At 46.0% G+C, this 86,473-nt stretch carries 76 protein-coding genes (1 of these 76 running past the window's edge); 39 read left to right on the forward strand and 37 right to left on the reverse strand.

Annotated features, from left to right (window positions below; all coding sequences use genetic code 11):
- Together VF685_RS06405 and VF685_RS06410 are read right to left on the reverse strand one after the other, a co-directional pair.
- Positions 1 to 309, reverse strand: the beginning of a protein-coding gene (locus VF685_RS06405; protein WP_127798754.1) for a bile acid:sodium symporter family protein. It extends 576 nt beyond the left edge of the window; only the first 309 of its 885 coding nucleotides appear in the window; its start codon is at positions 307 to 309; its stop codon lies off the left edge, out of view.
- A gap of 162 nt (positions 310 to 471) precedes the next feature.
- Positions 472 to 831: a hypothetical protein gene (locus VF685_RS06410; RefSeq protein ID WP_045794918.1), complete on the reverse strand. Its 360-nt coding sequence runs from the start codon at positions 829 to 831 to the stop codon at positions 472 to 474.
- 261 nt (positions 832 to 1,092) lie between these two features.
- On the opposite strand from VF685_RS06410, the gene mnmG reads away from it, so the two are divergent.
- The gene (gene mnmG, locus VF685_RS06415) at positions 1,093 to 2,973 is read left to right on the forward strand and encodes a tRNA uridine-5-carboxymethylaminomethyl(34) synthesis enzyme MnmG (protein WP_016659103.1); all 1,881 of its coding nucleotides are present in this window, start codon (positions 1,093 to 1,095) and stop codon (positions 2,971 to 2,973) included.
- Positions 2,974 to 3,298: 325 nt separating this feature from the next.
- On the opposite strand, the gene VF685_RS06420 is transcribed toward mnmG, so the two are convergent.
- Complete coding sequence (locus tag VF685_RS06420) at positions 3,299 to 4,297, reverse strand: helix-turn-helix transcriptional regulator (protein WP_152342431.1); 999 nt, start codon at positions 4,295 to 4,297, stop codon at positions 3,299 to 3,301.
- A gap of 245 nt (positions 4,298 to 4,542) precedes the next feature.
- Between VF685_RS06420 and VF685_RS06425 the strand changes: the two genes are divergently transcribed.
- The 5 genes from VF685_RS06425 to VF685_RS06445 all read left to right on the forward strand — a co-directional run bounded on the left by VF685_RS06425 (position 4,543) and on the right by VF685_RS06445 (position 8,788).
- Positions 4,543 to 6,093: a circularly permuted type 2 ATP-grasp protein gene (locus tag VF685_RS06425; protein ID WP_440203591.1), complete on the forward strand. Its 1,551-nt coding sequence runs from the start codon at positions 4,543 to 4,545 to the stop codon at positions 6,091 to 6,093.
- A gap of 20 nt (positions 6,094 to 6,113) precedes the next feature.
- The gene (locus VF685_RS06430; RefSeq protein ID WP_045794921.1) at positions 6,114 to 6,716 is read left to right on the forward strand and encodes an alpha-E domain-containing protein; all 603 of its coding nucleotides are present in this window, start codon (positions 6,114 to 6,116) and stop codon (positions 6,714 to 6,716) included.
- Complete coding sequence (locus tag VF685_RS06435; protein WP_440203592.1) at positions 6,713 to 7,492, forward strand: transglutaminase family protein; 780 nt, start codon at positions 6,713 to 6,715, stop codon at positions 7,490 to 7,492. Before VF685_RS06430 ends, VF685_RS06435 begins: the two co-directional genes overlap by 4 nt.
- Positions 7,493 to 7,522: 30 nt before the next feature.
- Positions 7,523 to 8,257, forward strand: coding sequence for a proteasome-type protease (locus VF685_RS06440; protein ID WP_005178750.1), 735 nt, complete (start codon positions 7,523 to 7,525; stop codon positions 8,255 to 8,257).
- A gap of 96 nt (positions 8,258 to 8,353) precedes the next feature.
- The gene (locus tag VF685_RS06445; RefSeq protein ID WP_127798745.1) at positions 8,354 to 8,788 is read left to right on the forward strand and encodes a BLUF domain-containing protein; all 435 of its coding nucleotides are present in this window, start codon (positions 8,354 to 8,356) and stop codon (positions 8,786 to 8,788) included.
- A 68-nt stretch (positions 8,789 to 8,856) separates the two neighbouring features.
- Here the strand turns inward: VF685_RS06445 and alr are convergent, their stop codons facing one another.
- The 12 genes from alr to ppsA form a co-directional block, all read right to left on the reverse strand.
- Positions 8,857 to 9,927, reverse strand: a complete 1,071-nt coding sequence (gene alr, locus VF685_RS06450) for an alanine racemase (protein ID WP_005178746.1) — start codon at positions 9,925 to 9,927, stop codon at positions 8,857 to 8,859.
- Between the two features lie 45 nt (positions 9,928 to 9,972).
- Positions 9,973 to 11,418 carry a replicative DNA helicase gene (dnaB, locus tag VF685_RS06455; protein WP_005178744.1) on the reverse strand — a complete coding sequence of 482 codons (1,446 nt, stop codon included), beginning with the start codon at positions 11,416 to 11,418 and terminating at the stop codon, positions 9,973 to 9,975.
- 209 nt (positions 11,419 to 11,627) lie between these two features.
- Complete coding sequence (gene rplI, locus VF685_RS06460; RefSeq protein WP_005178742.1) at positions 11,628 to 12,074, reverse strand: 50S ribosomal protein L9; 447 nt, start codon at positions 12,072 to 12,074, stop codon at positions 11,628 to 11,630.
- 9 nt (positions 12,075 to 12,083) lie between these two features.
- Positions 12,084 to 12,311 carry a 30S ribosomal protein S18 gene (gene rpsR, locus VF685_RS06465; protein WP_004719336.1) on the reverse strand — a complete coding sequence of 76 codons (228 nt, stop codon included), beginning with the start codon at positions 12,309 to 12,311 and terminating at the stop codon, positions 12,084 to 12,086.
- 11 nt (positions 12,312 to 12,322) lie between these two features.
- A complete protein-coding gene (gene rpsF / locus VF685_RS06470; RefSeq protein ID WP_005178734.1) occupies positions 12,323 to 12,712 on the reverse strand; it encodes a 30S ribosomal protein S6 in 390 nt (129 codons plus the stop codon).
- A 299-nt stretch (positions 12,713 to 13,011) separates the two neighbouring features.
- A complete protein-coding gene (gene cyoE, locus VF685_RS06475; protein ID WP_286385003.1) occupies positions 13,012 to 13,890 on the reverse strand; it encodes a heme o synthase in 879 nt (292 codons plus the stop codon).
- A 10-nt stretch (positions 13,891 to 13,900) separates the two neighbouring features.
- Positions 13,901 to 14,230, reverse strand: coding sequence for a cytochrome o ubiquinol oxidase subunit IV (locus VF685_RS06480; RefSeq protein WP_171065104.1), 330 nt, complete (start codon positions 14,228 to 14,230; stop codon positions 13,901 to 13,903).
- Positions 14,227 to 14,847, reverse strand: a complete 621-nt coding sequence (gene cyoC, locus VF685_RS06485) for a cytochrome o ubiquinol oxidase subunit III (protein WP_005178726.1) — start codon at positions 14,845 to 14,847, stop codon at positions 14,227 to 14,229. The genes VF685_RS06480 and cyoC overlap by 4 nt, the downstream gene beginning before the upstream one ends.
- Positions 14,848 to 14,851: 4 nt before the next feature.
- A complete protein-coding gene (gene cyoB, locus VF685_RS06490; protein ID WP_127798741.1) occupies positions 14,852 to 16,834 on the reverse strand; it encodes a cytochrome o ubiquinol oxidase subunit I in 1,983 nt (660 codons plus the stop codon).
- A gap of 3 nt (positions 16,835 to 16,837) precedes the next feature.
- The gene (gene cyoA, locus VF685_RS06495; protein ID WP_005178724.1) at positions 16,838 to 17,914 is read right to left on the reverse strand and encodes a ubiquinol oxidase subunit II; all 1,077 of its coding nucleotides are present in this window, start codon (positions 17,912 to 17,914) and stop codon (positions 16,838 to 16,840) included.
- Positions 17,915 to 18,211: 297 nt separating this feature from the next.
- Positions 18,212 to 19,006 (reverse strand): RDD family protein, encoded by a 795-nt coding sequence (locus VF685_RS06500; RefSeq protein ID WP_075166879.1) that lies wholly within the window; start codon positions 19,004 to 19,006, stop codon positions 18,212 to 18,214.
- Between the two features lie 66 nt (positions 19,007 to 19,072).
- Positions 19,073 to 21,451, reverse strand: a complete 2,379-nt coding sequence (gene ppsA, locus VF685_RS06505) for a phosphoenolpyruvate synthase (RefSeq protein WP_005178721.1) — start codon at positions 21,449 to 21,451, stop codon at positions 19,073 to 19,075.
- 155 nt (positions 21,452 to 21,606) lie between these two features.
- On the opposite strand from ppsA, the gene ppsR reads away from it, so the two are divergent.
- Positions 21,607 to 22,443: a posphoenolpyruvate synthetase regulatory kinase/phosphorylase PpsR gene (gene ppsR / locus VF685_RS06510; RefSeq protein WP_127801219.1), complete on the forward strand. Its 837-nt coding sequence runs from the start codon at positions 21,607 to 21,609 to the stop codon at positions 22,441 to 22,443.
- Between the two features lie 199 nt (positions 22,444 to 22,642).
- Here the strand turns inward: ppsR and VF685_RS06515 are convergent, their stop codons facing one another.
- The 4 genes from VF685_RS06515 to VF685_RS06530 form a co-directional block, all read right to left on the reverse strand.
- Positions 22,643 to 23,212, reverse strand: a complete 570-nt coding sequence (locus VF685_RS06515) for a hypothetical protein (protein ID WP_005178717.1) — start codon at positions 23,210 to 23,212, stop codon at positions 22,643 to 22,645.
- A gap of 219 nt (positions 23,213 to 23,431) precedes the next feature.
- Positions 23,432 to 24,427: an LLM class flavin-dependent oxidoreductase gene (locus VF685_RS06520; protein ID WP_286385002.1), complete on the reverse strand. Its 996-nt coding sequence runs from the start codon at positions 24,425 to 24,427 to the stop codon at positions 23,432 to 23,434.
- Positions 24,428 to 24,577: 150 nt separating this feature from the next.
- On the reverse strand, positions 24,578 to 25,081 hold the full coding sequence (locus VF685_RS06525; protein ID WP_440203593.1) for a hypothetical protein: 504 nt from the start codon (positions 25,079 to 25,081) through the stop codon (positions 24,578 to 24,580).
- A 222-nt stretch (positions 25,082 to 25,303) separates the two neighbouring features.
- Positions 25,304 to 25,726, reverse strand: coding sequence for a glycine zipper domain-containing protein (locus VF685_RS06530; RefSeq protein WP_005178713.1), 423 nt, complete (start codon positions 25,724 to 25,726; stop codon positions 25,304 to 25,306).
- A 358-nt stretch (positions 25,727 to 26,084) separates the two neighbouring features.
- On the opposite strand from VF685_RS06530, the gene prfA reads away from it, so the two are divergent.
- Together prfA and prmC are read left to right on the forward strand one after the other, a co-directional pair.
- Positions 26,085 to 27,173, forward strand: coding sequence for a peptide chain release factor 1 (gene prfA, locus VF685_RS06535; protein ID WP_163170221.1), 1,089 nt, complete (start codon positions 26,085 to 26,087; stop codon positions 27,171 to 27,173).
- On the forward strand, positions 27,173 to 28,000 hold the full coding sequence (gene prmC / locus VF685_RS06540) for a peptide chain release factor N(5)-glutamine methyltransferase (protein ID WP_163170220.1): 828 nt from the start codon (positions 27,173 to 27,175) through the stop codon (positions 27,998 to 28,000). Before prfA ends, prmC begins: the two co-directional genes overlap by 1 nt.
- On the opposite strand, the gene VF685_RS06545 is transcribed toward prmC, so the two are convergent.
- The 3 genes from VF685_RS06545 to VF685_RS06555 all read right to left on the reverse strand — a co-directional run bounded on the left by VF685_RS06545 (position 27,997) and on the right by VF685_RS06555 (position 30,651).
- On the reverse strand, positions 27,997 to 28,908 hold the full coding sequence (locus VF685_RS06545; RefSeq protein WP_005178708.1) for a bestrophin family protein: 912 nt from the start codon (positions 28,906 to 28,908) through the stop codon (positions 27,997 to 27,999). The genes prmC and VF685_RS06545 overlap by 4 nt on opposite strands.
- Before the next feature lie 149 nt (positions 28,909 to 29,057).
- Entirely contained in the window at positions 29,058 to 29,408 is a 351-nt protein-coding gene (locus tag VF685_RS06550; RefSeq protein ID WP_163141782.1) for a hypothetical protein, read from the reverse strand.
- 223 nt (positions 29,409 to 29,631) lie between these two features.
- Entirely contained in the window at positions 29,632 to 30,651 is a 1,020-nt protein-coding gene (locus VF685_RS06555; protein ID WP_286384998.1) for an AraC family transcriptional regulator, read from the reverse strand.
- A 159-nt stretch (positions 30,652 to 30,810) separates the two neighbouring features.
- On the opposite strand from VF685_RS06555, the gene VF685_RS06560 reads away from it, so the two are divergent.
- The 3 genes from VF685_RS06560 to VF685_RS06570 all read left to right on the forward strand — a co-directional run bounded on the left by VF685_RS06560 (position 30,811) and on the right by VF685_RS06570 (position 34,835).
- The gene (locus tag VF685_RS06560; RefSeq protein WP_005178702.1) at positions 30,811 to 31,581 is read left to right on the forward strand and encodes a 3-hydroxyacyl-CoA dehydrogenase; all 771 of its coding nucleotides are present in this window, start codon (positions 30,811 to 30,813) and stop codon (positions 31,579 to 31,581) included.
- A gap of 178 nt (positions 31,582 to 31,759) precedes the next feature.
- Complete coding sequence (locus VF685_RS06565) at positions 31,760 to 32,896, forward strand: acyl-CoA dehydrogenase family protein (RefSeq protein ID WP_163170218.1); 1,137 nt, start codon at positions 31,760 to 31,762, stop codon at positions 32,894 to 32,896.
- 298 nt (positions 32,897 to 33,194) lie between these two features.
- Positions 33,195 to 34,835, forward strand: a complete 1,641-nt coding sequence (locus VF685_RS06570; protein ID WP_163170217.1) for an AMP-binding protein — start codon at positions 33,195 to 33,197, stop codon at positions 34,833 to 34,835.
- 181 nt (positions 34,836 to 35,016) lie between these two features.
- Here the strand turns inward: VF685_RS06570 and VF685_RS06575 are convergent, their stop codons facing one another.
- Positions 35,017 to 35,517 (reverse strand): pyridoxamine 5'-phosphate oxidase family protein, encoded by a 501-nt coding sequence (locus VF685_RS06575; RefSeq protein WP_005178694.1) that lies wholly within the window; start codon positions 35,515 to 35,517, stop codon positions 35,017 to 35,019.
- Positions 35,518 to 35,810: 293 nt separating this feature from the next.
- Between VF685_RS06575 and VF685_RS06580 the strand changes: the two genes are divergently transcribed.
- From VF685_RS06580 to VF685_RS06595, 4 genes are all read left to right on the forward strand, one after another.
- A complete protein-coding gene (locus tag VF685_RS06580) occupies positions 35,811 to 36,584 on the forward strand; it encodes a HesA/MoeB/ThiF family protein (RefSeq protein ID WP_163170215.1) in 774 nt (257 codons plus the stop codon).
- Between the two features lie 59 nt (positions 36,585 to 36,643).
- Complete coding sequence (locus VF685_RS06585) at positions 36,644 to 37,942, forward strand: ABC1 kinase family protein (RefSeq protein WP_005178687.1); 1,299 nt, start codon at positions 36,644 to 36,646, stop codon at positions 37,940 to 37,942.
- Between the two features lie 117 nt (positions 37,943 to 38,059).
- Positions 38,060 to 38,440 (forward strand): dihydroneopterin aldolase, encoded by a 381-nt coding sequence (gene folB / locus VF685_RS06590; RefSeq protein WP_163170214.1) that lies wholly within the window; start codon positions 38,060 to 38,062, stop codon positions 38,438 to 38,440.
- Positions 38,397 to 38,834 (forward strand): 2-amino-4-hydroxy-6-hydroxymethyldihydropteridine diphosphokinase, encoded by a 438-nt coding sequence (locus tag VF685_RS06595; protein ID WP_127801234.1) that lies wholly within the window; start codon positions 38,397 to 38,399, stop codon positions 38,832 to 38,834. Before folB ends, VF685_RS06595 begins: the two co-directional genes overlap by 44 nt.
- A 176-nt stretch (positions 38,835 to 39,010) precedes the next feature.
- On the opposite strand, the gene coq7 is transcribed toward VF685_RS06595, so the two are convergent.
- Entirely contained in the window at positions 39,011 to 39,646 is a 636-nt protein-coding gene (gene coq7 / locus VF685_RS06600) for a 2-polyprenyl-3-methyl-6-methoxy-1,4-benzoquinone monooxygenase (RefSeq protein WP_005178679.1), read from the reverse strand.
- A 4-nt stretch (positions 39,647 to 39,650) separates the two neighbouring features.
- Positions 39,651 to 40,970 carry an MFS transporter gene (locus VF685_RS06605; protein WP_163170213.1) on the reverse strand — a complete coding sequence of 440 codons (1,320 nt, stop codon included), beginning with the start codon at positions 40,968 to 40,970 and terminating at the stop codon, positions 39,651 to 39,653.
- Positions 40,971 to 41,147: 177 nt separating this feature from the next.
- Between VF685_RS06605 and VF685_RS06610 the strand changes: the two genes are divergently transcribed.
- The 10 genes from VF685_RS06610 to VF685_RS06655 all read left to right on the forward strand — a co-directional run bounded on the left by VF685_RS06610 (position 41,148) and on the right by VF685_RS06655 (position 59,351).
- Positions 41,148 to 43,898 carry an autotransporter assembly complex protein TamA gene (locus VF685_RS06610; RefSeq protein ID WP_163170212.1) on the forward strand — a complete coding sequence of 917 codons (2,751 nt, stop codon included), beginning with the start codon at positions 41,148 to 41,150 and terminating at the stop codon, positions 43,896 to 43,898.
- 21 nt (positions 43,899 to 43,919) lie between these two features.
- Positions 43,920 to 48,431 carry a translocation/assembly module TamB domain-containing protein gene (locus VF685_RS06615; RefSeq protein ID WP_163170211.1) on the forward strand — a complete coding sequence of 1,504 codons (4,512 nt, stop codon included), beginning with the start codon at positions 43,920 to 43,922 and terminating at the stop codon, positions 48,429 to 48,431.
- Positions 48,432 to 48,538: 107 nt separating this feature from the next.
- Entirely contained in the window at positions 48,539 to 48,898 is a 360-nt protein-coding gene (locus VF685_RS06620; protein WP_163145723.1) for a hypothetical protein, read from the forward strand.
- Positions 48,899 to 49,169: 271 nt separating this feature from the next.
- A complete protein-coding gene (locus VF685_RS06625) occupies positions 49,170 to 49,439 on the forward strand; it encodes a hypothetical protein (RefSeq protein WP_005178664.1) in 270 nt (89 codons plus the stop codon).
- Between the two features lie 295 nt (positions 49,440 to 49,734).
- Positions 49,735 to 52,374 carry a bifunctional aconitate hydratase 2/2-methylisocitrate dehydratase gene (locus VF685_RS06630; RefSeq protein ID WP_440203594.1) on the forward strand — a complete coding sequence of 880 codons (2,640 nt, stop codon included), beginning with the start codon at positions 49,735 to 49,737 and terminating at the stop codon, positions 52,372 to 52,374.
- A 57-nt stretch (positions 52,375 to 52,431) separates the two neighbouring features.
- On the forward strand, positions 52,432 to 53,805 hold the full coding sequence (locus tag VF685_RS06635) for a hypothetical protein (protein WP_005178658.1): 1,374 nt from the start codon (positions 52,432 to 52,434) through the stop codon (positions 53,803 to 53,805).
- A 32-nt stretch (positions 53,806 to 53,837) separates the two neighbouring features.
- The gene (locus tag VF685_RS06640) at positions 53,838 to 54,059 is read left to right on the forward strand and encodes a hypothetical protein (RefSeq protein ID WP_206896928.1); all 222 of its coding nucleotides are present in this window, start codon (positions 53,838 to 53,840) and stop codon (positions 54,057 to 54,059) included.
- Positions 54,060 to 54,183: 124 nt separating this feature from the next.
- Positions 54,184 to 55,407 carry a sodium/glutamate symporter gene (gltS, locus tag VF685_RS06645; protein ID WP_152342425.1) on the forward strand — a complete coding sequence of 408 codons (1,224 nt, stop codon included), beginning with the start codon at positions 54,184 to 54,186 and terminating at the stop codon, positions 55,405 to 55,407.
- Between the two features lie 586 nt (positions 55,408 to 55,993).
- Positions 55,994 to 58,216 (forward strand): DUF6351 family protein, encoded by a 2,223-nt coding sequence (locus tag VF685_RS06650; protein WP_286384992.1) that lies wholly within the window; start codon positions 55,994 to 55,996, stop codon positions 58,214 to 58,216.
- Between the two features lie 397 nt (positions 58,217 to 58,613).
- Positions 58,614 to 59,351: a hypothetical protein gene (locus VF685_RS06655; protein WP_163170207.1), complete on the forward strand. Its 738-nt coding sequence runs from the start codon at positions 58,614 to 58,616 to the stop codon at positions 59,349 to 59,351.
- Here VF685_RS06655 and thiM read toward each other — a convergent pair.
- The 3 genes from thiM to VF685_RS06670 all read right to left on the reverse strand — a co-directional run bounded on the left by thiM (position 59,348) and on the right by VF685_RS06670 (position 61,843).
- Entirely contained in the window at positions 59,348 to 60,211 is an 864-nt protein-coding gene (gene thiM, locus VF685_RS06660; RefSeq protein ID WP_016659073.1) for a hydroxyethylthiazole kinase, read from the reverse strand. The genes VF685_RS06655 and thiM overlap by 4 nt on opposite strands.
- An 11-nt stretch (positions 60,212 to 60,222) precedes the next feature.
- Entirely contained in the window at positions 60,223 to 61,389 is a 1,167-nt protein-coding gene (locus VF685_RS06665; protein WP_104484061.1) for a hypothetical protein, read from the reverse strand.
- Positions 61,390 to 61,585: 196 nt separating this feature from the next.
- Positions 61,586 to 61,843, reverse strand: a complete 258-nt coding sequence (locus VF685_RS06670; RefSeq protein WP_005178638.1) for a hypothetical protein — start codon at positions 61,841 to 61,843, stop codon at positions 61,586 to 61,588.
- Between the two features lie 664 nt (positions 61,844 to 62,507).
- Between VF685_RS06670 and pepN the strand changes: the two genes are divergently transcribed.
- Together pepN and VF685_RS06680 are read left to right on the forward strand one after the other, a co-directional pair.
- The gene (gene pepN, locus VF685_RS06675) at positions 62,508 to 65,114 is read left to right on the forward strand and encodes an aminopeptidase N (RefSeq protein ID WP_163145728.1); all 2,607 of its coding nucleotides are present in this window, start codon (positions 62,508 to 62,510) and stop codon (positions 65,112 to 65,114) included.
- A 240-nt stretch (positions 65,115 to 65,354) separates the two neighbouring features.
- Entirely contained in the window at positions 65,355 to 65,570 is a 216-nt protein-coding gene (locus tag VF685_RS06680; protein ID WP_005178631.1) for a hypothetical protein, read from the forward strand.
- Positions 65,571 to 65,640: 70 nt separating this feature from the next.
- Here VF685_RS06680 and VF685_RS06685 read toward each other — a convergent pair whose 3' ends face one another.
- Positions 65,641 to 66,087, reverse strand: a complete 447-nt coding sequence (locus VF685_RS06685; protein ID WP_005178630.1) for a universal stress protein — start codon at positions 66,085 to 66,087, stop codon at positions 65,641 to 65,643.
- A 106-nt stretch (positions 66,088 to 66,193) separates the two neighbouring features.
- Positions 66,194 to 66,637 carry a universal stress protein gene (locus VF685_RS06690; protein WP_005178628.1) on the reverse strand — a complete coding sequence of 148 codons (444 nt, stop codon included), beginning with the start codon at positions 66,635 to 66,637 and terminating at the stop codon, positions 66,194 to 66,196.
- 284 nt (positions 66,638 to 66,921) lie between these two features.
- Here VF685_RS06690 and VF685_RS06695 point away from each other — a divergent pair, with 284 nt between their 5' ends.
- Positions 66,922 to 67,941 (forward strand): alpha/beta hydrolase, encoded by a 1,020-nt coding sequence (locus tag VF685_RS06695; protein WP_005178627.1) that lies wholly within the window; start codon positions 66,922 to 66,924, stop codon positions 67,939 to 67,941.
- Between the two features lie 25 nt (positions 67,942 to 67,966).
- Here VF685_RS06695 and VF685_RS06700 read toward each other — a convergent pair whose 3' ends face one another.
- The 4 genes from VF685_RS06700 to VF685_RS06715 all read right to left on the reverse strand — a co-directional run bounded on the left by VF685_RS06700 (position 67,967) and on the right by VF685_RS06715 (position 71,968).
- Positions 67,967 to 69,145 carry a benzoate/H(+) symporter BenE family transporter gene (locus VF685_RS06700; RefSeq protein ID WP_127798830.1) on the reverse strand — a complete coding sequence of 393 codons (1,179 nt, stop codon included), beginning with the start codon at positions 69,143 to 69,145 and terminating at the stop codon, positions 67,967 to 67,969.
- Between the two features lie 108 nt (positions 69,146 to 69,253).
- Positions 69,254 to 69,907: a leucine efflux protein LeuE gene (leuE, locus tag VF685_RS06705; protein WP_163170205.1), complete on the reverse strand. Its 654-nt coding sequence runs from the start codon at positions 69,905 to 69,907 to the stop codon at positions 69,254 to 69,256.
- Between the two features lie 91 nt (positions 69,908 to 69,998).
- A complete protein-coding gene (gene tal / locus VF685_RS06710) occupies positions 69,999 to 70,982 on the reverse strand; it encodes a transaldolase (RefSeq protein WP_163145731.1) in 984 nt (327 codons plus the stop codon).
- A gap of 95 nt (positions 70,983 to 71,077) precedes the next feature.
- Complete coding sequence (locus VF685_RS06715) at positions 71,078 to 71,968, reverse strand: LysR family transcriptional regulator (RefSeq protein WP_005178622.1); 891 nt, start codon at positions 71,966 to 71,968, stop codon at positions 71,078 to 71,080.
- 98 nt (positions 71,969 to 72,066) lie between these two features.
- Between VF685_RS06715 and aceI the strand changes: the two genes are divergently transcribed.
- The gene (aceI, locus tag VF685_RS06720) at positions 72,067 to 72,501 is read left to right on the forward strand and encodes a chlorhexidine efflux PACE transporter AceI (protein WP_104489199.1); all 435 of its coding nucleotides are present in this window, start codon (positions 72,067 to 72,069) and stop codon (positions 72,499 to 72,501) included.
- A 104-nt stretch (positions 72,502 to 72,605) separates the two neighbouring features.
- Here aceI and VF685_RS06725 read toward each other — a convergent pair whose 3' ends face one another.
- The gene (locus VF685_RS06725) at positions 72,606 to 74,117 is read right to left on the reverse strand and encodes an acetyl-CoA C-acetyltransferase (protein WP_163170204.1); all 1,512 of its coding nucleotides are present in this window, start codon (positions 74,115 to 74,117) and stop codon (positions 72,606 to 72,608) included.
- Positions 74,118 to 74,359: 242 nt separating this feature from the next.
- Here VF685_RS06725 and VF685_RS06730 point away from each other — a divergent pair, with 242 nt between their 5' ends.
- The 5 genes from VF685_RS06730 (at position 74,360) to dnaX (ending at position 80,878) form a co-directional block, all read left to right on the forward strand.
- On the forward strand, positions 74,360 to 75,751 hold the full coding sequence (locus tag VF685_RS06730; protein WP_286384991.1) for a 3-oxoacyl-ACP reductase: 1,392 nt from the start codon (positions 74,360 to 74,362) through the stop codon (positions 75,749 to 75,751).
- Positions 75,752 to 75,916: 165 nt separating this feature from the next.
- Positions 75,917 to 76,771: a MaoC family dehydratase gene (locus tag VF685_RS06735; RefSeq protein ID WP_104484063.1), complete on the forward strand. Its 855-nt coding sequence runs from the start codon at positions 75,917 to 75,919 to the stop codon at positions 76,769 to 76,771.
- A 68-nt stretch (positions 76,772 to 76,839) separates the two neighbouring features.
- The gene (locus VF685_RS06740) at positions 76,840 to 78,105 is read left to right on the forward strand and encodes a serine hydrolase domain-containing protein (RefSeq protein ID WP_163170201.1); all 1,266 of its coding nucleotides are present in this window, start codon (positions 76,840 to 76,842) and stop codon (positions 78,103 to 78,105) included.
- A gap of 71 nt (positions 78,106 to 78,176) precedes the next feature.
- A complete protein-coding gene (locus VF685_RS06745; RefSeq protein ID WP_163170200.1) occupies positions 78,177 to 78,620 on the forward strand; it encodes a copper resistance protein NlpE N-terminal domain-containing protein in 444 nt (147 codons plus the stop codon).
- A gap of 146 nt (positions 78,621 to 78,766) precedes the next feature.
- Entirely contained in the window at positions 78,767 to 80,878 is a 2,112-nt protein-coding gene (dnaX, locus tag VF685_RS06750; protein WP_168381428.1) for a DNA polymerase III subunit gamma/tau, read from the forward strand.
- Between the two features lie 24 nt (positions 80,879 to 80,902).
- On the opposite strand, the gene VF685_RS06755 is transcribed toward dnaX, so the two are convergent.
- Together VF685_RS06755 and VF685_RS06760 are read right to left on the reverse strand one after the other, a co-directional pair.
- A complete protein-coding gene (locus tag VF685_RS06755; protein ID WP_286384990.1) occupies positions 80,903 to 81,340 on the reverse strand; it encodes an acyl-CoA thioesterase in 438 nt (145 codons plus the stop codon).
- Positions 81,341 to 81,412: 72 nt separating this feature from the next.
- A complete protein-coding gene (locus VF685_RS06760) occupies positions 81,413 to 82,573 on the reverse strand; it encodes an iron-containing alcohol dehydrogenase (RefSeq protein WP_286384989.1) in 1,161 nt (386 codons plus the stop codon).
- A 118-nt stretch (positions 82,574 to 82,691) separates the two neighbouring features.
- Between VF685_RS06760 and VF685_RS06765 the strand changes: the two genes are divergently transcribed.
- The 4 genes from VF685_RS06765 to VF685_RS06780 are packed head-to-tail and all read left to right on the forward strand — an operon-like array spanning position 82,692 to position 86,437.
- Positions 82,692 to 83,198, forward strand: a complete 507-nt coding sequence (locus tag VF685_RS06765) for a low molecular weight protein-tyrosine-phosphatase (protein ID WP_286384988.1) — start codon at positions 82,692 to 82,694, stop codon at positions 83,196 to 83,198.
- 15 nt (positions 83,199 to 83,213) lie between these two features.
- Complete coding sequence (gene murB, locus VF685_RS06770; RefSeq protein ID WP_286384987.1) at positions 83,214 to 84,251, forward strand: UDP-N-acetylmuramate dehydrogenase; 1,038 nt, start codon at positions 83,214 to 83,216, stop codon at positions 84,249 to 84,251.
- Between the two features lie 15 nt (positions 84,252 to 84,266).
- Complete coding sequence (locus tag VF685_RS06775; RefSeq protein WP_016659056.1) at positions 84,267 to 85,394, forward strand: YdcF family protein; 1,128 nt, start codon at positions 84,267 to 84,269, stop codon at positions 85,392 to 85,394.
- The gene (locus tag VF685_RS06780; RefSeq protein ID WP_005178596.1) at positions 85,394 to 86,437 is read left to right on the forward strand and encodes an alpha/beta hydrolase; all 1,044 of its coding nucleotides are present in this window, start codon (positions 85,394 to 85,396) and stop codon (positions 86,435 to 86,437) included. Before VF685_RS06775 ends, VF685_RS06780 begins: the two co-directional genes overlap by 1 nt.
- Positions 86,438 to 86,473 lie beyond the last annotated feature (36 nt).

Here is an 86,473-nt window from a genome sequence, read left to right on the forward strand (position 1 = left end):
GGCGACCACAACAATATTTAAAGCCACATCGCCTTTATAGACATAGCTGAACAGGGCAGAGGTAGAGCCGCTAGGGGTGGCCGACAGCAGCATTAACCCCACTGCCAGCAAAGGAGGCAGTTCTAAAAACAGGCAGAGAATAAATGCCAGTCCAACCAGCAAGACCTGCCGGGTAAACAAGGCAATAAAAATGACTTTCGGTTGCTGATTGACCCGAATAAAATCTTTAGGGCTGAGTAGCAAGCCCAAACCCATCATTAATACCGCCAAGGTTAGCGGTAGAAAGAAGGTAAAAATGCCGCTTTGCATGGCATCATCCTATTTAATTCTTATTTTCCCCAGTTTCAGTGTAATTGAGTTGAGTTTTAAATCAACCATAAAAATAATAAAAACAGCCATTTACTTGGTAATAAATGGCTGTTTTCTTGATTGAGTTCACATATTTTGGCTAGATGTGAATCGGGTTGGAGTTTACATTTGAGCAGGACGCGGCGGGGTAAATCCAAGGGCACATTTACCACGAACTTCTGCACCGGAAATGGTTGCCGTGGTTGCATTCATGTCTTGGCCACAGGTGGTATACAGTGCAGCTTCATCACCCTGAATATCGAGTTTTCTGTCTGCCGGGAAGAACTGTGGCTGGCAGGTACCGTTCCAGATAATGCCACGATAGGCAAAGCTGACAGCAGCACCTTGAGATTTGCCTTTACAGACATTCTGATAGCGCTGTGAATCGTACACTTTTTCAACTTTGTCATTTGCCTGTACAGCTGCAAATGGAGATAAACATAAACCGCAGAGGATGGATGAGAGGAGTATCTTCTTATTCATAATTCGTACCTGTGCTTGTTTGTAATGAGTACATGATTTAGGATAAAAAATAATCAAAATAAAACAACCTATATCTGGTTAATTTTTAATATGAAATGTTTTTATTTGCGGTATATCTGCAACGTTCATTTACATTGCCAGGCGATCAATCAGGTGAAAAACCACGAGAAAATCCAAATAAAATTGACTTAATCTGTCAACTTATACGCCGGCTTTTGCTATAATATTCTGTCATTTCTTTTTATCTCTCAATTTACCACTATGCATTATCCTAAAGTTTACGATGTCATTGTTATCGGCGGCGGTCACGCGGGTACGGAAGCGGCTTTGGCTGCGGCGCGTATGGGCCGACAAACCTTGCTCTTAACTCATAACATTGAGACTTTGGGGCAGATGAGCTGTAACCCGGCCATTGGTGGTATTGGTAAATCGCATCTGGTGCGTGAAATTGATGCCTTGGGCGGTGCAATGGCGCTGGCTGCTGATAAAGGCGGTATCCAGTTCCGTATTTTAAACTCGCGTAAAGGTGCAGCAGTGCGTGCAACACGTGCACAGGCTGACCGGGTTCGCTATAAAGCTGCCATTCGTGAGACTTTGGAAAACCAGGCCAATTTGGATATTTTCCAGCAAGCGGCGGATGACCTGATTGTAGAAGGCGATACCGTTAAAGGTGTGGTCACCCAAATGGGCATTCGCTTTGATGCCAAAACGGTAGTATTGACTGCCGGGACCTTCCTGGGTGGTGTGATTCACGTCGGTCTGGAAAAATCCAGCGGTGGTCGTGCCGGTGATCCACCCTCTATTTCTCTGGCACACCGTTTACGTGAATTGCAGCTGCCGGTGGGCCGTTTAAAAACCGGGACTCCACCGCGTATTGATGCACGTTCAGTTGATTTTTCGGTGATGACGCCGCAGCCGGGTGATTTCCCGTCTCCAGTGATGTCATTTATGGGCGATGCGTCGATGCATCCTGAACAGGTTAACTGTTATATCACCCATACCAATGAAAAAACCCATGACATTATTCGTGGTGGTTTGGATCGTTCGCCAATGTATACCGGCGTGATTGAAGGGGTAGGTCCACGTTACTGTCCTTCGATTGAAGATAAAATTCACCGTTTTGCCGACAAAGATTCGCACCAAGTGTTCTTGGAGCCTGAAGGCTTAGATACCCACGAGCTGTATCCAAACGGTATTTCAACTTCACTGCCTTTTGATGTGCAGTTTGAATTGGTACGCTCAATCCGTGGTATGGAAAATGCCCATATTCTGCGTCCGGGTTATGCGATTGAATACGATTATTTCAACCCGCAAGCATTGAAATTCACTTTGGAAACCAAAGCGATCAATAACCTGTACTTTGCCGGTCAAATCAACGGGACTACTGGTTATGAAGAAGCCGGTGCGCAAGGTCTGCTTGCAGGTTTGAACGCTGCACGCCGTGCCTGGGATCAGGAACAGTGGACGCCAAAACGTGATGAAGCGTATATGGGCGTACTGGTTGACGACCTGATTACCTTGGGAACCAAAGAACCGTACCGGATGTTCACCTCACGTGCCGAATACCGTTTAATGCTGCGTGAAGATAACGCAGATCAGCGTTTAACCGCGATTGGCCGTGAACTGGGTCTGGTGGATGATGCACGCTGGAATGCTTACTGTGAAAAAATGGATGCAGTTGAGCGTGAGAAAGGCCGTTTACAGCACTTGTGGGCTGCGCCAAATAACCCGATGGGTAAAAAATTCGTTGAAATGACGGGTGCAGACCTTTCTAAAGAGTGTTCTGCAATTGACCTGCTGAAACGTCCAAATATCACTTTTGCGCAAATTGCCGAACTGACTGGTTCAGAAGTATCGCAGCAAGTCGGTGACCAGATTGAAATTGCGGTGAAATACGAAGGGTATATCAACCGTCAGCATGAAGATGTAGCGCAGATGAAACGTCTGGAAGAAACCAAAATCCCGGCTGATTTTGATTATGACGGCGTATCTGGTCTGTCGCGTGAAATCACCATGAAGCTGAAACAGGTATTGCCGGAAACTCTGGCACAGGCCAGTCGTATTCCAGGCGTGACTCCTGCGGCAGTTCAATTGGTGATGATCACCATTCGTAAAAATGCCCAAGCCCGTAAATCTGCTTAAAAGATCCTAATTTGTGAAAAAGCCCGCGGTTGAGATCGCGGGCTTTTTTATGTGCTGAATAAATAAAGTGGAAATTGAGTTTAAGAAAAAAACAGATTTAAGCTGCAGATCTTATGATTTCACAGATGATATTGGAGCCGTTACAGTGATCTTATCCAAACAGAGAGGAGTACACGATGACCTTAAAAACCATTCGTTATAATACGGCTGAACTGGCATGCTAACAGCAATAGCATCCTGTTCAACTTCCCTAAAAATCAGCAGCGATAACAAAAAAATTGAAAAAATGATAAGCAAATGTTAGGTCCCGGACTTGGGACCTTTTTTATTCATTGACTTGATGCACAGCGTCAGACACTTCTGCCGGTTCAATCTGTACCAGTTTTTTGCCAAAACTGCGCAGCCACCACACCAGTTGCGAGGTAAATGGTACATTGGAAATGACCTGATACAAGCCATTGTCCAGCTGGATAATCTGCTGGTCTTTGCTTAAACGGGTTTCTTCAAAATAATGCGCATCGACTTCTGACATGGTCAGTTTCAACTCGATATTTTCAGTCGGCTTGCTGTAATCGACTCTAAAGCCCAGCGCGCCGGATTCAATATAGGCATCAATATCAAAATTAACCGGATGCAGGGCGCGGGAATTTAATACCTCCGCCGATTTAAAGCGATGCAGGGCAAAGGTCTGAATATCGGTTTTGTCGTGTCGGGTGCAAATCAGATAAATCACTGCACCTTTTTGTACCAGTGCCAGCGGATTCAGAATATAGGTTTTCTCTTCCGAAGCCGTGGTACGTGGATGGTAAACGCATTCCAGCTGTTTGTCCTGTAGCAGACCTTCATAAATAGCCTGTTGTGCGCTTTTATCGACTACCGGCGGAATCAGCGGCTGAATGGCCGGCACAATCCGCACCCGGTTAATCCACTGACGGACATTGTTCTGGGTCGACAGGCTGCGCCGTGCCAGATCAAACCACGGGGTCATTTCCTCAATCAGGCTAGGCGGTAACAGATGCTTGAGATGTTCTTCCACCATCATAAAGGTAACTGCCTGCGAGCTGGTCATGTGCGGCAGGCTTTGTAGCGGTGCATCGGAGCGCCAGCGCCAGCCTTGCGGGACGGTGCCGTTATTTTCAATCGGGAAGCGCTGCGAAATCTGGTTTAAATCACGCTGGATGGTACGTAGGCTGATATCAATGCCTTCACGTTGCAGAATTTCCTGTAATTCACGGGTGCCCATCCATTTTCCGGTAGAAAGGCGGGACAGGATTTGCCACTGGCGATAGAGGCTATTGGACGTTTCTTTTTCTTGTGTCGACATATTGGAATCAGCGCTGAGATAAATATTGGAGAGTACATGGCTATAGTCCACACAATAAGAAATGTCATGCTTTTTGGCAAGTGGCAGGCACGAGGTCTGGCGATAAATTGATACAAGATGAAGCAAAATAAGATTTGTTTTATCTGTACAGATCGGCGATAAAGAAAGAGTGAATGCTAAGTCACAATTATTGGCACTGGAATTGCTTATATGAAATTGGAAAGGATAACAATGATGAGGTTTGTATGCTGAAAGAAAATCAAGATACAAATTCAATAGATACAATAACATCAGACCATCTTTTAGAGCGGGTGCAGGTCTCGGTGACCGATATTTCGCTGCCGCAGCAAAAATCATCTGTATTATTCGAACAATTGAAATCTGAATTTTTTAATGAATTGTCGGGCGAACAGAGCCTTGCCGATAGTGCCGCGCAGAAAATCGAACAATGGCTGACCCAGCACAGTTTAGAAGAACTGACAGCACTGAATGATGCCGCCAAAGCCCATTTTCTGTATCAGGGAATTACCTTTACCGTGTATGGCGATCAGGAAGGCACCGAGCGCACCATTCCTTTTGATATTATTCCGCGGGTTATGGCCCGGCAGCAATGGAATACAGTGGCCTTGGGCTGTGCCCAGCGTACCCGGGCGCTAAATCTGTTTTTACATGATATTTATCATCAACAGGATATTCTAAAAGCCGGTATCGTACCGGAACTGCAGGTGCTGACCCACGAAGCCTATCAGCCACATATGCTTGGTCATGGTATGAAGGGTAAGGTCTATAGTCAGATTAGTGGCATTGACATTATTCGTGATCAGCACGGTGAATTTTTTGTGCTGGAAGACAATTTAAGAACGCCATCGGGTGTGTCTTATATGCTGGAAAGCCGTAAGATTAGCCAGAAACTGATTCCCCAGCTGTATCAGCAGAATAATATTCAGGGCATCGAGCATTATCCGCAGCTTTTAAAAGAAATTCTGGCCGAAAATGCCTATGTCGATCAGCCTTTTATTGTGGTGCTGACCCCGGGGCGCTATAACAGTGCCTATTATGAACATACATTTTTAGCCCGTGAGATGGGTGTACCTTTGGTAACATCGAGTGACCTGTTTGTATTAAATGACAAGGTTTATGTGAAAACGGTGCGGGGCAAACAGCAGGTTGATGTAATTTATCGCAGGGTAGATGATGCATTTTTAGACCCGCTCTGTTTCAGACCGGACAGCACCTTGGGTGTACCGGGCCTGATGTCGGCCTATTTACAGCATCACGTCGTCATCGCCAATGCGCCGGGAACCGGGGTGGCCGATGACAAATCCATTTATCCTTATGTCGATAAAATGATTCATTTCTATTTGGGTGAACAACCAATCTTAAATAATGTCCCGACCTATCAATGCCGCGAAGCAGATGATCTGGCCTATGTGCTGGAACATCTGGAACAGTTGGTGGTGAAAGAAGCACAAGGTTCAGGCGGATATGGCATGCTGATTGGTCCTCAAGCCTCCGAGGAGCAACTGGCCGAGTTTAAAATGAAAATTCTGGCCGCACCGCAAGCCTACATTGCCCAGCCGACCCTGAATCTGTCGGTGAGTCCGACCTTAACCGAACAGGGCATTGCCGAACGGCATATTGATTTACGTCCTTTTGTGCTCAGCTCGCCTTATCGCACTGAAATTGTTCCCGGTGGTTTAACCCGTGTAGCCATGCAGGCCGGTTCGCTGGTGGTCAATTCATCTCAAGGTGGTGGCATTAAAGATACCTGGGTGGTTGATCCCTTACATTCATAACAACTCCCAAGGAGAATCATGTGATTTTACTGAGTCGTAATGCACAGCAGATTTTCTGGTTGGGTCGTTATTTGACCCGCATCCAGTATTTATGCAGTCAGTTTCCATTTAAATATAATGATGATGCCTTGCAGTATGCACACGCCTTCTGTTTGCCAGCCTTTGATGCGGCATCTTTAAATGAGCTGATTCTAAATCCGGAACAGCCCGCCTCTTTTCATCAGCAGTTTCAGTATGCCAAAGATAATATTCAGGATTTACGCGGGGTCTTGTCGGCACATGCCTATGCCGAATTAAACCAGTACATTAAAAATGCCAAAGAAAATCCGGCCTATATCTGTGATGTGGTCGGAGATTGTCATGAAGTCTTAGAAGCTGAAGCATCTGATATTTTTCTGTTCTTTAAATTGGGCCAGCATCTCGAGCAACTGGACCGGCAATTGCGCTTAAAGCAGGATATTCAGGGCACGGTCTATTATATTGAAGTGGTGGTGGGATTATTGACCCAAGCCGGCTGGGATTCTTTATCCGAAATCTGGATGAAGCTGAAGCAGCAGCCCGACAGCATGCATTTTTACCAGTTTAGTGACCATATCCAGCAACTGTTCGAGGCCGATGCATGAGGCTCATGATTAATCACCAGACCCATTATCATTATTCGGCACCGGCCTGTAACAGTATTCAATATATTAAAATGACCCCGCCGAACAATGCCCATCAACAGGTTCATCATTGGGCGATTAGTGTGCCAGGGGAATCCGAGATTAAACAGGATGCTTTTCAGAATATCTGGATGACCAGCACCCAGCGCTTTAGCTATCAAAGTCTGAGTATTATGGCGCAGGGCATTGTCGAGTTGCGTCCGCAGATGCGATGGGGCCTGCAAGATCAGCTGAATCCCTATCTATTTTTACAACCAACAGCCAGCACGCTGTGCAGCCCTGAAATGCAGTGTTTTGCACGGCAGTATGTGTTGCAGGTGAATCGTGACAACCTGATCCGTTTGTCAGAAGCGATTTTAAGCCATATGCCATACCGTCCGGCCCAAACTTCGGTGCAGACCACCGCCATTGAAGCCTTTCAGGCCAAACAGGGCGTCTGTCAGGATCATGCCCATGTACTAATTGCCATGTGTAAATCTTTGGGCGTACCGGCGCGTTATGTTTCGGGTTATTTATATAGCAGCAACAGTTCACATCTTGCCAGCCATGCCTGGGTAGAGGTATTTTTAGAACAGCACTGGTACTGTTTTGATGTCAGCAATCTGGCCTTTCAGCCAGACTCGCATGTCTATCTGGCCGTCGGGCGGGATTATTGGGATGTGGCACCGGTCCGTGGCGTAAGAGAAAAAGGCGGCATCGAGTATATGCAGACCATGGTGCAGGTTCTGGCCTGCTAAGTAATGGATGACAATTAAAAGGATAATGCTATGACGTATTGCTGTGCGCTGCGTTTAAAAGATGGTCTGGTGTTTATTAGTGATTCGCGTACCAATGCCGGGGTCGATCACATTTCGGTATTTCGCAAGCTGTATACCTTTGGCGTGGAAGGTGAGCGCCTGATTACCATTCAGACCTCGGGCAACCTGGCGACCACGCAGGCAGTCATCGGGCATTTAAAAAATCATCTGACTTTAAACCAGGAACCGCATTTATACAGTGTCAAAACCATGTTTGAAGTGGCAGAATTGGTGGGTTGTTTGCTGAAAAAAGTCATTCAGGATGTCACTGACGATAAAGACGAGCAGCATAATTATTATTGCAATTTGCTGGTGGGTGGACAGATCAAAGGCGAGCCGATGCAGCTGTATCATATCTATCCACAAGGCAATTTTATTTGCGCCACGCGCGATACCCCATTTTTCCAGATTGGGGAAAGTAAATATGGCAAACCAATTCTTGACCGGGCCTTACGCTATGATATGTCGCTGGAAGATGCCTTACGCTGCGGCCTGATTTCTTTTGATTCCACTTTACGTTCCAATGTGTCCGTGGGTATGCCGCTGGACTGTATGGTTTATCATAAAGACAGCCTGCATATTCCTTTGGGCAAACGTATTTGCGAAGAAGACCCGTACTTTGAATATATTAGCAAGCAGTGGTCCGATACCTTAAGACGCGGGTTGCAGGAATTGCCGGTGCCAACCGAAGATTATTTGACTTAAAAGCTCAGTCCCTTTATTTTAATCAAGTTTTCCTTGAATGATAAATCCTTAAGAAAATCAAAAAATATTCGTACAGATCATGATGAGGACTTGAATATGTTTCAGCTTTGCTATGCCAGCCAGAGTACCTCGACGGCTGAAAATTTACTGCAAGATTTACGCAATATTCTGATCGAAGCGCGCAATGCAAATACCCAGCATCAGGTATCGGGTGTGCTGTGCTATGCAGAGGGTTATTTTTTTCAATGTCTGCAAGGTGATGAACAGGCCGTTCAGGAAATTTTTGCCGGGATTGTTGGTGATCCGCGTCATCAGAATATCCAGATTTTTACCGAGAATCATGTTGTCCAGCAGCGTTTTCAGGATTGGGCTATGAAATATGTGATGCGTAATAGCGAGATCAAAGCCTATTTTCAGCAACTCGGTCATGCGCAATTTTTACCGCATCAATTAAATGCCACACAGGTTGATGGATTGCTTCAGGTGCTATATAAGGCGCTAAATCATTCGGTGGTAGATGAGGTGGCTTAAATCTGCTGCCTGCGTTATAAAAAGAATAAAAAAAGAACCTCCATTGAGATTCTCTTTTATTGAAAAGATTAAATAACTTTACGGTCCGGACGCTGGGTTAAGCGGCACAACAGCTCATAACCAATGGTGCCATTGGCCGCTGCGACATCATCCACTAATCGTTGCTTGCCCCAAAGCTCGACTTCCGTGCCTAACTGAACATCCAATCCAGTTACATCAATAGCAATCATATCCATGGCAACACGACCGACTACAGCTGCTTTTTGGCCTTTAATGGCGACAAAATTCTGCGCAAAGAAGGCACGTGGATAACCATCACCGTAGCCAATGGACACAATAGCCAGTTGCATAGCTTTATCGGCAGTAAAGGTCGAGCCATAACCAACCTGTTCACCGGCCTGAATCTCATTTAAGGCAATAATTTCTGCGCTAAAGGTCATCACCGGTTTTAAATCTAGTGCATAAATATCTCGGTCTGCAAACGGAGTTGCGCCATAAAGCATGATGCCGGGACGGACAAAATCAAAATGCAGTTCCGGATATTTATAAATAGCAGCAGAATTACAGCACGAAGCTAAAATCGGTGCGCAGTCGTTTTTTACTTCCAGAAACTGACGGATCTGTTCATCATTCAGTGGATGATCAGCATCTGCATTGGCAAAGTGCATCGCCAGAACACAGGTAAAGCCGGCCGATTTTAATTGCTGAATGACCTCTTTAATCACCTCAAGTTTAAAGCCCAGACGGTTCATGCCGCTGTTGAGCTTAACCCAGACTTTCAGATTTTTAGAGATATAGGCATCTTTGTGCGCAATGAGCCATGTAACCTGTTCAGGCTGATGCACCACAATCTCGATATTCTGTTCAATGACAATTGGCATTTCATCTTCAGTGAACACGCCTTCAATCAAGGTGATGGGTTGCTGGAACCCCAGTTCACGAATTTCTAGTGCTTCTTGTAAACAGGCGACACCAAAGGCATCGCTGTTTTGTAAGGCTGCTAAGCAGTCTTTAACGCCATGTCCATAAGCATTGGCTTTGACCATACTGACAATTTTGGCAGTCGGGGCAAGTTGTCTGACACGGTTTAAATTATATTGAAGCGCAGCGCGATCAATATAAACTGTAGCTTGGCGCACCCTTATTTACTCCTACAGGGTCATGAAAAGGCAATGATGGCTGAATTATTCATCATCATCGTACTGAGCATAAAACTCAGGGGAAAGGTTACTAAAGCGGGTGTATTGGCCTTCAAACGCCAGACGCACGGTGCCAATCGGGCCGTTACGCTGTTTACCAATAATAATTTCGGCAGTACCGGCTTCTTTAGATTCCTTGTTATAGACCTCATCACGGTAAATGAACATGATCAAGTCGGCATCCTGCTCAATCGCACCCGATTCACGTAAGTCGGACATTACCGGGCGTTTGTTGGGACGGTTTTCCAGCGAGCGGTTGAGCTGAGAGAGGGCAATGACCGGACATTGCATTTCTTTGGCCAGGGCTTTCAAGCTACGCGAAATTTCTGAAATCTCGCCGACACGGTTATCGCCCATGCCCGGTACTTTCATCAGCTGCAAATAGTCGACCATGATACAGCCGAGTTTGCCGCCGTGCTGTTTGGCAATTCGGCGTGCACGCGAACGTACTTCGGTTGGAGGCAGTGCTGATGAGTCATCAATATATAAATGCTTTTCTTGTAGCTGTAAAATGGTGCCGGTGACTTTGGACCATTCATCGCCGCTGAGTTTGCCGGAACGTAAATTCCCCTGATGCACTTTGCCATACGAGGAAATCAGACGCATGGCAATTGAATCGGCTGGCATTTCCATGGAGTAAACCAGCGCCGGCAGGTCGTTATTGAACAGTACACTTTCAACCAGGTTCATGGCAAAGGTGGTTTTACCCATTGACGGACGCGCAGCCACAATAATCAGGTCGCCAGCTTGCATCCCCGAAGTTTTATTGTCCAGCTCGACAAAGCCGGTGGTCAGACCGGTAATATTGCCATCCATTTGCGACAGTTCATTTAACTTGTCGAAGACATCGGCCACGACGGTATTAATGGCTTTCGGACCGGCATTTTTCTTGTTGTTATTGTGCTGCTCGGCAATCTGGAAAATATTGGTTTCAGCGAGGTCTAGAATTTCACTGACAGTGCGGCCTTTGGTGTCATAGGCATTTTGCAGAATTTCCGAGCTGACTTTAATCATGTTTCTTAAGGTCGAAAACTCTTTAATTTTAGCCGCATAAGTTTCCAGGTTATAGAAACTCGATGGTGAATCGGCCATCAGCTGCATGAGATATTCTTCACCACCAATGGCATCAAGCAGATTGTGCTTAATCAGCCAGTCGTTAACCAGAACGGCATCATAAGGGGAATTTTCTTTGGCCAGGGTATCAATGGCACGGTAAATATATTTGTGTCGCGTGGCGTAGAAATCGGATTCCTGTAATACATCTCCGACCTGTTCCAGTGATTCGGCCACGGTCATGAGGGCAGCCAGAACGGCCTGCTCAATGGCCAGGTTATGCGGCGGGGTGCGAAACTCTTTGAGTGCACCGGAATCGTTGCTGGAACTCTCTGTTTTGACTGGAGTTGGTTTGGTGTTGGCCAGCGCCTGTGACATATAATTCCCTGATTTTAATACGATGAATACCAAATAAAACCGGTGGTCTTATAGCATGAATTCAATAAACGGTGTAACCACAAATCATACGCGCTCTGGCAAAAAAAGCGAGCAGATTTTAAGAACGGATAGCTTACAAAAAGGTGAGGAGATTTTTACAGAAATAAAAAAAGAGCATGCCAAGGCATGCCCTTTTTTCTTGCGAGAAATTACTCAGATACGATAGTAACGAGAACTTCAGCAACAACATCATGGTGCAATTGGATTGCGATGTTGAATTCACCAGTGTGACGAAGCGCACCGTTTGGTAAACGAACTTCTGAACGGTCTACTTCTAAACCAGCGTTCGTTAACGCGTCAGCGATGTCACGAGTACCGATTGAACCGAATAATTTACCTTCGTCACCCGCTTTCGCAGTGATTACGATATTTACTTCGTTCAGTTGGTCAGCACGTGCTTGAGCAGCAGCCAATACTTCAGCTTCTTGCTTCTCAAGTTCAGCACGACGAGCTTCAAAAGCAGCAGTGTTTGCTTCAGTCGCAGCAACTGCTTTACCTTGAGGGATAAGGAAATTACGGCCGTAACCAGCTTTAACTGATACTTTATCGCCTAATTTACCAAGGTTTTTAATGCGTTGTAATAAGATAATATCCACAGCTCAACCTCACTTATGATTGTCAGTGTAAGGGATCAACGCTAAGTAGCGAGCTTGTTTGATCGCAAGCGCTAATTGACGTTGGTAACGAGCTTTAGTACCTGTAATACGGCTAGGAACGATCTTGCCGTTTTCAGTGATGTACTGTTTTAAAGTATCGATATCTTTGTAGTCGATGTACGTAACGTTCTCAGCTGTAAAGCGGCAGAACTTGCGACGACGGTAAAAACGTGCCATTGATGTTCTCCTTATGCTTCAGCAGAGTCTTGGTTAACTTGTTGTGCTTCTTCACGTTGAGCTTTACGCGCACGTTTTTCTTCAGCACTCTTAGCCAGTAAAGACTCTTCAGTGATAGCGTTTTCACGACGGATGATTAAGCTACGAAGGATCGCGTCGTTATAACGGAACAATTCTTCAAGTTCATCAAGAGTCGTTTGACCACATTCAACGTTCATTAAAATGTAGTGCGCTTTGTGAATTTTGTTAATTGGGTAAGCCAATTGACGACGGCCCCAATCTTCTAAACGGTGAATTTGACCTTCAGCTTCTTTGATGTGAGTCAGGTAACGTTCTACCATACCCACAACTTGATCGCTTTGGTCTGGGTGTACCAAAAGTACGATTTCGTAGTGACGCATTGTCAGCTCCTTACGGTTTATGCAGCCCCTGACCAAATAGCCAGAAGCAAGGAGTCACAACCAGGGTTGTGTCGCAAAATTGCGAAGCGTGAATTTTAGTGCTTTTGCTAACGAAATACAAGCCATTGAACAAAGAGCTTGATCACTTATTTCAACCAAAGAGTGAGATGGTAAATTTTGGAAATAAACTTACCTGTAGAAAGTAAGTATCTATAAATGAGCAGGAAAAGAGATCGAAGAAAAGAAAACTGGAATTAGAAGGGGAGTCCCATCTTAAAAGATAGAGAGGGCTCTATCTTTTAAAAGAGGATGATTGAATTTGCAGGAGCTTGCGCAGTAATGCTGAAGCTTAAACTGATCACAGTAATTAAAATTACAGAGAACAGGAAAAAGCGTTTTGCCCACAGCTGATCATTTTCTGCTTTAAAGCCGAGGATGGCAATGTACAGCCAGTAAATACACAGGGCATTTAAAATCAGCAGATATAACCAGTTGGCATATCCAAATACAAATAAGCCATTCATGACCACTGTAAACAGAATCACATAAATTAGCGACTCTACTTTGGTGCGATACACAGAACGCGCCACAGGTAAAATTGGAATACCTGCATTTTTGTAGTCATCGAAGCGGTAAATGGCAATGGCCCAGGAATGCGGCATTTGCCACAGTGCATAGCCCAGAAAAATAATCAGGGCAGCCAGGTCAAACTGGTTTGCAACCGCAGTATAACCAATAACCGGTGGGCTTGCGCCAGAAATACTACCAATAATGGTCTGATGAATGGTGGTGCGTTTGGTCCATAAGCTATAAAAGCCGACATAAACTACAAAACCAATCACGGCAAAAAGGAAAGCGTACGCATTTACCCCAAACCATAAAATGCTAAAACCCAGTACACCCAGCACTAAAGCAAACACTAAAGCAACCGGAACTGAAATGGTTTTTTTTACCATCGCACGATTTTGTGTACGTTGCATTTTTTGGTCGATGTCTTGGTCAATTACGTTATTAACCACACATCCAGATGCCACTACCAGGGTAGTGCCCAGAAGGGTAAGAAGCAGGAGAAGGAAATCTACAGAACCTTGAGTGGCTACAAAGTAGCCACCCAAAGTGGTAACGAAGTTACCGAAGAGAATTCCTGGCTTAGTCAGGAATAAATACTTTTTCAGCATGACAACCAGTTTAGATCATCATGTTGTAGTGAAGGTAGTTCATAATCCATACTGAACCGACTAACAGAATAGCGATACAGAGGATTGTATAAATAAACGCAATCACGTTCCAGCGTTGTTCTGAAGACGAGTTCATGTGCAGGAAGTAAACTAACTGTACAAGAACCTGAGCAACCGCAGTAATCGCAATAACTGTGACCAGCAGACCGCGGCTAAAACCACCTGCCATAACCATACCAAAAGGAATAACGGTTAAAATAACAGACAGGATAAAACCAACAGAGTACTGCTTGAAGTTACCGTGTGATGCGCCAGCAGCGTTGTGATCGTGACCCATTATAGAACTCCCATCAAGTAAACGACGCTGAATACACAGATCCATACGATGTCAAGGAAGTGCCAGAACAAGCTTAGGCAAGCAAGACGACGCATGTTAGGTAGAGTCAAACCATATTTCTTGATTTGAATCATTAACACGATCATCCATACCAGACCTGAAGTAACGTGAATACCGTGCGTACCAACTAAAGTAAAGAACGCAGATAAGAACGCACTAACGCTTGGGCCATGACCAGCGTGAACTAAATGATTGAACTCATATAGTTCCATGCCAATAAAGATCGCACCGAAGATCCATGTGATGCCTAACCAAGTTAAAACTTTAGCAACATCTTTTTTGTATGCAGCCAGAACTGCAAAACCAAAGGTTACTGAAGAGATCAGCAGGGCGAAGGTTTCAGTTAAAACGAAACCTAAAGACTCGCCAAAAAGATCTTTTGCACTTGGAGTACCAACTGGAACGTGGCTGCTTAATACAGCGAATGCAATGAAGAGTGTACCGAAAATGATCAAGTCACTCATCAAGTAAGTCCAGAAACCAAAGACAGTGATGTCAGTATCATCGTGATGATGATGCTCATCGTGTCCGTGGTTGTCGTGATGAAGTACCTCAGCCATTGTCTTAGTCCTTCTTCAAGTGTTTTTCAAGTAAGGCATAACGTTCGTTTTCAATGCGTTCTACTTCTGCTGCAGGAACATAGTAGTCCACTTTCTTCGTGAACGAGCTCACGATGAACGAAATGATAGACGCGATAAACGTTACAACTACTAACCACCAGATGTGCCAGATAAGTGCAAAGCCCATTACTGTGATAAACATAGCAATCACAAAGCCCGCAGCACGGTTGGTTGGCATGTGGATGTCTTCGTACTTCGCTGGTTTCGCGTAAGCTACGCCATTCTCTTTGTCAGTCCAGAAAGTATCAATGCCATTGATCTTTGGAAGATGCGCAAAGTTATAGAACGGAGCAGGAGATGAAGTCGCCCATTCAAGGGTACGGCCATCCCAAGGGTCGCCAGTGTGATCAAGACGCTGGTTACGTTGCAAGAAGCCAACAATGATTTGCATCAAGAAGCATGCAATACCAATGGCAATCATTACCGCACCCACCATCGCGATCATGACATATGGGTCCCAATCTGGGTTGTCATATGTGTTCAGACGACGCGTCATACCCATGAAACCAAGGATATACAGCGGCATGAACGCAAAGTAGAAACCTAAGAACCAGAACCAGAATGCAGCTTTACCCCAAGTCTCATTCAGTCTCCAACCAAACATTTTTGGCCAGTAGTAAATGATACCTGCGAACATCGCGAATACTACACCACCAATAATTACGTTATGGAAGTGAGCAATTAGGAATAAAGAGTTGTGTACCAGGAAGTCCGCTGGTGGAACTGCCATTAATACACCTGTTAAACCGCCGATACCGAAAGTCACAAGGAAGCCAAGTGTCCAAAGCATTGGGGTAGTGTAGGTAATACGACCCTTGTACATGGTGAATAACCAAGAGAAGATTTTCACACCAGTAGGAATCGCAATAATCATGGTCATGATACCGAAGAACGCGTTAACGTTGGCACCTGCACCCATGGTAAAGAAGTGGTGAACCCATACAACGAAAGACAATACAGTAATTGCAACAGTTGCGTACACCATTGATTTGTAACCGAACAACGTTTTGCGAGCAAAAGTTGCAGTTACTTCTGAGTAAATACCAAATGCTGGTAATACCAAGATATAAACTTCAGGGTGACCCCAAGTCCAGATCAGGTTTACATACAACATTGGGCTACCACCCATGTCGTTTGTAAAGAAGTGGAAACCGAAGTAACGGTCAAGCGTTAACATTGCAATTGTTGCAGTTAACACAGGGAACGCAGCAATGATCAATACCGCTGTACATAAAGATGTCCAGGTAAAGATTGGCATGTCCATTAATTTCATGCCAGGCGCACGCATCTTGATGATGGTAACGAAGAAGTTAACACCCGTTAGAAGCGTACCTAAACCGGAGATCTGTAATGCCCAGATGTAGTAGTCCATACCTACGCCTGGAGAGTATTCAATACCTGACAGTGGAGGATAAGCCATCCAGCCTGTTGCAGCGAACTCACCAAGTGCAAGTGAAACCATCATCAGACCCGCAGCACCAGCGAACAGCCAGAAGCTTAAAGAGTTTAATAATGGGAAGGCAACGTCACGAGCACCAATCTGTAAAGGTACAGAGATGTTCATCAAGCCTACTACAAGACCCATTGCCACGAAGAAGATCATGATTACACCGTGCGCGGTGAAGATCTGGTCGTAGTGCTCAGGGTGTAAATAACCTTCGCCACCACCTCGTGCAAGGAATTGCTGAAGACGCATCATGATCGCATCGGCGAAACCACGCAGCAGCATGACCACAGACACGATGATATACATGATACCAATTTTTTTATGGTCTACAGATGTGAACCATTCATTCCACAGGTAACCCCATTTCTTGAAGTAGGTAATACCCGCAACAAGAACGAGACCGCCCAGGATCATCATTACAACTGTAGCCTGTACGATTGGATCGTACGGAATTGCATCTAGTCCTAACTTACCAAACATGTCTTATTCCTCTACAGAAGCAGTCGCATGTTCAACGTTTACATGAGCTTCTGAAGCAGGCGCTTCAAGCGCAGTTTCAGCTTGAGCTGAATGGTCTGCACCATGATAGTTACTCATGTATTTATTGATCACAGATTCAAACAAGCCTTGCTCTACAGAAGAGTAATAAGTCACAGGATGTGGCTGAGTCTTATAAGGACCTTCTGCTTCAGCAGTTGCAGCAAGTTTTTTCTCTAGTTCTGTTTTCGCGTTACGAACCATTGCATCAATTTGTTTCTGTGAACGGTTACCGTCACGTAAAGATGCAAATTCAGCTTGATCTAGAACTGTTTTTTGAACAGCTTCAGGATTGATCGTTGTGCCTTGTCCGGCTTTAACCGCAGTTACCCATTGATCAAAATCAGCTTCAGTTACAGAGTGAGCAAGGAAGCGCATTTGAGAGAAACCGTAACCTGAGTAGTTAGACGAGAAGCCGCGGTATTGACCGGTGCTGTTCGCTAATAGGTTCAGGTGAGTCTGCATACCCGCCATTGCATAAATCTGACCAGACAATGCAGGGATAAAGAACGAGTTCATTGTAAAGTTAGATGTTAAACGAAGGCTTACCGGCGTTTGCTCTGGGAAGCGAATTTCGTTAACAGTCGCAATGTTCTGTTCTGGGTAGATGAAGATCCATTTGAATTGTTCAGCAATAACCTGAACAGTTAATGGAGCCTTATCTGACTCGATTGGACGGTATGGGTCATACTTGTGGGAACCCCACCAAGTTAACCAAGCTAAAATACCAATAATAATAACCGGGATACCCCAAACCACGATTTCAATCGCAGTAGAGTGTGCCCATGTTGGTTTATAGTCTGCATCTTTATTTGATGCGCGATATTTCCAACCAAACCATAATGCCATGATGATTGAAGGAATCACCACTAATAGCATCAAGTAGATCGCAGTCATCATCAGGTTCGATTGACCTTCAGCAACTGGACCTTGCGAGTTTAGAAGTACCATATCACCACCACACCCGGTTAAGAGTGCAGCCATCGTAGATAAAGACAATACAGCTAAAATCGTTTGTCTCATTTTACAACCTCGGTGAAGAGTCCCATTCCCTAATTTAATTATGGGATAGCGATTATAGTGTCGCATGATTGATAAGTATTTTTTTGACGCAAAAATCCTTGTCAATCATGATACACCGCTACGTTGTAGGGCATTATGCCTGATATCGACAAACTAAGCTACTCAAAAAGCGGCTTTAAATGACTGTAATAAAAACCGATTTTATCACTCGGAATTAACTTTTTTACGAAATATTTTTATTTGTATATCAATGTAATGAATAAAAAAGGGATGAAATTTCATCCCTTTTTTGATCTTTTATTTTTCTTGCTTTACGACTTTGGTTTTGGCCAGTTTGTCATGCAAGGTCTGACGTTTTTCACCCAAAGCGAAGATATAATCGGCAATTGTAATAAACGGCATGAATAATAGATTCAAAATAATGAAAACCAGGGTACGCAGCGCAAACACGCGGGTCAGGCCTACTTTGCTGTGGTCTTCAGCGTCGACAATCTTGATTTTGGTTAAACGTTTACCAATACTCTGGCCACTTTTGGCCAGCAGAAACGCCTGAATCCCGAGCATAATCAACAGGTAAATGGCCATCATTTGCCAGGCATCGGCAGGAATCAGGCGAAACAGTTCCGACTGTAATTGCACCGCCTGATCAGAGCTGGTGGCTGACTGCATTTTCTGTTGCAGTTCAGACAGTTGACCAAACTGGTCCTGCGTTAAAAAGAAAGATGGAATGGCGGCAGCCGGTAACCACAGCAACAGGTCAATAATTTTCGCCAGTGCACGCGTACCGATAGAGGCCAGTTCAGTTTGAGTGGCTTTTGCTTGCGGCTGGTTCAGGCTTGAATTGTTATAGCTGGCAGTATTCTGCGGCTGCTGAAACGGTGATGCTTCCGGTGCGGCCGGCGCAGGCTCGTAGCCTTCAGGTTGATATACAAGTTTACCTTGGGTGAGCTCACCTAAAGCTTTCCATTCTGTCATCCCTTGGTGCCATGCAAGATCTGTCAGTAACACTTGCTGGCTGGCAAGCATCTGGTTTACTTGCTCCAGGGTATATGGACCGGCTTGTTGATTATTTCGTGCCAAGTAAATCTGCATAAAGTTTAAATCTCAAATCTATAAATAAAAAAGACCCAATGAATGGGTCTTTTTTAACATGTTTTATTAAGCTTGTTGAGCTTTTTCTTCGGCAAGGAAGAACCAGGTGTCTAATACTGAGTCTGGGTTCAGCGACACAGATTCAATCCCTTGTTCCATCAGCCATTTTGCCAGGTCAGGGTGGTCAGATGGACCTTGACCACAGATGCCGACATATTTACCGGCTTTACGGCAAGCATGAATCGCCATCGACAGCAGGGCTTTTACCGCTGCATCACGTTCATCAAACAGGTGAGAAACAATACCTGAGTCACGGTCTAAACCAAGGGTTAACTGGGTCAAGTCGTTTGAACCGATTGAGAAACCGTCGAAGTGTTCAAGGAATTGCTCAGCCAACAGGGCGTTGGTTGGTAATTCACACATCATGATCACTTTCAGACCATTTTCACCACGTTTCAGGCCATTTTGTGCCAGCAGTTCCATCACACGTTTCGCTTCAGCCACAGTACGTACAAATGGAATCATGATTTGTACGTTGGTTAAGCCCATTTCATCACGGACTTTTTTCAGTGCGCGACATTCAAGCTCGAAGCAGTCACGGAAGTTGTCTGATACATAACGGCTTGCACCACGGAAGCCCAGCATTGGGTTTTCTTCTTCCGGCTCGTATAACTTACCGCCAATCAGGTTGGCATATTCGTTTGATTTGAAGTCAGACATACGCACGATGACTGGCTTGTCTGCAAACGCGGCTGCCAGCGTTGAAATACCTTCCACCAGTTTTTCAACATAGAATTCAACTGGAGAAGTATAACCCGCAGTACGTGCCATTACGGCTGCACGTGTTTCACGTGGCAAGCTGTCAATATTCAGTAATGCTTTTGGATGCACACCGATCATACGGTTAATGATGAACTCAAGACGTGCCAAACCAATGCCTTCGTTTGGAATTTGCGCGAAGTCAAACGCACGGTCCGGGTTACCCACGTTCATCATGATCTTGAATGGCAGCGCAGGCATCGACTCGATTGAGTTACGTTGTACTTCAAAATCTAAAGCACCTTCGTAAATGAAACCGGTATCACCTTCAGCACAAGATACTGTCACTTCCTGACCGTCAGTCAAGACTTCAGTGGCATTACCACAACCCACAATTGCAGGAACACCTAATTCACGCGCAATAATCGCAGCGTGACAGGTACGACCACCACGGTTCGTGACAATGGCAGCGGCACGTTTCATCACTGGTTCCCAATCCGGGTCGGTCATGTCAGAAACCAGTACATCACCGTCTTGGACTTTGTCCATTTCTTTAATCGAGGTTACGATGCGAACTTTACCAGACCCGATACGCTGACCAATTGAACGGCCTTCACACAATACCGTGCCGCGTTGTTTCAGCAGGTAACGCTCCATGGTGCCCACGTTTTGACGACTTTTCACTGTTTCCGGACGCGCCTGAACAATGTAAATTAAACCGTCATCACCATCTTTGGCCCATTCGATGTCCATTGGTGCACCGTAGTGCTCTTCAATGATTAACGCCTGTTTTGCCAGTTCTTGCAGTTCGTGATCGTTTAAGGCGAACTGTTGACGGTCGGCTTTTTCAACATCAACCACAACCACAGATTTACCAGCCGCACCTTCTTCACCATAAATCATTTTCTGGTGTTTAGAACCGAGGTTACGACGTAGAACTGCGTGTTTACCTGCTCTTAACAGTGGCTTAGAGATATAGAATTCGTCCGGGTTGACCGCACCTTGTACCACCATTTCACCCAGACCGTAAGAAGCCGTAATAAAGACTGCATCACGGAAACCAGATTCTGTATCCAGGGTGAACATTACACCTGCGGCACCTGTTTCTGAGCGCACCATGCGTTGTACGCCAGCAGACAGGGCAACAACATCATGGTCAAAGTTTTGGTGTACGCGGTAAGAAATTGCGCGGTCGTTGTACAAAGAGGCAAATACTTCTTTAATGGCAATCAGGACGTTGTCGATGCCACGGATGTTCAGGAAAGTTTCCTGTTGACCCGCGAAAGAAGCATCTGGCAAATCTTCTGCGGTAGCAGATGAACGAACGGCAACCGCGATGTCAGGGTTGCCGTTAGAAAGTTCTGCGAAAGCATCGCGGATTTCTTTTTCAAGTTCTGCCGTAAGCGGAGTGTCGACAATCCATTGACGGATTTTTGCGCCTGTCTCAGCAAGAGCATTGACGTCATCTACATTTAACGTTTTAAGCTCGGCTTGAATTTTAGCGTTTAGGCCACTTTGCTCGAGAAATTCACGATAAGCTTGAGCCGTTGTCGCAAAGCCACCTGGTACAGAGACGCCAGCATTAGACAAATGGCTGATCATTTCGCCCAGAGATGAGTTTTTCCCACCTACGAGCTCAACGTCGTGTTTCCCTAATTTTTCTAGACCAATTACGCGCGCTTCCAAAGTTGTTACTCCACTTTTGCAGTATTAATCACTATCTTGTCATGAAATTATATTGAATATGCTTAGCTTTTTAATTTAACTAAGCGACAGTCATGTAAGATCAGTTTACTATAAAGATTATATAGCACTAAGACAAATGTTTAAGGAGAATTTTAATGTCCGAAGGTAAACAAATTAAGCGGAGTGTGTTCTTTATTTCCGATGGAACCGCAATTACAGCCGAAACCTTGGGACACTCCCTTTTAGCGCAGTTTCCGAATGTCGATTTTGACATTCATATTATTCCCTATATTAGCTCGGAAGAAGCAGCCACCGATGTGGTGTCAGAAATTAACCGACGTGCCGAATTAGATGGTCAGCCGCCACTGGTATTTGATACTTTGGTCGATCCGTATGTGCGCGATATTATCAACACCGCCAATGCCGTCAATCTGGACGTATTTGAGGGGCTGATCAGCAAACTGGCCGATGTGCTGGGCACACAGCCAACCACGCTGGTGGGGCAGACCCATGCTGTAACTGATTCAGAATCGTATAAAGCACGTATTGATGCGGTGCATTTTGCTTTGGACAATGATGATGGTGCGCGTACCCGTCACTATGACAAAGCTGATCTGATTCTCATTGGCGTATCCCGTTCCGGTAAAACCCCAACCTCGATTTATTTGTCATTACAGTTTGGTATACGTGTGGCCAACTATCCACTGACCGAAGAAGATCTGGATGATAACCGTTTGCCAGCCGTGTTGCGCCCACATAAACATAAATTATTTGGTTTGATGATTGATGCCGAGCGTCTGGTGGCAATTCGTACCGAACGTAAGGCCAATAGCCGTTATGCCAGCTTTAACCAGTGCCAGATGGAATTACGCGCCATTGAAGGCATTTATATTTCTGAAGGGATTAAATACCTGAATGTGTCTGAAATGTCGATTGAAGAAATTTCGACCCGTGTCCTGCAAATGACCGGTCTGAAACGTCGTATTGGTTAAGTAATTGTGGTTAACACTGGAATACTGCAGGCTGCAGTATTCCAGTGGATATTAGACTGAAATCAAATTCAAAAACTAAAAAAACGGTCTAAAATCCTATTTCATCCACTGCTCTAATCGACTTGAAAATTAATAACACTTTTCTCTTAATTTACCGCTCTTTTAATTTACCGCTCTTTTAATTTACTTGTACCTGTATTTACTTTTCTGGATTACGGTGGGTGGTAATAATTACATCGACCTTATATTCACTGCCATCAATGGTATAAATACTGTGTTCTGCAATTCGGGCAATGGGCCAGGTAATTAACTGACAGTTGTCGCGTTGCAGCGCAGCATAATAACTGTCCGATTTAAAATAGGCGTGCTGGGTATCGGCAATATTCGGGGTCAGCTGACGTTTTAGCCAGGTATCTACCACTTGCGCATCTAAAAAGCGCAAGGCCAGAATATTCTTGACCCGGTTATTAAACAGCCGGCGGTTTTTAAATACCAGCGGATGGCTGATTAAACGATGGATACCGCGTTCGGTACTTGGTAATACAAAGTGCGGTTCAATCTGAAAGACTTTGACCTGACTGGCGACCTGGGCAATTTTGTCCAGCTGCGAGACACTGTCCTGATTGGCACCAATAATCGCCACGCTGCGTTGACTGAAGTCATGCTGTTTACTGTCTTTGGCACTGATGCAAAGCCCCTGAAAGGCATGAAAGTCTGCTGCACAATTTTCAAATACGCTTTTGCCGGTATCCTGCTGTTTAACGACCATGAGGGCATCCTTTCATTCTTGGTTTTATCAATTTAGATGTTTTACTCTATTTTTAGTCAGCTCTTGCTGGAAGGTAAAGCGCTTTAACTATCTGGCCAGTCATTTCGGTCACGGTGACTAAAATATCGGTGCAGGATGGGGCGAGAATAGATTCACCATCACAATAAAAAAGCCTGCAAATCCATATGGTTTACAGGCGCCATCACAGCTCGATGAAACTTATTTGAGCTGCATCAGGTAGTCAAAGTTTTGCAGACGTTTTTCAGTGTCATAGACATCACAGGTAAAGATAAACTCATCGACCTCATAACGGCTCAATAACTGTTCTAAGCCAGCTTTAACAGTCGCCGGTGAGCCAATTTGCCCCATGGCATAGAAGTTATCGACTGACATTTTTTCAGCCGGTGACCATAAACCGTCCATGCTGGCGACTGGCGCTTTTAATTTCAGGCTCTGACCACGCATTAAACCTAAGACCCGCTGATAGGCACTGGTAGCCAAAAACTGCGCTTCTTCATCGGTGGCCGCCACGACCGTTGGCACGCCCATCGATACATAAGGCCGATCTAGATATTCAGACGGCTGGAAGTTATCCCGATACAGCTGAATGGCCTGACCGAGCATCCGCGGCGCAAAGTGTGAGGCAAACGAGTAGGGCAGACCCAATCGGGCTGCCAGCTGGGCACTAAACAGGCTGGAACCGAGTAACCAGACCGGAACATGGGTGCCTTGTCCCGGCGTCGCTACAATGCGTTGCTGCGGTTCAGGTTCTTTGAAATAGTGCAGAATTTCCAGCACATCTTGCGGGAACTGGTCTTCAGTTTCCTGACGGCTACGGCGCAAGGCACGCATGGTGGTCTGATCGGTGCCGGGCGCACGACCAAGACCCAGCTCAATCCGGTCCGGATAGAGTGTAGCCAGTGTACCGAACTGTTCTGCCACCACTAAAGGGGCGTGGTTGGGCAACATAATCCCGCCAGAACCCACTTTTAAAGTCTGGGTGTTGGCCAGAATATAGCCGAGCAGCACCGCTGTGGCCGAGCTGGCAATTCCGTCCATATTATGATGTTCAGCCAGCCAGAAGCGGGCATAGCCCAGTTTTTCTGCCCGTTGCGCCAGCTCTAGCGCATGATGCAGGGAAAATTGAATGGTTTTATCGTCACGAACCGGTGCCAGTTCCAGAATGGAAAATTGTGTGTCTTTTAAACTGCGCATTGGCGTTCTCTATTCACATATCTATGGCTCACAGCATACGTTGTGTCCCGATGTTTGTATATCGCTTTTTTTCGATATAAGGTTTCATCGTGTAAAACAACACAAGCACCCGAAGGTGCTTGTGATAGGTTTAGATTCTGAACTTTGAAATTAACGGCGTTTTCCGTTTTTATAATGACCCAGATGCAGGCCATTATTACTGCGGTAACGGTCATTATAACGATAGTCGTTGTAACGGTAGCCACGGCTGTCGTAGCGACGATCATAACGGTCATCATAACGGCGATCTTCGCTGACTTTGGTACCTAATACTGCACCGGCACCACCACCTAAGGCTGCGCCAATATAGCCGCCATTGCTGCCAGCCATGTTTTTACCGACGCTATAACCACCGGCACTGCCTAAAGCGGCACCAATAGCTGCACCATTGCGGTCACGTTTATCGGCAGAGACTGCTGCACCACCGGCACCACCCAAGGCAGAACCAATTAACGCACCGGTTGAGCCGCCCATTTGCTGGCCAATGGCTGCACCGACCACACCACCTAAAGCGGAACCTACTGCGACACGGGTGTTGTTGTCGGCGTATGCTGTACCCATCATAAGTGCTGAGCTGGCCAGTACTGTACTCAATAAAATTTTGTTGATCTTCATGGTTACACTCCAAAGAGCACATTCAATTTGTCTTGACTTTAATGTAGAAAAACTTTGAGAAAAGATCGTGGAGGGCACAGGTGTCAAAATGCTAATTTTGGTCAACACTGTGTAATTTTTCTGTCGAATCTCTTCATAATTGCCTCCTCATCCATCTACTGAAAAAATGAAATCCCAGGCGTAAAAAAAGCATCCTGAAGATGCTTTTTTACAAGGGGAGAATTAACGACGACGTTTTTTCTTCCATTTACGTTCCTGGTAACGGTCGTATTCTTTATCTTTGGAAATCTTGTTACCCAGCGCTGCACCACCGGCTGCACCGAGCGCTGCACCAATATAACCACCATTCGTACCGCCCATGTTCTGACCCACGGTATAACCCGCACCGCCACCTAAGGCACCGCCAATGGCAGATTCAGTACGATGGCGTTTGTTACTGGCTACAGCTGCGCCACCTGCACCACCTAAAGCCGCACCAATGGTTGCACCCGTGGTACCGCCCATGTTTTTACCTAAGGCTGTACCTGCGACACTACCTAAGGCACTGGCTGCAGCTACACGGGTCGCATTGTCAGCATGTGCATTCACCGTCATGAAAGAAGTGGCAGCAAGCGTTGCACTTAATAAAACAGCATTGAGTTTCATATTCACTCCATGTCCAAGAGCGGACTTTTTAATGTCATTTGATGGCAGTAAATGTAACAAAAGGATTCCCTGCAAATATGGAGAGGCACCTTCATAATTCAGTGCTTTGGTTTCGGCTTTGTATAAGTTGTATTAAAACTGTCGATTTTATCGGCAGCCCAGACTTTAAATTGAAAGAGGCAGGATGCATCTCTTGCACGCTGTAGCGTATTTGCCGGATTTGACCATCAACCACGCAGTTTCTGCTACGAATAAAGATGTTATTTGCTGGCCAGAATCGTTAAACTATGGCAATTTTTTGATTTCGCTGGCCTTATTGAATTAGGGCGACAGCCTGTATATTGAGATAATTTGCACAATGAAAGAATCGTTACGTTTACGATTAGATCAACTTTCTGACCGTCACGAAGAATTAACAGCACTCTTGGCCGATGCTGAAGTCATTTCCGATAACAAACGCTTTCGCCAGCTGTCGCGCGAACACAATGACCTGAGCGAAATTACCGAAGTCTGGGGCAAATATACCCAGGCCGAAGCCGATATTGAAACGGCTGAAGCAATGCTGTCCGATCCTGACTTTAAAGAGATGGCGCAGGAAGAGATCAAGGAAAACAAGGCACTGATTGAACAGCTGGAAGCGGATTTAAACATCCTGATGATTCCTAAAGATCCGAATGATGCCAACTCGGCCTATCTGGAAATTCGTGCCGGCACCGGTGGTGATGAAGCAGCAATTTTCTCCGGCGATTTATTCCGCATGTACAGCAAATATGCCGAATCTCAAGGCTGGCGTATTGAAGTGCTGTCAGAAAACGAAGGCGAACACGGCGGCTATAAAGAAGTGATTTGTCTGGTTAATGGTGACGGGGTCTATGGCCGCCTGAAATTTGAAAGTGGCGCACATCGTGTCCAGCGTGTTCCGACAACTGAATCGCAAGGCCGTGTACATACGTCCGCCTGTACCGTGGCTATTTTGCCTGAAATTGATGTCGATACCACGGTGGATATTAACCCGGCAGATTTACGTATTGATACCTACCGCGCTTCGGGTGCCGGTGGTCAGCACGTCAACAAAACTGACTCTGCGGTGCGTATTACCCATATTCCAACCGGCACGGTGGTGGAATGTCAGGAAGAGCGTTCGCAGCACAAGAACAAAGCCAAAGCCATGGCCTTATTGGCCTCGCGTCTGGAAAATGCCAAACGTGCCGCAGCAGATGCCGCCACTTCGGAAATGCGTCGTGACCTGGTCGGTTCCGGCGACCGTTCCGAGCGTATTCGCACCTATAACTATCCGCAAGGGCGGATGACCGATCATCGTATTAACTTAACTTTATATAAGTTAGATGCAGTGATGGAAGGTGATTTAACCGAATTGCTGGACAGCCTGCACCGTGAATATCAGGCCGATCAGCTGGCGTTACTTGCCCAGCAAAATGGTGGCTAATGAAAATTGCCGATGCACTGGCCATTCGTGGCGTAGCAGACAGCTACGAACGTCAGGAAAATCTCTGGCTACTGGAGCATATTCTAGGTTTATCTGCCTTGGCGCTGAAATATCAGGCCGATCGTGAGCTAAGCCCAGAACAGGAACAGCAATATCTTGCGGGTATTGCCCGGATTGAAGCAGGTGAACCCTTGGCCTATGTCACCGGTTCACAGCCATTCTGGACACTGGATTTAAAAGTCACACCAGATACCCTGGTGCCAAGACCAGATACCGAAGTACTGGTAGAAAGCTGTTTGCAACTGGATTTACCGGCACAAGCGGCGATTATCGACTTGGGTACCGGCACCGGTGCGATTGCCTTGGCCTTGGCATCGGAACGTCCGGATTGGCAGGTGACTGCAACCGATATTTATCCGCCGACTCTGGCGGTTGCCAAAAAAAATGCGCAGACGCATAACTTGGAGCGGGTAGAGTTTAAGCTGGGCGCCTGGTTTGCTGCTTTAGGCGTTTCTGCCGAGCCGAGGTTTGATCTGATTGTGTCGAATCCACCGTATATTGCGGCTGATGATGTACATATGAAAGATTTGGCCACCGAACCTGAACGGGCCTTAGTGGCGGCCAAGCAGGGCTTATCTGATCTTGAGATTATTATTCAGCAAGGCAAGCACTGGTTAAAACCGCAAGGCTGGATTGCTGTAGAGCATGGTTATGATCAGGCAGTAGCTGTGCAAAATATCTTTAACGATGCCGGTTTTGTTGCGGTACGCACCATTCTGGATTATGGCGGTAATGATCGGGTGACTATCGGCCAACTCGGCGATTAAGTCAGGTTGCCTTTAATCGCCTGAATGGCCGGAGGTAATTCTTCACCCAAGGCACTCAGCATTTCCCGTTCGATTAGCCGGACCATGGCACTCAGTGGCAGGTCATTGTCTTGCAGGCCAAACGGTTCTTCCAGTTGTTCGCTTAAGGCATCCAAACCCAAAAACAGATAGGCAATTAATCCCACCAGAATGGGGGTCCAGATGCCTAAATTCGCCTCTAAACTAAAAGGCAGAATAAAGCAGAAACAGTACACGGTACGGTGTAGCAGTACCGAATACGAAAACGGCAAAGGTGTGGTCAGAATCCGGTCACAACCGGCCTGAATATCCCCTAAGCTGATAATGTGCTTGTTCAGGCCATGATAGACAATATCTGACAGTTCGCCGCTGTGCAGGGCCTTGACCAGATCTTTCTGAATCTGTTCCAGAATAAACTGGGCGGCATTAATATGCCCAAACAGCGCCTGATAATCGGCCGGGCTTAAATTGACCTTGTTATGATAAAAATCAATCGGCTCATTCTGGGTGCGCAGCCGGTTTTTCAGTAAATTGCTAAACAGCATTACCCGATACATCAGCACCTGACGTTCGGCGGGCGGCAACACATAGGAATCACGGGCAAGATGGCGTGAGGTGGCAATCAGCTGCCCCCATAATTTGCGGCCTTCCCACCAGCGTTCATAACTGGCAGTATTTCTGAAACTGAGGAAAATCGACAGGATAACCCCGAAAATGGTAAAGCCAATCGCGGGCACGGCCGGCGCCTGTACATAATGATGCGAGGACAGATAGACCAGCACGGTGGAAATGAACACCACCATCATTAAGGCCGGCATGACCTTGGGCAAGATGGTGCCTGACCATGCAAAAAGTAATGCGAAACTGTTGCTTTTATCCCGAATAATCATAGTGCTTCTGCGCGGATGCTCAGCCGTAGTGTTCCATAGCCGGACAAGGCAATGCAAGCCGTATACGTTGGGATGATTCAGTATAATCCAGTCAAAAAAAGTGACGCCGTAGCGTCACTTGAATAAGGCGTTGGGTAACTGCTCAAGATTTACATTGGATAATCTTGCAGGCAGTCAGATACTTCCACTTGAGCCAGGCTATTGGTTTCTAAAGCCAGACATAGCGCTACAATTTTTGCTGTTTCACTCAGGTTTTCATCTTTAAGTGCCAGGCCCGCTTGTAAGGCGTGCAGATCTTCCTGAGGAATATCTAGGGCTTGTGCCGCTTCTAGCGCATCTTCACGATCAAAAAATGCCGCCATCGCATTACGTAACTGATCTTCAGAGGTGTTGAGAATGCCTTGATTCAGCAATTCATCAAGTTGCTCTGAGGGAGTAGAAAGTGCGTGATTAAAATTTTGAACCAGATTTTGTGCAAGCACATCAATCATCTTAAGCATGGGAACCTCTAAAGATGGAGTACAACAAGGAGGAGGAGGGATTACAGCCAAAATTGCATAGAATCTATGCGATAAATTGAGTGAAAATTAATCTATTTTGGTGTGATTGGCAATGCTGTTACGATGAATGACCGGTTCAAATACTGCACTTGAAATGCCAAGTGCTTCATATTGCAACTTATATTTAAAAGTTCTGAGTTAAAAATATCAGCATAAATAACGGCTAGCTTTGATTCTGCCGATAGGCCCCGGGATTTAAGCCAGTCCACTTTTTAAAAGCACGGTGAAAGGCGCTTGGATCATGAAAATTCAGCCGTTCACTAATATCTTGTAGCGATAGCTCGGTTTTTGAGAGCAGTTCAATCGCGGTATCGCGGCGGATTTCATTTTTCAGTTGCTGATAGCTGGTGCCTTCCTGTTTTAAGCGGCGCTGAAAAGTGGCGCCTGACATATTCAGTTGTCGGGTCAGTTCATGCAGTTCCAGCCATTCACTTGGCGGACGCTGCATCAGTTGTTTACGAATCATCGTGCTTAAGGCATGTGGATTTTTAAAACGCACCAGCAGGTTATACGGGGTTTGCTGTAAAAAGCGTTTCCAGCTGCGCTCATCCTGCTTGATTTTTAGACCCAAAGCCTGCGCATCAAAATAGATCCGGTTGGCGGGTTGTTCATAGCGAATGCTTTCACAAAATCGCACCCGATAATCTGCATCATCGTTTGGAGCGGAGCATTTCAGCTCGATTTTTTGAATGGCAATGCGCTGTCCACTGAGCCAGCAGATCAGGCTATGTATCAGCATCAAATATGTTGCATAACTGAACATGGCTTTGGGCTGCGCCCGATCATGAATGGTCAGCACAGCAGTATCTTCGTTAAGCTGTAATTCCCCGCACAGATCATCCAGAATCAGGTTGAAAAACTTTAGAATCTCTTTCAGGGCGGTTTCAACCGTGTCGGCAGAGTAGACCCATTTGGACAATAAACGATAACTGCCACGGCGTAGCGGATGACTGTCCATGCCAAAAAACTCATCATTCATGGCATCGGCTAGGGCAATCCACAGCTGCCCATATTGCAGCACCGACACCCGGGCTTTGGCCGAATGCATCAGCTCCAGCGGAATACCGGCTCGGGTCAGAATGGCGTGAATTTCCACGCCTTGCTGCTGGGCGGCTTGCAGTGCTTCATGCACCAGTGCAATGGAAATGGTGCCTTTACTATAATGCAGATGGGATGGTGTCATCGCGTGTCTATTCAATTTAAAATTATGTTAAAAATGCTATTGTTCAAAGGCATCATGCAGGATGCTGTATTTGGAAATTGTACTCAAGCTGGAGTCTGATTACTCTGCATCTTAAGTCGAGTATGTGTCATTGATAGCAAAACTATTTGGGAAAATAAAATGAAGATTCAAGGAAAAGTATGTGTGGTTACCGGTGGTGCATCTGGTTTGGGTGCTGCTACTGCACAGTATCTGGTGGAGCAGGGGGCCAATGTCATTCTGGTCGATATGAACCAGGAGCTGGGCACACAAATGGCACAGCAATTGGGTGAAAAAGCCCAGTTTAAGGCGCTGGATGTGACCGATGAAGCCGCGGTAGAGCAATTCTTTGCCGAGATTGAGCAGCACTATGGCCAGTTAAATGGCCTGGTCAACTGTGCCGGCATCGCACCTTCAGCCAAAGTGCTGGGCAAAGAAGGCTTACATAGCTTAAGCATGTTCCAGAAAGTGCTGGACATTAATGTCAGTGGCAGCTTTAACATGATTCGTTTTGCTGCGCAGCTGATGGCTAAATATCAACTTCAAGCCGGTGAAGAAGAGCGCGGTGTGATTGTCAATACCGCTTCAGTGGCGGCGTATGAAGGCCAGATTGGTCAGGCGGCCTATTCTGCGTCCAAAGGCGCGATTGTGGCGATGACCTTGCCGCTAGCCCGTGAACTGGCCCGTGAATCAATCCGTGTGATGACCATTGCACCGGGGATTATGGAAACACCAATGCTGAAAGCCTTTCCACAGCATGTGCAGGATGCTTTGGGGCAGATGGTGCCATATCCACCGCGTCTGGCTAAGCCACATGAATTTGCCCAGTTGGTAGGACAGATTTTTGAAAATGGCTATTTGAATGGTGAGGTGATTCGTCTGGATGGTGCGATCCGGATGCAGCCTAAATAAGTACAATGCTTAAAAAAGCAGCCCTTTGCTGGGTTAAATAAATAGCCTAAGTAAATAAAAATAAGATAAACCCATCTGGTCTGGTTGTCGTGCTGATGCTGCAGCTAGACCATCCCCCAAGTTTTTAGATCAGCCAGCGTACTTCAGCCGAATCCAACGTAATGAGAACGAGAAAGCAATGATTTTAAATGAACAACAAAAAATGGTTCAGGACATGATGCGTAGCTATGCGCAGGAGAAATTGAAACCGACCGCAGCCGAACGCGATAAAACCGCACAGTTTCCGGCACAGGAACTGAAAGAGCTGGGCGCTTTAGGTGCACTGGGTATGACTGTATCGGAACAGTGGGGTGGTGCCGGTCTGGACTATATTTCGCTGGTGCTTGCTTTAGAGGAAATTGCCGCAGGAGATGGTGCGATTTCGACGATTGTGAGTGTGCAAAACTCTTTACCGTGCGGCATCATTCAGCGTTATGGCACTGAAGCGCAAAAACAGCATTATCTGACCAAACTGACGACCGGTGAATGGTTAGGCTGTTTTTGCCTGACCGAACCGCAAGTCGGTTCCGATGCTAGTGCCATCGAATGCAAGGCTGAACGTGATGGTGACAGCTGGATATTAAATGGCACTAAGCAGTTTATTACCACCGGTAAACACGCCCAGCTGGCTTTGGTCTTTGCTGTGACCGATAAATCTGCTGGCAAAAAAGGCATTTCCTGCTTTTTGGTCCCGACCGAGAACCCCGGATATATCGTATCGCGTTTAGAAGACAAAATGGGGCAGCATTGTTCCGATACGGCGACTATTGTGCTGGATCAATGCCGTATTCCAGCTGATCATCTGCTCGGTCAGGAAGGCGAAGGCTATAAAATTGCTTTGTCCAATCTGGAGTCAGGCCGGATCGGGATTGCTGCCCAATCGGTGGGGATGGCGCGTGCTGCTTTAGATGCCGCCGTGGAATATGCCAATGAACGTAAAGCCTTTGGGGTTGAGATCGTGCAACATCAGGCAGTGGCTTTTCGTCTGGCCGATATGGCCACGCAAATTGAAGCGGCGCGTCAGTTGATTTTGCATGCAGCCAGCTTAAAAGATGCCGGTTTACCGTGTTTAAAAGAGGCTTCGATGGCCAAACTGTTTGCTTCAACCATGGCAGAGCGCGTCTGCTCCGATGCCATCCAGATTCATGGCGGTTATGGTTATGTGTCCGACTTCCCGGTAGAACGGATTTACCGCGATGTTCGGGTTAGCCAGATTTATGAAGGCGCTTCGGATATTCAGCGTTTGGTGATTGCCCGGGCTGTGACCCAGTCTTAAACCGGCGTTGATACAGCAATATGTCCAAACACGGCATCACGATTGAGGCCAATGGAAATTGCAGTGGTGCCCTCCTTATGCTGAACTGAAGCATAAGATGTTATTCATCATCTAACCCATCTCCCATGTGAAGACCGCTTTGCATGGGTACAATCTAAAAATAGCCGTATAAGAAATAACCCTGCAGTCGGATGGACTGCAGACCATCAGCCCGATGGCATGAAAACAACAAGGAACACGTTCTGCAATACGGATGTTTTTGCAGATCAATCGCCCCGAAGGATAAGAGGTTGCCCCCATGAAAACGTTGCAAGACGCCTATCAAGATTTTAATTTGGAACAACTGATTGCTACCCAGTTACAGGGAACGGCACAGGCACTGAATGCCTATACCGAATGCTGTGGCCGATATTCTGGACAGCAGCACACCGCTTTGATCTGGGAAGGTAAGCAGGGTGAATCAGCTCGTTGGAGCTTTGATCAGCTGGCTGAGGCTTCAGGCAAGCTGGCCAATTATTTTCAGGCCATGGGTTTAAAAGCAGGCGACTGTATTGCCGGTCTGCTGCCAAGAACTCCGGAATTGCTGATTACCGTATTGGCCACCTGGCGGATGGGCGCGGTCTATCAGCCGCTATTTACAGCCTTTGAATCGAAAGCGATTGAACACCGGCTGGAGGCTGCCAATACCCAGTTTATTGTGACCCATACCGAGCAACGCGCCAAACTCAGTTCATTGCAGCAGATTGGTATATTAACCGTCGGTGCTGAAGCGGCTGGAACAGGTGATGCCGATTTCTGGCAGCAGCTGAATCAGCATTCTGCCAGTTTTGAGCCGGTACTGTGCAGCTTTGAAGATGACTTCCTGATGATGTTTACTTCCGGTACCACGGGTCTGGCAAAATCGGTGCCGGTGCCTTTAAAAGCCTTGCTGGCCTTTAAAGGTTATATGCAGTATGCGGTCGATTTACGTGCTGAAGATTCGTTCTGGAATCTGGCCGATCCGGGCTGGGCCTATGGGTTGTATTATGGCATTACCGGGCCGCTCAGTCTGGGGCATAGTATTATCATGGATGAACGACCATTTAGTGTCGATCATGCACTGGAAGTCATTCAAAAATATCAGGTCAGCAATTTGGCCGGTTCGCCAACAGCCTTTCGTATGTTCTTTGGCTTTAAAGAAAAATTTGCCGGTGTACCTAAAACCTTGCGCGTGGTCAGCAGTGCCGGTGAGCCACTAACCCCAGAAGTTATTCACTGGTTTAAACAGGATCTCGAGGTCAATGTTTACGATCAGTACGGACAAACTGAACTGGGCATGGTGATTGCCAATCATCATGCGCTGGAACATCACAAAAAAGTGGGCTCGGCCGGTTATGCCATTCCGGGACATCGTTTTGCGGTATTAAATGCACAGCATCAGGAAGTTGCCGCGGGTGAAATTGGCACGCTGGCGCTGGATGAATCACAATCTCCATTAATGTGGTTTAAAGGCTATGCCGGACATAACCGTAAATCCTTTGTGGGCCAGTACTATTTAACCGGTGATACGGTGCGTTTAAATGAGCTGGGCGGAATTGATTTTATTGGGCGTGCAGACGATGTCATTACAACTTCGGGCTATCGGGTCGGACCGTTTGATGTCGAAAGCACCTTGCTGGAATGCGAGGAAGTGCTGGAATCAGCCGTGGTGGGTAAACCGGACCCGGCGCGTACTGAAATCGTTAAAGCCTTTGTGGTGCTAAAAGCACAATTTGCTGCAAGTCCGGCACTGGAACAAAAACTACAGCATTATGTGCGTTCACGTTTATCCAAACATGCTTATCCGAAAGAAATTGAATTTGTCGAGGCTTTACCCAAAACCTCCAGCGGCAAGATTCAACGCAATATCCTTAAGCAGCAGGAAATTGATAAACAGATACTGTTGGAAAAAGTCAGTTAAGAGGAGATAGAAGACAATTAAAATTATTTAATTTATGTAATTTGTATGTCATTACATTTGGTTTCTTGATATTGATTTTTATCAGTTTTATTTTTATCTATAAAAAGTCACGCAAGAATCTGCAAAATACAGGTCAAAGCGTGACTTTTTTTATGGCTATTTCAAGGCGTATATGTGGCTGTTATAAATCCATTTTCTGGTGTTCAGAATTGGGTTCACCAGTTTTACCGGTCAGATTGCCTTTCAGTACTTTAAATAACTGGGTGACTTTATTGTCGGTGACATTCCAGTATTCGGCACTAATCGCTTCTGCCACCAGAACACGCACCGAAGGATCATCCTTGCCGTTAAACCAGTTTTCCGCCCATGGATTCCAGAGCTGATCAATCAGGGCACGATCTGTACTGATTTGCGCATGTGCACTCATCGACACATAAATCCCGTCTGAGGGTTTGGAGAACGCCAGACCAATCTGGTTACGGCCGCTGGTCACTGCTGTAACCAGATCATTGCTGTCACGCAAAATAAAATACAAATTCTGACGTTCATGCAGCTTTTCAGAATTGAGCATGGTCATTGGCTGTGCATGAATTTCTTGGGTTTCGGTGTGGTGACTGATCATGGTGAAGCGTACATCTTTAATCAGTTCCCATAATTTGTCGCGGTTATGTTGATCGTTCATGTGCTCTGCTCCTGATGTCAGTAAATGCGCTTTTACGCAAAAGAACTCATTCACAAGCAGAGTAAAACGATTTTTGTGCTTCGCGTAGCGGTCTCACCTAACTCATACAGATTCAGGGTAAAACAATATCTGTGCTCAACAAAAGCGCATCAGGCAAGACAGTTGTTTACATATCATCCAGACCAAGAGGTTATACATAAAATGAAAAGCAGTGAAATCGAAAAAACAGCGGGTAAGGCTGTTAAAAAAAATCAATCGAATTACACTATAGCCAGCAAAAAACAGGAAGATAAATGGTGACACTTGAGGATAACTGGCAGGAACTGAGCGATGCAGAAATGCATTTATATAGTCGCCAGATTTTGCTGGATGGCTGGGATATCGAAGCGCAGGAAAAATTAAAACTGGCCAATGTGCTGATTGTCGGCTGTGGCGGTATCGGCTGTAGCAGTGCTGAACTGTTGGCGCGCGCCGGGGTCGGAAAAATCACCCTCATTGATGCCGATACGATTGAAATCAGTAATTTGCAACGTCAAATTGCCTATAGCGCAGAAGATTTAGGCTTCTATAAGGCCGACATTCTGGCCAAGCGTCTGCAAAAGATTAATCCGCATATTCAGGTACATGCCATCACAGCCAAACTGGATGACAGCAATGCTATCGGACTGATTGCCCAGCAGGATCTGGTTTTAGATGGCTGTGATAATTTCAGTACCCGGTATCTGGTCAATCGTGTTTGTGTGCAGCATCAGGTGGCGCTGATTAGCGCCTCGGCTATTGGTTTTCAGGGCCAGCTGTTTATGGTGGAAGGCGATTCGGCTTGTTATGAATGTCTGTTTCCAAAAGAAGATCAGGCCAATGAAAGCCTGCGCTGCGCCGATTCCGGTGTGCTGGCCACGACTCCGAATGTGATGGCCAGTTTACAGGCGCATCATACCTTGATCTATTTAGGTCTGGGAATTGCTGCGTTAAAACAGAAGCTGCTGCTCTGGGATGGGCTGAGTTTAAAACAGCGCCTGCTGGCGTTTGAAAAAGACCGAAATTGCCCATGCTGTCAGGCAAGATAAATCTATCTGACATCAATTTTTTGCTACACTGACTCAAATTTAATTTCATCGAAGACATTATGAAAAACAATATCTGGTTAGATGGCCTTCGTTCCATGGCGCGTATGGGCGAAACGGCGGTCGTGGCGGCCAAAGCCGGCCTGAAATATGCGACTGAAAAACCCAGCAATGCCAAACTGATGCGTGAAACCTTTGAATCGCTCGGTTCAACCTATATCAAGCTGGGACAGTTTATTGCCAGCACGCCATCTTTGTTTCCACGTGAGTATGTGGAAGAGTTTCAGGGCTGTTTAGATCAAACTCCATCATTGCCGTTTAGCTATGTACAGCAGGTGCTGGCTTCAGAATTCGCCGGGCGTGATTTAGGCGAAATTTTTGCCTCGATTGATGAAACCCCGCTGGCTTCGGCTTCCATTGCCCAGGTGCATGCTGCCAAGCTGGTCTCGGGCGAAGATGTGGTGATTAAAGTCCAGAAACCGGGTGTGGAAACCATTTTATATACTGACCTGAATGTGCTGCACTGGGCCACCAAGCTGCTGGAAAAAGCCGTACCGAAAGTGAAATTCGCCTCTCTGGCCGATATTGTCGAAGAAATTAAAGTCCGTATGGTGCGCGAAGTCGACTTTATTGAAGAAGCCAAAAACCTGGATGATTTCGTCAATTATCTGAACCTGACCCAGAATCAGGCTGCAACAGCGCCGAAGGTTTATCATCAGTATTCCACTCGCCGGGTGTTGACCATGCAGCGTCTTTTCGGGGTGCCTTTAACCGATTTTGAAGTGGTAAAACAGTATGCCAAAGACCCGTCGCAGGTGTTAATTACCGCCATGAATACCTGGTTTGGCAGCCTGATGATGTGTAACAGTTTCCATGCCGACCTGCATGCTGGCAACCTGATGCTGCTGGAAGATGGCCGCGTCGGTTTTATTGATTTTGGGATTGTCGGGCAGCTGAAGCCTGAAGTCTGGACCGCCTGTATCGCCTTTATGGATGCCTTGCAGAATACCGACTACACGCTGATGGCGGAAAACATGCTGAAAATGGGCATGACCGATACCCAGATTAACACCCAAGTGCTGGCGCAAGATTTGGAACGTCTGTTTAGTGGTGTACTGCTGGCCGATCCCCAGGAAATCCTCAGTTCAAATCCGGCCGATTTAAATGACATCATGATGGATATGGTGGCGGTTGGTGAGCGTCATGGCATCCGTTTCCCGCGTGATTTCGCGCTGCTGTTCAAGCAAATGCTGTACTTTGACCGTTTCATGCGTATCCTGGCGCCGTATACCGACATTTATGCCGACCAGCGCTTGCAGATGGTACAAAGTATGGACCCAAATCTGCTGCTCAAACATTAATTTATAGACATCGCCCAGCTTTTATATAACAAGCTGCTGCTACATCGCAAAGTGACACACGTGATGCTGATGTAGCAAGCAGGTGATGATTCACGTTATACACGCCCGAGTAATCCGATGGACGCAATTATTATTGAAGGCTTAAAGGTCGAAACAGTGGTGGGCTGTTTTAACTGGGAGCGTCAGATTATCCAGCCTTTGCTGCTGGACTTAACCATTCAGTGCAGTCTGGAGCAGGCTGCCTGTTCTGATGAACTGGAAGATACCCTGAACTATGCCGAAATTTGCGAAATTTCTGCGCAAGTGATTCAGGCCGCTCAGCCAAAATTGATTGAACATGCAGCAAAGCTGGTGCTGGATGCACTTTTTGCTCACTATCCTACAGTTGAATCGATTATGATTAGCATCCGCAAGCCTGCCATTATCCCGAAAGCCCAATCTGTAGGAATTCGTCTTGAACGCCACCGAAACGATTTTCGCCCTAGCACTGGCGAGTAATTATCATTCTGAACAGCATTTTCAACAGGCATTTGCTGCGCTGTCGCGTTTGGGGCGTTTGCAGTGTTCCTCGATTTATCTGATTCCGTGCCGGGATGGGATTGGTGCGGATTACTGGAATGCCGCCTGTCTGCTCAAGAGTGAACACAGTGTCGAGCAGATTCTGGCCTTGCTAAAACAGTTAGAAGCAGATTCCGGGCGGGTACGACCTTCACATCAAATCAGTTTAGATGTGGATTTAATTGCTTGGGGGACAAGCCTGGAGCAAATGCAATTTAATCCAAAGAAATTACCACTGGCGCTGGATGTGAAAATCCCGATGTTCGAGCTGTGGCACAATGCGGCATTTGCTCATCAGCCCCATCCATTTCCTGTAATTCAATGTTCAGCGTGAAGATGACATGATTTATCAGCAAGCCCGGTTTTATACCGGGCTTTTTAAATCAAGTAGATAAATTGGGTGTGTTAATTCTGCTTAAGCTTGCACACGAATGATAAAACAGCCTGCGAGGATGCAGGCTGTTTTTGGAATCTTTCATCAAATCATCAAACATGATGAAGATAAAACGCTTAAATATAATAACTGGTCTTGGTCATTAATTTTGAAATACCGGTCATGGCAATACGCACAGGCGCAGGGAGATCAACTCCGCCCGCATTCAGCGCAGTATCACGATGATGTAACTCATCTTCGTTCATTTGTTCCAGAATTTTGCGCGAGCGTTCATCATGTGCTGGCAATTGGCGAATATGATCTTCTAAATGCAGGCTGACCTGACGCTCGGTTTCCGCCACAAAACCTAAACTGTATTTGTCCCCGGCAATTCCGGCAATAGCGCCCATCCCGAACGACAGTCCGTACCAGACCGGATTCAGCAGGCTGGTATGGCTATCCAGTTCTTTTAAACGGTCTTCACACCAGGCCAAATGATCCTGTTCTTCAATGGCGGCCTGTTCCATTTCGCGGCGTACATTGGGGAGTTTCGCTGTAAGTGCCTGACCATGATACAGCGCCTGCGCACAGACTTCACCGCTATGATTGACCCGCATTAATCCCGCCACATGACGCGCTTCACTCACTGCTAATTGAGTTGGAGTATTTTGCCCAGGATTATCGCGCTGAGCCGAAGTGACGCCCGGAACCAGGCTGCGTAAGGCCTGATCAAATGAATGAATAAACTTGTCGAGACCGGTGTAATGACGCATGAATTTAATCCTCCAGAGGGTCTGCTGCAGTATCAAGCATAGACTTGAGTTTAAACAAGAGCCAGATGGTGAATATGGCGCTTAAAACAGCAGTAATACAAAACAGAATTTTAAGGTCAATTTGCAGCACGCTTAAAATAATAATCGAGAAGATGGCTGAAGAAACCATAAAAATCGCATTTAAAATGTTATTGGCTGCCACCACCCGGGCACGATGCGAGCGCGGTGAATAGGCCTGCATCATGGCATATAGGGGCACAATATAAAAACCACCGCTAATACCGAGCAAGGTCACGGCTAGCATCACATGATAATAACTCCAGCCTTGCTGAAAGACTTCACTTAAGCCCAGCAGTTCGCCAGTTTGTGGTGGTACAAAAGCCAGGGCGGCGGCCAGATAAAATGCAAATACGGTTAAACCGACTGCACCAATCGGCACCATCTTGATATTTACCTCGGTGCCGCCAATTTTACGACAGAGTAATGAACCGACACTAATCCCGACCGAGAAGAAAGTTAGCAATAAGCTGACCACATTTTCAGAGGCATGCAGATTTTGCTGGGTCAGCTGCGGAATTTGGGTCAGATACGTCGCGCCGTAAAACCAGTACCAGGAATTACCGAGTAAAATCAGAAAAATCAGCGGCAGGTTTTTGGCGTATTTTAAGGTTTGAATACTGGTACGGAAAAAGTTCCAGTCCACCTGTAACTGCGGTGCAGCAATCGGCTGTTTTAAAATAAAACGGCTGGCAAGATAACCGACCACGGCAATAGCCAGCACGGTCAGGCTGATCCAGAGTAAATTACCAGCGGAGAGGGAAATCACCGCGCCGCCTAGAATCATCCCGACCAGAATGGCAATTGAGGTGCCGGACTGGAACAGCGCATTTCCCGACATCAACTCATTCGGTTTCAGGATTTCCGGCAAAATCGCATATTTGATTGGACCAAAAAAGGTCGATTGGGTACCCATTAAAAACAGGGCAAACATCAGCAGCCATAAGTTGCCAATCAGGAAGCCGACCGTGGCCAGTAACATCACCGCAATTTCCAGCAGTTTTAAATAACGCACCAGCTGCGAGCGTTCATATTTATCGGCAATTTGGCCGGCTGTGGCCGAGAAAATAAAATAGGGCAAAATGAACAGCAGTGCTGCCAGATTATTCAGGGTGCTGATACTGCCAGATTGCTGACTGATCCAGCCATAGGTAATCACCAGCAGCAAAGCCTGCTTAAACACGTTGTCATTCAGCGCGCCCAGAAACTGGGTACAGAACATGGGCAAGAAGCGTCGTGTGGCTAGCAAATTTTCATTTTTTTCCATAAGAAGTGGACTTCATTAGTTTTATTAAGAAATGTGACCAATTGATATAATTGCCCGAAAATCATGTATGATATTTTGCAGTGTTTTCACTGTTGAAAAAATCCAATAAATTAGAGTCTGTTAGCGAACATTTCATTGCGGATTTTTCCATTAAAAAGATTAAATTTAGAGTTTTCTATGCTTGTGAACCGAACTTTTAAAAAGTCTGCGCTGTCTAACAGTATGCATGCCATAATTCAGTGGAGGCATTCCAGACAACTTTGTCTGAGCATCTTTTTAAGTTTAGTCGCACAGCAGGGCTTTAGTCAAAATCCTCCCGCAGTGACAGAACCTGCGAGCGATCCGGTCGCATCCGCCGACATGAAACAGGAAATTCGCGATCTGGCGCTTAGCCAGGGTAAAGATACCCCTGAAGAATTAGAAAAAATTGAAAATTTTCAGGCGACTAGCACTGAGCCGGACAGTCTGGAGATGTTGCAACAGCAGCAAAATAGCAGTGAACCGATAGCCGCGTTTCAGCCAATTGAACTGGAAAATCTGGATGATTTACCGGTAATGCCGGTTGATGCCAATATGGCCGCAGAAATTTTCCAGATCGCTGAACAGGCCAAACAGGAAGCACGCCAGTATCGCGCCGAGCAGAATACTGAAGTACTAATTAATGATGCCACCCAGCAGGAACTGGCTGAAATTAACCAGTCTCCGGTCAATGTCGACCAGCTGATGGACAGTATCCGCGCCGACAGCCAGATTGTGGTGGAAGCTAATACCTCCGGCCGAACCCTGACGGAGTTGGGCCTGAATACAGAAGTGGCCGATGCCGATAAACCGGGCTTTTTCCGGCGCTTGCTGTATAAGGTACGTCCACCGCGTGAGTTAAATACTGCACGGGTGCCCCGGATTAGTGCCGATGTGGTGATTACCGGCGCCGAGAATAGTGGTGAAGTTTCCGCAGAGGCCTATGCCACGGCACTGGAAAATCTGCGTGTCAATGTGCGCGGCAAACTGTCCAGTTTTACCCAGGAATCTTTTGCCGATTTTCCCTCGGCTTTACCGCAGTTGCGTTCTTTATCCAATCAGGCGGCACAGGCCGTCGGCTTTTATCATGCCGAATTCAAGTTTGAAAAGCTGAATGACAGCCGGGTGCGGGTTCTGGTCACACCAAATACACCGGTGCGTGTGCAGGAGCAGAATATTGAATTTAGCGGCCCAGGTGAGAATCTGGCACAGTTCCAGGTAATTCGCGTCCTGCCCGATCAGGATGTGGGCGATGTGTTTCACCACGGTCTGTATGAAGAGACCAAAACCCGGATTAATGATGCTGCCTCCAACAACGGTTTCTTTGATGGCTATTGGCGCCTGCATGACGTGAAAGTGGCGCAGCCGCAAAATACTGCCGATATTAACCTGCGCTATGAAACCGGCGAGCGTTATACGCTTGGACCAGCTCAGTTCCGGATGAGTGATCCGAGCAAGGAATTTCCTCTGGATATGGATATTCTAGAAAGCATGGTGCCGTGGGAAGATGGCGCCGATTACACCTTCTGGCGGGTCAACGGTCTGGCCAATAACCTGACCAACTCACGTTATTTTAACTATACGCTGGTCGATACCATGCGTCCCGATCCGCTGGAACGCCCCCCAGAATTGCCACCGGATATTCAGGCCCTGGTTGATCAGCGCAAACTTTCTGCTGAAGATTTCCAGCCGGTTCAGGACCAGAAAGATTTAAGCTCGACTGAAGAAGTGACCCAGTCAGTGGTGGATGAAGACCAGTTTGCTGGTACTCAGGAAGCGGAGCAGAATGAAAACATCCGTCAGCTACGGGTCGAACAGCAAACCCAGCAATCAGAAGAAGAGCGGCTAAAAGAACAGGCACGTCTGGAAAAGAAAATTCCGGTGATTGTGACTTTGAACGCCGACAAACTGAACAGTGCAGAAGTTGGTGCCGGTTATGGCACAGATACCGGAATGCGTGTACGTGGCCAGTATCGCCGGGCCATTGTTAACCGTCGTGGTCATTCCTTCGACGCCAACCTGGAACTGTCTGAAATCCGCCAGTCTTTAGATGGCCGCTATAGCATTCCTTATAATCATCCACTGAATGACTATATTACCTTGGTGGCCGGTTATGAACGTGAAGAGCGTAGCGATGTTTCTGCCGGTAATGACCTGTTAATTGAATCGGCAGTGGCCGGCGCCGACCGGATTATTAAAAATCCGCGTGGCAGCTGGCAACATGCTTATGGTCTGCGTTACCGTCTGGACCGTTTAACCCAGAACGGTGTGGTCGATATTGACAAGATTCCTGACGCCTTTATTGGCAATGGTTCCACCGAGCAGCAATCTTTACTGTTTGGTTATGAACTGTCACGTACCGACAGCAGCCCGCGTGTCAATCCGACCCGTGGTTTCAAGCAGATTTATAAAGTTGAACTCGGCAGTGAAAGCCTGTTGTCCGATGCCGATATGGCAATTTTAAATGCCGGCTGGCGTTTTATTTATTCTCTGGGTGAAAATAACGATCATCAGTTTGTTGGTCGTGCCGATCTGGGTTATATCGTGACCGAAGATTTTAGCAAAGTGCCTTATAATCTACGTTACTTTGCCGGTGGGGATCAGACCATTCGCGGTTTTGACTTTAAGAGCCTGTCTCCGCAAATTGATGGCTTTAAAATTGGTGGACAAGCACTTGGGGTGGGCTCACTGGAATATAACTATCAGTTCAGGGAAGGCTGGCGCGCAGCAATTTTTAGCGATTTTGGTAATGCTTATGATGCCGATTTTAGCAATCCGACCGAATACAGTGTCGGTTTAGGGGTACGCTGGGCATCCCCAATTGGCCCGATTCGGGTTGATGTCGCTTCGGGCATTTCGGATGAGAATCATCCAATTCGTCTGCATTTCTTTATTGGCTCGCAATTATAAAATTAAGATTTAGAGAGAACTATGGCTGAAGTTGAACAGCAACCAAATACACCCGCGCCTGTACCCAAAAAGCGCAGAATAGTCAGAAGTGCCTTGTTGTCACTGCTGTTTATGGTGGTGTTGCTGGTATCGGCTTTGGCAATCATGTTCTCGACCGACCGTGGCAGTAAATTCCTGCTTGACCGGGTGCTGGAACGTCAGCAGATCATTCAGTATGAATATGAAGGCGGGAACTTATTGCGCGGTATTATCCTGCGCAATATTCTGGTCACACTGAAATCGGTGGATGTCAAAATTGACCGCGCTGATGTCATGCTGGGCTGGCGCGCCGTGCTGAATAAGGAAATCCATTTTACCCATGCCGATGTGCGTAATCTGCAAATTACCACCAAAGGACCGCCAAGTGATGGACCATTCAAGTTTAATGAAATCCGTCTGCCTTTTGTACTCCGGCTTGATCATGCCGATCTGGACCGTTTGCTGATTCAGACTTCAGCTGGCAGCAAAGTCAATTTTTATGATGTAATCCTGAACAATGCGCTGTGGTCGGGCACCAAACTGGAATTTGAAGATTCCAGTATGCGTATGGATTATCTGTCGGTCAAAAATGCCAGCGGCGATATGGATTTTTATGGCAAATATCCGCTGAATGCCATTGGCGATGTGAATTTACCTTCGTTAAACAACAGCCTGAATATTCATGATATTAAAGTCGTCGCCAAAGGGTCTTTAGATACCGTTCAGGCCGGGGTGGCGACCTATACGCCCGATTTGCTCACCGGTTGGGTGGTGCTGCATCCAATGCGTGAAAATGTGCCGATGTTTGGTGAGCTGCAGTTTAATCAATACCATTGGCCGCTGTTACAAGACTGGGAGCTGTATACAGAAGACGGCACAGCCAAGTTTAAGGGTGATATCAAGCGTCTGGATTTAGATGTCGCTACCGATCTGATGGGTAAAGATATTCCAACAGGACAATATACCGCGCTCATGCATACCGATCTGGTCAATCAGCTGAACATCAGCAACTTAAATGGCCAGCTGATGCAGGGCGCCGTGAATGTGGCTGGTGTGGTCGGCTGGAACGAGCGCGTCAGCTGGGATATTACCGGTCGCCTGGACAAGATTAATCCGAAAGACCCACTCATTCCGCAGGTGGTGCAGGATTTTCTGCCGCCAAGTCTGGATGCTCAAATTGCCTCTAAAGGCCATTTAGAAAATGGAACCCATCTGACGGCGCAGGTCGATTTTGACCGCTATGAAACCTGGAACCTGAAACTGGATCAGAATGCGCCGAAAAACCGCCAGCCAAACCCCATGGTGCTGGATGTACGCTGGAACAATATTGACCGCGCGATGCCTTATATTGGCTGGTTATCCAGTGAATCGGGTGATGTGCAGATGGCTCTGGTCGAAGGCCAGCAAAAGATTTTTGTCGCAACCCAGGTGGCGCAGCATGAGCAGGGTGCTTTACCAGCGGGCATGTACAAGGCCGAGCTGAATCTGAAGAACAATAATCTGGATGTACCTAGCTTTAGTTATAACGCCGGCGCCAGCACCTTGACGGGTCGTGCGCTGATTGAACTGCCAACCGACAAGCGCCAGCTCAAATGGAATGCTACCTTAAATGCGGACAATTTTAATCCGCAAATTATTGCTGATGCTGCTCCGGTCAATCTGCTGAATGGCCGTTTGCAGGCCAATGGTTTTGCCCGTCCAAACCAGCAGATTATTCATTTAAACAATATTGATTTACGCGGGCGGCTGGCCGAGCAGGATGAAACGGTGCATCTGACCGGGAACAGTACCGTGGCCTTGCTGTTCCATGATGAACGTGCGGGTGGCGGCTTCAAGAGCTTTGCGGTCAATTATGATGGTGCGCTCAACAGCAGTTTGCTGGAAGCCAGTCAGGGCAGTTTAAAGCTGAAACTGTCCGGTACACCAGAGCTGATCAAGATTTCAGACCTGCGTCATGACGGTGTGGCCGGGCAGATTCTGGCCAATGGTATGCTGAACCTGAAAAATGGCATTGGCTGGAACCTGAACGCCTCTTTAATCCGCTTTAAACCGCATTATTTTGTCTCGAGTGTGCGCGGCGAGCTGTCGGGCAATGTACGTACCCAAGGGGTTTGGTCAGATCAGCTTAAACGCATCAATATTGAAAAGCTCAATTTGGCCGGCATGATCAACAATAAACCGGTACGTGGTACCGGTAATCTGGCCCTGTTGATGGATGCCAATCAGCAAGGTTTCCTGCCGCAGCAGTTTGAGGCCAATAATTTATATCTGGCCTATGCCAAGAACCAGATTCAGGCTACTGGTAATGCACAAAACCTGAGAATCAAACTGAATGCACCAGCACTGTATGAACTGTATGCCGGTTTGCGTGGCCGTGCTTATGGCTATTTAAATGTGCAGTCGCAACCACGTTTGCAGGCCACCGCCAATCTGGTGGTCGATGATTTTGGTTTAAATAACCTGTTTAGCGTGCGCAAAATGCGTTTACGCGGTGAATTGCCGACCTCGGAAAATACCCCAACCTTGCTTACGGCCAGTCTGGAAAATTTACGTAGCGGCAACCGTGAAATTCAAAAAGGCGAGATTTCACTGGCCGGTACCCGCCAGGCGCATCTGCTGAAAGTGAAAGCGGAAAACCGTTTAAGTAGCTTCTATGTGCAGCTCGCCGGCGGCTTTAATGCTGAAAATAACTGGCTGGGTCAAATCCAGAAAGGTGATTTTGACTCCTTAAGAACCCGTCTGGTGCAGCGTCAGAATGCCTCGGTCATCTTCCAGACCAAAACCAGTGATCTGTTTGTGGGTGCGCATTGCTGGATGAGCCAGCAAAGCCAGTTGTGTTTTGACCAGCCAATTCGGGTCAATAAAAACCGAGGCAATGTGTCCTTTGTAACGCGCAATGTCGACCTGAACGATTTTGCCGCCTTTATGCCGGAAGGTCTGGCGATTACCGGTAAAGTCAATGGACATGCCAAAGCCTCCTGGGCACAAGGCCAGCGGCCAAAAATTGATGCACGTCTGGTAACCCGTAATGGGGTCATTGGTCTGGCAGGTGATGACCCGCAAGAACTGGGTTCGACCTTAAGCTATGATCAGGTGGCTGTGGTGGCTAAAAGTATTGCCGAAGGTCTGCAAATTCGACTGGATGTGAAAACCCCGGAAATTGGTGCCGGTTATGCCAATGTTATTATTGATCCATATACCGAGCGTAAGCCGATGCGCGGTGAAATTGCCTTTAATGAAGTGCAGTTAAAAGTCTTTAAGCCGTTTATTGCCGATGTGCGTTCTATGGCCGGGGTATTGTCCTTTGCCGGTAAGGTCGGTGGTACGTTAACCCAGCCATTACTGACCGGTGAAATGCGTCTGAAAGATGGTGCCATCAGCATGATTTCCCTGCCGGTGAACCTGACCAATGTGCAGCTGTATTCCTCGATTCGGCAGGATTCGGCCACAATTAATGGCGCATTTAACAGCGGTCAGGGTGTGGGGCATTTAACCGGTCATGTTGACTGGAAAGGTGTACCAAAAATTCAGCTGAACTTAAAAGGGGATAATCTGCTGGTGCGTCAGGCACCGCTAATTACTGCCATTGTGACGCCGGATTTATCCATGGAGGTTTTCCCGACCCAGAAACGTTTAAGCTTAAATGGCAAGGTCGATGTGCCGCGTGCGTTAATTTCCATGCCTGAGGCTTCTGATCCGGTGGTGAATCTGTCTTCGGATGTGCGTGTGGTGCATGAAGGGCAAGACCAGCTGGCGGTATTACGCTCTGCACGTCCTTGGGATATTCGTGCCGATCTGGAACTGAATCTGGGCGATCAGGTCATCTTCCAGGGCTTTGACAGCCGTATTCCACTGGTGGGCCGTCTGTATCTGAGTCAGCGTGGTCTGGAAACCGCCATGCGCGCCAATGGTGCAATTGGGGTTAGCCAGCGCGTCAAGATTGAAGCCTATGGCCAAAGTCTGGATTTAAACCGTGCCATCGCCCGTTTTAATGGACCATTAGCCAACCCGAGTCTAGATATTGATGCCAACAAGAGCGTACAGGGTAGCGTAGTCGGGGTGCGGGTGACCGGAACTGCTTCTGGTCCGAATATTCAGGTCTATAACGATGCCGGCTTGTCCGAGCAGGAAGCACTAAATGCCCTGATTACCGGCCGGATTAACGAAGGTGCCAGCGGTTTAAGCCAGACCGACAGTTTCCGTTCCGATGTCAACAATACCATTGCGGCGGCAGGTATCAGTCTTGGTTTAGGCGGCACGCGTGCCCTGACCAACCAGATTGGGCGTACCTTTGGTTTAAGTGGGTTGGCTTTAGATGCACAGGGTACGGGGGATGATACCCAGGTCAGCCTGACCGGTTATATCACTCCGGATCTGTTTATCCGTTATGGCGTGGGCGTGTTTACCCCGGTGAACAAGCTGACCTTGCGTTATCAGATGAACAAACGTCTGTATCTGGAAGCCAGTCAGTCGCTGGAACGTGCCGTGGATATTTTCTATAACTGGCGTTTCTAAGCCGTCTAATCTGGACTATAAAATGCGCTCAACACGGGCGCATTTTTTCTGGCCGATTTCTCATTCAGGATAACTTTGATTATCATAGCGGAAATAGGAGAGTATGCATGAACAAACTATTCGCTTTGGCTGCCTTAATTGCATTGGCCGGCTGTGCAGAGAAAAAGCCCTTAACCCCGGAAGAGCAATGGAAAGGTTACTGTACCAGTGTTGGTAATGCAGCACGAACCATCATGCTGGATCGTCAAAATGCCATTGAAAAAGATCAGGCACTGGCTCATGCGGACAAAGTAGAAGATGAAACCACACGTAAGTTTATTTTTGAGATTATTGAAACGGTCTATGCCATGCCTGAACAGGAAGTGAAGGGCGATGTAGATGCCGCGCGTGAGAAAATTAAAACGCAATATACAGAAAAATGTCTGGCTACGCCGTATGACGAAATGCCGGATTATCGACGTTTTTAAGTCATGAACCTAAAATGCCAGATGACATATTTGTAATCTGGCATTTTTTTGTGCTTAATATTTCTGCACATGAATAACAATAATCAAAATTCACTGCGATGATCTATATTTTAAGCGGATATTGAACTTACTTTTCCTTCCTCTACTTACTCCTAAATAGCCTAAGCAATATAAATATATATTGTGACACTTTTATTTAGCACCAATATAGAAAAGCTTATCTTTTTAATGAATAATGGATTTAACAATAGCCAGAAGAAAGGAGCACATCATGGACGTGATTGGTTATCTGCATCATGCAGATTTGCTCTTGGAAGATGAACAGGGCGTGACCATTATTGGCAATAGCAACTATGTACTCAGTATTGGAGATAAAGTCTATTTTCAACAACTTATTGATGCTGACAGCAAGCGTTATCAGGTCAATATCTCCTTTGCCAGTGCCGGGCATAGTACCCTGCATGAAGATGAAATTCAGGTCAAATTTGAGGGCAGTCGCGAACATCTGCAGCAATATTTAAACAGTACAACGGTACACTAAGGTTGAATAGTAATTGGAACCCGGAAAAGGCAGCATAGTGTTGCCTTTTTTCTATTTAGAATTCGGTTAAAGTGGATTAAAAGCAGCAATGACGGGTCTAAACGTGCTCCGCTTGATTATTGTATAAACAATATGAACATCATTTAGTTATAAAATAATGAGCATCACAAAGAAACACCTTCCTTGCATTAACTTTTAACTGGAATTTTAGTAAAATTTTGCAGTCCATATTACTTGTGAAGCTTTGAACAAGCTGGAATTCACAGGTAATTTTTTAAAAAAGAGGAATAACACCGTGCTAGAAGCTTACCGCCAACACGTTGAAGAACGTGCCGCACTCGGAGTCCCACCGAAGCCACTTGATGATGCTCAAACTGCTGCATTAGTTGAATTATTAAAAAATCCCCCAGCTGGTGAAGAAGCATACTTAGTTGACTTGCTTGAAAACCGTGTTCCAGCGGGTGTAGACCAAGCTGCATACGTAAAAGCTGCTTTCCTGTCTGCTGTTGCAAAAGGCGAAGCGACTTCTCCATTAGTTTCTAAAGAACGTGCGGTTTACTTACTAGGTACTATGCTTGGTGGTTATAACGTAGCGCCTTTAGTTGAACTTCTGGAAAATGCTGAACTTGGTGGTTTAGCGGCTGACGCTCTGAAGAAAACCCTGCTTGTATTTGATGCATTCCACGACGTTGCTGAAAAAGCAAAAGCGGGCAATGACAATGCGAAAGCAGTACTTCAATCATGGGCTGAAGCTGAATGGTTCACTAGCCGTCCAGACGTTCCAGAAGAAATCAAACTGACTGTTTTCAAAGTAACAGGCGAAACGAATACTGACGACTTGTCACCTGCACAAGACGCGTGGAGCCGTCCAGACATTCCATTGCACGCAAATGCAATGCTGAAAAACGTTCGTGATGGTATCAACCCAGAAGTTCCTGGTGAAGTTGGTCCATTAAACCAAATTAAAGAACTGATCGCGAAAGGCAACCAGGTTGCTTACGTTGGTGACGTTGTTGGTACAGGTTCTTCTCGTAAATCTGCAACGAACTCTGTGCTTTGGTTCTTCGGTGACGAACTTCCACACATTCCAAACAAAAAAGATGGCGGTTACTGCTTAGGCGGTAAGATTGCTCCGATTTTCTTCAACACCATGGAAGATGCGGGTGCATTACCAGTTGAGATCGATGTTTCTAACATGAACATGGGTGATGAAATCACACTGAAAATCGATCACGCTGCTGCAAAAGTAACTGCGTTCAAAAACGGCGAACAAATTGCTGAATCTGAACTGAAAACTCCAGTACTTCTAGACGAAGTACGTGCCGGTGGCCGTATTAACCTGATCATTGGTCGTGGTTTAACTGGTAAAGCACGTGAAGCTTTAGGTCTTGAGCCATCTTCTTTATTCCGTACTCCAGTACAACCTGCTGACTCTGGCAAAGGCTTCACTTTAGCGCAGAAGATGGTTGGTCGTGCATGTGGTCTTCCAGAAGGTCAAGGCGTTCGCCCTGGTACTTACTGCGAACCGAAGATGACAACTGTTGGTTCTCAAGATACAACTGGTCCTATGACTCGTGACGAGTTAAAAGACTTGGCGTGCTTGGGCTTCTCTGCTGACCTGGTAATGCAATCTTTCTGTCACACAGCTGCGTATCCAAAACCAGTTGACGTGCAAATGCAACACACACTACCTGACTTCATCATGAACCGTGGTGGTGTATCTTTACGTCCAGGCGACGGTATTATCCACTCTTGGTTAAACCGTATGCTTCTTCCAGATACAGTTGGTACTGGTGGTGACTCGCATACTCGTTTCCCAATTGGTATTTCATTCCCGGCAGGTTCTGGTCTGGTAGCGTTCGCTGCTGCGACTGGTGTTATGCCACTGGATATGCCTGAATCTGTACTTGTGAAGTTCAAAGGTAAAATGCAGCCTGGTATCACTCTACGTGACCTGGTACACGCGATTCCTTACTACGCAATTAAAGAAGGTGACCTGACTGTAGAGAAGAAAGGTAAGAAAAACATCTTCTCTGGTCGTATCTTAGAGATCGACTTAACAGAAATGGAAACTGACTTAACTGTTGAGCAAGCGTTCGAATTGTCTGATGCTTCTGCTGAACGTTCTGCTGCAGGCTGTGCGATCACACTTTCTGAAGAGAAAGTTGCTGAATACCTACGTTCTAACATCACCATGCTGAAGTGGATGATTTCACAAGGTTATGGCGATGCTCGTACTATGGCGCGCCGTGTTGAGAACATGGAAAAATGGTTAGCGAACCCATCACTGCTGAAAGCTGATGCTGACGCTGAATACACTAAAGTGTATGAAATTGACCTTGCCGACATCAACGAACCTATCCTGTGCTGCCCGAACGATCCAGATGATGCGAAACTGCTTTCTGACGTTCAAGGCGACAAGATTGATGAAGTATTCATCGGTTCTTGTATGACGAACATCGGTCACTTCCGTGCAGCTGGTAAACTTCTAGACAAAGTTCCTGGTGGTTCTTTATCTACTCGTCTGTGGTTGGCTCCTCCAACGCGTATGGACGAACACCAGTTAATGGAAGAAGGTTTCTTCAACATTTATGGTAAAGCTGGCGCGCGTACTGAAATGCCAGGTTGTTCATTATGTATGGGTAACCAAGCACGTGTTGCACCGAATACGACTGTAGTTTCTACGTCTACACGTAACTTCCCGAACCGTTTAGGTCAAGGCGCGAATGTATACTTGGCTTCTGCTGAGCTTGCATCTGTTGCTGCGGTTCTTGGTAAATTACCAACTCCAGAAGAGTATCAACAATACGCTTCTCAAATCGACAGCATGTCTGCTGACATTTACAAGTACTTGAACTTTGATCAAATGTCTGAATACACAGATGCTGCTGAAAATGTAGATACGAAGAAAATTGCTGCTGCTCAATTGTCTTAATTGATTAAGTAGTTGAAAATAAGGGCTGATTTATCAGCCCTTATTTTTTGCTTATTTATGAAGAATTTTTTTTACAAAAAAGTTTTATGCGTATTTGCACTTTTTAAAAGTTTTTTTTTACAAAGATCATTATGGTTTTATGTGGGGCCAATTCTTGCCGTAGTAATGATAGTTTATTCTTTTTATTATTTTAATAATCCATGGGGAAATAATTTAAAGAACCTATTTAATAGCCTTTTATTAAATCATTTTACCAATAAGAATGATATTTATGATGAAAATTCAGCTTTGTTTTTACCAAAGAATCTTTCTATTAATGAACAAGACTCTTTTATTATTCACATGGGATATCTTGGAGATTTCTTATCAGGAACATTAGGAATACTCTTAAGTTTTATTTCTATAATTTTTGTTATAGTAAGTTTAGTCAATCAAAATAAAAGGCAGGATATAGAAAAAGTAGAAAGCAGAATTTTTAAATTAATTGAACTCTTAGGTGAAATCAAAAATAGTAATAACTTATCTGAAGCATCTAAGATATTTATTAAGAAATATGGGAGTGAAAAAGATTTAGTTTTTTTAAAAAATAGAATAGATTTGGAGATTAAAAATTTTTTAAATTTTTATTTAATCGTTTTTCAAACTTTAAAATATTTAAACGATAATGAAAAAAATATTACTGACAAGATTTTTTATCAAAAGACAGTTGATGATCAAGTTTTGGGCTATATCAATATTATAAAAGCTTATATAGAGCCAGAATTACTTTTATGTTTAGCGATATATGGGCATTCCATACAGAAAGATAGATCATTAAAAATTAAAAAATTATTTGAAAGATATAATTTCTTTGAAAGTATATCTACTTTGAATGAGAGAGCTTATTTTTCAAATATAATGATTAGTATCTATTTTATTTATAAAAAAAATGCTTTTGGAAATGACAGTTTTTATGAATCAATAAAGTTTTTAAAAAATTATCTCACTGATAATGAAAGTATAAGCTTGGGTGAAGCTTTTTTTAAGTTTTTAGCTAAAAATGGAGGAAAATGGGACTATAAGACAGGGGAGTTGATTTGTAATGATTCTGTTTCTAAAGAAATATATTTAAGTGTAAAAGAGGAGTCTAGTAAATCATTTGAGCTCATGATAATAGGTCATGATTTTAATAATTTAAAAGATCTGAAGTTTATTCTAGGTCTTGATGAGGACGGATTATTTAATATAGTTTCAGATAACTATCATGATGACTCAAAATTAATAATCAATAAGGGTGAAATTGTAATTAAATTTTCTCCTAATTTAAAAGAAAATGATTATCAAAGTATAAATTATTATGATAATTATTCAATTATAATTAAAATTCTTAATGAGAGGAAAATAGATGTAGAATTTGTGGAAAAGGTGATTTACTTTAAAACTTATAATTAGTTTATATTTCACAATGGTGTAAAATTTAGACAATGTCTCCACAATCCCGATTCCTCTGTATTGGTGGTTTCCTTAATGGAACACAAGTCAAAGACCAAGGCGACAGTTTTGTCTGCGTCGAAAATGGTAAACAGGTGAATTACCATAAAAAGGAAATCTTCCATCAAGATGCTTGGGATCATGATTATTATGTTTGTGAAAGTACGACAGACCAGCAAGCACACAATTGGGTTTATGATATTCCATCGTATTAATTGAATCTATTTAGGACATAAATTAAACAATTACTAGAAACAATAACTTGCATAACATTTCTAAAATTGATTTTTCATACTGTTTTCCTAAAACTGTATGAAAATAAAGCTAATAGGGAATGTTATGAATTATGAAATCGATGCCTTTGGCACCTTGGTGATTGCAGTATTTTTTCTTTTTATTGGGCGGTATCTTGTTAGTAAAATTAGCTTCTTTAGAAACTATAACTTACCTGAGCCTGTAATCGGCGGTCTAATCGCAGCGATTACAGCTTTTATTCTCTATAAATTTTTTAATATCAGTGCCACATTTGACTCAGAAACTCAAACCATTCTGATGCTGATGTTCTTTACCTCTGTTGGTTTAAGTGCAGACTTTACCAAGCTCAAAGAAGGTGGGAAATCACTGCTGATCTTTCTGGTCTGTGTCATTCTATTTGTAGTTGTACAAAATGCGGTTGGCATGAGTTTAGCCACAGCACTTGGGCTTGATCCATTGATTGGTCTGATTGTCGGTTCTGTTACCTTAACGGGTGGACATGGTACTGCCGGTGCTTGGGGTGAAGTGCTTGAAACTCAATATGGAATACAGGGGGCAATTGTCCTCGGAATGGCAAGTGCTACTTTTGGTTTGATTATTGGTGGGCTTGTGGGTGGTCCGGTTGCCAAATTCTTGATTAAACGAAATCAGTTGGCAGAGACAGTAGCGCAAGAGACCAATGAACAACAACTCGATACTAGCATCAACACCGCACCCTTCGAATATCCAAAGAAAACCCGGTTGATTACAGCCAGTAATGCAGTGTCGACTTTGGGGATGTTTGCGCTATGTATTTTTGTTGCGAATGAAATGACAGAGATCAGTCAGGGAAGATGGTTTGAACTGCCGACCTTTGTCTGGGCTTTAGGTACAGGAGTAATTGTACGTAACTTTCTGGAGCATGTACTGAAAGTCGATATTTTCGACCGTGCCATTGATGTATTTGGCAACGCGTCATTGTCCCTGTATTTATCTATGGCTTTACTGTCACTGCAACTCTGGTTACTGGCCGATTTGGCAGGCCCGCTCATTACCATTTTGTTTGCGCAGACAGCGGTACTGATTTTATTTACCGCAATTGTGACCTTTAGGATTATGGGAAAAAATTACGATGCAGCTGTATTGGTAGCAGGGCATTGTGGTTTTGGTATGGGAGCAACCCCGACTGCGATTGCCAATATTCAGGCAGTTACCAATAGCTATGGTCCATCGCACAAAGCCTTTTTAATCGTACCGCTATGTGGTGCATTTTTTATTGATATTGTGAATGCTGTGGTGATTCAGAGTATCATTGCATTTTTCGGTTAAATTTTAATACGACTTCAAAATCATATAGACATTAAAAAGCCCCATGGTTAGGGGCTAGTCGTATGCACATCTGAGGCACATACTGTAAGAGGCTCATCTCATACTCAGCGTATTAAAGCACACTCTTTCAATTCAACCTACGAAAGTTTTTTCTGATCTTCTGATCATAAGGAGAAGATCACAGTTAAAAGTGGGGGGAGAAAGTTTTATTGCTCAAAAATAAGCATTTTTTATCTGGAACTTGGATGTTTTGAATTTCTCATTTCATCGTTAAATGGTTACAAAAATTTTCCAATAAGACGGAAAATATTACACGGGAATAAAAGAATTTAATCATTTACCTTGTTAATTAAAGTAAAAGTTATATAACTATTCATCTTTTTAGTCATGCAAAATAGCTTGAAATTAAATCAGATATTCAGAAGCAGAATTTGGTTTTTATCCCTGATTTTGGTGATTTTTTAAAACAGCCCATAAAACAATAAATAACAATAATGACAATAGTTGTTGTCAAATTATCTTTATGCTCATGAATGAAGTTATACATATAAAAACTTCAGAAAAATAATAATTTATGGATGAGCGTATGAAAGGAAAACTGGTATTCAATAGCCTCAATATTGCGGTGTGTAGTGTCATATTGTATGGCTGTGGTGGCGGAGGTGGAGATTCTTCCGGTTCAGGAACATCTTCAAAAGTAGAACGGGAAATGGTGGAGGTGTTATCCACCCGGCCAGATTTAATTACAGACTCGGATGTATTGCTGAAACTGGATCTGCCCGATGATATTCAAACTACGGCATTGAAAGTGTCCCTGAATGGACAAAATATTAGTGATGCATTTGCCAATGAGCAGCGCCAAGCCTTAGTTGAAGGACTTAAACTGGGCGATAATCAACTCAAGGTTGAAGCAGGGCGTTATTATCAGAATTTAAGCCTGATCAATCATCCTTCAAGTGGGCCGTTACTGTCTGGCCCGCAGTTAAAGCCCTGGACCTGTACCAATGCGTCGACCGATCAGTTCTGTCAAAAGGCTGTGCAATATAACTATTACTATAAAGATCGTTTGGGACTCATTAAAAGTTATGACCCGGCACAACCGCCGGCCAGCCAGAATATTGCCACCACCACTACCGATGAAGGACTAACGGTGCCATTTATTGTGCGTGAGGAAGTGGGCTACCAGAACCGCGATGAATACCGTTTTGCGGTGTTGTATGATCCGAACCAGCCGTGGACCGCCTTAAAGCCACAAGCGCAATTTAACCATAAACTGGTGATCACGCATGGCCAAAGCTGTGGTAATGATTACCAGTCTGCCTCTGCGCCAACGGTCATTGCCACTTCAAGTTCCATTTTGCCTGATGTCACCATTTTGGCTTTAGGCCGCGGCTTTGGGGTGATGTCGACTGCACTGTCTCATAGCGGTCATAACTGTAATCTGGCGATTCAGGCAGAATCGCTGATTATGGCCAAAGAGCGTTTTATTGAGCAATATGGCACCTTGCGCTATACCATCGGGCAGGGCTGTTCAGGTGGTGCGCTGGCAGCACAATGGGTGGCCAATGCCTATCCGGGAATTTATCAGGGGATTTTACCCACTTGCTCATTCCCTGATGCCTGGAGTACCGCTTCACAGTTCGCCGATTATCACCTGATGATTAATTATTTCCAGACTCCAGAAGGCCGTTTAAGCTTCTTGCCGCATCAGATTGCGCATGTTCAGGGACATATTTCTGAAATTAATGGCTATGTCAGTGAGCTGGCCCAGTTTGATGTGGCGCGGCCAAATACCATCTGCAAGGGAATTTCATCGGCGCAGTTATATCATGCCACCAATAATCCTCAAGGCATTCGTTGCTCGATTCAGGATGCTGCAATTAATTTGCTGGCCCCACGTCCAACGGAGCTGTGGACCGAAACTGAAAAACGGATTGGTCGCGGTTTTGCCGGCCTGCCGATGGATAATGTCGGGGTACAATATGGCCTAGACAGCTTGATGAAAAATATCATCACCCCAGAACAGTTTGTACAGTTAAACGAAAAAATAGGCGGTGTGGATATTGATATTCAGGCGGTGCCTGAACGTCTAGAAGCCAATTATACGGCGCTGAACAATGCCTATCGCAGTGGCTTAATTAATGTTGGGAACAACCTGAATAAAGTGGCGATTATTGACTGTCGAGGTCCGGACCCGGCGCTGTTCCATGATTCCTATCGTGCCTTTGCCATTCGGGCACGACTGGAAAAAGCGCATGGCAATTATAATAACCATGTGATTTATGGCGGTGATCTGGTCATGATTGCCGATGCCAAATGTCTGGAAATCAGCTTTAATGATATGGACCGCTGGTTAAGCAATGTCGAAAAAGACTTAAGTGATTTGCCTATTGCTGCCAAACTGACCCAAAACAAACCGGCAGATGTAAAAGATGCCTGTATTACTGCAGGCATCATTAACCGCGAGAATCTGTGCAGCACGCTCAGATTACCGGTATATGGCACACCGCGTATGGTGGCCGGGGACAGCCTGACCACCTATGCCAACAAGTGTCAGCTGAAACCTTTAAATGTGTCGGATTATGGCAATACGGTCCGCTTTAGCAATGAACAGCTCCAGCGATTGCATCGGGTTTTCCCGCAAGGCGTGTGTGACTATAGCCAAGCCCCAGTTGGCTTTGCTGACACCATTGGCTGGATGAGTTATCAGGATCGGCAGGGCAGCGTAGTTTATGGAGGACAACCTTTGCCTGCAGTCAGTTCATCGGCTGCACGCGGCTGGGCATCTAAAGCTTTCCAGTTGTTTTAATTCTTCACACATTTTTTTGTTTCACAAAAACCAGTGGTTTTTCACTGGTTTTTTTTATGATTCATTTTGTTTTTTAGTTGAAAACTCATGTAATATAACGACGGTTATTTCGCCGTTGTGTAGATGGCAGGCAAATAACCTTTGGTCGAATTAAAATATTAACCAGATCTCATTAATTCGCTGAATTATCAGGTTTTTTAGCGAGAAAGCCCAGATAAGCGTTGTAAAATCATTAGATTAAATTTACTCACAATTATGTTGATTAATATGAATTATTTCATATAATTACAATGATTTATCACAAAATGGACAAATCCAGGAAAATAGTGATAACTGATTCCGGGTTGTGACACTAAAATGAGTCTGAAAAATTAAAACAATCATAGGGTGAAGGATTATGGATATCACTGAGACGGTGTTTGACTTCAAAGCCTTATCCACACAACAACAAGATTATTTTTTTGAAAAAATTGCCGAGTTTGATCAGCAGGTGTTTACGTTAACCTGTGAAAAGGAGCTAAAGAAATATCTGTATGACCCGCAGGCAATTTCGGTCACCATTATTCAATATCATCATCGTGGCAAACTGGTCGGGCAGACCATTATTCCACTGTTGGCCTTAACCCTGTTACATCAGCCAATTCTGGTGGTCAACTCACGCGCCAGTTTTTTAAAAAGCTATCGCCATCAATACAACCATAAAATCATCAACAGTGCGCTCAAAGCCATGCTGAACCAGCGCTTTAAATATCCTTTAACGCCCATGTGGTTTATTGCCACCATCAACCAGCCGAAGCTTTATGCACATTTTGTATCACGTGTTCGGGGCTTTTATCCACGCAGTGATATCCGGATGCCGGAGGATTATTTAAGCGTGTTGCAGGTGATAGCCAGCCGGCAACACGACATCCAGAAGCGTGATGAAGATATTTATGTGCATCAGACCTGTGTGCCGCTGCGCAGTGAAGAGGAGCTGCAACAGTTAAGAGTGCATGCCAATCCGCATTGCGATTTTTTTCTGCAACACGCACCGGACTATTTTGATGGCATCGGCCTGATGTGTATTTGCCGTTTAGACAGTAAAACCCTGACCGAAACGGCACTCAACTTTGCTTTGGACCGGAAGGTGTCTTAAGGCGCCAGAAATTTTAAATCGGCATGTTCACGGATGGTGTCCGCATCCAGACTGAAAATTGCATCTATAAACGCCACATTAAAACTGCCAACCTGTGAACTTTGCGCGTGGGCCAGTTTTCCGGCAATGGCAAAATGGACATGCGCGGCAATGGTGGCAATGGTCACCGGACTGACCGCGGCATACGCCGCAATTAAAGCGCCTAGGGCACAGCCGGTTGCGGTGACTTTGGGCTGTAATTCCGAGCCACCATTCACCTGCACCACCTGTTCAAGCTGTCTGGACAGAATAAAATCGGATTCACCGGAAATGGCAATACATTCGGCATGCGCCAAGAGGCTTTTGGCCTGTGCATATACCGCGGTGCTGTCCAGGGTCGAATCAACACCTTTGGATTCTACCTGTGCGCCGGCCAAGCCGCCAATTTCCGACGCATTGCCGCGAATCACACTCGGTTGAAAGGCCAATAGCGCATCAACCATATCTGAGCGCCATTTTAAGACGGGCCCATAACCGACCGGGTCCAGCACCCACGGTTTGGCAAGACGCTGGGCCGTTTCTGCCGAAATCTGCATGGCCTGCATCTGTTCGCTGGTCGGTGTGCCCAAATTAATACTTAAGGCGCTGCAAATACTGCTAAAGCTTTCTGCTTCAAAAGGATTATCAATCATGGCCGGTGATGCACCGGCAGCCAGCAGAATATTGGCGGTGTAATTGGTGGCGACACTGTTGGTGATACATTGCACCAGTGGTTGCCGGGTTTTAAGCAGGCTCCAGGCTTCAATAATTTTTTCAATCATTGCCGCGGTTTCATCGGGCAGGCTGCTGTCAAGAGTGGAAAGCTGTTCTGGATAATTCATCAGTTACCCCTTTATTGGGTAAAGTAGTGGTCTTGCTGTTTACAGCGACGGCAGAACAAGGACACATAATGCTGGGCATCATAATCGACATCCAGTTCATCCGAGCCGCAGTGCATACAGCGTTTTAAGGCATAAAATTTTAAGCGCGGTTCAATCTTTTCCCAGATTTTCCAGATCGGTTGTACAAAGATCATTTCATCATAATTGAGAAAACGGAAAAATAGAATTTCCACCATTTTGCTCATCGGTAGTTGTGGTGGATGTGGCAGCGTGGTGGTCATCCATTTTTCTTGCAGGCCACGTTCACGGTACTGTTCTACGGTTTTTTTTAGCAGATTGGTATTAATGAATTTTTCATTGCGTGGCTGTAATAATTTCTGGCCATGCAGATAATCCAGCGCGGTTTGCACCAGATAAAAAATCTGACCCACTGCCAGACTGTCCAGCAGGCGAAAACACAGGCTTTTAAAACTGTTATTGCCGGAAATTTGCACCTGCCAGATGCGGCAATAAAACTGCATGAACTGCACCACTTTTTCATACATCAGTTCATAAATGGCGTCTTTGACCTCATCTGAACTGTGAAAAGGCACGCCCTGACTCAAATTTTGGTAAAACCATTGTCGAAGCTGATGGGTAATACTGAACAGACTCGGCTCTGAATAACCGTCCAGTCGCACGTTCACATAATACTGGCCGGCTTCATCGGCGAATTCCTTGGCCACCAGAATTTGCTGGTCAAGCAGCTGTTTGATCAGCTGTTTCTGATATAAATAGTTGGGTGAAAAAGGCTGGAATTTAATCCGTTCCCAGTAAATATATTCATCATGCTGGGTATTTTCATGTACCTGATCGTCCAGCATCGACAATAAAAACAGTTTCTGGATAAAGCTTAACTGATTCAGCTTGTGCTCAATCATGTCTTTATCTTTGCCTTTATTTTTGAGCTTGCGGTTTTCCTGTACCAGCGCTTCTTTAATCAGCTGTTTGCGTTTTTTTTCGCAGGCCGGGCAATGACAACTGTGCAAATTGCCCGGATACACTTTATGTTCGCAGTAACTGCACTCGTGATAGCTCAGCTCCTGATCGTACTGTTCGGCTTCCACCCAATACATGGCAGCGCGGCACAGCGGACACGAGGTGCTTTCATCTAACTGTTTTTGCAGAATCTGGAGCATATTCAGGTGCAGTCATCATTTTAGAAATAGGATGTCTGGATTATACATGGCTGGACCGCATTGGTTTGCTCAAAAAAAACATAAAGCAGAAAACTTGGACACTATGCTGAATTTAAACGCCCTGACTTGAACAGCTCTTTTTCATAAAAAATACGGCAGGACGCCGTATTTTAAATGGAAGTTAGAGGAGAGAGGATTATACCGGACACGGTAGCGAATCATCCTCCTCACCAAGTTGCTTGGCCTGAATCAGTGCCTGTACTTTTTTGCTTGGGATTTTCTTGCTGCCCAGGGCATCATAGGTATTCAAAATAGAGGTAACTTCATTGGTCTGCATGGGAATACCTTCACAGCTCATAAAGAGGGCAATTACTTTATGGTCGATGTTGGCCTGATCGAGGGTTTGCAGGGTTTTAATATTTTCTACACGGACGATATGCTCTTTTAAATACATCTCACACCTCTTCTCGTTTTTTCATCATTGTTATCATGCGCTCGGCGCCTTTAAATACAAGCAAGAAGCGTGCACAAAATGTAGCCGATTTGAAAATAATGTAATGACCTACGCTGAAATGGCGATCCATCCAACTGAAAGCGTCATTTAGCCGATAACTGTTTGACTCTAGAAGCGAAATTGAAAAGCTAAATTTGAATAAATCTCCCTTCGCAAATGCTGGCGAATTGTCACCGGATTTATCTTGACGAAGTCTAAATAAGCCTCTGTTTAGACTTGGGAAATTATCCGGTTTTATCTCGCAGTATATTTTTAGTTGCACAGATCACAGGTCTTTGATTACAGAATGTAGTCAAGTGGCAGGTTTATGTAGGAACTTGTATCTCAATAGCGCAGAATTTCAGGTCAGATGGGCAGAACAGCACCAGCATGGCGCAACACCAGCGCGAGAAGATTTTAGCGGGCAGATTAAGCTGTTGGATTCGCTGCATAATTCAGCATCTCTGTATTTTTAAACAGATTTAGTTGAATGATGAATTGAAAAGTTGTGGCCGGATGCCCATATTAGAACAGAAGCGCATTCAGCAGACAGACTGAAAAAGTTGGCGTATGATCAAGACATCATCCGCATAATGCCCCGGCGTATAAACAATTAGGACATGATATGAATATCGCAGCAAATCCAGTGGTTGAAGCAGACCAAACTATTTATTTAAAAGATTATCAAAAACCTGCATTTCTGGTGGATTCAATTAATCTGGATATTCAGGTGTATGCAGACCACACCATCGTCAATGCTATTTTGGAGATGCAGCGCCAGACCGAAGGTGATCTGGTGCTGCTGGGCCGTGACCTGGAGCTGAAATCTATTCATCTGAACGGTCAGCAACTGACCGAAAATGACTATCAGCTTGATGCTGAACAGCTGGTAATTCAGAATGCGCCAGATCGTGCACGTATTGAAACCCGGGTGGTGATTCATCCGGAAAGCAATACCATGCTGGAAGGTCTATATCAGGCTGGTGATCTGTTTGTGACCCAGAATGAGCCGGAAGGTTTCCGTAAAATTACCTTCTATCCGGACCGTCCGGATGTGCTGTCGGTATTTACCACCCGGGTGGAAGCCGATAAAAAATATCCGGTGCTGCTGGCCAATGGTAACCTGATTGAAAAAGGCGAGGTCGATGCCCAGCGTCATTATGCGATCTGGCAGGACCCGACCAAAAAGCCAAGTTATCTGTTTGCCTGTGTGGTCGGCGATTTAGCGGTGCTGAAAGACAGCTATGTGACTTCTGAAGGCCGTAATGTGGCACTGGAAATTTATGCGGTAGAAAAAGATATTCCTAAATGTCACATCGCCATGGAAGCGTTAAAACATTCGATGCGCTGGGATGAAGAACATTATGGTCTGCCGTATGACCTCGACAACTATATGATTGTGGCGGTTAGCCAGTTCAATATGGGCGCGATGGAAAACAAGGGCCTGAACATCTTTAACACCTCGTGTGTATTGGCCGATGAAGAATACACCACCGATGCAGCCATTATGCGCGTTCAATCGGTCATCGCACACGAATATTTCCATAACTGGACCGGTAACCGGATTACCTGTCGTGACTGGTTCCAGCTGTGCCTAAAAGAAGGCTTGACCGTTTTCCGTGACCAGTCGTTTTCAGAAGATTTACAATCGGCCGCAGTACAACGGATTGATGATGTCGCGGTATTAAAAGCGCACCAGTTCCCGGAAGATTCTGGTCCATTGTCGCATCCGCCACGTCCAGATCATTTTGTTGAAATTAATAACTTTTATACCGCCACGGTGTATGAAAAAGGGGCGGAAATTAACCGCATGATGTCGACTTTGCTCGGCAAGGAAAAATTCCGTGCCGGTACCGATGAATATTTCCGCCGTCATGATGGTCAGGCGGTGACGGTCGAAGACTGGGTTGCGGCACTCACTGCGGGTTCAGGCGTTGATTTATCGGCATTTTTAACTTGGTATAACCAGCCGGGTACTCCAAAACTGCAGGCACATGGCGAGTATGATGCTTCGACTCAAACCTATCGTTTAAGCTTTAAACAGAGCCTGAAAGCGCATCCGAAATATCCAGACCTGAAAGCCGTGCCAATTCCGGTGGCTTTGGCGCTGTTTAATGCTGAAACCGGCGAGCAATATGCGCTGCAATCTGAGGCCCTGTTTGAAAATGGCGTAAAAGATGGCGTGTATCTGTTTGATCAGGATGAGGCAACCATCGAATTTAGCGGCATTAATACCAAACCGGTGGTGTCGCTGTTACGTAATTTCTCGGCGCCGGTAAATCTGGAATTTGATGCCAGTGATGCCGAGTTGGCCTTCCTGATGCAGTATGAAACCAACGGCTTTAACCAGTGGCAGGCGACCCAGACCTTGCTGGAGCGCATTTTGCTAAATGGTCATGCGGTAGAAAGTTATCTTCAGGCCATGAAAAACACGGTGCCGGCACTGGTCAATCAGGACCCGTTACTGGCCTCACGAATTTTTGATGTACCAAGTGAAGGTTATTTGGGCAGCCGGATTGATCAGCACTATAGTCCGGTGGACATTCAGGAAAAACGTGAAGCCTTGTTAAATACGCTGGCGCGTGAATTGGGTGCTTTCTGTAAGGAAACTTACTTAAGTCTGGACCCGGACCTGCAAAAAGAGTTTTCACAGGCCATGGGCGTGCGTGCGCTGAAGAATATTATGCTCAGTCTGATGGCACGTCAGGGCGATACCGAAGCCTTTGATCTGGCGCATCAGCAGTATCAGAATACTGGCAATATGTCAGAACGTTTAGGCGCGCTACGTGTACTGGTCTGGAATGATGCACCGCAAGCCGAATCCTGCCTGCAGGATTTCTATGACCGCTTTAAAGATGAAGCGCTGTCTTTAGACCAGTGGTTTACTGTACAGGCCTCCCATCCAAATGCAACGGCTGAAACCATTCATACCTTAACCCAGCATCCGGACTATGATCTGGGTACGCCAAACCGCATTCGTTCGGTTAGTGGTGGTCTGAATATGAATCCGGTAAATACCTGGAGTTTTGGGGTGCAGCATTATATCCATCTGGCCAAATACCTCGATGAAAAGAACCCGATTTTAGGTTCACGTTTGCTGCAGGTGCTGTCACGCTGGTATACGCTGGATGAACCACAGCGCAGTCAGGTACAGGTGGCCCTGGAAACCTTGAAGCCCTTGGTGAAATCGAAAAACGTGGTTGAAACTTTAAACAGTATGCTGAATGTCTAAACCGGTGCAGCTTTCGTTCGAAAAAATAGAATAATGAAGATTTATTTTATTTTCTCGGTATTTAGCTGTAACTTTATGTGAACTTTCCCGCATATTCGCGGGGAGTATGCTAAATTAAGGCTGAAACGTGTTTAGATAATTTAAATAAAAAAGCTCATCATTGTGGTGGGCTTTTTTATTTTTAGCCTGGAAAGGTTCAGGTGAAAAAGCCGGGTTCTGGCGTGAACAAGAGGTTGAGTGATGCTGGTTAAAATTGAAGATGGTTTTTACTTGAATTCACGACATATTATTGCGTTAAGAGTGAACAGAATATTGAATGAAGAGCGTTTTATGGTGTCTATTGAATATACACCACACTCGATGCAGGACAAGGGGCTGTATCAGCGCATCTTTCCGAATAAAATTGAAGCAGAACTGTTTTTACAGGCATTGCATCAGGAAATTTCCAAACCCTGACCGCTGTTCAGCAGATTTAAAAAAAACTCCTCACGTTGAGGAGTTTTTTTATGGCAGCTTTAGATTTACTTTAGACTTTTACAATTAGCACCGGAATAGGCGATTGGGTCAGCACGTTTTGCGCTACGCTACCCAGCATCATTTTCTTGAAACCGGTCCGGCCATGTGAGCCCATAATAATCAGATCGGCACCGACTTCATCGGCAATCTGCATAATGCCATCTGAGGGTGAAACGCCGTGCGCCAGTTTCTGATCGACCTGCACGCCTTCACGCTGGAAAGAATCAAGAATTTCCTGCAAGCGCAGTTTGGCATTTTTTTCGGCCTGCATGAAATAGTCGGTAATGGCCGGAGCAACTTTATAAAAATCGACGCCGACAAATGGGTCAACCGCAATCACGCTCATTACCGTGACCTGGCAGCCTAAATCTTTGGCCAGACTTAAAGCCTGTTCTACAGCAGCATAAGAAATCGGGGATTCATCCACTGGAACAAGAATATGTTTATAGCTGGTCATGACAGTTTTCCTTATTTTTACATATGAATATCGCGGGCTTTATTGAAACTGACAGTGAATGAAAGTACATCAAAAGCATTCAGGATTCTGAGCTGTAGTAGGGCAATTAGGCCTTAATGACCAGCACCGGCAATTCAGAACTGCGCAGTACATCCTGAGCAAAACTACCGAGTAGGAATTTCTGGAAGCCTTTACGACCGTGTGAACCCATCACAATCAGGTCAACGCCCATTTCTTGTGCAGCTTCAACCACATGCTTGGCCGATACTTCACCTTCCACAATTTTAGTACTTACAGTAACGCCTGCAGCTTCGGCAATTTGCTGGCCTTCTTTCAGGGCTTTTTGTGCATTACCGTGTGCCTGCACAAAATATTCTTTCATGATGGCAGAGGAATAATAGAAATCGGCATCAGTGAACGGGTCTTCCGCCACCAGACTCACCAGACTCAGCTGACTGTTAAAGGCACGGGCAATTTCAGCTGCATGTTGCACCGCAGAATAGGAAATTTGAGAACCATCGACCGGAACGAGAATATGCTGATACGCCATGGAGAAACTCCTTATTGATATAATGAACTTAATGTTTAGCTATACTCTATAGATAGCACATCACCGGGGGGCATTCAATTTATTCCGGTGTTCTGTCTGCAAAAAAGATACAGATTTTCAATCACAATACCACTTAAGTAGGTCTTTGATTTAACAAATAATTCTGACTGGAATACTCTACATTGTCAGATCGCATTGTCGTGAAAAACCGGGTTCCATCTGCGCGGCGGCTGCTTTATAGTGAAGAAAAATAAAACAGCTGTATAAACAGGAAGATGGGTGAAATGAAGTATCTGATGTTAAGTCTGTGCATGAGCTTGCTGCTGGTGCTGAGTGGCTGCCAAAGCACAGCCGGTAATAGCCGTATTATTGCCGGCGCATTTAATCTGACCACCCAATTGCAACAGAAACTGATGGATCGGGATGCACCGCAGCAGGTGCGGGTGCTGGAAAATATCCAGTATCAGCAAGATCCGGATTTAAGCCTGGATGTCTATTTGCCAGCACAGACACCTGATGATACCGGATTACGCCCGGCCGTGGTCTGGATTCATGGCGGTGGCTGGATTTCCGGTTCCAAAGCCCATGCGCGCGGTTATTTTAAACGGCTGGCAGATGCCGGTTATCCGGTGTTTTCACTGCAATATCAACTGGCGCCAGCGGCGACTTATCCCACCCAGTTACACCAGATTAATCAGGCACTGGCCTATATTCAGGAACATGGCGCGCTGTTTGGTGTTGATGCCGAGCAACTATTTCTGGCTGGAGATTCTGCCGGTGCCAATCTGGCCAGCCATTATGCAGCCTTGTTGAGTAATCCGGAATTTGCCGCGCATTCGGAATTTGTGCCGGTTCTGGCCTTAACACAGCTGAAAGGGGTGATTTTGCACTGCGGGATTTATGATTTACCGTATTTTATTAAAACCGCGCCGGATGAAATCAAAATTGTCGAGTGGGGCATTTATAACATGGTGCAGGCCTATACCGGCGACCGCAAACAGGATGCGGAATTTCTGCAGCAGATTTCACCGATTCAGCATATTACTCCCGCGTTTCCACCGGTATTTTTAAGTGGCGGCAATAAGGATTTTCTGACTGATACTCAATCTTTACCGCTGTTAGAGGTGTTAAAGCAGCAGCAGGTGCCAGTAAAAGCAGTATTTTATCCCGACTCTAAACGCTGGCTGATTCATGAATATCAGTTCTTAATGCATCTGCCCGAAAGCCAGCAGACTTTTGAGCAGACCCTGTCATTTCTGGCCGATTATAGTAAAGCGGATCAGACAGATAGATCCGCGCCCTAAAATCTGCTGGTCATCATGTTAGTCTTTAGGATTTGGCTTTCCAGGGAAATTTCATCACCAGTAACACCACCACACCGCAAACCAGTCCCCAGAAGGCCGAGCCAATGCCCCAGAACTGGATGCCTGAAGCGCTTAGTAAAAAGGTCATTAATGCGGCTTCCCGGTCATCGACCTCTTTAAAGGCAATAAAGGCGTTATGGCCAATGGTGCCAAACAGGGCGATACCGGCCAATGCAGTAATCAGCACTGCCGGAAAAGACATCAGCAGGCTGGTTAAGGTGGCGGCAAACAAGCCCATCAGGATATAAAACAGGCCACAGCTCATGCCGGCAATATAGCGTTTTGATGGGTCCGGATGCACCTGATGATCCAGACTAACGGCGGCACTAATCGCTGCAATATTCACGCTATAACAGCCAAAAGGCGATAACACGGCCTGCGCGGTACCGGTCCAGCCGAGCAACTGATTAACATGCGGCTGATAGCCGTAGCTTTTAATAATGGCGATGCCGGGCAAATATTGAGAGGCCAGATTAATCACCAGCAACGGTAAAGCCAGACCCAAAATCGCGGGCAGGCTAAATTCCGGACTGATCCACACTGGTTGTGCCAATGACCAGCTCACCACAGGAAAATGGAAATCCAGTACCAGTGGGCACAGCAGCATCGCCGCGATTACGGTCAGTACAATGCTATAGCGTGGCCAGAAGCGTTTTGACAGTACATAGGCTGCCAGTAAAGACAGAATAAATGCCCATTCATGTTGAATACTGGCGAACAAGGCAATACCAAATTTCAGCAGCACGCCGGCCAGCATGGCGCTGGTCAGGCTTTGTGGAATATAACGAAACAGACGTTCAAAAATACCGAAAAAGCCCAACAGTGCAGTCAGCACGCCACACACCAGAAAAGCCCCAATAGCCTGATTCAGACTATAACCACTGCCCGTGGCAATAATCAGGGCCAGCCCGGCGGTTGACCAGGACGTCGACACCGGATATTTGAATTTCCATGAGAGCAGCAAGCCCGACAGGCCAATGCCCAGACCCAAAGCCCAGAACCAGGAGGTAATCTGTTCGGCTGTGGCCCCTAAAGTTTGCGCCGCCTGAATCACCAGTACGGCAGAAACACTAATACCAATTAAAAAAGTGATAAATCCAGCAAAAACAGCCGGAATAGAAAAATCATGTATAAGCTTTTGCATAATCCGTTGCACAATAAAAATGGGAGAGAAAGCCGATAAATCATACGCCTTTCAATGGCCATCTAAAAGCTCAAATCTTTATCAGAAGTTAAAAATTTTGCTTGATTTTTATAGGGTCGAGCTGGCCAGTTTTAAGCCAAAACCACAAAACAGCAGGCTAACTGCGGCCACACCGGTCGCGGTAAGGCGGTAATTCCGGTTGAAATAGGTTGCCAGTTTCATTCCGAAAAAAATCAGAATTGACAGATAACTCATGCTGATGATTTGCAGAATAATGGCCAGCAGGGTAAAGGTCAGCGCCGGATAAGGATAGGCCGGATCAACAAATTGCACAAAAAAAGACAGATAAAACAGAATCGCTTTCGGATTTAAAATACTAATGGTTAATGCGGTGCGAAAAGGATGAACCTGTTCTGGCGTACTGTTGCTATTCTTGGTTTGAGTCGAGCGGCTTTTCTCGGGCTGCCAGGTGCGATAGGCGGCAATCATCAGACGTATGCCCAAATAACTTAAATACAGCGCGCCAATCATTTTCAGCGCTATAAACAGCCATGGAAAACTGTGTAGCACGGAGGCTGCGCCAAAGGCGGTACACAGGATTAAAATCAGGTCACCGGTATAAACGCCTAAAGCGCCCAGATAGCCGGCTTTAATGCCAAAGCGTGAGGCAATTGACATCACATATAAAGAGTTGGGGCCGGGTAGGATCACAATTAAAATGGTTCCAATAATGAACGTCATTACGTCAGTGATACCAAACACAGGAAATCCAGAGAACTAAAAAGGCCGATGCAGCATTATATAGCAACATCGGCCTGGAATACGCGCACAGCGGCGCGGCTAAACAGAAAAATTAAGCTTTAATTTCGCCATCAATACCAAAGCCTTGGCGCAATAACTGGCTTAACTGTTCACGCGCTTTAATAAAGCCATCAATACCACTTTGCAGTAACTGGAAGGCCATTAAGTCATGTTCCAGCTGCTGTTTAAATTTCTCTTTTGTGATTGGCTCCAGCTCGCCTTGAGCTTCAATCGTGTCACTTGAGAGTTGTGCTGTGACTTCACGCTCATCCTGTTCCAGTTCGGCCAGCAGGTTGGGTGAAACGGTTAACAGGTCACAACCGGCCAGCGCCAAGACCTGATCAATACTGCGGAAGCTGGCACCCATGATTTCAGTCTTCACCGCATGCTGTTTGTAGAACTGGTAAATCTTTTTCACGGACAGCACACCCGGATCTTTTTCAATTGGGTAGTACATGACATTTTCGGCTTTTTTGTACCAGTCCAGAATACGCCCGACAAAAGGGGAAATCAGCGTGACGTTGGCATCAGCGCAGGCATGTGCCTGATGCAGACCGAATAGCAAGGTTAAATTGGTATGAATGCCTTCTGCTTCCAGCTGTTTTGCGGCCTGAATGCCTTCCCAAGTTGAAGCAATTTTAATCAGGATACGTTTCTGATCAATACCATATTCTTTATATAGTGCCAGCAGTTCTTTGGCTTTGGCAATAGTGGCATCTGTATCATAAGACAGCGAGGCATCTACCTCAGTCGATACACGGCCATCAATCAGTTTAAGAATTTCTACCCCGAACTTGACGGTTAAAATATCAATGGTGCGTTCAATCAGTTCGTCTTGCTGATAACCTTCTGCTTTGGCCTGATCAAAGGCTTCGGTTAAAAGCGGTTTACTGTCGGCCTGTTCAGCCGCCGCGGTAATTAAAGACGGGTTGGTTGTTGCATCTAAAGGACGAAACTTTTCAATGGCAGTTAAGTCACTGCTGTCGGCCACAATAGTTGTTAAGCGTTTTAATTGGTTTAAGGCGTTCTGTGTCATTGAATCCGCTTCTCTAGTTGTTCGGTTATTGCTTATGCAATTATTTATAACACAAACTGGATTTAACCCAAGTGAAAAGCGTTACAGATCAGTGTCTAATTTGTGCTTTTTCGTTGATTGCGCAAGTGATTAATCAAAAAACGAGCAGCCAGCCCCAGTTTGCTTTCACGGCTCCAGACCAGATCGACAAAATATTCAAACTTGGGCGAGAAATCCAGAAAGTCCAAAACCTGTAGTTGCTGCTTTAAGTTCGGGTTTTCATTCAGCATTTGCAGCGGCAACACACCCCAGCCCAGACCCTGTAAAATTAACGAGCAGGCAGTATGATGATTATCAGTGCGCCAGTACTGTTTGGAAAATAACAGTTCCGGCTGAATACGACGGTCACGGCTGGCCACCACAATTTGCCGGCTGTGCAAAATAGCCTCAAAGCTGACCGGTGCCTGTTGGGCCAAGGCAAAATCTCGGGCCGCCACCGGCACCAAGGCTTCGCGTTTCAGTTCTACAAACTGCTCGCCACTGTCGAGCTGTTCACGTTCAAACATCACTGCCAGTTGCGCCGACTGTTCGACCAGCATATGCATGGCATCTTCCTGCGGCGCTGAAAATATATTGATCTGTAGCGTTGGAAATTCCTGCTGCAGCAGGGCAATGTACTGGGTCCAGTCGCTATGAATCAGCTCGGACACCACCACAATATTCAGTTCCGATTCCAGTCCTTCACTTAACGCTGCGGCATGCTGTTTCCACTGGTTCATTTCAACCAGCAGTTGCTCGGTCTTTTCATACAGCGTCAGCGCCTGTGCGGTCGGCACCGGTTCACGCCCGATGCGTTGAAATAGATTCAAGTTCAGGTCAATTTCCAGATTGGCAATTGACATACTTACTGCAGATGGCACTTTTCCCAGTTGCCGCGCCGCTGCGGAAAAAGAACCGCATTCAATCACGGTTTTAAAGATGATCAGCTGTTCCTGGTTCACATTCATGGGTAGCAACCTGTCAATAATATTGAAAGATTCTAACTCGATTTGTCGATAATTTAAAAATAAGATGGCAGCAATTGATGAAATAGATACGGTTTAACATGTTGCTGTCGAAAAGAAGATTAATTCATGCCTTGAGTTATGAACTGATTTTACTGGTGATTATTGCCCTGGCTTTATGCCTGATTTTCAAGATGCCGCTGGAAGTGACCGGTAGCCTGGGTGTGGCCATGGCAGTAACCTCGGTCTTGTGGAATATGCTGTTTAATCATTTTTTTGAAAAATTTGAAGCACGCAGACAGCTCCAGCGTACGGTGAAAGTACGGATTTTACATGCCATTGGTTTTGAGGGTGGCTTAATGTTAGCCACCATTCCAATGGTGGCCTATGCCATGCAGATGAGTCTGCCCGAGGCCTTTTTGCTGGATTTAAGCCTGACCTTATGTATTTTGGTCTATACCTTTATCTTCCAGTGGGGTTATGACGCGATTGAGGTACGTCTGGGCTATGCACCGGCCTATCGTGAGTCTGTTTAAAATACGTCTGATGAATTTAAGAGCAGACAATAAAAAGGTAATAAAACGTCCATAAAAAAAGCCACTGCACCAGGCAGTGGCTTTTTCAGTGAAGGCAGGGGAAATTACTTCTCGACAATCGCTGTTACACCTTGACCGCCTGCAGCACAGATTGAAATCAGCACACGACCTGAACCTTTTTCATTCAGCAGTTTGGCAGCAGTCGCCAGAATACGTCCGCCGGTTGCAGCAAATGGGTGACCAGCAGCCAGAGAAGAACCTTTTACGTTCAGCTTGTTACGATCAATTGAACCCAATGGTGCTTCTAGACCTAAGCGATCTTTACAGAATTTTGGATCTTCCCAGGCTTTTAAGGTCGACAGCACTTGTGAAGCAAAAGCTTCGTGAATTTCATAGTAGTCAAAGTCTTGTAGAGTCAGACCGGCACGTTCCAGCATCCGTGGTACGGCATAGGCTGGCGCCATAAGCAGGCCTTCTTTCTTCTCGACAAAATCAACTGCAGCCGTTTCCTGGAAGGTTAAGTAAGCCAGTACGTCATGACCATTGGCTTTGGCCCATTCTTCAGAAGCAAGCAGAACACAAGATGCACCATCGGTCAGTGGGGTTGAGTTGCCTGCGGTCATGGTACGCGCATCACCTTTACCAAAGGCTGGTTTCAGTTTAGCCAGTTTCTCTACTGAAGAATCCGGGCGCAAGTTGTTGTCACGCTCTAAACCTAAGAATGGTGTGATCAGGTCATCAAAGAAACCTGCTTCATAGGCGGCTGCCATTTTCTGGTGTGAAGATGCAGCAAGTTCATCCTGCGCTTCACGCGAGATGCCCCATTCCAGCGCAGTAATCGCCTGATGGTCACCCATTGACAGACCGGTACGTGGTTCACCATTTTTCGGTGCATCCATCAGGTCTTTGATATTGATTTTGGTCAGCGCTTTTAAGCGGTCTTTACCGGTTTTGGCAATATTCAGCTCCAGCAGGGCTTTACGTAAACCGTCACCAAAAGCAATCGGGGCATCGGAAGTGGTATCGACACCACCAGCAATACCGACTTCAATTTGGCCCAGAGCAATTTTATTGGCCACTAAAAAAGCTGCCTGCAAACCGGTTCCACACGCTTGCTGAATATCGTAAGCAGGTGTTTCAGGAGCCAATTCAGTGTTCAGTACACACTCACGAGTCATGTTAAAATCACGGCTGTGTTTGAGTACAGCACCGGCAACGACTTCACCGAGGCGTTGGCCTTCTAAACGATAACGTTCTACCAGACCATTTAAAGCGGCGGTGAACATATCGATGTTTGAGGCAGTGAAGTAAGCGCCATTTGAACGTGCAAATGGAATGCGGTTACCACCGATAATCGCAACGCGACGGACAGTGTTTTGGCTCATGGTATTATCCTGTTGACCAGATGTTTCAGTTGTAGTTTCAGAAGGAGGAGGGGTTGTACTTTTTTTACGGGTAGATGCCGCACGGGTGCGTGCAGGTTTAGCCGCAGGGTTTGCTGACGAATTTGCCGTGCCAGAACTTTTGGTTGTACGCATTGTACTTTTTGATGTATTTGACACAGTTTCTGTAGCAGAATTTTCGACCGCCGGATTTTCTTGAGTTGTTTTGCTCATAAGGCTTTTCCAAGCATGTTGATGATCTTCTTAGGGGTTACATTAGCATAATCTAGAATAGCCTGAATTGACTACAATGACATTGCAGAATGCTTTCAGGTCAAGTCATCTGTATATGATCTCAAGTATTATTCATAACAAACTGATCGATCTATTGAAATACAAAGTATCTAACATCATATTGAAGCTAAAGGATAACTTTAGATTAATCACAAATTCATTTTGTCTGAGAGATAATAATCATGACTGACCAATACCAAGCTTTTGCAAAATCTCCAATTGGTAAATTTGTCATTAAAAATTTAGGCCTGCCATCCCCAACTTTCCTTGAGCGTTTTGACAGCGCGACGCCTGTGGTCAAGGGTGCAGTTTTGTTGGGCGCAGCGCCGGAAAGCACATTATCGGGTGCAATTGCCCAGGTTCTGGCCAATATCCATGCCAATAGCTATGCCGGCAATAATGCAGAATTACAGCAGGCCGCCGCACAAGCCGGTTTAAACCTGTGTGCTTTTAACGCGGGCGATAAAGAATCTAAATTTAAAGCGGTGGTCTTTGATGCCTCAGGTATTCAGAATTCTGAGCAGTTAAATGCGCTCTATAACTTTTTTAATCCGGTGGCGCGCCAGATTCAGGCCTCTGGCCGTGTAGTGGTCATTGGCACCACGCCAGAAACCGCCAAAACGGTAAAACATGCAATTGCACAGCGTGCGCTGGAAGGCTTTGTTAAATCGGTCGGGAAAGAGTTTAAAAAAGGCATTGCCGCCAATCTGATTTATGTTGATGACGGCGCTGAAGCGAACCTGGAATCGAGCTTGCGTTTTGCCTTGTCACCGCGTTCGGCTTATGTATCGGGTCAGGTGATTCGTGTTTCTAAAGCAGACACGGTCGATGTGGATTGGGCTAAACCACTGGCAGGTAAAACCGCGGTTGTGACTGGTGCCAGCCGTGGTATTGGTGAAGCGATTGCGCATGTATTGGCACGTGATGGCGCGCATGTGATTTGTCTGGACGTACCACAGCAACAAGCTGACTTGGACCGTGTTGCCTCTGAAATTGGGGGTTCAACCTTGGCAATTGATATTACCGCCGCTGATGCGGGCGAGCAGATTAAAGTGGCCGCTGCTGCACAGGGCGGTCTGGATATTATCGTGCACAATGCCGGTATTACCCGTGACAAGACACTGGCCAATATGAAGCCTGAACTGTGGGATCTGGTGATTAACATTAACCTGGCTGCTATTGAACGCGTGAACGACTATCTGCTGGAAAATGACGGTCTGAATGCCAATGGCCGTATCATCTGCGTATCCTCGATTTCAGGGATTGCCGGTAACCTGGGCCAAACCAACTATGCAGCATCAAAAGCAGGCGTGATTGGAGTGGTGAAATATACGGCACCGGTGCTGAAAAATGGTGTGACTATTAACGCTGTGGCTCCGGGCTTTATTGAAACCCAAATGACTGCGGCCATTCCGTTTGCCATTCGTGAAGCGGGCCGCCGTATGAACTCGATGAGTCAGGGCGGTTTACCGGTTGATGTCGCAGAAACCATTGCCTTCTTTGCCTCAACTGCATCTACCGGTTTAAATGGTAACGTGGTGCGTGTTTGTGGTCAGAGTCTGTTAGGGGCTTAATATATCCCTCACTCGGAATCCCCCCTAAAATCCCTCTTTAATAAAGGGGGACTTCTTCTCCCTTTTTGAAGGGAGGTCGGGAGGGATTTGAGGGAATTAAAATAGAAAACCCAATTCTTATTAAAGAAAGGGTGATTTAAAAGATAAATATTCCAAAGGTTCAGTATGAATACTCGCCATTTTAGTCAACTTCCCAAGCCGTATTTAGCCTATCCAAAAGTGATTCAGGGCTTAATTTTTAAAAAGCCGAAGGGTGAAAAAGTTCTGCCGCAAGTTGAATATGTGGTGGATTCATTCAAGGTCGACCAGAAACATCTGAAAGCCTATAACGAAGTCTGTGGTTTTAAAAATAACGGCTATATTCCGGCCATTTATCTGGCGGTGTTATCGCAAAGCCTGCAAATGCACATGATGACTGCGGAAGCTTTCCCATTTCCGATTTTAGGTCTGGTGCATATCCGCAATCAGCTCAAGCAATACCGTAAAGTTGGCGTGAATGAGCAGCTGACTTTATCCTGCAAGTTTGGTGAATTGCAGCCACATGACAAAGGCGTACAGTTTGATTTTATCACCACTGCTAAAGTTGGTAATGAAGTGGTGATGGAAGGTTTAACCACCTATTTGTCGCGTCAGAAAAGCGGCAGCAAGCCTGCGGCTAAAGCAGCAGAAAGTGCCGTACCGGATTATGTACCGGCAGGACAGTGGGATGTGTCGGAAAATACCGGTCGTCGTTATGCGCTGACATCGGGAGATTTTAACCTGATCCATATTCATGCGTTAACCGCCAAAGCCTTTGGTTTTAAACAGGCCATTGCACATGGTATGTGGAGTAAAGCCAAAGCGCTGGCCAATATCCAGTTGCCAGATGCATATGAAGCCGATGTCTGGTTTAAATTGCCAATGTATCTGCCATCTCAGGTGGAATTCTTGACGGCACAGCAGGCACAAAATACTGACTTCCTGATTCGCAGCAAAAAGAATCAGAAGCCGCATGTCAGCGGTAGCATTCGCGCACTTTAAGTCATAGCGCCTAAGCCCAAACCGGATTTAGGCTTTTTCATTGTTCACCATATTGCTGGAAAGGATGCATGAACAGCATAAAAGATTATCTGCGTGCAGATATTCAGAATTATCGTGGTTCAGTGGAAGAACCGTTTAAAGATTTGGCCCATCTGTTTAGCCGTTTTCAGGATGCCCGCTCAACGCAAGGCGGCGCCGCGCTGGTGGTTTATTTTCAGGGACATAAAGTCGTTGATATTTATACCGGTCAAAAATCTGCCAATGAGGCTTGGCAGCCGGATAGTCTGTCGGTCTGTTATTCCACCGGGAAAGGTGTGCTGGCCACGCTGGCACATATTTTAGTGAGTCAGGGCCGGATGGATTATGATGTGCCGGTGGCAGAATATTGGCCAGAATTTGCGGCGCAGGGCAAACAGCAGCTGACCTTAAGAAATATGCTGTGTCATCGCAGTGGTTTATACGATATCCGTAACCTGATTGCCGATGCCTCGGAAATGGCCGACTGGTCGCATATGCTGGAGGTCATTGCCGCGGCCAAACCGCGTTTTCCTCCGAACAGTGACGCAGCCTATCAGCCCCTGACCTTTGGCTGGCAGGTTGGTGGTGTCTTGGAGAAAGCCTGTAATGAAAGCCTGGCTGTGCTGATGCAGCGTCATTTAAGCGAGCCATTGGAATTAAACGGAGCTTATTTTGGCGTGCCGGTAGAGGAATTAGCGCGGGTGGCGCGACCGTTTGCCACATCTCAGCCCGCCCAATCTGCCCAGCCTCCCAAAAAGCAGGCTGCTGCTAAACCTGCACGTACGGCATCGCCTTTAGAAAAGCTGCTGGCCTTCAGTGGGCAACATCCGCAAGATTTTCAGGATGCCATGATTCCCAAAGGCATGAAGAAATTTTCATTCTTTAGTGATGCCGGTTTACAGGCGATTGTGCCGGCAGCCTCCGGGGTATTTACCGCGCAAAGTCTGGCCAAAATCTATGCCATGCTAGCGCAGGGTGGCCAATGGCAGGGGCAACGACTGATTTCACCACAGGTGTTTCAGGCCTTAAGTCAGGTGCAATATACCGCCCGTGACCGGGTGATGCCGCTGCCGATGCATTGGCGTTTGGGCTATCATCGCATTCTGAGCCTGGGCAAGTCGGCATCGTCAGGTTTTGGTCATATTGGTTTTAATGGCTCAGGTGCCTGGTGTGATCCAGAGCGGAATTTAAGTTTTGCTTATACCCATAATTTTCCGACCGGTTCCATCACCGGCGATTATCGCTTGTGGGGATTAACCCAGGAAACCTTACGCTGTGCCGATGGTGTGTTAAAAGGCCGAAAGGGCTGGTTTTAAACAGTTTGAGATGATTTTTAGCTGTAGCTTGTGCTATGTTCTGGCACTAGTCAATTTGATGTTGTGCAAAGATGAAAAAAGTCATTTTGATTCCGCTGGTCGCCAGTTCAGTTGTACTCGGATGTCAGGATCAAAACTCAACTCAATCCCAAACCGTGGTGGAATCTAAGAGCGCAATTCCTGCGTGGGTCGGTGAGTTCAAAGGCACTACGCCTTGTATGGGCTGTTTATCGCGTTGTGATAATTGTCCGGGAATGGCAGTATCTTTAGAACTTCATCAGGATGAAACCTATACCTTGGTGCGTGAAAGTATGAGCCGGCACAATGCACCGGAAGTGATTCAAGGGCGGATTCGCTTTGCAGATGCATCGCGTCAGCAGCTTGAACTGCTGCAAGTCAACACCCGAAATTTGCTGTATATCGATCTTGAAAAACAATTGCTCGAGATTCGTGTAGATCAAACAGGCAAACGCTATCAAATGCAAAGTGATTTTATTCTGGCCAAGTCTGTTTAAATACTGGCTAATCATCTGCTAAATATACTGATTTTTAATCCCTTTTTTGCTGGCGCGAACAAGGGATTTTTCTTTGGATGCGCCCGTCATTTATTTCACTATTTACTAAAAAAACAGTATGCTTAGACCTGTAAAAAGGAGCATACATGTATCAGGTACTTGCGCGTAAATATCGTCCACGTAATTTTAATGAGCTGGTGGGACAAAATCATGTTTCTCGTGCACTGACCAGTGCCTTAGAGCGTGGCCGTTTACACCATGCCTATCTGTTTACCGGGACTCGTGGGGTCGGGAAAACCACTATTGCGCGTATTTTGGCCAAATGCCTGAACTGTGAAACGGGTGTGACCTCTACGCCGTGTGAAGTTTGTCCGACCTGTAAGGCGGTGAATGAAGGCCGTTTTATTGATTTAATCGAGATTGATGCGGCATCACGTACCAAAGTGGAAGATACCCGCGAACTGCTCGATAACGTACCGTATGCACCGACACAAGGCCGCTTTAAAGTCTACCTGATTGACGAAGTGCATATGCTCTCGACGCACTCTTTCAATGCCTTGCTAAAAACGCTGGAAGAACCGCCAGAGCATGTTAAATTCCTGTTTGCCACCACCGATCCTCAAAAGCTCCCGATTACGGTCATTTCACGTTGTCTGCAATTTACCTTGCGTCCTTTGGCAGTAGATGAAATTACCGAGCACTTATCTTCAATTCTCAGCAAAGAGCAGATTCAGGCCGAGCAGGATGCAATCTGGCAAATTGCTGAATCGGCGCAAGGTTCATTACGTGATGCCTTGTCCTTAACCGATCAGGCCATTGCCTATGGTCAGGGTGAAATTCATCATCAGGATGTCAAAGACATGCTGGGGCTGATTGACCGCACCATTATTTATGACCTGATTCTGGCGATTCATCAGAACCAGACTGCGCGCGTGAGCGCACTGTTAATGCAGTTCCGTCAGCAGGCACTGGATGTATCACTGGTGCTGGATCAGCTGATTTCGACCTTGCATGAGCTGGCCTTATTGCAATATCTGCCGGATTTAAGCCTGAAATATAGCGCCGAAATTAACCAGAAAATTACCCAGCTGTCGCAGCGCATTTCGGCTCAGGATTTACAGCTGTATTACCAGATTGCCAGCAAAGGTCGCGCAGATTTACAGCTGGCGGTTACCCAGGAGCAGGGCTTTGAGATGTGCGTGCTGCGTCTGCTGGCTTTCCGTCCCTTACAGCCAAATGAAGTGCCCTTGACGCAGGTCAGCGCACAAAGCAACGCAGTTGCTGCAGCACCGGTAGTCGAGTCAGCTACCGCGCAGCCTGAATCGGTGCATCCCGTTGTTTCAGCTGAGGATGAATTAGAAGCTGAAACTGCTGCTATAAACCCACCCGTTGCTGAACCATCATCAGATGATTTTCTGCAGGATGAAGCGTTAGAGGTTGCTGAAGTTGCATCTCCATCCGAACCAGACCATCCGGTGACTACACCGGCAGAAGCGGCATCTGCGCAGATGATTTTTGATCCGGCGGCAGATGAAGTGCTGTTTGATTTAGATGAAGATGATCGTGCTGATCAGCCGGAAACGCAGGATGAGGCCAGCAGTGATGATTTCCTGTTTGATGAAATTGCACCTTTACCGGAAACGGCCGTTGCGCAGCCAACTCAACAGCCTGCTGAACTTGCAGCACCGGTTTCGTCTGTCGCACAGCCTGAGCTGACGCATCCACAGGATTCCAGTCCGCAAGACAGTTTATTTGCGCAGCCAGCACCGACGTCATCCGTCAACCAGCCTGTCGTTGCTGCTGTAGACAATACCGCTATTCCACGTGCTGATCAGCGTCTGATGCCGCAAGATATTCTGCAACTGCCGGTGCAGTCCTTAGAGGGCGAATGGAGTGTGGAAAAATGGGAATACTGGTTCCGTAATAGTGATTTATCACCGGCAGTTCAGGAACTGGCCCAACACGGCCTGATGACCGGCCAGATTGAAGCTGAGTCGGTTTTCCATATTCCGGAGCAGTATCAGCAATTGTTAAATTCGCAGTTACAGCATTTAGAAGCAGCGCTGAAACAGCAGTGGCCGAACAGCTTCCTGAAAGTGCAGTATGGACAGGTCACAGAGGTGACACCGTATAGCTTGCAGCAGGAACGTAAAGTACGTGCTTATCAACGCGCCAGTGAGCTGCTGCATCAGGAGCCGCAGGTTAAATCGCTGCTCGAAAGTTTTGATGGCGAATTGCAGAATATCCAGTTGAAATAACCACCGTCAGACCATTTCAACCGTTTATTGAGAACGCAGATAAGGCAACAGGGCATTCCGCATTTCGCTTGGAATCGGGATGCTTTTACGTTGCTGCGCATCGACAAAAACATGCACCATATGTCCTTGAGCTGAAGCCTGCTGTTGATGCTGCTTGAAAATTGCCAGATCATATTTCAGCGAGCTGTTGCCCAGCGCTGCAATCGCCACACCGACCTCAATCACTTCCGGATAACTCAGCTCGGCTAAAAAGCTGCAGCCAGAGTCTACCACCAGCCCCATAATCTCGGCCTGATGAATATTCAGTCCGGCTTTCTCAATCAGCAGCGCATTGGCAGCGGTATCGAAGTAGCTGTAATACATGACATTATTGACATGACCATACATGTCGTTGTCTGACCAGCGGGTTTGAATCGGTAAAAAGAAGGTATATTGATCGCGGGTTTTGGCTACCGGTTTCATAAAAAGACGTCATCCCTGAATAGATCGAAAATTTATATTTTTGATTTACCACAACTTTAAATAGCTTCAGCCTTATTGATAAATCGCATGATAGATGGCCAGCGCATCCTGTTTTTCCATGTCGCGTGGATTATTTTGCAGCAGGCGGGTTTGTAACATGGCATCCTCGGCCAGCTGTTCCAGCATGTTTTCAGGTACATTCAGGGCATTCAGTTTTAAGGTCAGACCACTGCGGTCCAGATAGTTTTGCATGTGGTCAATAAACAGATCACACAAGCCATCTACACAGCCTTTGCTGGATGGGTCGAGCAAGGTCATCAATTCGGCATACTGCTGCTTGGCGGCTGGTGCATTAAATTTCAGCACTTCGGTTAAGACCAGCGCATTGCTGTGCCCATGCGACAAATGAAAATGTCCACCCAGCGGATAGGCCAGTGCATGGACTGCTGCCACCGGTGCATTCGCAAAGGCCTGTCCGGCCAGCATCGAGCCGACCAGCATATTCTGACGGGCTTCCATGTTGTTACCATCTTTTAGCACCAGATGCAGATTCTGGTTCAGCAGTTTAAGTGCCTGAATCGCCAGCATATCGGCATAAAAGTTCTTTTTGTGTTTGGAGGTATAGGCTTCAATGGCATGTACCATCGCATCAATACCGGTGGCGGCGGTAATGTGTGCCGGCAGGTTCTGGGTAAAGTTGGCATCTAAAATGGTGACATCGGCATACAGGGCAGCAGACACAATGCCGGTTTTGGTGGTTTCGCCGGTGGTGACAATGGAAATAGGCGTCACTTCCGAGCCGGTACCGGCCGTGGTTGGAATTAGAATAAGAGGCAAACGCGGTTTTTGCGCCTGATTGATGCCATACATCTCATGCAATTGCTGTTTCTGTTCAGGATGGGCCAGCAGGGCAATAATTTTAGCCACATCCAGCGAGCTGCCGCCCCCAAAACCAATGACTGTATCTATCTGGTTTTGCCGGGCGAATTCGGCGGCTTCCAGCACAATATGTTCCGGTGGATCGGCCTGTACGCTAGAATAAATGCAGTAATTACATCCTGCAGCTTCGAGAATTTCCAAAACAGGCGCATGCAATTGTAATTGCACCATCCCCGGATCGGTCACCAGCAGCACACGTTGATTGTTCTGTTCAGTCAGGAGGGCTTTGAGCTGTTGGATGCTGCCCAGTCCGGCAATAATGTTGGGCACAGTCTGGAATTGAAATGGGCTCATACGCTTTATCCTTAATTTTTATACTTAAATCAACATTTATCTATAGTGACAATATAGGATTCATCCTGCAAATAACTTAACATAAGACACTTTAAAAGAAAGCAGTTTTGAGGTTGTTATGTCATCCAGAACGCCATACAAGGTGTTATGTGTCTGTTTGGGCAATATCTGCCGTTCACCTACCGCGGAAGTGGTGTTCAGACATTATTGTGATGCACAGCAACTGAATATCTGGGTCGATTCTGCCGGCACCAGTAATTATCATCCGGGCAAAGCACCCGATGCGCGCAGCCAGCAACATGCTTTGCAGCGTGGCTATGATTTATCTTCCTTGCGTGCCCGTCAGTTAACCACGCGCGATTTTCTGGATTTTGATCTGATTCTGGCGATGGATCAGGAAAACCTGCAAAATATTCAGCATTTAAAACGTCATGCGGCCGAAGAATATGGCGTAAAGCTGCTACGTGCCAAAGTGGCGCTAATGAGCGAACATGATCCGCAATATCCGCGTCATGAAGTGCCTGATCCTTATTATGGCGAAGCCGATGGCTTTGAACGCGTGCTGGATCAGTGTGAGTCCAGCGTACAGGCCTGGATCAATATTTTAAAAACAGAATTGGCTTAAATCAGGTTTAAGAATATGAACATTCAACATCAGGTCCAGCTTAAGCCTTTTAATACCTTAAATCTGGCTGCAAATGCGTCTCATTATATTAAGGTGCATTCTACCGATGATTTAATCGCAGCCTTAAACTATGCCAAGTTACAGCAGCTGAATGTGCTGATTTTATCGGGCGGCAGTAATATGCTGCTGCCAGAGCAGATTCAGGCGCTGGTGTTACATATGGATATTCAGGGCACTGAATTCCTGAATGAAGATGACAATTTCAGCACCATTCGCGTCGGTGCGGGTCAGGTCTGGCATGATTTTGTGCTCTGGACCACCAGGCAGCAGTTATTTGGCCTGCAAAATCTGGCCTTAATTCCCGGTCTGGTCGGTGCATCGCCGGTACAGAATATTGGTGCCTATGGGGTTGAGGTCGGTGAATTTATTGAATCGGTACAGGTTTATGACTGCTATAACGGTCAGTTTAATTCGATTCTGGCCAGTGACTGCCATTTTGCCTACCGTCACAGTATTTTCAAAGAAAATCCAAACCGCTATATCATCACCCATGTCACGTTCAAGCTGCGGAAACAGCCGGACTTGAAACTGAATTATGGCGATTTAAAAACCGCGGTGGGTGATGAGCAAACCGCGGAAAACCTGCAACGCCAGGTGATCCAGATCCGTCAAAGTAAACTGCCAGATCCGCAGCAATTTCCAAATGTTGGCAGTTTCTTTAAAAATCCGGTGGTGACTGCCGCGGTCTATGAACAGCTGGCGATTCAGTTCCCGAACATGCCGCATTATCCGCAACCCGAAGGCCAGATCAAAATTGCAGCTGGCTGGCTTATTGATCAAGCTGGCTGGAAAGGGAAGCAGCTGGGCATGGTCGGTATGTTTCACAAGCAGGCACTGGTGCTTGTCAATTATGCCAATGCGACCCTGGCCGATGTTCAGGCAACATATCAGGCAGTACAGCAGGACGTGTACCAAAAATTTGGGATACACTTAGAACCAGAACCGGTGCTGTTTAATGACGCCGGGCTGATTATTCCCCACAATACCTTTTAATCAGGTTAGGCATTTATGAATAGAACTCACTGGATGGTGCGTATCGTACAAATGGCGGCTGTGCTATTTGTGCTGATGGGCTGTCTGGTGGTTTTTATCTATTCGCCGTTTTATTCCAAGTTTGTGATAAAAGTGCTGAATACCATTGTGCCGGTGGAGGTCAATGAAGTGGCTGCACAAAGCCAGCAGATGGGGGCACTGACCGATCAGGAAAATCTGGAACCTGGCTCGAATTTGTGGATTGCCCGGCAAGCTTATTTAAAAGTGATGGAAGAAGAGATTCAGGCCAAAAATTCACAGAATCTCACCATCATTCAGGCACGCTATAAAGCCTTGCAGGCTTTAATTCAGGATGAGCAGCGCAGTCAGCAGGAACAAGAGCAGGACAGCACACCGCAAATTCCATTGCTGGCCGATGTTTCCGCATCTGAGGCGCAACTTGCACAGCCTTCACAGCAGTTACAGGATTTATTGGAGTTAGACAGCTCTGAAAATCAGGCCCTAATGGAACAGTATCTGAAATTTTTAAGAACCCATGAAGTGGCAGCGGTTGAAACCGTACCGGTTGATGAAGAAATTTTTCAGGATATCGCACTGATTCAACAACAAAATAGCCAGAAGCCGCAAATAACTTCCCAGCCGTATGCAATTGTGGTTCTGGGCGGCGGTCTGACCTTACATGAAAATCAAAAAGATATTATTGTGAATAACTACACACGACTACGTTTAGAAAAAACCTTAGAAATTGAAAAACAGTATAAATTACCCATTGTGCTGAGCGGTGTTGAAGCACCTTATATGCAGAAATGGCTGGCAGAACGCGGGGTTGAAGCCAACTTGCTGGAAGATCGCAGTATGAACACCTGTGAAAACTCGCGTTTTAGTTCCTTGCTGCTACAGAAAAAAGGCGGCGCACCAACGGTGATTTTAATCACCGATCAATATCACATGCCGCGCACACGCCGTTTGTTTGCCTTAAACGGCATTGAAACCGTGCCGGTGGTCGCGCCAATTCCAACCGAGTTGACCCAATGGCAGCCTAGTGAGCAGAACTATGATCATAGCCGCCGTGCCAATTATGAAATGCTGGCCACCATCCGCGATATGCTGTTTGGTTCGAGCGACTGCCGGGAGGTGCCATAATGCCGAATATCCCGTTTTTAAATCCGAGTGTGCTGAAACAGCTGGATTTACCGGTTCCTAGCCGCGATACCACGCCGCAGGTGCTGGAGCCTTTAAACCTGAACCGGCCTTATGCGCCCACGGTGGATATTCAGGCCTATCGCCAGCTTTACGGTTTTGACAGCTTAGAGTGCGAGCATTGGCAGGGTTATGTGCAAATGCCGCTGTTTAAACTGCATGTGCAGGTGTTTCAGCCTAAACTTGAAGCGGGCAAGCTGGAAAAAAGCAAAGGTACGGTGTTTTTACTGCATGGCTATCTGGAGCACAGCGGCATTTATCAGCCGATTGTCAAAGAAATTCTGGAGCAGGGCTTTAGTGTCTTGACTTATGATTTGCCCGGCCATGGTTTAAGTAATGGCTCGCCCGCCAGTATCCAGAATTTTGATCATTACCAGCAGGTATTACATGCCATTTACCAATATGTGCGCAATGCCGATCAATTGCCTAAGCCTTGGCTAGGGGTAGGGCAAAGTACCGGTGGTGCGATCTGGATGCATCATTTACTGGAATTTGCCGAGCGCCGGGAGAATCCGTTTGTTGAGCGGGTGTTGTTATTATCACCTCTCATCCGTCCGGCCAAAAGTGCCTGGTGGCATAATTCGGTGGGCCTCGGAATTATCCGCCGGATTAAACGCGAAGTACCGCGCCATTTCAGACGCAATAACCATAACCCGGAATTTTTGCGTTTTGTGCGCTTAAAAGATCCGTTACAACCACGGATGATGGGCATGGACTGGATTCTGGCCATGTCCAAATGGATGCTGGAAATGGAACAGCGACCAGCGTGCCGGATTCCGGTGTGGCTGGCCCAGGGCGCGCAGGATCAGACTGTGGACTGGCGCTATAACATCGAGTTTATCCGGCGTAAATTCCGCCTGCAAACCTTGCTGATGCTGGAAGAAGGGTCACATCAACTGATTAATGAGCGCCCGGATATTCGTGCGGCCTTAACCGGTTTGATTCCAGCCTTTTTACATGCTTCGAATTCCAAGACTTATTATTAAGCTTTCCTCCATTTCATAAAAAAGAGGCCTGAGCCT

This window comes from Acinetobacter sp. Brlt_5, assembly GCF_051949055.1.
GTDB lineage: Bacteria > Pseudomonadota > Gammaproteobacteria > Pseudomonadales > Moraxellaceae > Acinetobacter > Acinetobacter indicus.

What these genes read in the sequence shown, in the direction of transcription:
- VF685_RS06410 (WP_045794918.1), bottom strand. Translation starts at nt 831, where the DNA reads ATGAATAAGAAGATACTCCTCTCATCCATCCTCTGCGGTTTATGTTTA.
- mnmG (WP_016659103.1), top strand. Translation starts at nt 1,093, where the DNA reads ATGCATTATCCTAAAGTTTACGATGTCATTGTTATCGGCGGCGGTCAC.
- VF685_RS06420 (WP_152342431.1), bottom strand. Translation starts at nt 4,297, where the DNA reads ATGTCGACACAAGAAAAAGAAACGTCCAATAGCCTCTATCGCCAGTGG.
- VF685_RS06425 (WP_440203591.1), top strand. Translation starts at nt 4,543, where the DNA reads ATGCTGAAAGAAAATCAAGATACAAATTCAATAGATACAATAACATCA.
- VF685_RS06435 (WP_440203592.1), top strand. Translation starts at nt 6,713, where the DNA reads ATGAGGCTCATGATTAATCACCAGACCCATTATCATTATTCGGCACCG.
- VF685_RS06440 (WP_005178750.1), top strand. Translation starts at nt 7,523, where the DNA reads ATGACGTATTGCTGTGCGCTGCGTTTAAAAGATGGTCTGGTGTTTATT.
- VF685_RS06445 (WP_127798745.1), top strand. Translation starts at nt 8,354, where the DNA reads ATGTTTCAGCTTTGCTATGCCAGCCAGAGTACCTCGACGGCTGAAAAT.
- dnaB (WP_005178744.1), bottom strand. Translation starts at nt 11,418, where the DNA reads ATGTCACAGGCGCTGGCCAACACCAAACCAACTCCAGTCAAAACAGAG.
- rpsR (WP_004719336.1), bottom strand. Translation starts at nt 12,311, where the DNA reads ATGGCACGTTTTTACCGTCGTCGCAAGTTCTGCCGCTTTACAGCTGAG.
- rpsF (WP_005178734.1), bottom strand. Translation starts at nt 12,712, where the DNA reads ATGCGTCACTACGAAATCGTACTTTTGGTACACCCAGACCAAAGCGAT.
- cyoE (WP_286385003.1), bottom strand. Translation starts at nt 13,890, where the DNA reads ATGCTGAAAAAGTATTTATTCCTGACTAAGCCAGGAATTCTCTTCGGT.
- cyoC (WP_005178726.1), bottom strand. Translation starts at nt 14,847, where the DNA reads ATGGCTGAGGTACTTCATCACGACAACCACGGACACGATGAGCATCAT.
- cyoB (WP_127798741.1), bottom strand. Translation starts at nt 16,834, where the DNA reads ATGTTTGGTAAGTTAGGACTAGATGCAATTCCGTACGATCCAATCGTA.
- cyoA (WP_005178724.1), bottom strand. Translation starts at nt 17,914, where the DNA reads ATGAGACAAACGATTTTAGCTGTATTGTCTTTATCTACGATGGCTGCA.
- VF685_RS06500 (WP_075166879.1), bottom strand. Translation starts at nt 19,006, where the DNA reads ATGCAGATTTACTTGGCACGAAATAATCAACAAGCCGGTCCATATACC.
- ppsR (WP_127801219.1), top strand. Translation starts at nt 21,607, where the DNA reads ATGTCCGAAGGTAAACAAATTAAGCGGAGTGTGTTCTTTATTTCCGAT.
- VF685_RS06515 (WP_005178717.1), bottom strand. Translation starts at nt 23,212, where the DNA reads ATGGTCGTTAAACAGCAGGATACCGGCAAAAGCGTATTTGAAAATTGT.
- VF685_RS06520 (WP_286385002.1), bottom strand. Translation starts at nt 24,427, where the DNA reads ATGCGCAGTTTAAAAGACACACAATTTTCCATTCTGGAACTGGCACCG.
- VF685_RS06525 (WP_440203593.1), bottom strand. Translation starts at nt 25,081, where the DNA reads ATGAAGATCAACAAAATTTTATTGAGTACAGTACTGGCCAGCTCAGCA.
- VF685_RS06530 (WP_005178713.1), bottom strand. Translation starts at nt 25,726, where the DNA reads ATGAAACTCAATGCTGTTTTATTAAGTGCAACGCTTGCTGCCACTTCT.
- prfA (WP_163170221.1), top strand. Translation starts at nt 26,085, where the DNA reads ATGAAAGAATCGTTACGTTTACGATTAGATCAACTTTCTGACCGTCAC.
- prmC (WP_163170220.1), top strand. Translation starts at nt 27,173, where the DNA reads ATGAAAATTGCCGATGCACTGGCCATTCGTGGCGTAGCAGACAGCTAC.
- VF685_RS06545 (WP_005178708.1), bottom strand. Translation starts at nt 28,908, where the DNA reads ATGATTATTCGGGATAAAAGCAACAGTTTCGCATTACTTTTTGCATGG.
- VF685_RS06550 (WP_163141782.1), bottom strand. Translation starts at nt 29,408, where the DNA reads ATGCTTAAGATGATTGATGTGCTTGCACAAAATCTGGTTCAAAATTTT.
- VF685_RS06555 (WP_286384998.1), bottom strand. Translation starts at nt 30,651, where the DNA reads ATGACACCATCCCATCTGCATTATAGTAAAGGCACCATTTCCATTGCA.
- VF685_RS06560 (WP_005178702.1), top strand. Translation starts at nt 30,811, where the DNA reads ATGAAGATTCAAGGAAAAGTATGTGTGGTTACCGGTGGTGCATCTGGT.
- VF685_RS06565 (WP_163170218.1), top strand. Translation starts at nt 31,760, where the DNA reads ATGATTTTAAATGAACAACAAAAAATGGTTCAGGACATGATGCGTAGC.
- VF685_RS06570 (WP_163170217.1), top strand. Translation starts at nt 33,195, where the DNA reads ATGAAAACGTTGCAAGACGCCTATCAAGATTTTAATTTGGAACAACTG.
- VF685_RS06575 (WP_005178694.1), bottom strand. Translation starts at nt 35,517, where the DNA reads ATGAACGATCAACATAACCGCGACAAATTATGGGAACTGATTAAAGAT.
- VF685_RS06580 (WP_163170215.1), top strand. Translation starts at nt 35,811, where the DNA reads ATGGTGACACTTGAGGATAACTGGCAGGAACTGAGCGATGCAGAAATG.
- VF685_RS06585 (WP_005178687.1), top strand. Translation starts at nt 36,644, where the DNA reads ATGAAAAACAATATCTGGTTAGATGGCCTTCGTTCCATGGCGCGTATG.
- folB (WP_163170214.1), top strand. Translation starts at nt 38,060, where the DNA reads ATGGACGCAATTATTATTGAAGGCTTAAAGGTCGAAACAGTGGTGGGC.
- coq7 (WP_005178679.1), bottom strand. Translation starts at nt 39,646, where the DNA reads ATGCGTCATTACACCGGTCTCGACAAGTTTATTCATTCATTTGATCAG.
- VF685_RS06605 (WP_163170213.1), bottom strand. Translation starts at nt 40,970, where the DNA reads ATGGAAAAAAATGAAAATTTGCTAGCCACACGACGCTTCTTGCCCATG.
- VF685_RS06610 (WP_163170212.1), top strand. Translation starts at nt 41,148, where the DNA reads ATGCTTGTGAACCGAACTTTTAAAAAGTCTGCGCTGTCTAACAGTATG.
- VF685_RS06615 (WP_163170211.1), top strand. Translation starts at nt 43,920, where the DNA reads ATGGCTGAAGTTGAACAGCAACCAAATACACCCGCGCCTGTACCCAAA.
- VF685_RS06620 (WP_163145723.1), top strand. Translation starts at nt 48,539, where the DNA reads ATGAACAAACTATTCGCTTTGGCTGCCTTAATTGCATTGGCCGGCTGT.
- VF685_RS06625 (WP_005178664.1), top strand. Translation starts at nt 49,170, where the DNA reads ATGGACGTGATTGGTTATCTGCATCATGCAGATTTGCTCTTGGAAGAT.
- VF685_RS06635 (WP_005178658.1), top strand. Translation starts at nt 52,432, where the DNA reads ATGAAGAATTTTTTTTACAAAAAAGTTTTATGCGTATTTGCACTTTTT.
- VF685_RS06640 (WP_206896928.1), top strand. Translation starts at nt 53,838, where the DNA reads ATGTCTCCACAATCCCGATTCCTCTGTATTGGTGGTTTCCTTAATGGA.
- gltS (WP_152342425.1), top strand. Translation starts at nt 54,184, where the DNA reads ATGAATTATGAAATCGATGCCTTTGGCACCTTGGTGATTGCAGTATTT.
- VF685_RS06650 (WP_286384992.1), top strand. Translation starts at nt 55,994, where the DNA reads ATGAAAGGAAAACTGGTATTCAATAGCCTCAATATTGCGGTGTGTAGT.
- VF685_RS06655 (WP_163170207.1), top strand. Translation starts at nt 58,614, where the DNA reads ATGGATATCACTGAGACGGTGTTTGACTTCAAAGCCTTATCCACACAA.
- thiM (WP_016659073.1), bottom strand. Translation starts at nt 60,211, where the DNA reads ATGAATTATCCAGAACAGCTTTCCACTCTTGACAGCAGCCTGCCCGAT.
- VF685_RS06665 (WP_104484061.1), bottom strand. Translation starts at nt 61,389, where the DNA reads ATGCTCCAGATTCTGCAAAAACAGTTAGATGAAAGCACCTCGTGTCCG.
- VF685_RS06670 (WP_005178638.1), bottom strand. Translation starts at nt 61,843, where the DNA reads ATGTATTTAAAAGAGCATATCGTCCGTGTAGAAAATATTAAAACCCTG.
- pepN (WP_163145728.1), top strand. Translation starts at nt 62,508, where the DNA reads ATGAATATCGCAGCAAATCCAGTGGTTGAAGCAGACCAAACTATTTAT.
- VF685_RS06680 (WP_005178631.1), top strand. Translation starts at nt 65,355, where the DNA reads ATGCTGGTTAAAATTGAAGATGGTTTTTACTTGAATTCACGACATATT.
- VF685_RS06685 (WP_005178630.1), bottom strand. Translation starts at nt 66,087, where the DNA reads ATGACCAGCTATAAACATATTCTTGTTCCAGTGGATGAATCCCCGATT.
- VF685_RS06690 (WP_005178628.1), bottom strand. Translation starts at nt 66,637, where the DNA reads ATGGCGTATCAGCATATTCTCGTTCCGGTCGATGGTTCTCAAATTTCC.
- VF685_RS06695 (WP_005178627.1), top strand. Translation starts at nt 66,922, where the DNA reads ATGAAGTATCTGATGTTAAGTCTGTGCATGAGCTTGCTGCTGGTGCTG.
- VF685_RS06700 (WP_127798830.1), bottom strand. Translation starts at nt 69,145, where the DNA reads ATGCAAAAGCTTATACATGATTTTTCTATTCCGGCTGTTTTTGCTGGA.
- tal (WP_163145731.1), bottom strand. Translation starts at nt 70,982, where the DNA reads ATGACACAGAACGCCTTAAACCAATTAAAACGCTTAACAACTATTGTG.
- VF685_RS06715 (WP_005178622.1), bottom strand. Translation starts at nt 71,968, where the DNA reads ATGAATGTGAACCAGGAACAGCTGATCATCTTTAAAACCGTGATTGAA.
- aceI (WP_104489199.1), top strand. Translation starts at nt 72,067, where the DNA reads ATGTTGCTGTCGAAAAGAAGATTAATTCATGCCTTGAGTTATGAACTG.
- VF685_RS06725 (WP_163170204.1), bottom strand. Translation starts at nt 74,117, where the DNA reads ATGAGCAAAACAACTCAAGAAAATCCGGCGGTCGAAAATTCTGCTACA.
- VF685_RS06730 (WP_286384991.1), top strand. Translation starts at nt 74,360, where the DNA reads ATGACTGACCAATACCAAGCTTTTGCAAAATCTCCAATTGGTAAATTT.
- VF685_RS06735 (WP_104484063.1), top strand. Translation starts at nt 75,917, where the DNA reads ATGAATACTCGCCATTTTAGTCAACTTCCCAAGCCGTATTTAGCCTAT.
- VF685_RS06740 (WP_163170201.1), top strand. Translation starts at nt 76,840, where the DNA reads ATGAACAGCATAAAAGATTATCTGCGTGCAGATATTCAGAATTATCGT.
- VF685_RS06745 (WP_163170200.1), top strand. Translation starts at nt 78,177, where the DNA reads ATGAAAAAAGTCATTTTGATTCCGCTGGTCGCCAGTTCAGTTGTACTC.
- dnaX (WP_168381428.1), top strand. Translation starts at nt 78,767, where the DNA reads ATGTATCAGGTACTTGCGCGTAAATATCGTCCACGTAATTTTAATGAG.
- VF685_RS06755 (WP_286384990.1), bottom strand. Translation starts at nt 81,340, where the DNA reads ATGAAACCGGTAGCCAAAACCCGCGATCAATATACCTTCTTTTTACCG.
- VF685_RS06760 (WP_286384989.1), bottom strand. Translation starts at nt 82,573, where the DNA reads ATGAGCCCATTTCAATTCCAGACTGTGCCCAACATTATTGCCGGACTG.
- VF685_RS06765 (WP_286384988.1), top strand. Translation starts at nt 82,692, where the DNA reads ATGTCATCCAGAACGCCATACAAGGTGTTATGTGTCTGTTTGGGCAAT.
- murB (WP_286384987.1), top strand. Translation starts at nt 83,214, where the DNA reads ATGAACATTCAACATCAGGTCCAGCTTAAGCCTTTTAATACCTTAAAT.
- VF685_RS06775 (WP_016659056.1), top strand. Translation starts at nt 84,267, where the DNA reads ATGAATAGAACTCACTGGATGGTGCGTATCGTACAAATGGCGGCTGTG.
- VF685_RS06780 (WP_005178596.1), top strand. Translation starts at nt 85,394, where the DNA reads ATGCCGAATATCCCGTTTTTAAATCCGAGTGTGCTGAAACAGCTGGAT.